The sequence below is a fragment of the Pseudomonas sp. NCIMB 10586 genome (assembly GCF_023127895.1).
Lineage (GTDB): Bacteria > Pseudomonadota > Gammaproteobacteria > Pseudomonadales > Pseudomonadaceae > Aquipseudomonas > Aquipseudomonas synxantha_A.
In genome coordinates, this window is record NZ_SPKQ01000012.1 from 1 (window position 1) to 85304 (window position 85304).

Below are 85304 nucleotides of genomic sequence, written 5' to 3' on the forward strand. Positions count from 1 at the left end.
AGCTAGCGGCGTGAAAACCGAAAAGAATGTCCGAAATCACTGGACCAGTTCAAGCCCCCTCCCACATTTGACCTACTGTGTCTTGACTATCGGTGTTCGGCTCTCAAACCACTTCTGCGCCAGCGCCTTCAAGCGGCCATCCGCTTTCATCCGCTCCAGCGCCTTGTCCAGGCTGCTCTTGAACGCGGGGTTGCCCTTCTGAAACGGGATCACCAGTTCAGGTTTGTCGTTATAAGCGGCGCTGAAATCGAAACGATCCTTCAGCTCGGCAGTCATAGCGATATGGTTGATTGCCACATCGTACTTGCCGGTCGCCACGCCGTTCATCAGGTCGGCATCATCGGTGGTGATAAACGAGGAGCGTACGTCCATTTCTTTCGCCAGTTGCTCACCCAGTTCCACTTCAAAGCCGGTGAGCTTGTCGCCTTCCTTGAAATTGAACGGCGGGGTGTTGGCTTCCAGGGCTATACGCAGTTCGCCGCGATCATTGACGTCATCGATCAGCTCGGCATGGGCCAATGGGCTCAGAAGGGCAAGCAACAGTAACAGGCCAGGCGAAAAGCGCATGGTCACTCCTAGAGAATTCGAATGGACGAGGCGCTGTTCAGCATCGTTTTGCTATGGTGTCGGGTGCCTTGGACCGCAATTTATCGCGAAGTTGTCATAACCCTACAGATTTCACTGAAAAACTGGAGAAGCGAATGAAAGCCCTTTTGTCCCGTGCAACCTTGGCGTCCCTGCTGCTGGGTGCTTCGATGTTGGCCAGCGCTGCCGACCTGCCGCGCACACCGGCTCCTGCTGGTGCTGAAGTGTTCATTGTCTCGCCCAAAGACGGCGCTACTGTCGACAAAACCTTCACCGTCAAATTTGGCATCAAGGGCCTGGACCTGGAGCCGATCGACAAACAGGTACCGGGCGCCGGCCATCATCACCTGCTGGTAGATCAGGAAGTGGGGGCGCTCAACGCAAACGAAGCGATCCCGGCCACGCCTACCTCGATTCACTTCGGCAAGGCGCAAACCGAGACCGAGCTGACCCTCACGCCAGGCAAGCACACCTTGCAACTGGTGGCTGGCGACAACGTGCATCGCCAGTTCGAGCCTACGGTAGCCTCGAAAGTCATCACGGTTAACGTCAAGTAAGATTTGTTCAGATGCAAAAAAGGGAGCCCCGAGGGGCTCCCTTTGTCGTGGTGCGGTTGAAACCTTAGAACAACACGCGGCTACGGATAGTGCCGTTGATGTGCTGCAGCTTCTCTTGCGCCAGGTCCGAGTACTCGGCGTCGACGTCGATGACCACGTAGCCGACCTTCTCGTTGGTCTGCAGGAACTGACCGGAGATGTTGATGCCGTTTTCCGCGAAGACCTTGTTGATCTCCATCATCACGCCCGGGATGTTCTGGTGGATGTGCAGCAGGCGGTGCTTGCCCGGGTGAGCCGGCAGGGCCACTTCCGGGAAGTTGACCGACGATACCGAGGTACCGTTGTCGCTGTACTTGACCAGTTTTTCCGAGACTTCCAGGCCGATATTGGCTTGGGCTTCAGCAGTGGAGCCGCCGATGTGCGGGGTCAGGATCACGTTGTCCAGGCCACGCAGCGGGCTTTCGAAGATGTCGTCGTTGGAGCGTGGCTCCACCGGGAACACGTCGATGGCGGCGCCGATCAGGTGCTTGTCCTTGATCGCGTCGGCCAGGGCATCGAGCTTGACCACAGTGCCGCGAGCGGCGTTGATCAGGATCCCGCCTTTCTTGATCGCGCGGATTTCCTTCTCGCCGATCATCCACTGAGTCTCGGCGGTTTCCGGAACGTGCAGCGTGACGATATCGGACATGCCCAGCAGCTCGGTCAGGCTGGCGACTTGAGTCGCGTTGCCCAATGGCAGCTTGGTCAGGGTGTCATAGAAGAACACCTGCATACCCAGGCCTTCGGCGAGCACCGACAGTTGAGTGCCGATCGAGCCGTAACCGACGATACCCAGCTTCTTGCCGCGGATTTCGAAGGAGTTGGCCGCGCTCTTGATCCAGCCGCCACGGTGGCAGGAGGCGTTCTTCTCTGGGATACCGCGCAGCAGCAGGATGGCCTCGGCCAATACCAGCTCCGCTACGGAACGGGTGTTGGAGTACGGGGCGTTGAACACCGCGATACCGCGTTCGCGCGCTGCGTTGAGGTCAACCTGGTTGGTGCCGATGCAGAAACAACCGACCGCCACGAGTTTCTTGGCGTGGTCGAAGATCTCTTCGGTCAGCTGAGTGCGGGAGCGAATGCCGATAAAGTGCGCGTCGGCGATCTTTTCCTTGAGCTGGGCTTCCGGCAGAGAACTGGTGATGTACTCAATGCTGGTGTACCCGGCGGCTTTCAGAACGTCGACAGCCGATGGGTGGACGCCTTCCAGAAGAAGGAACTTGATCTTGCTCTTATCGAGAGAAGTCTTGCTCATCTGCGTAAACCTGTATCCCGGAGAAAATTGGCAGGGAGTCGAGCAGCGCAAGCTGACCCGGACGGCAGGAAAGCCGTCACCGCAGAAACGCCCTTTGGGTCTGTCCTGCGGGGGCGGTATGCTAGCATACGCACCCCGCTAAACACCTATTCCTGCGACGTGAAGCGTTCTCAGGATGACCATGAATTGTTCGAGAGTTCTGTCGATGACCCATCCTGCCCTGATTGATGAGCTAAAGACCCTGGTTGAGCCCGGCAAAGTGCTGACCGATGCCGACTCCCTGGAGGCTTACGGCAAGGATTGGACCAAGCACTTCGCCCCCGCGCCCAGCGCTATCGTGTTTCCCAAGACCACTGAGCAGGTGCAGGCCATCGTCCGTTGGGCCAACGAGCACAAGGTAGCACTGGTGCCGTCCGGTGGGCGCACCGGCCTGTCGGCAGCGGCAGTCGCGGCCAATGGCGAAGTGGTGGTGTCGTTCGACTATATGAACCAGATCCTCGACGTGAACCTTACCGACCGCACCGCCGTGTGCCAGCCGGGCGTGGTCACCAAGCAATTGCAGAACGTCGCTGAAGAAAACGGCCTGTACTATCCGGTGGATTTTGCCTCGTCCGGTTCCAGCCAGATTGGCGGTAATATCGGCACCAATGCCGGCGGGATCAAGGTGATTCGCTACGGCATGACCCGCAATTGGGTGGCCGGCATGAAAGTCGTTACCGGCAAGGGCGATGTGCTGGAACTGAACCGCGACCTGATCAAAAACGCCACCGGCTACGACATGCGCCAGCTGTTTATCGGCGCTGAGGGCACCCTGGGGTTTGTGGTCGAAGCCACCATGCGCCTGGACCGTGCCCCGAAAAACCTCACCGCCATGGTACTCGGCACCACTGACTTCGACTCGATCATGCCGGTGCTGCACGCGTTCCAGAGCAAGCTGGACCTGACCGCCTTCGAATTTTTCTCCGACAAGGCCCTGGCCAAAGTCCTCGGCCGTGGCGATGTGCCGGCGCCATTCGAAACCGAGTGCCCGTTCTACGCGCTGCTGGAATTCGAAGCCACCACTGAAGAAGTCGCCAACCATGCGCTGGAAACGTTCGAGCATTGCGTCGAGCAGGGCTGGGTACTGGACGGTGTGATGAGCCAGAGTGAAACCCAGTTGCACAACCTGTGGAAGCTGCGCGAGTACATCTCCGAGACCATCTCCCACTGGACACCGTACAAGAACGATATTTCGGTCACCGTCTCCAAAGTGCCGGCATTCTTGAGCGAAATTGATGCGATCGTCGGCGAACACTACCCGGATTTCGAAATCGTCTGGTTCGGTCATATCGGTGACGGTAACCTGCACTTGAACATCCTCAAGCCCGAAAACCTGAGCAAGGACGAGTTCTTCGCCAAGTGTGCCACCGTGAACAAGTGGGTGTTCGAAACCGTCGCCAAGTACAACGGCTCGATTTCCGCCGAACACGGCGTGGGCATGACCAAGCGTGATTACCTGACCTACAGCCGCTCGCCGGTTGAAATCGAGTACATGAAGGCTGTGAAGGCCGTGTTCGACCCGAACGGGATCATGAACCCTGGCAAAATCTTCGCGGTTTAACCGCACCTGAAGGAGTCGTTCCATGAGCTACCAGCACAAGTATGTCGACGGCACCAACATCCACTTCCCTGTGGGCAAACTGGTGTGCATCGGGCGTAACTACGTCGAACACGCCAAGGAGCTGGATAACCCGGTGCCCACCGAGCCTTTGCTGTTCATCAAGCCCGGTAGCTGCGTGGTGCCGTTGGAAGGTGGTTTTGCGATTCCCACCGAACGCGGTTCGGTGCATTACGAGGTGGAAATCGCGGTGTTGATCGGCAAGCCGTTGTCGAACAAGCCAAACCGCGAAGAAGTCCTCGACGCCATCTCCGGCTTCGCCCCGGCGCTGGACCTGACCCTGCGCGACAAACAGGCCGAGCTGAAATCCAAGGGCCTGCCGTGGGAAATCGCCAAGTGCTTCGACGGCGCGGCGGTGCTTGCCCCCTTCGTCGTCAGCAGTACCTTTGCGGACGTGACTGACATCGGCATACGCCTGACCATCAACGGCGAAGTGCGCCAGGATGGCAACAGCGCGCAGATGCTCAACCCGATCGTGCCTATGATCCAGCACATGGCGGGCTGCTTCTCCCTGCAGGCGGGTGATGTGATTCTCACCGGCACTCCGGCAGGCGTAGGCCCGTTGAATGTGGGGGATGAGCTGGTGTTGGAGCTGGCGGGTGTGAACCGTTTCGAAAGCGTCGTGCGCTAAGTAACGGCCAAACTGTGGGAGGGGGCTTGCTCCCGATAGCGGTGGGTCAGCTACAAATAAGCTGGCAGACAGACCGCAATCGGGAGCAAGTCGAATCGTCGCACCGCCCCTCCCACATTGGTTTTGTGTATATCCCAAGTATGGGCTTTTGCATTTTTTTCACACGCCATCCGGATAATCCCAGCCTCTTGCGCGCAGGCCGTTGAATCCTGTGCTATCCCATACAGCTGACTTTCCGGAAAAGCGCTCAATGGCCGTGCCTCTACCCACTTCGAAAACCTCGCTTCGCTCGCGCTTGTCCATGCGCTGGTATTCCTGGGTATTCTTGGCCGGTGCCATTCTGTATGGCGTGGCCTGGGCCATGCACTGGGATGATCGCGGTGTGCTGTGGGTGCTGGAGCGCTTCGAGAGCCCGGCCGAACGCCACGAGAGTGTTTGGCTCCCGGACTATCAGGCGGTCATCGACGCCAAGCTGCTGCCCGGTATGGAGAAGGATGAGGCTTCCGACCTGTCCTACAACCCCCAGACCAAAACTCTGTTTTCCGTCATGGGCAAAAACCCGTTTCTCGTGGAGCTGAGCCTGCAAGGCGACGTATTGCGCAAGATGCCGCTCAATGGCTGGAACAATCCTGAGGGCGTGACGGTGATGGAAAACGGCTCGATGGCCGTGGTAGATGAACGCGATCACACCGTGACCGTGGTAAAGGTGGACGCCGGCACCACGGCGCTGAACAAAGCTGATTTCCCAAGCCATGACCTGGGCCCCTCCAAAGACCAGAACAAAGCCTTTGAAGCGATCGCGTGGGACAAGCGTAATCAGCAGCTTGTACTGGGCGAAGAGCGGCCGCCGGCCTTGTTCACGTGGAAGAGCGATGGCAACACGCTGATCGGCGACAAGCAAAAGCTGGCCAGCACCGAACTGGATGTGCGCAACCTTTCGGCCTTGTCCATTGACCCGCGCACTGGGCACTTGCTGGTGCTGTCGGCCGATTCCCACCTGTTGCTGGAACTGGACGAAACAGGCGAGCAAGTCAGCTTCATGACCTTGCTCGGTGGCTTCAACGGCCTGAAAGACACCATCCCGCGCGCCGAAGGGGTGACCCTGGATGAGAGCGGCAACCTGTACATGGTCAGTGAACCCAACTTGTTCTATCGTTTTGAAAAGCAGAAATAACTGACGAATTACGTCAGACTTTTCTTTATAAACGGCATTCGCCAGACAGTTCGGCGCGTTTAAGTTTAAATTCAGGCGACCTTGATATCTATTCGCCAGTTTTTTCACTGAGCCCGCCCCGATGCGTCGACTTGCCCGCCCCAAACCTGCTGTTTTCATCTTGCTGTTGCTTGCCCTGGTTGCCGCCGGGGTCGTTGCGCAGCAGTTTCGTCTGTTCGAGCGTGCCTGGTTCAACTGGCAGGTGTGGCGCCAGCCTGCCGATGAGCGCGCCATTGGCCTGGCAGATTACCGCGTGACCCTGGAAGGCCAGGTGATCGAAGGGCTCGACGATGATGTCTCGGCCCTCACCTACGATCCGGTGCGCAAAAGCCTGTTTACCGTCACCAATAAAAACGCCGAGCTGGTGGAGCTGTCCCTGGAGGGCAAGATCCTGCGGCGCATTCCACTGGTGGGGTTTGGCGATGCAGAGGCTGTGGAGTTTATCAGTGACAACATTTACGTCATCAGCGATGAGCGCCAGCAGCGGCTGATCAAGGTGCATGTGGACGACGACACAACCTTCCTCGACGCCGCCGACGCGGAGCAGATGACCCTCGGCGTACATATCGGCAGCAACAAGGGGTTCGAGGGCCTGGCCTATGATTCGGTGGGCAAGCGTCTGTTCGTCGCCAAGGAGCGCGACCCGATGCTGATCTATGAAGTGCATGGCTTCCCGCATTTCAAGGCGGAAAAAACCTACTCGGTGCACGTGATCAACAACCCCAAGCGCGATGCCGGACTGTTTGTGCGCGACCTGTCGAGCCTGCAATACGACGAGCGCAGCGGCCATCTGCTGGCGCTGTCGGATGAATCGTTCCTGGTTTTGGAGCTGGACATCGACGGTCGCCCCTTAAGCAGTTTGTCGTTGCTTAAAGGGCGCCATGGCCTGAGCAAGCGCGTGCCTCAGGCCGAAGGGATTGCCATGGATGACGAGGGCACGCTGTATATGGTCAGCGAGCCGAACCTGTTTTACGTGTTCAAAAAAACCTGATCAGAACATCCATTGCACGCCCAGCGTATAGCCGGTCTGGCTGCCTTCGGCATGACCCAGGCGGCCATTGACCTCGGCATACACCCCCAACTGCGGGGTGATCGCCAATTGGCTGCCGATTTGTGCGCGACCAAAGCTCTTGTCTGCTGAGCCGAGCCGAGCGGTGCGCGCCTGGCCATCGGCGCGGGCTGTCAGTTGCAGGTCATCCAAGCGGCCATCGGCCATTTCCTTGACCCAGGCGATGTCTGCATACGGCATCAGGCTCAGGCTGTAGGGCAGGGCGACAGCGCCACGCACGCGCCAGCCGAGGCTGGCTTGCAGGGAGTCGAAAGACTGCTCTTCATACTGCAGGGCGGTGCGCAGGTTCTGTTTTTCGTGGAACGTGTCGATGCGGTAGTGGCTGTAGTCCAGGCCGGCGAAAGGCCCGCTCTTGAGCGCACCGAAGTCAAAGTCGTAGCCGCCCAGCACCCGCGCGCCCAACGCCAGGGCATCAGTCTCGCCCGTCAGTTGCTGATTGAGCAGGATCGGCCCGCCATTGGCCTGGATGATCAGGTTGCGTTTGGAATCGAAACGCGTGTGGCCGATGCTCAGGTCACCGGCCAGCCAGCTTGGCCCGCCATCATTGAGCAGCGCATAGACGGCTGCCTGCCAGGTGTCGCTGTCCAGTTTGCCGCGATGCTCCAGTTTGTCGCGCCCGTTGAGGTAGCTCAGGCTGGCACCGATATTCAGGCTTGGGGTCAGCTGATAATCGCCAAGGGCGTGCAGGCCCAGGCGTCGGGCTTCGGGGTTGGGGGCCGTGTCGAAACCGCTGTCCGGGCTGTATTCGCCGTCCACGCCGATCTCGCCATCAAAGCTGCCCACCTCGCGGCTGGCGGCCTGCAGGGTCAGCCAGCGGCGATCGTGCAGGCGCACCATGGCTTGATGCTGACGTTGCAGGTTGTCCTGCATGTTGCGTGCGACGGCACCGCCGGACGCCGTCGAGGCCATCAGGTCGGCGTTGGTGAGTTCCAGCACCAGGCGGCTGAGCAAGCGTGAATAGTCACGCAGGCGCTGGTCGATGCGCGCCTGGCCGAAGGCGTCGGTGAGTACGCCTTTGTTGTCTTCGCTCGGGTCGTGCCAGGTCGAGCCGCCTGGGATTTTCGGGTTGTCGGTCTGGGTATAACCGTCCAGATCGCCCAGTTCCCAGTTGGTGGCTTCTACATAAAGGATCGGGATATTCAGCGGCTCGAAAGGTTCACCATCACTGCAGCAGCCTGTGCCTTTGGGGTATTGCGGGTCCAGGCCGGGGTTGGTGAATAGCGGGATATTCAACTCCTTGGCGATCTGAAACGTGTGCTCGCGCAATGACGCCAGGGCCGGGTTGTCGGTGCTGTTCTGGCCGGCGTGGGCATACATCATGTCGCCGGTGATCAGGCTGTCGAGATTGATCATCGCAAGCATATTGGCGCGCTGGCTGGCGCTCAGCGAGTCAACAAAGGCCCGGGAGCCGCGCAAACCTTCTTCTTCCGCGCCGAATCCGACGATTTGCAGGCCATTTTCCAATGACAGGCCGCCGAGGTTCTTCGCCACCTCGGTCAGCACGCTGGCACCGGAGCCATTGTCATCCAGGCCTTGCAGGGTCGGGCGGCCGAAGTAGGTGTCGAAATGCGCGCCAATCACCACGTACTGCGGCTTGGTGCCGGCGGCGTAGGCCACCACGTTTTGCGCAGCACGGCTGCCGCTGCTCCAGGTGAAGTCCTGGCGGCTGATGGAATAGGCCGCGCCCATCTGGCTCTGCATCCAATCAGCAGCGCCGGCAAAATTGGCCGTGCCGCGATAACGACCGGGGTAGTCATTGATCAGTTTTTCCAGGGTGGTGTTGGCGTGCTGGCCGTACTCGTAAGCTTGGGCTTGCGCGGACAGCAGGGCAGCGGCAACGCTGATGGCGAGGGCTAGGGGCTTTATCACAAGGTCTTCCTTGAGGTGATGGGAATGTTCAAAGCCCAGACCCTTTGCACAATGCGCGCCTCATTCCGTGGGCGGCTGCAAATTGGCGCATTGTTAAACGCGTGGGTCGCGTGGCTGTAATTTGTATCCGATTGGATACCAGGCGGGGCAGGGGATGCCGTGACAGAGCGCACGGTTTTGGATAGGAGTGCTGCAAATGTGGGAGGGGGCTTGCTCCCGATTGGGTGTATCAGTACCAGATATTCTGACTGACACACTGCTATCGGGAGCAAGTCGAATCGTCGCACCGCCCCTCCCACATTGGAGTTGTGGTGTTGTTAAGCCTTGAGGGTTTTCACGCCTTCCGGGGTGCCCAGCAGCAGCACATCCGCCGGGCGTGCGGCGAACAGGCCGTTGGTGACCACACCGACGATGGCATTGATCTGCGTCTCCAGCTCCACCGGATTGGTGATCTGCATATTGAACACATCAATGATGATGTTGCCGTTGTCGGTCAATACACCTTCGCGGTACACCGGGTCGCCGCCCAGTTTCACCAGTTCGCGGGCTACGTGGCTGCGGGCCATGGGGATAACTTCCACCGGCAGCGGGAACGCACCGAGCACAGGCACCAGCTTGCTCGCGTCGGCGATGCAGATAAAGGTCTTGGCCACGGCCGCGACGATTTTCTCGCGGGTCAGGGCTGCGCCGCCGCCCTTGATCAGGTTCAGGTGTTCGTCGCTTTCATCGGCGCCGTCAACGTAGAACTCCAGGTCGCTCACGGTGTTGAGCTCGTACACTGGAATGCCATGGCCTTTAAGGCGGGCGGCGGTGGCTTCGGAACTCGCCACGGCGCCGTCGAACGCGCCCTTGTGCTGGGCCAGCGCGTCGATAAAGCAGTTGGCAGTGGAGCCGGTGCCGACACCGACGATGCTCTTGTCGTCGAGTTTGGGAAGGATTAAATCGACGGCGGCCTGGGCCACTGCCTGTTTGAGTTGATCCTGGGTCATGCGGGCTCCGGAACGGGCGGGGAGTTATCGAGGGGCGCGAGTATAACCCAACAAAACCTCCGGATTCGTGTGGTCGCCCGCCCAAACGCTGGGTTAGACTCCTTGGCCCTGCCCAACTCGTGAAGTAGATGCCTGCCGATGCTTGAAGACTACGTCAAAAAGATCCTCACCTCGCGCGTGTATGACATCGCCGTGGAAACTCCCTTGCAGACTGCCCGCCAGCTCTCCGAGCGGTTGGGCAACAAGGTCTGGCTCAAGCGCGAAGACTTGCAGCCGGTGTTCTCGTTCAAGATTCGCGGCGCCTACAACAAGCTGACCCAATTGAGCAGCGAGGAACGCGCCCGTGGCGTGGTCACGGCATCGGCGGGCAACCATGCCCAGGGCCTGGCCCTGGCGGCCAAGGTGCTGGGGGTCAAGGCCACCATCGTGATGCCCAAGACCACCCCGGAGATCAAGGTCGAAGGCGTGCGCTCGCGGGGCGGCAAAGTGGTGCTGCACGGTGATTCCTTCCCGGAAGCCCTGGCCTATTCGCTCAAGCTGGTCGATGAAAAAGGCTACGTCTACATTCACCCCTACGATGATCCACACACCATTGCCGGGCAGGGCACCGTGGCGATGGAAATCCTGCGCCAGCACCCGGGGCCGCTGGACGCGATTTTCGTACCGGTGGGCGGCGGCGGGCTGATCGCCGGTATTGCGGCGTATGTGAAATACCTGCGTCCGGAAATCAAGATCATCGGCGTCGAGCCGGACGACTCCAACTGCCTGCAAGCCGCCATGGCGGCAGGCGAGCGCGTGGTGCTGCCGACCGTGGGAATCTTTGCCGATGGCGTGGCGGTGGCGCAGATCGGTCAACACACCTTCGACATCTGCAAGGATCATGTGGATGAAGTGATCACCGTCAGCACCGATGAAATCTGCGCGGCGATCAAGGATATCTACGACGACACACGCTCCATCACCGAGCCGGCAGGCGCGTTGGGCGTGGCCGGGATCAAGAAGTACGTCGAGACTCGCGGCGTCAGCGGCCAGACCTTTGTCGCCATCGACTCTGGCGCCAACGTCAACTTCGATCGCCTGCGCCATGTGGCCGAGCGTGCCGAGCTGGGTGAAGGCCGCGAAGCCATCATCGCGGTAACCATCCCCGAGCAGCCGGGCAGTTTCAAGGCGTTCTGCGAGGCCGTGGGCAAGCGCCAGATCACCGAATTCAATTACCGCTACCACTCTGGCAGCGAAGCGCACATCTTCGTCGGCGTGCAGACCCACCCGGAAAACGATCCGCGCAGCGCACTGATCGCCAGCCTGACCAGCCAGGGTTTCCCCGTGCTGGACCTGACCGAAAACGAACTGGCCAAGTTGCACATTCGCCATATGGTGGGCGGCCATGCGGCCAAAGTCAGCGATGAGGTGGTGTTTCGCTTCGAATTTCCGGAGCGTCCGGGCGCCTTGTTCAACTTCTTGCACAAGCTGGGCGGGCGCTGGAACATTTCGATGTTCCACTATCGCAACCACGGTGCAGCGGACGGGCGTGTGGTCGCCGGGCTGCAAGTGCCGGCGGACGAGCGCCACCTGGTGCCGGCAGCCCTGGCTGAAATCGGCTACCCGTACTGGGATGAAAGCGAAAACCCGGCCTACCAGTTGTTCCTCGGTTGAGCGACTACGCTGACTGAGCGGCCTTTAAGGAATCGAGACCATGGAAACACTGACCACCCTCAAGGTTATCCACATCACCGCCACCGTGTTGCTGCTGCTCAGCGGCCTCGGCCTGGCCGTACTGGCCTGGTGTAAACGCAGTGCCGGCCCGGCGGTCATCGTGCAACGCCCATGGGCGTTCGTGTGGCTGCTGATGGGCATTTGCCTGGTCAGTATGCCGTTCACCGGTTGGTGGCTGGTGCACCTGATCGGCTGGCCCCTGGGGCAAACCTGGATTTTAGGCTCCAGCATCCTCTACACCGTGGCGGCGCTGGCGTGGTTCTGGCTGGTGGCGCGCCTTAATCGCCTGCGCAAGGGTGAGGGCGGCAGCCTGAATTTTACCCTGGTGCTGGCGGTGGTCAGCCTGGTGGGGTTTGTGGCGATTGCAGGGCTGATGGGCGCCAAGCCGGTTTAAAGCGTTAGATCGCGTCGCCTTCATCGCAGGCAAGCCAGCTCCCACAGGGGAATGCATTCCAAATGTGGGAGCTGGCTTGCCTGCGATAGCGTCATCAGCTGCGCAGAGTGATCACCGGCCAGCCCCGCTTCTGCGCTTCAGCGCGCAAATTCGGATCCGGATCCACCGCCACCGGATGCGTCACCTGCTCCAGCAACGGCAAATCATTCATCGAGTCGCTATAGAAGTAGCTGTCTTCCAGGCTGTACCCAGTCTCTTCCAGCCAGCGATTCAAGCGCGTCACTTTGCCTTCTCGAAAGCACGGCACATCAGTGCTGCGCCCGGTGTAGCGGCCGTTTTCCATCTCGCATTCGGTGGCGATCAGGGTGTCAACGCCTAGCCGTGCGGCAATTGGCGCAGTGACGAAGCGGTTGGTGGCGGTGATGATCACCAGCTTGTCGCCGGCGGCGTGGTGCTGGGCCAGCAGTTCCACCGCCTTGGGCAGCACGATCGGCTCGATGCAGTCGCGCATATAGTCGTTGTGCCACTCGTCCAGTTGGGCCATCTCGGTGCGGCCGAGGATTTCCAGGCAGAAGTTCAGGTAAGCGGCGTTATCCAGCTTGCCGGCCAGATAGTCCTGGTAGAACTCGTCGTTGCGGGCCTTGTAGGCCACCGGGTCGAGAATCCCACGCTCACACAGGTAATCGCCCCAGGCGTGATCGCTGTCACCGCCGAGAAGGGTGTTGTCCAAGTCGAATAAAGCCAGGCGCATTGCAGTTACTCGCTGAAAAGTCTGTAAAAAGGCGTCCAGAATACGGTCTTTTCACAAGAGTGCACATAAGGTAAGAAGCCTCGTTGCCGCTGGAACAATCTTTGTGGAACAATGCGGCGACATGCGTTTGCGAGGTTGTTGCCGTGATCGACCCCGATGGTTTCCGTCCTAATGTCGGGATTATTCTTACGAATGATGCCGGACAGGTGCTATGGGCTCGCCGAATCAACCAAGATGCCTGGCAGTTTCCTCAAGGTGGGATAAACCCCGACGAAACCCCTGAAGACGCCTTGTACCGTGAGTTGAACGAAGAAGTCGGCCTTGAGCGTGAAGATGTGCAGATTCTGGCCTGTACCCGTGGCTGGTTGCGCTATCGTTTGCCGCAACGCCTGGTGCGTACCCACAGCCAACCGCTGTGCATCGGCCAGAAGCAGAAATGGTTTCTTTTGCGCCTGATCTCCAACGAGCAGCGGGTGCGGATGGATTTGACCGGTAAACCGGAGTTCGATGGCTGGCGCTGGGTCAGCTATTGGTACCCGTTGGGCCAGGTGGTGACATTCAAGCGCGAGGTTTACCGCCGCGCTCTCAAAGAGCTTGCCCCGCGCCTTTTAGCGCGCGACTGACGACGGAGTTCGACCCCGAGCCATGCTCAATACGCTGCGCAAGATCGTCCAGGAAGTTAACTCCGCCAAGGATCTCAAGGCGGCGTTGGGGATTATTGTGTTGCGCGTCAAGGAAGCCATGGGCAGCCAGGTCTGCTCGGTTTACCTGCTGGACCCCGAGACCAACCGTTTTGTGCTGATGGCCACGGAGGGCTTGAACAAGCGCTCCATCGGCAAGGTCAGCATGGCGCCCAATGAAGGTCTGGTGGGCCTGGTGGGGACGCGTGAAGAACCCCTGAATCTCGAACATGCGGCCGACCACCCGCGTTATCGCTACTTCGCCGAAACCGGTGAAGAGCGCTACGCCTCGTTCCTGGGGGCGCCGATCATCCACCACCGCCGCGTTGTCGGCGTGTTGGTCATCCAGCAAAAAGAACGCCGCCAGTTCGATGAAGGTGAAGAAGCCTTCCTGGTGACCATGAGCGCGCAGTTGGCCGGGGTTATCGCCCACGCCGAAGCCACCGGCTCGATCCGCGGCCTGGGGCGCCAGGGCAAGGGCATCCAGGAAGCCAAGTTCGTCGGCGTGCCCGGTTCGCCGGGTGCTGCGGTGGGTACGGCGGTGGTCATGCTGCCGCCGGCCGACCTCGATGTGGTGCCGGACAAGACCGTCCACGACATCGAAGCCGAAATCAAACTGTTCAAGACCGCCCTGGAAGGCGTGCGCGCCGACATGCGCAACCTGTCGAACAAGCTGGCCACCCAGCTGCGCCCTGAAGAGCGTGCGCTGTTCGACGTGTACCAGATGATGCTCGACGACGCGTCCCTGGGTAACGAAGTCAAAACCGTGATCAAGACCGGCCAGTGGGCCCAGGGCGCGTTGCGCCAGGTGGTCACCGATCACGTCAACCGTTTCGAAATGATGGACGACGCCTACCTGCGTGAGCGGGCTTCGGATGTGCGCGACCTGGGTCGCCGCCTGCTGGCGTACCTGCAGGAAGACCGCAGCACCAACATGGTCTTCCCCGATAACACCATCCTGGTCAGCGAAGAGCTGACGGCCACTCAGCTCGGCGAAGTGCCTGAGGGCAAGCTGGTGGGCCTGGTCTCGGTATTGGGCTCGGGTAACTCCCACGTCGCGATCCTGGCCCGGGCCATGGGTATCCCGACGGTGATGGGCCTGGTGGACCTGCCGTACTCCAAGGTCGACGGCATCGACATGATCGTCGATGGGCATCGCGGCGAGGTATTTACCAACCCCAGCGACGTGCTGCGCAAGCAATACGCCGAAGTGGTGGAAGAAGAGAAGCAACTGGCCCAGGGCCTCGATTCGTTGCGCGAGCTGCCGTGCGTCACCCTCGACGGCCACCGCGTGCCGCTGCTGGTCAACACCGGCCTGCTGGCGGATGTGGCCCGTGCGCAACAACGCGGCGCCGAAGGGGTGGGGCTGTACCGCACCGAAGTGCCGTTCATGATCAACCAGCGTTTTCCGAGCGAGAAGGAGCAGCTGGCGATTTATCGCGAGCAACTGCAGGCCTTCCACCCGCTACCGGTGACGATGCGCAGCCTGGACATTGGCGGCGACAAGTCACTGTCGTATTTCCCCATCAAGGAAGACAACCCCTTCCTTGGCTGGCGTGGCATTCGCGTTACCCTCGACCATCCTGAAATCTTCCTCGTCCAGACCCGCGCCATGCTCAAGGCCAGCGAGGGGTTGAACAACCTGCGTATCCTGCTGCCGATGATCTCCGGCACCCATGAGCTGGAAGAAGCCCTGCACCTGATCCACCGCGCCTGGGGCGAAGTACGCGACGAAGGCGCCGACGTACCGATGCCGCCGATTGGCGTGATGATCGAAATTCCCGCAGCGGTATACCAGGCCAAGGAGTTGGCGCGGCAGGTGGACTTCCTCTCGGTGGGCTCCAACGACCTGACCCAGTACCTGCTGGCGGTGGACCGTAACAACCCACGGGTGGCCGACCTCTACGACTACCTGCACCCGGCGGTGTTGCAAGCGTTGCAACACGTGGTGCGCGACGCCCATGCCGAAGGCAAGCCGGTGAGTATCTGCGGTGAGATGGCTGGCGACCCGGCCGCTGCGGTGTTGCTGATGGCGATGGGCTTTGACAGCCTGTCGATGAACGCCACCAACTTGCCGAAGGTGAAGTGGATGTTGCGCCAGGTTGACCTGGGCATGGCCAAGGATTTGCTCGCGCAGTTGATGACCATCGACAACCCGCAAGTTATCCACAGCTCGTTGCAGTTGGCGCTGAAGAACCTCGGGCTGACCCGGATGATCAACCCGGCCTCGGCGAAAACCCTCTAGAACGAGGCGCCTTGATCGCAGGCAAGCCAGCTCCCACAGGGAACTGCATTCCAAATGTGGGAGCTGGCTTGCCTGCGATGACGTCAGTCCAAGCGCCGTCAGATTTCCAGTTCGACTTCGCCCAGCCGCCCGCCGTGCGGGCCAAAGCTACGCTCCAGCATCCTGCGCGTCCCATCGGCATTCACAATCAGCACCGTGCTCGCCCGTGTCCCGTAACTGGGGCTGGCGATAAACACACTCGACAGCAGGCTTTCGGTCGCCAGGCCTACGCCGGTGTCCGGCAGTTCAGCGAACGGGGCAGTCTGCGGATCGCTCAAAATCCCCAGCAAGGCTTCCGGCTGTGGGTCTTCCAATAACGCGCTGAGCGCAGCCTTGGCTTTGAGCAACTTCGGCCACGGCGTATCCAGCCCGGCATTGGACAGCCCATAGACTCCCGCTGCCAGCAACGTCGGCTCGGTATCATTGGCGTTGTAATGCCACAGCTCATCCCGTGTGCCAACCAGCAGGTTAAACCCGGCATATTCAATCGAGCGTCCGTTAACGTCGGCTAAATAGTCATCAATGGGCAGCGATCCACTTAGAAAGCGCGCCACCAGCTCGCCCCGCGACTTGCGTGCCGGTGGCTGGTGCGGGTCGCGGATATTGGTCAGCGCAGCAAAACGCCCATCCGCGTTTACACCCAACCAAGTGCCCCCGGCCTCCTGATCGCGGCCAGCATAGACCTGCGGCGCATCCAGCCACTGGGCCAGCGGCAGGCTGGGGCGGGCATAGAACTCATCGCGGTTGGCCGCGACGATCAGCGGTTGGGCATGGCCTGGTCGCCAGGCGAAAACAATCAGGCACATCGGGTGACCCCTTTTGTGTTTTTGCCACTCTACCCACAGATGTGCAGGCGTTCCATCGTAACGAAGTTGGGCCGTTCACCTTCCATCCGTTAACATGCCGGGCTATTTGGCGTGTATGTGAACTTCTTAATTTGATCTCGCCGCTGTAACGCAGGCTTAATCGCACATCGGCATGGTCCGGTGCGTCATGACTAAATGTTTTAACGAGGAGTCGCAATGCTGCCTTACCCGCAGATCGACCCGGTGGCCCTGGCCATTGGTCCGCTGAAAATCCATTGGTACGGGTTGATGTACCTGATCGGCATCGGCGGTGCCTGGCTGTTGGCTTCCCGGCGCCTGAACCGTTTCGACCCGACCTGGACCAAGGAGAAGCTCTCCGACATGGTGTTCTGGATGTCGATGGGGGTGATCGTCGGCGGGCGCCTGGGGTATGTGCTGTTCTACGACCTGTCTGCGTATATCGCCAACCCGACGCTGATTTTCGAAGTGTGGAAGGGCGGCATGGCATTCCACGGCGGGTTTGTCGGCGTGATGATCGCTGCGTGGTGGTTCGGGCGCCGCAACGGCAAGTCGTTCTTCCAGTTGATGGATTTTGTGGCGCCGTTCGTGCCGATCGGCCTGGGTGCCGGGCGCATTGGCAACTTTATCAACGCCGAGTTGTGGGGCAAGCCGACCGACGTGCCGTGGGCCATGGTGTTCCCGCCGTTCAGCGACCCGGCGCAACTGCCGCGCCACCCGTCGCAGCTGTATCAGTTCGCGTTGGAAGGTGTGGCGCTGTTTCTTATTCTTTACCTCTTCTCGCGCAAGCCACGCCCTACCATGGCCGTGTCGGGTATGTTCGCGCTGTTCTACGGGATTTTCCGCTTTATCGTCGAGTTCGTTCGGGTGCCGGATGCGCAGTTGGGCTACCTGGCGTGGGGCTGGCTGACCATGGGTCAGGTGCTCAGCCTGCCGATGATCCTGGCGGGCCTGGGCATGTTGTGGTGGGCTTACAACCGCCCGCAGCCGCTGAAGAACGCCGCGCTTTAAATTCGAACGCCGAGGTTTGCCCGCCTCGGCTTCAACGATACAGGTACTCAAATGAAGCAATATCTCGAACTGCTGCACGACGTCGTGACCAATGGCCTGACCAAGGGCGACCGTACCGGCACCGGCACCAAGGCCGTGTTCGCCCGTCAGTATCGGCATAACCTGGCCGACGGCTTCCCGCTGCTGACCACCAAGAAACTGCACTTCAAAAGCATCGCCAACGAACTGATCTGGATGTTGAGCGGCAACACCAACATCAAATGGCTCAACGAAAATGGCGTGAAGATCTGGGATGAGTGGGCTACCGAAGACGGTGACCTGGGCCCGGTGTACGGCGAGCAGTGGACCGCCTGGCCGACCAAAGATGGCGGCACGATCAACCAGATCGACTACATGGTGCACACGCTCAAGACCAACCCCAACAGCCGCCGCATCCTGTTCCACGGCTGGAACGTCGAATACCTGCCGGACGAAACCCAGAGCCCGCAGGAAAACGCGCGCAACGGCAAGCAAGCCCTGCCGCCGTGCCACTTGCTGTATCAGGCGTTCGTGCATGACGGCCATCTGTCGATGCAGCTGTATATCCGCAGCTCTGACGTATTCCTGGGGCTGCCGTATAACACCGCCGCGCTGGCGTTGCTGACCCATATGCTGGCCCAGCAATGCGACCTGATCCCTCACGAGATCATTGTCACCACTGGCGACACCCACGCTTACAGCAACCACATGGAACAGATCCAGACCCAGTTGGCGCGCACGCCGAAAAAGCTGCCGGAGCTGGTGATCAAGCGCAAGCCTGCTTCGATCTACGACTACAAGTTCGAAGACTTCGAGATCGTGGGCTACGACGCCGACCCGAGCATCAAGGCCGACGTGGCTATCTAACGGCCCATCGCGGTAAAAAACTGTGGGAGCTGGCTTGCCTGCGATAGCGGAGTGTCAGGCGACATCAATGTCGCGGGCCCGCCGCTATCGCAGGCAAGCCAGCTCCCACATGGGTTGCGTGTTCGCTTGAGTTTAGTGGCCGTGGCTTCGGCCCACATGCGAAGGCTCGGCCTCACTGGCCGCAATCCCGCCGCTGACTTCCAACTGCTGCAAGATCCCGCACTGGTTCCCACCGCCGCAACGTTGGCGCAGGTCCAGCAGTTGTTCCTGCAAGGCCAACAATCCGTCGATCCGCGCTTTCACGTGGTGGATATGTTCGTCGATCAACGCATTCACGCTTTCGCACTGGTCCTGGGGGCTGTCGCGTAGCCCTAACAGGCTGCGGATTTCTTCGAGGGTCATGTCCAGGCTGCGGCAGTTGCGAATAAAGATCAGCCGCTCGGTGTGCGCCTGGGTATAGACCCGGTAGTTGCCCTCAGTGCGCGCAGGCGGTGGCAGCAGGCTTTCCTTCTCGTAATAACGGATGGTTTCCACCGGGCAGTCGGTGAGTTTGGCCAGTTCGCCGATCTTCATCGCAGCAATCTCCAAATGGGTGCTTGACCCTATAGTGGCTACAGGGTCTTTACTTGGCAACAGGCACCTTTACGGACGCGACCTGATGAGCCACTCCATTCACACCCCGCACAAGCACGACCACAAGCACGATCATGACCATGCTCATGACCACCCGCACGATCATGGTCACGATCACCCACGTGATCACGCCCCGGCAAAACTCACGCCGGTGGATAGCCACGGCCACTCAGGCTCCTGCTGTTCCGGCGCTGCCGGGCCTGCCGTGGTGACCCTGAGCGAAGCGCCCACCGCGGGCTCGCGCCTGAGCACTTTCCGCATCGAAGCCATGGACTGCCCCACCGAGCAGACGCTGATCCAGAACAAACTGGGCAAGCTCGCCGGCGTGCAGCAACTGGAATTCAACCTGATCAACCGCATCCTCGGTGTCACCCATGACCTGCCGAGCACGGCGCCGATCATTGCGGCGATCAAGTCCATCGGTATGCAGGCCGACCCTATCGAGGAAGGCAGCCCCACCGCCGCGCCGCCGGCCAAGAAGCATTGGTGGCCATTGGCAGTGTCGGGCGTGGGCGCCCTGGGTGCCGAAGTGCTGCACTTCACCGGTGTGGTACCGACTTGGGTGATCGCACTGGTGGCGCTGGTGTCGATCCTCAGCGGCGGCTTGACCACCTACAAAAAGGGCTGGATTGCCCTGAAAAACCTCAACCTGAACATCAACGCGCTGATGAGCATCGCGGTGACCGGCGCCATCCTGATTGGTCAGTGGCCGGAAGCGGCGATGGTGATGTTCCTGTTTACCGTGGCCGAGTTGATTGAAGCCAAGTCCCTGGACCGGGCGCGCAATGCCATCAGCGGCTTGATGCAGATGACCCCGGAGCAGGCCACCGTGCGCCAGGCTGACGGTTCATGGATGGAACAAGAGGTCAAAAGCATTGAGCTTGGTGCGATCGTTCGAGTAAAACCCGGCGAGCGTATCGGCCTGGACGGTGAAGTCACTGCCGGTCAATCCACCATCGATCAGGCACCTATCACCGGGGAAAGCCTGCCGATTGAAAAGACCATCGGCGATAAAGTCTTCGCCGGCACCATCAACCAGGCCGGTTCCCTGGAGTACAAAGTCACTGCGGCGGCCAACAACTCGACCCTGGCGCGAATCATCCACGCCGTGGAACAAGCCCAAGGCGCACGGGCGCCGACCCAGCGCTTTGTCGACAGTTTTTCCAAGGTCTACACCCCGGCGGTGTTCCTGTTTGCCCTGGGTGTGGCGGTGATTCCGCCGCTGTTCATGGCGGGCGTGTGGTTCGACTGGATCTATCGCGCCCTCGTGCTGCTGGTGGTGGCATGCCCGTGTGCCTTGGTGATCTCCACACCGGTGACCATCGTCAGCGGCCTGGCCGCCGCAGCGCGCAAAGGCATCCTGATCAAGGGCGGCGTGTACCTGGAGGGCGGTTACAAGCTCGACTACCTGGCGCTCGACAAGACCGGCACCATCACCCACGGCAAACCGGTGCAAACCGATTACCTGCCGCTGTTCCCGAATCTTGAAGGCAGCGCCCCGGCCCTGGCTGCCAGTTTGGCGGGGCGTTCCGACCACCCGGTGTCCCTGGCGATTGCCAGCGCGGCTGTGGATAAAAACCTGCCAATTCATGCTGTGGATAACTTCGAGGCCCTGGCCGGGCGCGGTGTGCGCGGCGACATCAACGGCCAGACCTATCACTTGGGCAACCACCGCCTGGTGGAAGACCTCGGCCTGTGCTCAGAGGCGCTGGAAGAAAAACTCTTCGCCCTGGAAAAACAAGGCAAGTCCGTCGTGCTACTGCTGGACAAGTCCGGCCCCCTGGCGCTTTTCGCCGTGGCCGACACGGTCAAGGACAGTAGCCGCGAAGCCATCCAGCAACTTCACGACCTGGGCATCAAAACCCTGATGCTCACCGGCGACAACACCCACACCGCCCAGGCGATTGCGACCCAAGTCGGCATCGACCAGGCCCAGGGTGACCTGTTGCCCACCGACAAGCTGCAAGCTATCGAAACCCTATACGGCCAAGGCCATCGGGTGGGCATGGTCGGTGATGGCATCAATGACGCCCCGGCTCTGGCCCGTGCCGAGATCGGCTTCGCCATGGCTGCAGCAGGCACCGACACCGCCATCGAGACCGCCGACGTGGCGCTGATGGATGATGATCTGCGCAAGATTCCGGCTTTCATTCGGCTGTCGCGCCAAACGTCGAGTATCCTCAAGCAGAACATCGCCCTGGCGCTGGTGATCAAGGCAATTTTCCTGGCCGTGACCTTCATGGGCATGGCGACCATGTGGATGGCGGTGTTCGCCGACATGGGCGTGAGTTTGCTGGTGGTGTTCAATGGCCTGCGCCTGTTGCGCAAATAGAGGATGAGAGGGTGGTGTGCTGAGTGCTGAGTTAAAGGCGTTTTTCATGGTCGCCCGCCTGGGCAGTATCACCCAGGCGGCGAAAAAACTCGGCCTGAGCCAGCCCACGGTGACCACCCAGATTCGCAATCTGGAAAGCCAATACGGCGTTGAGCTGTTCTATCGCGGCGGCCGTCGCCTGACGGTCAGCGACGAAGGTGCGCGGCTGTTGCCGATGGTCAAGACGCTGTTGCAGCAGGAAGCGGATATCGAGTTTTTCCTGCGCAACAATGGTCAGGTCCAGGGCGCGCTGCGGATTGCCGCGACGGCGCCGTATTACATTCTCGACCTGGTCAAGGCCTTTCGTGAACGCCTGCCGCACGTGGAAGTGTCGGTGGAAATCGGCAACTCCCAGCAGGTGCTCGAAGCGTTGGATGATTACCGCGTCGACGTTGCGGCCTCTTCGCAATTGCTGGACGACCCGCGCCTGATCCGCCGCGTGCTGGGCACCGACCCGCTGGTGCTGGCGGTACATCGCAATCACCCGTTGGCCAAGCTTGAGCATGTGTCGTTGAGCGCGCTGGCCGGGCACACGCTGTTGATGCGTGAAGCCGGCTCCACCACCCGCAGGCTGACCGAAGAACTGTTGAAAAGCGGCGGCGTGGGGTATGGGCCGTTGCTGGAGATTGGCAGCCGTGAGTCGATTCGCGAGGCGGTGCTGCGCAATATCGGCATCAGCATCATCGCTCGCCAGGAAGTGCCCCATGATCCGCAATTGCGTGTGCTGACCATCGAGAATGCGCCGCAGATTCCGGAGTATCTGTATTGCCTCAAAGAGCGTAAAGGTGCACGGCTGCCGGCGGCATTCCTTGGCCTGGCTCAGGAAATGTCGCCAATTTAAGTTCTGCGGCTGGCTTGAGGGCCAATCGGGAGCAAGCCCCCTCCCACATTTTGACCGCATTCTCATGTTGGAACCCGGTCAACTGTGGGAGGGGGCTTGCTCCCGATTGCGGTAGGCCAGGCAACTCATCTCCATGAGTCCTACACAAATCCACCAATACCACTATCACCCCGTTTTGCCTTTCTGCCACACCAACTACGCATTGCCTCCCTAGCATGGCCTTCATCCGTTCGATGAGGTGCCTTGCATGAACACAGCCCTGACCCAACCCGGCGCGCCCATGAAGGTGCGCGGGATCCAGAAACGCTTTGGCGCTTTCACCGCGCTGGACAACGTGTCCCTGGACGTCGCCGCCGGCGAGCTGGTGTGCCTGCTGGGCCCGTCCGGTTGCGGCAAGACCACGTTGTTGCGCTGCATCGCCGGCCTGGAGCGTCAGGACAGCGGTGAGCTTTACCTGGGCGAGCGGGACGTTTCCCTGCTGCCGCCCCAGGCGCGAGACTACGGCATCCTGTTTCAGTCCTACGCGTTGTTCCCCAATCTCACGGTTGAAGCAAACATTGGCTACGGCCTCACAGGCAGCGGCCGCGATGAAGTGCGCAAGCGCGTCGGGCAGATGCTTGAACTCGTCGGCCTGGTCGGCAGCGAAAAGAAATACCCCGGTCAACTCTCCGGCGGCCAGCAGCAACGGGTGGCCCTGGCCCGGGCATTGGCGCCGGCTCCTTCGCTGTTGCTGCTGGATGAACCGATGTCGGCCCTCGACGCCCGTGTGCGCGAGCATTTGTGCACCGAGCTGCGCCAATTGCAGCGGCGCCTGGGTATTACCACCTTGATGGTGACCCACAACCAGGACGAAGCCATGTTGATGGCCGACCGCATTGCCGTGATGAATAACGGTAAGGTTGAGCAGTACGCCACGCCCCAGGAGATCTACGACCGCCCGGCCACGCCGTTCGTGGCCGAGTTTGTCGGCCAGGGCAACTGGTTGCCGTTCAGCCGTAGCAGCGCCAGCCATGCCCAGGTCGGCGGAATGAATATGCGCCTGGCCGACGATGCCGGTGTGGCCCGGTCCGGCCGCCTGTTCTGTCGCCCGGAAGCGATCAGCGTCAACCCGACGGTGCATGAAGAGAACCTGTTCCCGGCCAAGGTTCGCGAAATTACTTTCCTCGGCAACCGCTGCCGCATGAGCTTTGAGCTGGAACAGTTGCCGGGCCATCCGTTGCTGGCCGAACTGGCACCCGAAGCCATGCCGCGCCTGGGCGCCCAGGACATCTGGGTGGCCTTGCCGCCGCGCAGCCTGCAGGTGTTTGCCTGAGATGGCCGCCGTCATGACATTGCCGGTACCGCGTCAGGTGTCCCGCGCCGAGTGGGGCGACCGCCTCTTTGTGGTCGGCGGCAAATGGCTCTGGCTCGGCCTGTTGGTGGTGGCGGTCCTGCTGCCGTTGCTGGCGATCTTCTGGCGCGGCTTCAGCAGCGAAGCCGGGCAGGGCGGTGGCCTGGTGGCAGCGCGGGAACTGTTGACCAGCGCCAACTTCCACTGGTTGCTGGGAAATAGCCTGAAAGTTTCCCTCAGTGTGGCGGCCATCGTCGTACCGCTGGCTTACCTGTTTGCCTACGCCCTGCAACGCACGTTGATTCCTGGCAAGACCGTCTGGCGCGGTTTGTCATTGCTGCCCTTGATGGCGCCGTCGATGCTGCCGGGCATTGCCCTGGTCTATCTGTTCGGCAACCAGGGCATGTTGCGCGGTTTGCTCTCGGACAATATCTACGGCTTCTGGGGCATTGTGCTCGGTGAAGTGATCTACACCTTTCCCCATGCCTTGATGATCTTGCTCTCGGCGCTGTCCCTGGCGGATGCACGCTTGTTCGATGCGGCGTCGAGCATGGGCGCCAGCCCGGCCCGGGCGTTTCGCAGCATCACCTGGCCGGCCACGCGCCAGGCGGTGTTCGCCGCGTTCTGCCTGGTGTTTACCCTGACCATCACCGACTTCGGTGTGCCGGTGGTGGTGGGCGGTGATTACCAGGTGTTGGCGCTGGAAGCCTACAAGGCGGTGGTCGGTCAGCAACAGTTCGGGCGCGGCGCGTTGATCGGCATGGTGTTGCTGCTACCGGCACTGTTCAGCTTTGGCGTGGATGCCTGGTTGCGCCGTCGGCATGGCGACTCGATGAGCGGTCGCGCCCAGGTGTTTCTGCCTGCGCCATCGCGGCTGCGCGACGGTTGCTACCTGGCCATCGTGTTGCTGATTTGCGCAGTGTTGTTGCTGGTGTTCGGCATGGCGGTGTATTCGTCGCTGGTGAAGTTCTGGCCGTACAACCTGTCGCTATCGCTCAACCACTATCAGTTCGAAGACACTGCCGGCGGCGGCTGGCTGGCCTACCGCAACAGCCTGACCATGGCGCTGTGCACGGCGTTGATCGGCAGTGTGTTGATCTTCACCGGTGCGTACCTGATGGAGAAGACCAAGGGCCAGAAGGGCCTGAACCTGGCGCTGCGCATGCTCAGCTTCGTACCGATGGCGGTGCCGGGGCTGGTGCTCGGCTTGGGCTACGTGTTCTTTTTCAACCTCAACGGCAACCCGCTGCACGTGTTCTACGGGAGCATGGCGTTGCTGGTGGTGTGCACCATTGCGCACTACCTGACCACCGCGCAGATGACCGCGACCACCGCCCTGCGCCAGCTGGACGCCGAGTTCGAAGCGGCGGCGTTGTCGCTCAAGGCGCCGTTGTACCGCCACTATTGGCGCGTCACGGTGCCGATCTGCCTGCCGGCGCTGCTGGATATCCTGCGCTACCTGTTTGTGTCGGCGATGACCACCGTGTCCGCCGCGATCTTTCTCTACAGCCCCGACACCATCCTCGCCGCCGTCGCCGTGCTGAACATGGACGACGCCGGCAACGTGGGCGGCGCGGCGGCCATGTCGACCCTGATCCTGTTCACCTCAGTCGGCGTCTCGCTGTTGCTGGCGTGGGCCTCACGTGGCGCGCTGCGTCGCTCCCAAGCCTGGCGCCAGACCGCGCCCGGCCAATAAAACATCCCTGAAGGAGGTGCTCCATGTTCAAGCCCCTGGCGCTGGTCGCTGCGGTACTCACGGCATTCAGCCTGAATGCCTTCGCCAAGACCGAGTTGACCGTGTACACGGCCCTCGAAGCCGAGCAATTGAAGACCTACAAAAAAGCCTTCGAGCAGGCCAACCCCGACATCGAGATCAAGTGGGTACGCGATTCCACCGGCATTATCACCGCCAAGCTGCTGGCTGAAAAAGACCGCCCGCAGGCTGACGTGGTGTGGGGCCTGGCCGCCTCCAGCCTGGCGATCCTCGATCAGCAAGGCATGTTGGACAACTACGCGCCCAAGGATTTGGACAAGATCGGCAAAAACTACCGAGACGCCGCCAACCCGCCCGCCTGGGTGGGCATGGACGTGTGGGCTGCGACCATCTGCTTCAACACCATCGAAGCCGAAAAGCAGGGCCTGACCAAACCGGTGAGCTGGCAGGACCTGACCAAGCCTGAGTACAAGGGCAAGATCGTCATGCCTAACCCGGCGTCCTCCGGCACCGGCTTCCTGGATGTCAGCGCCTGGTTGCAGACCTTCGGCGAGAAGCAGGGCTGGCAGTACATGGACGACCTGCACCAGAACATCGGCCAGTACGTTCACTCCGGCTCCAAGCCGTGCAAGTTGGCGGCGTCCGGTGAGTTCCCGATTGGTATTTCCTTTGAATACCCGGCGGTTCAGCTCAAACGCCAGGGTGCGCCGCTGGAGATCATCCTGCCGAAAGAGGGCCTGGGCTGGGAGATCGAAGCCACCGCCGTAGTCAAGGGCAGCGCACACGCCGATGCGGCAAAAAAACTCGCTGACTTTTCCGCCAGCCCAGCGGCGATGGAGCTGTACAAGGCTAACTTCGCCATCCTCGCTCAGCCGGGTATCGCCAAGCCGCAGACCGAATTGCCGGCCGACTACGAGCAGCGCCTGATCAAGAACGACTTTGCCTGGGCCTCGAAAAACCGCGACAGCATCCTGACTGAATGGCGCAAGCGCTATGACGGTAAGTCGGAGAAGGTGGCGGGTCAGTAAGGTTTTCGTTAGGGCTTATGGCCCCTTCGCAGGCAAGCCAGCTCCCACATTTGAAGGTATTCACACATCAAAATTTGGGAGCTGGCTTGCCTGCGATAGTGGCTTCGAATTCAGGACATCACTCCATGACACACCACAGCGACCTGCTGATCATCGGCGCCGGCATCCTCGGCCTGTCCCACGCTTATGCCGCCGCCAAGCGCGGCCTCAAGGTCAAGGTGTTCGAGCGCAGCGCCACGCCATTGGGCGCTTCTGTGCGTAACTTCGGCCAAGCCCTGGTCACCGGCCAGCCGCCGGGGCCGATGCTGGACCTGGCCCGCCAGAGCCGCGAGATCTGGGGCCAATGGGCGCAAACGGCGGGCCTTGCGCTCAAGCGCAATGGTTCTTACCTGTTTGCCCGCACGGAAGCTGAAGAACATCTGCTCGAAGCCTTCTGCGCCGGGCGTGCCCGCGAACACGGCTACAACGTCGAGCTGCTGCAAGGCGCTGCGATGAAGGACCTGTATGCCGGCCAGTTCCGCCACCACCGCGCGGCGCTGCACGGCAAGGACGATCAGCAACTGTATTCCCGCGAGGCGATCCCGGCGCTGATCCATTACCTGAGCCAGCACCTGAACGTGGAGTTTCATTTCTCCACGCTGGTACGCGACGTCGAACCGGGCCAATTGCACAGCACGGCCGGCAGCTTTCGCGGCGAGCAGATCATCGTCTGCTCCGGCCACGACTATCAGACCCTGTTGGCCGAATCCATCGCCCCGCTCAACCCGCAAACCTGCCGCCTGCAAATGCTGCGCGCCCGGCCGGTGGTCAACCTGAACCTGCAACACGCCCTGCTCACCGGCCTGAGCTGCGTGCACTACGGCGCCTTCGCCGACCTGCCGGAGGCTGCCGCAGTGCAGGCGCAGATCCTGCGCGAAACGCCGCATCTGCAGGAACACGGCATTCACCTGTTGATCAGCCCTACACCCCATGGCGAACTGATCATCGGTGACTCCCACCATTACGACAGCGACCCGTCGCCCTTCAATGCCGAGCAGGTAGATGACTGGATGATCGAGCTGGCCGAACAGACCCTGGGCTGCAAAATCCAGGTGGTCGAACGCTGGCAAGGCGTCTACGGCGCTCGCGGGCCCGGGCCGTTCTCGTTTGTGCAGGCAGCATCCGGTGTCAGCGCTGCGTTGATGCACACCGGCGTGGGCATGAGCGTGGGGCCGGCGATGGCCGAGCGAAATATCAGTACCTTGTGGGGAGAGACGTGATGAGCCCGGTGCTCGACCTTGATGTACTCAAGGCCAAGGCGGCGAGGCTACTGGCAGCGAAGATGGGCCTTACACAATAAGCCGATACGCCACCTGGAGCCCTTGTTGTTACCTCACTAAGGTGCTTGCTTCACCCATTAAGAGAGCAACACTGATGCACTATTTGAAAGCCATCGCCCAAGACCTGCAAGGCAACGGTCATGCCGATACGGTCATTTTGCATTTCTATCAGCAACGGCCGGGTCGTCCCGATGAGCTGATCCACGATATCGTCGGACAGGAAATGACCTCGAATGCAAAATGGGGAGGGCATAGTAAACCCGGTTCGCTGGACCTGGATAAGCGCCGGATCGCGACTTTCGCCGACAGCTTCGTGAAACTCAATTGGTTTAACCCGGCAAGCCATTGGCAGTGTGCGCTCGTCATCTATGTGGATGATTTCAGCGACGCGGGACGGCCGGATTCGGTGAGGCTGGAGTTCCGTGAGAGCAAGGTGTCCGAGGGGAAAACATTACTGGTCTCCAGAACCATGGACTATGACGTCGACAGCGACAGCGTGTTGGAAACCGCTACCACCAATAGTGATATCGACCGCAACGGGGTAGCTGAAAACGCTGATAAAGAACTGGTTCGCTCGCTATGCAAGGCGTTCCTGGGGTTGAATTGGTGAGCGCTTTAAGCGCGTCACGCTTCGTTGAGCTGTTCAGCCAATGTTTCGACCTGTTCCTGACGCTCGGCCTGGCTCAGCTTGGCGTGGGGGTTGAGGGATGACCATTGCGGATAGGCGCGGGCCTTGTGCAGCGCGTCGGGCAGCTTGCCCTCGCGCCAGGTTTTGTCCTGGGGCGTGTCGACCTTGATGCTATGCATCGCCGCATGCCCGCGCAAACTAAGGGCCTTGAGCAACTGACGTTGGCGCAAGGCGAGCAGGCGCAGCACGCTGTCGTCGACGGTCAGCTCGCGTTGGCCTTTGATCTTGCCCAGCAGGCGGCTGCCGTAGCTGCGTGCGGTTTGCAGGGCGCCACCGGCGATAGCGCCGGCCAGTGCCGCAGCGCCAAGGGTCAGGCCGCCGACCAGGAGGTCCACGCCAGCACCGGCAGCGGCACCGGCGGCGATTCCGCCACCGACCCGTACGCCAAGTTGCTTGAGGGTTTCGGGGTTGAACAAGTCATCGCCCCAGCGACCGTCAAGCAACGGTAGATCACTGGCGGCGGCATCCTGTGGGCGAAAGCCGAACAGTTTGAGCAGGGCTTCAACGCACTTTTGTTCCCGTTGGCGCACCGCTTTGCGCAGATCGCCGATGGCTTGCTGTTCATCTTCGGTGACGACGCTGCGACGGCAGGCCGCGCAGTCGATCAGCAGTTCGGCGATCAAGCGTGCGGCGCTTTGCTGGCGGGCCTGGCGTTGGGCCTCTTGATCGAGGATCAGGCGTTCCAACTGCGGGCGGGAGTTTTCCAGCAGCAGGGCCAGGCTTTCATACAGGCGACGTTCACCGTCTTCCGGCGGCGCCACGCTGTCGAAGCGCACCAGCGCGTGCAGGCCGAGGCGGGCCAGGGCTTCGCGCCAGTCCGGCTCGCGCTGGTCGCTGCTGGTGACGAAGTTGAGCACCGGCAACAAGGGTTTGCCGCAACTGGCCAGCACTTGCAGCTCATCGCGGTACTTGGCCAGCACCGGCTCGCGGGCGTCGATCACATACAGGCCGGCGTCCGAGGCCAGCAATTGGCGCAACACCTTGGCTTCCTGTTCGAAACGCTGGCGCGCTTCGCTGCCCTCCAGAAAACGCGCCAGGCGAGCGGGACCGTCCAGGCGTTCACCGGGGCGATCCAGGCGCTCCAGATAGTCGAGCAGGGCGATGGCGTCTTCCAGGCCGGGCGTGTCGTACAGCTCCAGCAAGGCTTCGCCATCCACCGACAAGCGCGCGCCTTCGACATGCCGCGTGGTGCTGGGGCGATGGGAGACTTCGCCGAAGCCCACGTCACGGGTGAGGGTGCGCAGCAGTGAGGTCTTGCCGACATTGGTATGGCCGACCACGGCGAGTTTCAGCGGTTTAGTCATGCCCGGTCTCCAGCCAGTTCAGCGGTGCGCAATCGGCAAACGGCAGCTCAAGTTGTTGCAGTGCGGTGTGCCAGTCACCCAGGCGTTCGGCGTCCAGCGCCTGGCCGGGCGGCGCTTGCAGCAGCCATACACGGGTGGCGGTGGCGCTGCGCGCCAGTTCGGCGATCAACGCCAGGCTGCCACGGTCCGGCGAGCGGCGCGGGTCGCAGACGATGACCAGACGTGCGGGCGGGAAACGGCTGAGTTGTTCCAGCAGCTTGTTCCGCGATTCACGGCTGTCGAGGATGCCGGCGTTTTTAACGTTGCTGGGCAGTTTGGGTGGCCACGGGTAGTGATCGTCGAGTTCGATGGCCACCAGCAAGGCGCCGTCGCTGTCCATCTCGCTGACGCCGCCGCTGACGTGGTGCAGCTGTTCGGGCGCGGCATCGTTGACCCCAAGCCGTTCGCTGCTAGGCATCAGGCGTTCGCGCAGTTGGGCGTAGCCTTGCAGGTTGAGGTCCAGGCGCAACGCCGCACGCCCGATTTTCCAGCGCCACAGGCAGAACAGGGCGAGGATCAATCGGGGCAGCAGGCCGTAGACCAGCAACACGCCCACCAGCCAGGCGGCCCAGGCTTGGCGGGCGTTTTCGATATTCAGGGCTGAATCACCGCTGGCGCGGATCATGTCGACGGTTGGCACATTGAAACCCAGCAAAGCGGGCAGGCTGCCGAGGGCCTGGGTCACGGCGACAAACGTGTCGGCGCCGAGAATGGTGGTTTCCCACACAAAGCCGTAACGACGGGTGGCGAGCAGGGTCAGCAGGATCACCATGGCGCTGAGCAACGCCAGCAGCCACAGGCTGTTGACCAACACACCCACCGCCCAGCGATTGAGTTTTTGCCGTTGCAACAACAGCAGCAACGCTGGCGCCAATTGTGCGGCTTTGGCGTCACGCGCCAGTTTCTCGCTGAGCCATAACCACAGGCGCCCAAGGCTGGCGCTGTGTTCGCCAGCAAACAGCAGCCCCAGGGCCCAACTGACCAGCAGGATCAGGTTCAACCCGAGCAGGCTGCCCAGGGCCCAGAACACGTTCACCGGCGTCAGGCCATTGCCCAGCGCAGCGAATGCCAGGCCGGCGCCACTGATCACGGCCACGACCGCCAGTAATATAAGCGCCAGGCGCGCGCCTTGCAGCCAGCGTGTGAGGGCACCGGTCAGGCCATCGCGCTCGGCCAGGTGCAAGGCGCGTTGGGTAATACGCGTCGACAGGTCGCCCCCGGCCGTGCGGGCCAGGCGGTTGGCTTCCAGGTCTTCCAGGGGGCCGGCGTGTTCTTCACGCAGGCGCACGGCTTCTGTCAGCCAGAGTGTGTGCAGAGGAGTCAGTGCAGTCACGCGCCATCCTGTTGTTTCAGTGAAGGTGGAGCATAACCGCTGACTCGCGGCTCTGGTATTCTCGTCGCCATGAAAAAAACTCTCCCTTTAAGCCTGATCGCAGCCCTCGGTGAAAACCGCGTGATCGGCGTCGACAACAGCATGCCCTGGCATTTGCCGGGGGATTTCAAGTATTTCAAGGCCACCACGCTCGGCAAGCCGATCATCATGGGGCGCAAGACCTGGGATTCCCTGGGTCGACCGCTGCCAGGGCGCTTGAACATAGTGGTCAGCCGTCAGACCGATCTGACGCTTGAAGGTGCGCAAGTTTTTCCGTCATTGGAAGCAGCGGTGGAGCGTGCCGAGGAGTGGGCCAAGGCCCAAGGCGTGGACGAGCTGATGTTGATCGGCGGTGCGCAGTTGTATGCGCAGGGACTGCAGCAGGCCGATCGCCTGTACCTGACGCGGGTGGCGCTGAGCCCGGAAGGGGATGCGTGGTTTCCAGAGTTTGATAGGAACCAGTGGAAGCTGGTGTCGAATGTCGAGAATCCGGCCGAAGGTGATAAACCGGCCTACAACTTCGAAGTGTGGGAAAAAGCCTAAAAGCATCGCAGGCAAGCCAGCTCCCACATTTTGATGTGTGAATACATTCAAATGTGGGAGCTGGCTTGCCTGCGATAGCGGTCTATCAGACCTGCGCTAACTCGGCATGCTCATCGGCATCCAGCAACGCTTTATCCGTCTGCCCCATGATCTGGCTGGTAATCGCCCCCGCCGTCATCGAACCATTCACGTTCAACGCTGTACGGCCCATGTCGATCAGTGGTTCCACCGAAATCAGCAACGCCACCAGTGACACCGGCAAGCCCATGGCCGGCAGTACGATCAGCGCGGCAAAGGTCGCACCACCGCCCACACCGGCGACGCCCGCCGAACTCAAGGTCACAATCGCCACCAGGGTCGCGATCCACAGTGGATCCAACGGGTTGATGCCTACGGTCGGTGCGACCATCACCGCCAACATCGCCGGGTAAAGACCGGCGCAACCGTTCTGGCCGATGGTCGCGCCAAACGAAGCGGCGAAACCGGCGATCGACTGGGGGATACCCAGGCGGCGGGTCTGCGCTTCAATACTCAAGGGGATCGAGGCGGCGCTGGAGCGGCTGGTGAAGGCAAAGGTCAGTACCGGCCACACCTTGCGGAAAAAGCGCAGCGGGTTGATCCCGGCCAACGACAGCAGCAGGCCGTGCACCACAAACATCAGGCCCAGGGCCAGGTACGACACCACCACGAAACTGCCCAGCTTGATGATGTCTTGCAGGTTGGAACCGGCGACCACCTTGGTCATCAGCGCCAACACGCCGTACGGGGTCAGCTTCATCACCAGGCGCACCAGGCGCATCACCCAGGCTTGCAGGGTGTCGATGGCGTTGATGACCTTCTGGCCCTTTTCCACATCATCCTTGAGCAGTTGCAGCGCGGCTACCCCGAGGAACGCGGCAAAAATCACCACGCTGATGATCGACGTCGGCTTGGCCCGGGCCAGGTCGGCGAACGGGTTGGCCGGCACGAACGACAGCAGCAACTGCGGGATATTCAGGTCGGCGACCTTGCCTGCGTAATCACTCTGGATCACTTGCAGGCGCGCCATTTCCTGGGTGCCGGCCACCAGGCCCTCGGCGGTGAGGCCGAACAGGTTGGTCAGGCCGATGCCGATCAGCGCCGCGATGGCCGTGGTAAACAACAGCGTGCCGATGGTCAGGAAGCTGATCTTGCCCAGGGACGAGGCGTTATGCAGGCGCGCCACGGCACTGAGGATCGAAGCGAACACCAGCGGGATCACGATCATTTGCAGCAACTGCACATAGCCATTGCCGACCAGATCAAACCAGCCGATGGAGGCTTTGAGCACTGGATTGCCGTCGCCATAGATGGTGTGCAAGGCCGCACCGAACAGCACGCCCAGAACCAAAGCGAACAGGACCTTCTTGGCCAGGCTCCAGTTAGTCCGACGGGTTTGTGCCAGGCCCAGCAAGAGGGCCACGAACACCAATAAATTGAGAATCAGGGGCAGATTCATTGAAGCTCCGTTGAGAAGGCAGCCAATCGCGTGAGCCTGCGATTGCGAACCGGGAAGCCTAACAGCTTGAAATATATTGATTTAATACCAATATGGAATGGTGACTGTCGTTTTTGGAATAAGCGCTTGGCGCTCAGGCGTATGCCCTTGGCGCAATCACGACGTCAGCGGTCGTGCCCGGACGCTAACTGTCATACCGATTTGTTAGCGTCGATGTCTTTCACTTGAGGGAGACAACGCCTATGAAGCTCGCGCCGAAACTACTCTTATCCGCAGCCTTTTGCCTCGGACTCGCCAGCCAGGCGTTTGCCGCCACCGAGTTGAAACATTGGCCGGCACCGGCCGCCAAGCAACTCAACGAAATGATCGCCGCCAACGCCAACAAGGGTAACTATGCGGTGTTCGACATGGACAACACCAGCTACCGCTACGACCTTGAAGAGTCGCTGCTGCCGTACATGGAAAACAAGGGCCTGATCACCCGCGAAACCATGGACCCATCGCTCAAGCTTATCCCCTTCAAAGACACCGCCGACCATAAGGAAAGTCTGTTCAGCTACTACTACCGCCTGTGCGAAGTCGACGACATGGTCTGCTACCCTTGGGTTGCGCAGATTTTTTCCGGCTTCACCCTCAAGGAACTCAAGGTGCAGGTCGACGAGCTGATGGCCTCCGGCAAGCCCGTACCCGTCAGCTATTTTGAAGGCGACGTGGTGAAAAAAACCGAGATACAGCCACCGAAAGTCTTCACTGGCCAGGCCGAGCTCTACAACAAACTGATGGAAAACGGCATCGAGGTGTATGTGATGACCGCCGCGTCCGAGGAACTGGTGCGCATGGTCGCGGCCGATCCGAAGTACGGCTACAACGTAAAGCCCGAGAACGTCATCGGCGTGACCACGATGCTCAAGGACCGCAAGACCGGCGAGTTGACCACCGCACGCAAGCAGATCACCGCGGGTAAATATGACGAGAAGGCCAACCTCGGCCTGGAGCTGACGCCCTATCTGTGGACCCCGGCGACCTGGATGGCCGGCAAGCACGCGGCGATCCTCACCTACATCGACGAGTGGAAAAAGCCGGTGATCGTCGGCGGTGATACCCCGACCAGCGATGGTTACATGCTGTTCCACGATGTGGATGTGGCCAAGGGTGGCATCCATTTGTGGATCAACCGTAAAGACAAATACATGACCCAGCTTAACGGCATGATCGCCAAGCACGCGGCGGCGCAGGCCAAGGAAGGGCTGCCGGTGACTGCGGACAAGAACTGGGTGATCGTTAAGCCCGAGGACATTCAATAACAGACTGAATGCGGTCAAAAATGTGGGAGGGGGCTTGCCCCCGATAGCGGTGAGTCAGCTACAAATTGACTAACTGAAATACCGTCATCGGGGCAAGCCCCCTCCCACATTTTGACTTTCATTGTTCCTAGGGTTATCTCCAGGCAAAAAAATGCCCCGCATCTGGCGGGGCATTTTGATGCGCGGGGCTTACAGGCCGTCGAGCATTGCCTTGTTACGTACAGCACCCTTGTCGGCACTGGTGGCCAACAATGCGTAAGCCTTCAACGCAGTAGTGACTTTCCGCGGGCGTTTTTCTACCGGCTTCCAACCCTTTTTGTCCTGCTCAACCCGGCGTGCCGCCAGTTCTTCATCGCTGATCAACAGGTTGATCGAGCGGTTCGGAATGTCGATCAGCACCTTGTCACCATCCTGCACCAGGCCAATCGCGCCACCGGCAGCGGCTTCCGGGGAAGCGTGGCCGATGGACAGGCCCGAGGTGCCGCCAGAGAAACGCCCGTCGGTCAGCAGCGCGCAGGCTTTGCCCAGACCTTTGGATTTCAGGTAGGACGTGGGGTAGAGCATCTCCTGCATACCCGGGCCGCCTTTGGGGCCTTCGTAGCGGATGATTACGATGTCGCCTTCCTTGACTTCGTCAGCGAGGATGCCGCGTACCGAGCTGTCCTGGCTTTCGTAGATCTTGGCGCGGCCTTCGAAGACGTGGATGGACTCATCCACACCCGCGGTTTTCACTACGCAGCCGTCGAGGGCAATGTTGCCGTACAGCACGGCCAGGCCGCCTTCCTGGGAGTAGGCGTGCTCGACACTGCGGATACAGCCGTTTTCACGGTCGGCGTCCAGAGTGTCCCAACGGGTCGACTGGCTGAATGCGGTCTGGGTCGGGATGCCGGCCGGGCCGGCCTTGAAGAAGGTGTGCACGGCTTCGTCGTCAGTCTGGGTGATGTCCCATTTGGCGATGCCTTCGGCGATCGACTTGCTGTGCACGGTCGGCAGGTCAGTGTGCAGCAGGCCGCCACGGGCCAGGGAACCGAGGATCGAGAAGATCCCGCCGGCGCGGTGCACGTCTTCCATGTGGTACTTCTGGATGTTCGGCGCGACCTTGCACAGTTGCGGCACATGGCGGGACAGGCGGTCGATATCGCGCAGGTCGAAGTCGATCTCGGCTTCCTGGGCGGCGGCCAGCAAGTGCAGGATGGTATTGGTGGAACCGCCCATGGCGATGTCCAGGGTCATGGCGTTCTCGAACGCCTTGAAGTTGGCGATGTTGCGCGGCAGCACCGACTCATCGTTCTCGGTGTAATAGCGTTTGCACAGCTCGACGATGGTGCGGCCGGCCTGCAGGAACAGTTGCTCGCGGTCGCTGTGGGTGGCCAGTGTGGAACCGTTACCCGGCAAGGCGAGACCTAAGGCTTCTACCAGGCAGTTCATCGAGTTGGCGGTGAACATGCCGGAGCACGAACCGCAGGTCGGGCAGGCGCTGCGCTCGTATTCCGCGACCTTCTCGTCAGAAGCGCTGGAATCGGCGGCGATCACCATGGCGTCAACCAGGTCGAGTCCGTGGGACGCGAGCTTGGTCTTGCCGGCTTCCATCGGGCCGCCGGAGACGAAGATCACCGGGATGTTCAGGCGCAAGGCAGCCATCAACATGCCGGGGGTGATCTTGTCGCAGTTGGAGATGCACACGATGGCGTCGGCGCAGTGGGCGTTGACCATGTACTCCACGGAGTCGGCGATGATCTCGCGGCTCGGCAGGGAATACAGCATGCCGTCATGGCCCATGGCGATGCCGTCGTCCACGGCAATGGTGTTGAATTCCTTGGCCACGCCGCCGGCCCGTTCGATCTCGCGGGCGACCAGTTGGCCCAGGTCCTTGAGGTGGACATGGCCCGGTACGAACTGGGTAAAGGAGTTGGCAATCGCGATGATCGGCTTCTTGAAGTCGTCATCCTTCATCCCCGTGGCACGCCACAGTGCGCGGGCGCCGGCCATGTTGCGGCCGTGGGTGGATGTTTTCGAGCGGTAATCTGGCATGGAGCACTCCGGGCGGCTAATCACTTATTAATCAGGTGCAAAGGGGAGTGAGCTTCTAATTGACGACTGGAACACCCGAAAAATGGCCGTGTGTCCGGAAGTTGCCACTCGCATCGCGGGATCGCCGCTTGCTTGGGCCTCGAGCTCATAAACCCGCCGGGGGATGACTGGCGATGAATAGGGCCGATTCTACACCGCTGGCGGCTGGAGGGAATGGCCGTAACCTTGAAGATAGCCGCTACAGGACATGTGGGCGCTGCTTGATCTGCGCATTCAGGGCGAGCCCGGCGGCACTCAGGGTTAGAAAGCACAGGGCTAGCGCGGTGGTCAGGTTGGCGGTGGCCAGGTTGATCACCAGGCTGATCAGGCCGCCGCACATGAAAATCAGCAAGCTACCGGCAGAGGTCGCCGTGCCAGCCAGTTGCGGGTAGAGGCTCATGGCCTTGGAGTTGGCGATGGGTCGACAGATGGTGGTGCCGGCTGTGCAGATCAACATCGGGATCAGCACCGTGGCGGCCGACAGGCCGAACTGCCAGGCCAGCCAGAGCATGACCAGACCTGAAACAGTGATCAGCAACAGGCCAGTGTTGATTTGCCGGTCGGCGTCCATTTTGCGATGCAGGATACTGGCAATCACTCCGCCGCAGACGTAGGCCGTGCCATATAGCAGCAATGCCCAGGCGAATTGATACGTCGACAGGTTCAAGCGCTCCATGAAGATCAGGGGCGACATCACGATAAACGAGAAATGGCAGGCAAAGGCCAGGGCGGAAATCAACCAATAGCTGACGAAACGGAGGTCGGAAAACAGCAGCCAATAGCCGTTGAAGAACTGTAGCGGTGAAGGGCGATGGCTGCTGCGCGAGTCGTGCAGCAGGCGTGCGGACCAGAGCCACACCACTGTGGCTAACACGATAAACACGTAAAAACTCGCCTGCCATCCGCCATAAATTTGCAGCCAGGTGCCCATCAGTGGCGAGCTTGAGATGAACACTCCGCCGGCGGTGGTCATCCAGATTCGAATTCGTTGCAGCTCCCGTCCTGTAAACAAGTCCTGGATAAGCGCCTGCGACAGGGCAAACGCCCCGCACCCTACGGCCTGAACCACGCGAGAGCCGATAAACCAATTGAAATCCGGGGCCAGCAAACAACCGGCTGCACCCAGCGCCGATAAGGCAATACCTGCCAGCAGCAGTTTTTTGCGGCCGAACATGTCAGACAACGGGCCTATCAGCAGTAACGAGACGGCCAGGCCAATGGCAAAAATACTGACGGACTGGGCGATTTCTGAAGGCGTGTGGCCAAAGTGATTGGAGAGGGCGGGAAAGGATGGCAGGACTACGTCGAGGGGGAAGACTGCGAGCAGGGTCATGGTCATCAACAGTACGATGAAATATGACTTGTTTGGTGTGGCTGTACTAATAGGCATCAACCGGACCGCTCTATCCTTCCTTGCTGGGGGGAGGAGAGTCGGTGTGACGGCAAGGGAAGTCAATGGAAATGGCAGTGGGAAACAGCTGAAAGGCCCGTAGGATCAGTCGTTGACTGTTCCTACGGGGAGCATCCCGCTGTCAGCTATTAGGCAGCAAGCGACAAGTAATGCTCTTGATATACCGCGTCTCGACAATCGCCGGATGCACCGGGTGGTCCGGGCCCTGGCCGCCGCGTTCGAGCATCTGGATATTGCGATCCAGGTGACGGGCGCTGGTCAGCAGGATGTTTTGCAGATCGTCTTCCGGCAGGTGCATCGAGCACGAAGCGCTGACCAGGATGCCGTCCTTGCTGAGCAGGCGCATGGCTTGCTCGTTGAGGCGGCGGTAGGCGCCTTCGCCATTCTTCATGTCTTTTTTGCGTTTGATGAAGGCCGGTGGATCGGCGACGATCACGTCGAAGCGCTCTTCGCTGGCTTTCAGTTCTTTCAACGCTTCAAAGACGTCGCCTTCGATGCAGGTCATCTTCTCGGCAAAGCCGTTCAGCGCGGCGTTGCGCTCTACGCCGTCGAGGGCGAAGGCCGAAGCGTCGACGCAGAACACTTCACTGGCGCCAAAGGCTGCAGCTTGCACGCCCCAGCCGCCGATGTAGCTGTACAGGTCGAGCACGCGCTTGCCTTTGGCATACGGGGCCAGGCGGGCGCGGTTCATGCGGTGGTCGTAGAACCAGCCGGTTTTCTGGCCCTGGATCACCGGGGCTTCGAATTTCACGCCGTTCTCTTCCAGCGCCACCCACTCCGGCACCAGGCCGAAAACCGTTTCGACGTAGCGGTTGAGGCCCTCGGCGTCGCGTGCGGCGGAGTCATTCTTGAACAGGATGCCGCTGGGCTTGAGCACCTGGGTGAGGGCCGCGATCACGTCTTCTTTATGCGCTTCCATGGTCGCCGAAGCGATCTGCACCACCAGGATGTCGCCGAAACGGTCAACCACCAGGCCCGGCAGCAGGTCGGAATCACCGTAGACCAGGCGGTAGAACGGCTTGTCGAACAGGCGATCACGCAGGGACAGCGCGACGTTGAGGCGGTGCACCAGCAGCGACTTGTCCAGCGGCAACTTGATGTCGCGCGACAGCAGGCGGGCGCAGATCAGGTTGTTCGGGCTCATGGCCACGATGCCCAGGGTCTTGCCGCCGGCTGCTTCCAGGATAGCCTGGTCGCCTGCCTGGAAGCCGTGAAGTGGGGTGGCGGCCACGTCGATTTCGTTGCTGTAGACCCACAGGTGGCCGTTGCGCAAACGACGATCGGCGTTGGCTTTGAGACGCAGGCTTGGCAGGGACATGACGTCGCTCCGGAAAAAAGAGCGGGAGTATACCCTTTGCGCACTCTTTCATGTGGGAGCTGGCTTGCCTGCGATGCGGGCGGTGCGGTGTATCAGACGTACGGTGGTGATGCTATCGCAGGCAAGCCAGCTCCCACATTTGATCGGGTTTCAGTTTGGGTTTTTGGGTGTCGGTCACGGCTGCATAAGGGGTAGAATTCGCGCCTAGTCCAGAGTGTGTATTTATGTCCCAAGAGCTTTCCGCCGAGCAGATTCAACAGGCCCTGCAAGGCATCAGCGTGCCGCCCCAACCGCAAATCATGGTGGATTTGCAGATGGAGCAGTACATGCCCGACCCGGACCTGGAAGTGATCGCACGGTTGATCTCCCAGGACCCGGGCTTGTCTGGTGCGCTGCTCAAGATCGTCAACTCGTCGTATTACGGCTTGAGCAACAAGATCGCCTCGATCCAGCGTGCAGTTAACCTGCTGGGCAGCCGGTCGGTCATCAACCTGATCAATGCCTTGTCGATCAAGGGCGAGATGAGCGACGACACCATCGTCACCCTCAACCGCTTCTGGGACACCGCCCAGGATGTGGCCATGACCTGTCTCACCCTGGCCAAGCGTACTGGTTCCCAGGCCGTCGATGAAGCGTATGCATTGGGCCTGTTCCACGATTGCGGCGTGCCGCTGATGCTCAAGCGTTTCCCCAACTATATGGCAGTGCTGGAGCAGGCTTATGCCAGCGCCGGCCCCGAGCGCCGCGTGGTCGACACCGAAAACAACGCGTTCCACACCAACCATGCAGTGGTCGGCTACTACACCGCCAAGTCCTGGCGCCTGCCGGAGCATGTCACCGATGCCATCGCCAATCACCACAACGCCCTGGCGATTTTCAGCGATGAGACGTCGCGCAATCCGCAGCTTAAAAACCTGCTGGCGATTTTGAAGATGGCTGAGCATATCTGTTCGTCCTGTCGCGTGCTGGGTAACCAGGCCGTGGACCATGAGTGGAACGCGATTGGCCATCTGGTGCTGGATTACGTGGGCCTGTCGGATTACGACTTCGAAAGCCTGAAGTTGTCGATCCGCGAACTGGGTGCGCACTGAACAGTCATTCAAGAGGTACACATGCCCGAGTTACCTGAAGTCGAAACCACCCGACGCGGCATTGCCCCGCACCTGGAAGGCCAACGCGTCAGTCGCGTGGTGGTGCGTGAGCGGCGCCTGCGCTGGCCGATCCCGGAAGACCTGGATGTGCGCCTGTCCGGGCAGCGCATCGTGCTGGTGGAACGGCGGGCCAAGTACCTGTTGATCAATGCCGAAGTGGGCACCTTGATCAGTCACTTGGGTATGTCGGGCAACCTGCGTCTGGTTGAGGTCGGTATGCCCGCGGCCAAGCATGAACATGTGGATATCGAGTTGGAGTCGGGGATGGCCCTGCGCTACACCGACCCTCGGCGTTTCGGCGCGATGCTCTGGAGCCAGGATCCGCACAACCACGAGCTGCTGCTGCGTCTGGGCCCGGAGCCGTTGACCGAGCTGTTTGATGGCGAGCGTTTGTTCCAGCTGTCACGCGGCAAGTCGATGGCGGTGAAGCCGTTCATCATGGACAACGCGGTGGTGGTGGGCGTGGGCAATATCTATGCGACGGAAGCGCTGTTTGCGGCGGGTATTGACCCGCGGCGTGCCGCCGGTGGCATTTCACGCGGGCGCTATTTGAAGCTGGCGATTGAGATCAAACGGGTGCTGGCCGCCGCTATCGAGCGGGGCGGCACCACGCTGCGCGACTTTATCGGCGGTGATGGGCAGCCGGGGTATTTCCAGCAGGAACTGTTCGTGTATGGCCGTGGCGGCGAGGCGTGCAAGGTCTGCGGGAGCGAGTTGCGCAATGTGGTGCTGGGGCAGCGGGCGAGTGTGTTTTGCCCCAAGTGTCAGAGCTGATAGCTTTGTGATGGCTGAGATTGTCATCGGGGGCAAGCCCCCTCCCACACTTTGATTTGTGAACACATTCAAAATGTGGGAGGGGGCTTGCCCCCGATGAGGCCCTCACAGGCACTAAAAAACTCAGGCCTTACCGGTAATCTTGCGGTACTTCTCCATCAACTGCTCTTCAGTCTCCGGGTGCGCTTCATCCAGCGGAATGCAATCAACCGGGCAAACCTGCTGGCACTGCGGTTCGTCGTAGTGGCCGACGCACTGGGTGCACAGGTTGGGGTCGATCACGTAGATCTCTTCGCCCTGGGAAATGGCGGCGTTCGGGCACTCGGGTTCGCAGACGTCGCAGTTGATGCAATCGTCGGTGATGATCAGGGACATGGAAACTCCTGCCAGGGCACTCTGCCAAGGCATCTGAAAACTAATGCGCGCAATTGTGCCGCATTGGCGCCCGCAGTGCGAGCAGGCACCGATTGAGCGGTCTTACTTCTTGAAGCGCAATGTCAGTGCGTCCGCCACGGCAGGATGCACGAACTTGGTGATATCTCCGCCCAAAGCAGCAATTTCACGAACTAACGTCGAGGAAATGAACGAATAACGCTCCGACGGCGTGAGGAACAGGCTTTCCACGTCCGGCGCCAGTTGGCGGTTCATGTTGGCCAGTTGGAATTCGTATTCGAAATCCGACACCGCCCGCAAGCCGCGCAAGAACACATTGGCGTTCTGCTCCTTGGCGAAATGCGCCAGCAATGTCGAAAAGCCCACTACTTCCACATTCGGCAGGTGCTTGGTGACCTCTTGCGCCAGCTCCACACGTTGTTCCAGGGGAAACAGCGGGTTTTTCTTGGGGCTGGCTGCGACCGCGATGATCACATGGTCGAACAGGCGAGAGGCGCGTTCGACCAGATCGCCATGGCCTTTGGTAATCGGGTCGAAGGTACCTGGGTACAACACTCGGTTCATCGCGTCGTCCTGGCGGAGTCCGTTGGGGAACCGGATGGTATCGCAGCCATCCCGGTCGGCCAAGTCGACTTACGTAGATAAATGCCGTGAATCGAACGGTTTTTCACGCTGTTTTCAGACGTTCGGCCAAGGCTGACGCCAGTTGGGCGCTCAATCCATACACCGACAACTGGGGATTTGCCCCGATGCTGGTAGGAAACAGCGAGCCGTCATGAATAGACAGGTTACGCAGTTGGTGGTGGCGACCGAGGCTGTCGGTTACCGCATGCTTCGGATCTTCGCCCATGGCACAGCCGCCCATCACATGGGCGCTGCCAAGGGTTGTGCGGTGCAACTCCAGGTTCAAACCGTCAATCATGCTGCGCGCTTCGGCCAGGCTGTTCACGTACCGTGCGTCGTGATGCAAAGGCTTGACCGATTTGGCCCCTGCCGCGAACTGAATCTCGGCCATGCTGTGGAAGGCCCGGCGCAGGCCGTCCCAGGCGTAGGGCGAAACCTGATAATCGAGCACGGGTGTGCCATCGCCGCGTAAATCCACGCTGCCGCCCGGGCTGTCGGGGTGAAAGCCGTCGCGCAGCAGGGCGAGCATGGCGTGGGTGTGAGGCAGTTGGTTCATGTCCAACGCGTTCTGTTTGCCGTAACCGCCAAACAAGGTGCTGGCCAATCCTGGGTGTAAGGGTGGCGCTTCGAGCTTGTAGGACATTTTGCCGGTAGTGCCGTCCTGCCATTGGAAATGGTCGGAGTAAATCGATTGCGGCGCACCGTAGAACGGGTTGATCACTTCGTCGAACAGCCCCGCCGAGAAGTTGACTAGGTGCAAGAAGGTCCGCTTGCCCAGCCGCGAATGCGGGTCGGGCGCGTCCGAGCGCATCAGCAGGGCCGGGCTATTGATACCGCCGCCCGACAGCACGTAATGCCTGGCTTTTACGGTGATCTTGCGCCCGGTCGGCGCCACGCAGCGCTCGTCCATGGCCACGCATTCCAGGCTGCTGATGGTGTCGCCGCTGTATTTGAGCTGCTCGGCGCGGGCGAGGTACAGCAGTTCGCCGCCTTTCTCCAGGGTGGAGGGGATAGTCGTCACCAGCATCGATTGTTTGGCGTTCACCGGGCAACCCATGCCGCAATAACCCAGGTTGAAGCAGCCGCGCACATTGCGCGGGATCACATGCCAGCTGTAGCCAAGCTTTTCGCAGCCTTTGCGGATCACATCGTTGTTGGCATTCGGTGGAAGCGCCCAGGGTGCGATGCCCAGGCGCTGTTCCATTTTTTCGAACCAGGGCGCCATCTCGGCGCTGCTGTGGCCCTTCACCGCGTATTCGCTGGCCCAGTGGGCGAGGGTGGCGTCGGGGGTACGAAAGCTGGAGGTCCAGTTGATCAAGGTGGTGCCGCCCACCGCCCGGCCTTGCAGGATGGTGATGGCGCCGTCCTTGCTCATGCGGCCGATGCCTTCCTGGTAGAGGCTGGCGTAGGCTTCGTCTTCGAGCAGCTTGAAGTCACTGCTGGTCTTGAGTGGGCCCTCTTCGATCAGCAACACCTTGTAGCCAGCGGCGCTGAGGATCTCTGCGGTGGTGCCACCACCGGCACCGCTGCCAATAATGGCTACATCGGCTTCCAGGGTCAGGTCGTTGTCGAGGGCGGCACCATTGTGGGTTTTCCAGCCACGGGCCAGGCCATCACGGAACAGATCGGGTACGGGCATCAGGGTCGTCTCTGGTTTTTATTGTGAGGGATGCGAATCAGATCTTCGGTGGGCCGGGATAACCGCAATGGGCCCAGGAGGCGGGCCGAAAATACCAGGCCATGATCACCAACTTGAGCAGCGAGCCCTGTCCCATGCGCAGCAGGTTCAGGTAGCTGTTTTCCCAGCGGTGCAGGAAGTTGCGGATCTGCTCGCTGCTGGCATTTTCCCAACTGCCCCAGATACCGGTCAGCGGGCCGCGGGTGATGCCCATGCCCAGCACGTCGAATAACTGCTGGGTGAGCTTGAACATCTCCGGCGACAAGTTTTGCAGGCTGTAGTCGAGTTTTTTCAGGGTGTCTTCAATGCCTGCGACCACTGTCTCGGCGCTGGCCGCACCCTCCAGCAGCACTGGGATCACCGCGCGCAAGAACGGCAAATCACTGGCGCGCAACATCGCGAAGCCGCTGGCCGGCGTACTGCTGGAGCAACCGCTGAGACTGGCGCCAAGCCCGGCGGTGGCGAGGAAAGCGCTGGCGCACAGGCCGATTTTCAAGACGCCGCGCCGAGACAGTGCGGGTGAATCGTTCAGGCTGGGGTTCATTGTTTTTATCGTCCTGAAGGTGACGGTTATCAGCGGATAAACAACTTCTGGATCAATTTCTGAATCGATTTGCCGTAAGGGGGGTAGATCAACTTCGCCGCGTTCAGGCGCTGTTTAACCAGCACGCCCTTGGCCTTGCTGAATGTCAGGAAGCCTTCATGGCCGTGGTAATGGCCCATGCCCGACGGGCCGATGCCACCAAAAGGCATGTCGTCCTGGGCAACGTGCAGCAAGGTGTCGTTCAGGCATACGCCGCCGGAATGGGTTTCGTGAAGCACACGCTCCTGCTCGTTCTTGTTGTAGCCGAAGTAGTACAGGGCCAGTGGGCGTGGACGCTGGTTGATGTAGGCAAAGGCTTGGTCAAGGCCGCGATACGGCACGATGGGCAAGAGCGGGCCGAAAATCTCGTCCTGCATGACTGTCATGTCGTCGCTGACATTCAGCAGCAGGCTGTGGGCCATACGTCGAGCCTGGCCTTGCTCGTACAGTGGGACCAGGGTGGCGCCCTTGTCGGTAGCGTCCTTGGCGTAGGCATTGAGCCGGGCCAGTTGCCGCTCGTTGATGATGGCGGTGTAGTCCGGGTTGTCGGCCAGGGTCGGATAAAACCCACGTACGGCCTTGGAATACGCCTCGACAAACCCTGCGACGCGGTCCTCCGGCACCAGCACATAGTCTGGCGCCACACAGGTTTGCCCGGCATTCAAGGCTTTGCCGAAGGCGATGCGCTCGGCGGCGTCCTTGAGCGGTACATCGGCCGAGACGATGGCTGGCGACTTGCCGCCCAGTTCCAGGGTGACCGGCGTGAGGTTTTCGGCCGCCGCACGCATCACGTGTTTACCAATGCTGGTGGCACCGGTAAACAGCAGGTGATCGAAGCGCAATTTGGAAAACGCCATGCCCACTTCGGCTTCGCCCAGCACCACGCACACCAGGTCCTCGGGAAAGATCCTGGCCAGCAGCGCCTTGAGCAGTTCGCCGGTGGCCGGTGTGGACTCGCTGAGCTTGAGCATCACCCGGTTGCCGGCGGCCAAAGCCCCGACCAACGGGCCGATAGCCAGATACAACGGGTAGTTCCACGGCACGATGACGCCGACGACGCCCAACGGTTGATAAATGACTTTGGCCGAGGCGGGCTGGAAGGCAATGCCTACAGCGCGGCGGGAGGGTTTCATCCAGCTCTTGAGGTGTTTGCTGGCATAGTGAATGCCATGCAGGCTGGGCATCAATTCGGCGAACAGGGTTTCGTCTGCGCTGCGATGGCTGAAGTCCTGGCTGATCGCAGTGATCAGCGCCTGGCGTTCGTCGCTGAGCACATCGCGCAGGGCCTTGAGCCATTGTTGGCGTTGCGCAGCCGGTGGCATCGGGTTGGCGGCGTAGGCGCGACGCTGGGCTTCGAACAGCTCCTGGAGGTGGTCCAAGGCCTGGGCATCTTGCAGGTAGGCAACGTTGGCAGACATGGCGCAGTTCCCGATTGTTATAGGTCTGCCTGGATTTTTAGAGTCATTGCTCTAAATTGTCAAATAACATTGCAGTAACATCCAGATTTAACCTGGCCGGCATAGGCCGTAAGATGCCCCATCCCGTGTTTGGAAGCTGATCCCCCATGGCACCACGAGTAAAGACCAGCGAGCGCATTGTGCAAACCAGCCTGGAGCTTTTTAACCAGCAGGGCGAGCGCAGTGTCAGCACCAACCATATCGCCGCCCATATGGAGATTTCTCCGGGCAACCTGTACTACCACTTCCCCAACAAGCAGGCGATCATCGCCGTGCTGTTTCGCGAATATGAAGCCCTGGTGGACAGTTTCCTGCGCCCGCCCCAGGGGCGCACGATGGTGGTGGAGGACAAGCGCTTTTATCTGCAAGCCGTGCTGGCGGGCATGTGGCGCTATCGTTTCCTGCACCGCGACCTCGAACATCTGCTGGAGAGCGATCCGGAACTGGCCACGGGCTATCGGCGGTTTTCCCAGCGTTGCCTGATCCAGGGCGGTGCCATTTACCAGGGGTTTGTCGATGCCGGCATTCTGAATATGGACCCGGTGCAAACCGAAGCCCTGACCCTGAATGCCTGGATCATCCTGACCTCCTGGGTGCGGTTCCTGTGCACCACCAACGAAAACTCCACCCACCTGAGCGCCGAGGCGATCAAGCGCGGGGTGTACCAGGTGCTGGTGTTGGAGGCGGGGTTTGTCACGCCCCAGGCCAAGGATGCGGTGGATGCTTTGTTCAAAGAGTTTTACGTGCCGTTGAATCAGGCACTGGAAGAAGTGAAGTAAGACCTTTCCCCTTTGTATTCACAGGAGTCAGTCATGCCGCTTGCCCAACTGATCAGCCCCCCGCAATTGGCCGAGCGCCAGAAGTCGGCAGAGCTGGTGATCCTGGATTGCCGCTTTGCCCTGGAGGACCCGGATTACGGCCTGTGCAGCTACACCGAAGGGCATATCGAGGGCGCGCAATACGCCGACCTGGAGCGCCATCTGAGTGGCCCGGTGACCAAGGGTGTGACCGGCCGCCATCCTTTGCCTGCGGCGGACACCTTCGCCAAACAGCTGCGAGCTTGGGGCATCAGCGCCGACACCGATGTGGTGCTGTATGACGATGGCCCCGGTGCCTATGCCGCCCGTGCCTGGTGGCTGCTGGCCTGGCTGGGCAAGCGTGATGGGGTGTTTATTCTCGATGGTGGCCTCAAGGCCTGGCACAGCGCCGGTTTCCCCTTGAGCCTGGATGCGCCGGTGACCGAGCCGGGCACCTTCACTGGTACGCCGGATAATCGGTTGGTGCTGGATGCCGAGCATTTGCAAAAACGCCTGGGTCAGCCCGGCCTGACCTTGATCGACGCCCGCGCCCAGCCGCGTTTTCGTGGCGAAGTAGAGCCCATAGACCCGATTGCCGGGCATATTCCCGGCGCGCAGTGCGCAGCATTCAATGAAAACCTGGGCAGTGACGGGCGCTTCCTGCCGGCCGAGCAGCTCAAGCAACGCTTTGCTGCGCAGTTGCAGGGGCGCCCGCCGCAGGAGTTGGTGGCGTACTGCGGTTCGGGGGTGACGGCATGCCATAACCTGTTTGCCCTGGCGTTGGCGGGATATCCGTTGGGCAAGTTGTATGCGGGGTCGTGGAGTGAGTGGATTACGGATCCGGCGCGGGAAATTGCAACAGGCGACTGAGCAATTGGCCCTGTAAACCCAATCAAAATGTGGGAGGGGGTTTGCCCCCGATTGCAGTGTGTCAGTCTCAGTATCTGTAACTGATCCACCGCTATCGGGGGCAAGTCGAATCGTCGCACCGCCCCTCCCACATTTTTAACTGCGTTGTGTCAGTAACCACTGTGGGATGCGGCGTTCCAAGTAATAGCCGGGACGTTTCAGTGAACCCTCCACAAAGCCCACATGCCCACCCTTTGTCAGCAATTCAAACTCGGTGCACTCCGACAGCTCACTCGCTTCCGGCAGGCTATGAGCAAACACAAACGGATCATCGGCGGCCTGGATGATCAGTATTGGTGTGCGGATATCGCCCAGGTAGTAGCGACTGGATGCGCGGCGATAGTAATCCTCAGCACTCAAGAAGCCATGCAACGGCGCAGTCACTCGCCCATCGAAGTCCCAGAACGTGCGCATCTTCTCCAGGGAGCCCAGTGCCTCCAGGGTTTTCAGTCCTTCCTCACGTCCATCTTGCAAAAACTGGCGTTGCTTTACGCGAATGTACGCCAGCATCTCGCGCATGAAATGCTTCTGGTAAATCCGCGAAAACCCCAGACCGATGCGATCAGCGCATTGGTCCAGGCGAAACGGTACCGAGACCGCCGCCGCGCCTTGCAGCCCCGAAGTCACGCCGGTTTCGCCCAAGTGCTTGAGCAACACATTGCCGCCCAGGGAATACCCCACGGCATACAGCGGTGCCAGTGGCCGTTTGGCGCGCAGATGGGCAATCGCCGCGGCCAGGTCTTCGCTGGCCCCGGAGTGATAACTGCGCGCCAGAAGGTTGGGCTCGCCCGAGCAGCCGCGCCAGTTCAACGCAACGCTGGCCCAACCTTGGCCGGCGAGGGCTTGTTGCAGGCCGGCCACATAGGGCGAATTGGACGAACCGGTCAGCCCATGCAGCACCAGTACCAACGGTGCGTGCAGGTCATGGGGACCATGCCAGTCGAGGTCGAGGAAGTCGCCGTCTTCCAGCCATAGACGTTCGCGTTGGCGTTCGATATGGGTCGTTGGGCGCAACAGCGGCCCCCACAGTGTTTGCAGGTGAGGGTTGCCGAGGCCGAAGGCGGGTTTGAACAGATCGGAAGAGGGGGTCATGAAACTCTCGGTAGCCAGTGAGCTCGCCGTGGCAAGCTCCCCTGCCACAGGTTAAGCGGCGTTTTCGACCAGGCGATGCCACAACGCGTAATACACCCGTCCGGACTTTTGCTCCCGATGCAGGCGCCAACTGCCCGGCAGGCCGAGCGTTGACGGCGCGGTCTCGCTTTCAGTGTAGATCCAGGCATCCGGTGCCAGCCACTGGCGCTCTTCGAGCAAAGCACACACAGTCGGCAGCAGGTTCTGGTTGAACGGCGGGTCGAGGAACACCACGTCGTATTCAGTCACCGCCTGGGTTTCCAGGTAGCGCAGCGCGTCGGCCGTCTGCACCTGGCCGGTGGTGCAACGCAGCGTGCCCAGGTGTTCCTTGAGGGTGGACACCGCCACATTACTGGCATCCAACGCCTGGCCCTGGGCCGCGCCACGCGACAGCGCCTCCAGGAACAGCGCGCCACTGCCGGCGAACGGGTCCAGCACCTTGGCCCCGCCGATGTATGGCGCAAGCCAGTTGAACAGGGTTTCACGCACGCGATCCGGCGTCGGGCGCAGGCCTACGACGTCGGGGAAGCTCAGCTTGCGGCTGCCCCATTCACCGCCAATGATGCGCAGTTGGCCCACACCGTTATGCACGTTGTGGACAGGTTTTTTCGGGCGAGATGAACTGGCCATTAATGCTCCGGAACCCCGAGCGGCTGCTCGGCAGGTTTATCAGTGGGGGGCGGTAGTGGCTTTTGCGCAATCGTCGGGCCGGCGGTCACGATGACCATCTTGTCGGCGCTCAAGTGTTTGTTCATTGCAGCCTTGACCTGCTCTACGGTCAGGGCCTGGGATTGTTTCATGAAATCTTCCAGATAGCTCAGCGGCAGGTTGTAAAAACCCATGGCGCCCAGTTGCCCGACAATATCGGCGTTGCTGGCGGTGGACAGCGGGAAGCTGCCGGCCAGTTCGCGCTTGGCGTCGTCCAGTTCTTTTTGCGTGGGGCCGTTCTTGAGGTAGTCAGCCAGTACATCCTCAACCAGGCGCAGGGTGCCGCCGCTCATTTCGGCGCGGGTCTGCAAGTTGATCATGAACGGGCCGCGCACCTGCATCGGCGAGAAACCGGAGTACACGCCGTAGGTCAGGCCGCGTTTCTCGCGCACTTCGCTCATCAAGCGGGTGCCGAAGCCACCGCCGCCAAGGATCTGGTTGCCCAGGGACAGAGCTGCGTAGTCCGGATCGGCGCGGTCGATGCCCAATTGCGCAAACAGCAGGTGGGTTTGCTTGGAGGGAAACTCGATACGGCTCAGGCCGGCTTTTGGCTCGGTCGGTTGAGCGATCTTGGCCATGGCGGGCCCTTTGGGCAGCGAGGCCGACACTTTGGCCGTCATGGCCTCGGCCTCAGCGCGAGTCAGGTCGCCGACCACCGCAATCACAGCATTACCCGCCGCGTAGGCTTTGGCGTGGAATGCCTTCAACTGCGCCAGGGTGATCTTCGGCACACTCTCGGGGGTGCCTTCGCTCGGGTGCGCGTAAGGGTGATCGCCGTACAGGCGTTTGAACAGTTCGATGCTCGCCAGCTTGGCGGGGTTCTGCTTCTGATACTCGAAGCCGGCCAGGATCTGGTTCTTGATCCGCGCCAGGGAGTCTGCCGGGAACGTCGGTTGGCCAATAACCTGGTCGAACAGTGCCAGGGCTGCGGTGCGCTTATCGCTGTCGCTGAGGCTGCGCAGGGTGACCAGCGCCATGTCGCGGTAGGCACCATTGCCGAAGTCGGCGCCGAGGCCCTCAAAGCCACTGGCGATCTGGCTGACATCCTTGCCCGGCACGCCTTCGTTGAGCATGGCGTTGGTCATCAGCGCCAGGCCCGGTGTGTCGCCATCCTGGCTGCTGCCGGCGGCGAACAGGATGCGCATGTCGAACATCGGCAGTTCATGGGCTTCGACAAACAGCACCTTGGCGCCTTCGGCGGTGGTCCAGGTTTGCACATCGAGCTTGCGGTTGGTTGGCGCCTTGCCGTCCAGTTCCGCCAGCGACTGCAGGGTGCTGGCCGATTGGGCCTTTTCCAGAGCCTGGCTGGCGACCGACTCGCTCGGGCGCAGGAAATACACGGCACTGGCCGCAACCAGGGTGACTGCGATCAGGCTGGGCAGGATCAGGCGGCTGCTTTTACGATCACTCATGAGCGGTCTCCTCAGGCAAAACATGGGCGACGCTCAGACGTTCGCGGGTGAAATAGGTGCGCGCGGCTTTCTGGATATCTTCTGGCGTCACGCTTTGCAGGTCGGCCAGTTCGGTGTCCATCAGCTTCCAGGACAGGCCGACGGTTTCCAGGGAGCCGATGGCCGTGGCCTGGCTGGTGATGGAGTCGCGTTGGTACACCAGGCCGGCGATGACCTGAGCACGGATGCGCTCCAGTTCTTCAGCGGTCGGCGGCTTGGCTTTCAACTCATCAAGCAGGCGCCACAGGCCGGCTTCGGCTTGGGCGACGGTCTTTTGTTTCTGCTGGTTGGGCGTGGCCGAGAGCATGAACAACGTATCGCCACGGGTATAGGCGTCGTAGTTGGTGGACGCGGCGGATACCAGCTCCTCACCACGCTCAAGTTGCTCGGAGATACGTGCACTGTAGCCGCCGTCCAGCAGGGCCGAGATCAGGCGCAAGGCTTGCACCGAGCGTTTGTCTTCGGCGGTGGCCAGGCCCGGTACGTTGAAGCCCAGGAACACGCTTGGCAGTTGGGTCTGCACCCGCAGGGTCAGCAGGCGCTCGCCGGGTTCGGCCAGCTCCAGCGGGATCTTCGCCGGTGGCACATCACGCTTGGGGATCGGGCCGAAGTAACGCTGGGCCAGGCTTTTCACCTCGTCCGGGGTCACATCGCCGACCACTACCAGGGTAGCGTTGTTGGGCACATACCAGGATTGGTACCAGTGGCGCAGTTCCTCGACCTTCATGCGCTCAAGGTCAGCCATCCAGCCGATGGTCGGCGTGTGGTAGCCGCTGGCCGGGAAGGCCATGGCCTTGAAGCGCTCGTAGGCCTTGGACATCGGGTTGTCGTCGGTGCGCAGGCGGCGTTCTTCCTTGATTACCTCGATTTCGCGGCTGAACTCGTCGGCGGGCAGGCGCAGGCTGGCCATGCGGTCGGCTTCCAGCTCAAAGGCCACGCCCAGGCGGTCGCGGGCCAGCACCTGGTAATACGCGGTGTAGTCATCGCTGGTGAACGCGTTTTCTTCGGCGCCCAGGTCACGCAGGATCAGCGAGGCTTCGCCGGGGCCGACCTTGGCGCTGCCTTTGAACATCATATGTTCAAGGGCGTGGGACAAACCGGTCTGGCCTGGGGTTTCGTAGCTTGAACCAACCTTGTACCAGACTTGGGAAACCACCACTGGCGCGCGATGGTCTTCGCGCACGACCACTTTAAGGCCGTTATCCAGAGTGAATTCATGAGTGGGTTGTGGGTCGGCAGCGAAGGCTGAAAGGGGCAGACAAACTGTGCTGAGCAGCAGGCCTGCGGCGCGGCGGGCTAGAGCATTCATTCGTTTTTTAACCTGTTGGGCTGCCCGCTTGGTCTTAGCGTCGGCGGGCGAGGAGGTGCTAGGATACTGATCCGATTTAGGGACGGCCACTGCGGTCGTCATCTAGTCCTGGGTTCAGTCGTAGGAAAGTTGGAGTAGTTGGCGTTTTTCCCCGACAATCTTCCACGTTTCGCCGATTTTATCGCTTCAGTCCCATATTGAAACGATTTGCCAAGGCACTTATTTACGCCTTACAAAATGTTGCGCATGAACAAGCGGGCGTTAAAGCAGTCTGTTCTGCATCGAATTTATTTACCGAGGCGCCCTGGCGCATCGCTACTTTGAGATAGCCGTCCTCCATGTTTGGTTCCAACGACGACAAGAAGAGCCCAGCTGCGGCTGGCGAGAAAAAAGGCCTGTTCGGATGGCTGCGCAAAAAGCCGCAGGAAACCGTCGTCGAACAGCCGCAGGTTCAAGCTGAGCCTATTCCAGAGCCTATAGTAGAAGCCGAGCCGGTTGCCGAGACGCCGGCGCCGGTGGTGTTGCCCATCGCGGAGCCGGTATTGCAGCCGGTGGTCGAGGCAGAACCCGAGCCGGAGCCCGAGCCCGAGCACAAACCGTGGCTTGCGCTACCGGTAGCCGAAGAGCCGGTGGCACTGGTTGAAGATGTGCAGGCTGAACACGTGACGCCGCCCATTCCGGTGGCGCCACCGGTAGAGGTAGTGGTCCAGACGCCGCCAGCGGTCGAAATCCCGGTTGAAGTGCCTGCTGTCGTTGCCGCGCCTGCGGTGATCGAAGAGCCTGTCGCGCCTGCCGAAACCAGCAAGAGCGGCTTTTTCGCCCGCCTCAAGCAGGGTCTGAGCAAGACCAGCGCCAGCATCGGCGAAGGTATGGCCAGCCTGTTTCTGGGCAAGAAGGTCATTGATGATGAACTGCTGGAAGACATCGAAACCCGCCTGCTCACCGCCGACGTGGGTGTCGAAGCCACTGCCGTGATCATCCAGAGCCTGACTCAGAAGGTCGCGCGCAAGCAACTGACCGACGCCGATGCGTTGTACAAATCCTTGCAGGCCGAACTGGCTGCAATGCTCAAGCCCGTGGAAGCGCCGCTGGTGATCACCCCGAACAAGCCGTTCGTGATCCTGGTGGTCGGCGTCAACGGCGCGGGCAAAACCACCACCATCGGCAAGCTGGCCAAGAAGCTGCAGGGCGAGGGCAAGAAAGTCATGCTCGCCGCCGGTGACACCTTCCGTGCCGCCGCCGTCGAGCAGTTGCAGGTATGGGGCGAGCGCAACAAGATCCCGGTGATCGCCCAGCACACCGGCGCCGACTCCGCTTCGGTGATCTTCGATGCCGTGCAGGCCGCCAAGGCGCGTAATATCGACGTGTTGATCGCCGATACCGCCGGGCGCCTGCACACCAAAGACAACCTGATGGAAGAGCTGAAGAAAGTGCGCCGTGTGATCAGCAAGCTCGACGCCGATGCGCCGCATGAAGTCTTGCTGGTGCTCGACGCCGGTACTGGTCAGAACGCCATCAGCCAGGCCAAACAATTCAACCAGACGGTGCAGCTGACCGGCCTGGCATTGACTAAGCTCGACGGCACGGCCAAGGGCGGGGTGATTTTCGCCCTGGCTAAACAGTTCGGGTTGCCGATTCGTTATATCGGTGTCGGTGAAGGTATCGACGACCTGCGCACCTTTGAAGCCGAACCCTTTGTACAGGCACTGTTTGCCGAGCGGGAGCGTTCATGATTCGATTCGAACAGGTCGGTAAACGCTATGCCAACGGGCATGTGGGCTTGCATGAGCTGAGCTTTCGAGTGCGTCGCGGCGAGTTCTTGTTTGTCACCGGTCACTCGGGCGCTGGCAAAAGCACGCTGTTGCGCCTGTTACTCGCCATGGAGCGCCCGACCACCGGCAAGTTGCTGCTGGCGGGCCAGGACCTGGCTACCATCAGCAATGCGCAAATTCCGTTTCTACGCCGCCAGATCGGCGTGGTGTTCCAGAATCACCAGCTGCTGTTCGATCGCACGGTGTTCAACAACATCGCGCTGCCGCTGCAGATTCTCGGGCTGTCCAAAGCCGAAATCGTCAAGCGCGTGGATTCGGCGCTGGAGCGCGTGGCATTGTCGGACAAGACCGACCTTTACCCGGGGGACCTGTCCACCGGCCAGCAACAGCGCGTCGGTATTGCCCGCGCCATCGTCCACCGCCCGGCCCTGCTGCTGGCGGACGAACCCACCGGTAACCTCGACCCGCGCCTGGCGGCCGAGATCATGGGGGTGTTCGAAGACATCAATCGGCTGGGCACCAGCGTATTGATCGCCAGCCACGACCTGGCCCTGATCGCCCGTATGCGCCATCGTATGTTGACCTTGCAACGTGGCCGCTTGATCGGTGATGGGGAGGCTGGCGTATGAGTGCTACCCGTAGCCCCAAAGTATCCGAACGCGTGGCACCCAAGCCTGCCGATCCGCAACCGCCGAAGAAAAAGCGTGACGAAGACGACGGCCCGGACTTCGGCACCTTGCTGCACGCCTGGATCGAAAGCCATCGCGCCAGCCTGCTTGACAGCCTGCGTCGCCTGGGCAAACAGCCGATCGGCAGCTTTTTCACCTGCCTGGTCATGGCCGTAGCCTTGAGCCTGCCGATGGGCTTGTCGCTGCTGCTTAATAATGTGGAACGCCTCGGCGGTTCCTGGCAGCGGGCGGCGCAGATATCGCTGTACCTGAACCTGGACACCAGCAGCAAGGACGGCGAAGCGCTACGCGACGACATCAAGAACATTCCGGGCGTAGCGGATGCCGAATACATCAGCCGCGATCAAGCCCTTGAAGAATTCCAGCAGCAGTCCGGCCTGGGCGAGGCGCTCAAGGAGCTGCCGCAGAACCCGCTGCCGGGCGTGGTGCTGGTGACGCCGAACGAGGTCGACAAGCCGGCGCTGGAGGCCCTGCGACAAAAACTCGCAGAGATGCCCAAGGTGCAACAGGCTCAACTTGATCTAGTCTGGGTAGAGCGCCTGGCCGCGATCCTCAAGCTGGGTGACCGCTTTGTGTTCGGCCTGACGGTGTTATTAGTGTCTGCATTACTTTTGGTGATAGGTAATACCATTCGTCTTCATATTGAAAACCGTCGCACCGAGATAGAAGTGATTAAACTGGTCGGCGGCACGGACAGCTATGTACGCCGTCCTTTCCTGTACATGGGCGCGCTTTATGGCCTGGGTGCCGGGGTCTTGTCCTGGGGCGTGCTGGCGTTTGGCCTGAATTGGTTGAACGACGCGGTTGTCGGGCTGGCGGGTTTGTATGGCAGTGATTTTGCCCTGGCCGGGGTGCCGGTAGCCGATGGTCTGAGTCTCTTGCTTGGCGCGGTGTTGTTGGGGTATATCGGTGCCTGGATTGCGGTAGCACGGCATTTACGTGAACTGGCGCCGAAGTAGTTAATGCCAGATTAATGTGGTTTCGTTTGTATTGACCGTATCAGTGGTTTAGGGAACTTGTCCTACGGTTCCCAGGTCAATTTTCGCAGTGCTGAACTGCACGAGTTATGTGAGTCGGAGGTTTTTTCGTATGACCACTTCTTTGCAACCTGCTTATGCCTTGGTCCCGGGTGCGAACCTGGAGGCCTATGTGCACACGGTCAACAGCATTCCATTGCTGACACCCGAGCAGGAGCGTGAACTGGCCGAGAGTCTCTACTATGAGCAGGATTTGGGGGCGGCTCGGCAGATGGTGCTCGCCCACCTGCGTTTTGTCGTACATATCGCCCGTAGCTATAGTGGCTACGGCCTGGCCCAGGCTGACCTGATTCAGGAAGGCAACGTTGGCCTGATGAAGGCTGTAAAGCGCTTCAACCCTGAAATGGGTGTGCGCCTGGTGTCGTTCGCCGTGCACTGGATCAAGGCGGAAATCCACGAGTTCATCCTGCGCAACTGGCGCATCGTGAAAGTCGCGACCACCAAGGCCCAGCGCAAACTGTTCTTCAACCTGCGCAGCCAGAAGAAACGCCTGGCGTGGCTGAACAACGAGGAAGTCCACCGCGTGGCTGAAAGCCTCGGTGTGGAGCCTCGTGAAGTGCGCGAGATGGAAAGCCGCCTGACCGGCCATGACATGGCCTTTGACCCAGCCGCCGAAGCGGATGACGACAGCGCCTTCCAATCGCCTGCCAACTACCTGGAAGACCACCGGTACGACCCGGCGCGTCAACTGGAAGACGCCGACTGGAGCGATAATTCCAACCACAACCTGCACGAAGCGCTGGAAGTGCTGGACGACCGCAGCCGTGACATTCTCTACCAGCGCTGGCTGGCAGAAGAGAAAGCCACGCTGCATGACCTGGCGCAGAAGTACAACGTGTCGGCCGAGCGGATTCGTCAGCTTGAGAAAAGCGCGATGAACAAGCTGAAGTTGTCGATCGCCGCCTAATTCAGCTGGCAATGCTAGTTTGAAAATGTGGGAGGGGGCTTGCTCCCGATAGCAGAGTGTCAGTCAACATCAAAGTGACTGATCTATCGCTATCGGGAGCAAGCCCCCTCCCACATTTGTTTTGTGTTGTGTCAGTTGGACCAGGGGGCTTTTGGAGAGTTGTTCAGCTCAGTCAGGTAGCCATCCCCACCCAACTGACTCATCTGCTGACGAATCCACGCCGCCCGCCGTGCTACATAAGCTGTCGGGTGGCTGGCACTCCACACCCGTGGATTAGGCAACACCGCCGCCAGATAACTGGCCTGTTGCCGCGAAAGCCCCTTGGCGCTCACGCCAAAATGGTGCCGCGCCGCCGCCTCTGCGCCGAATACGCCTTCATCCCATTCCACGCTGTTGAGGTACACCTCAAGAATCCGCTCCTTGGGCCACAGCACCTCGATCAACCCGGTGAACCACGCTTCCAGGCCCTTGCGCAAATAGCTGCGGCCGGCCCACAGGAACAGGTTTTTCGACACTTGCTGGCTCAGCGTACTGGCGCCGCGAATCGAGCCGCCGCGTTCGTTGTGCAGGATCGCGGCCTGGATCGCGCCAAAATCAAAGCCCCAATGTTGCGGGAAGCGCTGGTCTTCACCGGCCATCACCGCCACTTTGAGGTCATCGCTGATTTCATCCCACGGTACCCAGCTGCGTTGCAGGTCAATGGGTTCGCCGTCGATCCAGGACTCGACCTTGCGCTCCACCATCAACGCGGTAAACGGGGGCGGGACCACACGAAACAGCAGCACCAGCAACACACTGCCGATGGCGAACCATTTCACGACGTTGAGAAAGCGTTTGAAGAGGACACGCAGCATAGAGATGGCTTGGCCGAACCCGTTGAGCGGGCCATTATACAGACCCTGCCCGATGAGTCTGACTGGAGTTCCCCATGCTGCGTAGCTTTCTGATGCTGGCTGCCTTTTTCGGTTTTACCGGTGTCGCCCTGGGTGCGTTCGCCGCCCACGGCCTGAAAAACCGCCTGAGCGCCGACTACCTGGCGATCTTCCATACCGGCGTGACCTACCAACTGGTGCACGCCCTGGCGTTGTTCGGCGTGGCGTTGCTGGCGGCGCATATTCCCGGTCGATTGGTCAGTTGGGCGGGTATCTCGTTTACCGTCGGTATTCTGTTGTTCTCGGGCAGCTTGTATGCGCTGACGATGACTGGCATCAGCAAACTGGGGATCATCACGCCGTTTGGCGGGCTGGCGTTCCTGCTTGGCTGGTTCTTCCTTGGCCTGGCAGCGTGGCGCTTGCAGCTTTGACCGCTTGACGCTTGGAGCTGACCGGCAGGTCCCAATCGCGCTAGAATGCGGGCCCCTAAAAACGATGGCGGCCCGTGGCATGCGCATTCAGTTGAACGGCGAACCCTTTGAACTGCCCGACGGTGAAACCGTCGCGGCCCTGCTGACCCGCCTGGACCTGACCGGGCGTCGTGTCGCAGTGGAGCTCAACCTGGATATCGTCCCGCGTAGCCAGCACGCCGAGACCTCGCTGAAGGAAAACGACCAGGTCGAAGTGGTCCACGCCATCGGTGGCGGTTAGCCCGCCACGGCGGTAACGCATTCTGCAGAACCTCATCCAAACAGAGGATTTCCCATGAGCATCGTTCGTAACGACAAGCCTTTCGTCCTGGCCGGTCGTACCTACCAGTCCCGCTTGCTGGTCGGCACCGGCAAGTACCGCGACATGGAAGAGACCCGCCAGGCCATCGAAGCCTCGGGTGCCGAAATCGTGACGTTCGCCGTGCGCCGCACCAACCTGGGCCAGATTGAAGGCGAACCGAACCTGCTCGAAGTGCTGTCCCCAGACCGCTACACCTTCCTGCCGAACACCGCCGGTTGCTACGACGCCATCGAAGCCGTGCGCACCTGCCGCCTGGCCCGTGAGTTGCTGGACGGCCACAACCTGGTGAAGCTGGAAGTGCTGGCCGACCAGAAAACCCTGTTCCCCAATGTGATCGAAACCCTCAAGGCCGCCGAGACCCTGGTCAAGGAAGGCTTTGACGTGATGGTCTACACCAGCGATGACCCGATCATCGCCCGGCAGCTGGCAGAAATCGGCTGCATCGCGGTGATGCCACTGGCTGGCCTGATCGGTTCCGGCCTGGGCATCTGCAACCCGTACAACCTGCAGATCATCCTTGAAGAAGCCAGGATCCCGGTGCTGGTGGACGCGGGCGTGGGCACTGCCTCCGACGCGACCATCGCCATGGAACTGGGCTGCGACGCGGTGCTGATGAACTCGGCCATCGCCCACGCCCAGCAACCGATCATGATGGCCGAAGCCATGAAACACGCGATCGTCGCGGGCCGCCTGGCCTACCTCGCCGGGCGCATGCCGAAAAAACTCTATGCCAGCGCCTCTTCGCCGCTGGATGGTCTGATCAAGTAAGAGCTATTGATGACTGAATCAAACGAAACGCCGAACACCGTGGAAGCGGGCGACGAGTCCAAGCACCGCCGCATCAAGAGTTTTGTGATGCGCGCCGGCCGTATGACCGAAGGCCAGCAAAAGGGCCTGGAGCAAGGCACGCCGCTGTTCGTTTTGCCCCTGGCCGATGCGCCGGTTGATTACGACCAGGTGTTTGGCCGTTCGGCCCCACGCTCCCTGGAAATCGGTTTCGGCATGGGCCACTCCCTGCTGGAAATGGCCGCGGCCGCGCCGGAGCAGGATTTCATCGGTGTGGAAGTCCACCGTCCAGGTGTCGGCGCATTGCTCAATGGCGTGCTGACCCAGGGCCTGACCAACCTGCGAGTTTACGACTGCGACGCGATTGAAGTGCTCAACCGCTGCATCGCCGACAACAGCCTCGACCGCCTGATGCTGTTCTTCCCCGACCCGTGGCACAAAGCCCGTCACCACAAGCGTCGTATCGTCCAGGCGTCCTTTGCGGAGTTGGTGCGCAGCAAGCTGAAAGTGGGCGGTATCCTGCACATGGCGACCGACTGGGAACCGTACGCGGAATACATGCTGGAGGTGATGAACGTCGCCCCTGGCTACCGCAACCTGGCCGAAGACGGCAAATGCGTGCCACGCCCGGCCGAGCGGCCGATCACCAAGTTCGAGCGCCGCGGCGAGCGATTGGGGCATGGAGTGTGGGATTTGAAGTTCGAGAAGTTGGCTTAAACAGTCATCAGCTTGAAATGCAATCAAATGTGGGAGGGGGCTTGCTCCCGATAGCAGGGTGTCAGCCACCAAATCTTTGGCTGATACACCGCAATCGGGAGCAAGCCCCCTCCCACATTTGTATCTGTGTTGGGCCTGGGATCAGCGGCGGTCTGCCACTACCCCAATCAACACCAGCACCACGATCAACACCGGCGCCAGGCTGTAGTTATTGAATTGGCTCAGCCCCCGCACAATCCACGGCGTGGCATAGATCAGCGCTGCACCGCTGCCGATCATGCACAGCAGGGCCATCAAGGGCACGCGCAGGGCGCCGGCGATGCTGCCCAGGCGCGCTTCGACCCAGCCCTTGATATCGGCGCCGAACAGCACCAACAAGCAGCCCACGAGGGCCAGGGAGATTTCCGACAGGTTGCTACGGCTCCAGCGGGATACGGTGGCGAGCAGGTCGAGTACCAGATCCATTCGATTTCCTTAAGAGCGATCAGCTCAAAAACGTCTGCAACAGGTCATTGAGAAAGAGTTGCCCGCGGTCGGTTGCCGCCAGGCGTGACGGTTCGACCTGCATTAATCCACTTTGTTCTGCCTCGCGGCGGCCTTCATCGAGGCTGGCCAGATCAAGGCCGGTGCGTTCGGCGTAGAGCTTGGCATCGACCCCTTCGGTCAGGCGCAGAGCGTTCATCAGGAACTCGAACGGCAGTTCGTCGTTGGTCAGCTCTTTCGCTCCGGCCTGGAAGCTTTTGGCCGGGTTGAGGTAGTCCTTGGGGGCGCGGGTTTTCCAGGTGCGTACGATGCGCCCGTCCGGGTGGCTGAGCTTGCCGTGGGCGCCGGCGCCGATGCCGATAAAGTCGCCAAAGCTCCAGTAATTCAGGTTATGCCGCGCTGGCCGCCCCGGTTGGGCGTAGGCCGACACCTCGTATTGCGCGTAACCGTGTTCGGCGAGCAGCGCCTGGCCGGCTTCCTGGATATCCCACAGCGTATCGTCTTCGGGCAGCGCGGGCGGCTGGTTCCAGAAGACGGTATTGGGTTCCAGAGTCAGTTGGTACCAGGACAGGTGCGTCGGATTGAGCGCAATGGCCTGGCGCAGGTCGCTCAGGGCATCGTCGAGGGATTGATTGGGCAGGCCGTGCATCAAGTCCAGGTTGAAGTTATCGAACCCTGCCTGGCGCGCCATGCCAGCGGCGCGCACGGCTTCATCGCCATTGTGAATACGGCCCAGGGCTTCAAGCTTCTCTTGCTGGAAGCTCTGGATGCCGATGGACAGGCGATTGATCCCCAGTTTGCGGTACGCCACGAACTTCTCTTGCTCGAAGGTCCCGGGGTTGGCTTCCAGGGTGATCTCGATATCCGCGGCGAACCGAATACGGGCTTCCACGCCTTTTAACAAGCGGCCCAACGCGGCGGCGCTGAACAGGCTGGGCGTGCCGCCACCGAAGAAAATCGAACTCAGCTCCCGGCCATAAACGGCGTGCAGGTCTTGATCCAGATCCGCCAGCAATGCATCTACATACTCTTCTTCCGGCAGCACCTTGCTGGCGGTGTGGGAGTTGAAGTCGCAATACGGGCATTTGCGCACGCACCAAGGGATGTGGATGTACAGCGCCAGGGGCGGCAGGTGGGGCAGGGCCGCCCGTGGTGTTTGCGCGCCACCGTGGATCAGCGGCTGCGCAGAGGTGTTCTGGGTCATTTCAAGCCCAGGCGCTGGCGCAGCAACACCATGGCGCGGGCGCGGTGGCTGATCTGGTTCTTGTCGGCCGGGCTCAGTTCGGCGCTGGAGACATTGCGCTCCGGCACCCAGAACAAAGGGTCGTAACCGAAGCCATGCTCACCGCTGGCGGCATGCAGGATGCGCCCGTGCCACAAGCCTTCGCACAGGATCGGCAGCGGGTCATCGGCATGTCGCACCAGGGCCAGCACGCAGACGAACTGTGCACCACGTTCGGCGTCGGGCACGTCCTTGAGCGCGTCGAGCAGCTTGGCGTTATTGGCTGCGTCGCCCTTGCCATCAGCGTAACGGGCCGAATAAATGCCGGGCGCGCCGCCGAGAAAGTCCACCGCCAGGCCCGAGTCATCCGCCAGGGCCGGCAGGCCGGAGATGCGTGCTGCGTTGCGGGCCTTGAGGATGGCGTTCTCAACGAACGACAAGCCGGTTTCTTCCGGTTCGACCTGGCTGAACTCGCCAATCGAACGCAGTTGCACGGATTCGCCGAGCATGGCCTGCAGTTCTTTGAGTTTGCCGGTGTTATGGCTGGCCAGTACGAGTTGGGTAAGGTTCATCATTCGGCCGGAAACAGTTCTTGGTTGAATTGGAAACCATGGGCTTTGCCGCCGGTTTCAACGTTGATGGTAAATGTCTTGTATTCCCGCTGGGTCACCGAGTAGGGCGCGAGGTAGCTGATGCCGCCTTTCTCTTCGATTTGCTTGAACGTCAGGATCTCGCTTTTGCCGCCCAAATCCTTGATGGTGCCGGTCACCTGGGCCGCGACCGGGGCCACGCCCTTGATCACAGTCACATTGATCAAACCCTTCTCCTTGCTGCGCACTACGCCGACTTTCTGAGCGGTCTCGGGTGGCAGGAAGCTGGAGGTGAAGGTGTTGTAGTGAACGGTGATATCGCCGAAGTCTTTCTTGCGATTAGCGTCGATAGCGTCTGCAGCCATGGCGCTGGCGCCCAGGCATGCGGTCAATAGAAAAATAGCCAAACGACTCATGAACGTCCCTCTTGAAGATGATTAGACGGCAACTTTGTGGTCGGTCAGGCCAGGACTGCTGACCCGGTAAATACCGATTTCGCCCAATAGATTGGGCCATAGCTTACTCGCCCAGCCGTGGCGGTGCTGTTGATCGACGGCAAGGCGGTTGATGACCTTGGCTTCACGCTCGCCACACAACGCTTCGAAGTCTTCGAAGGTGCAGAAGTGGATGTTGGGCGTGTTGTACCACGTGTACGGCAGGAAATCCGAGACCGGCATACGGCCCTTGGTGGCCAGGTACCAGCGGCAGCGCCAGTGGCCGAAATTGGGGAAAGTGATGATGCATTGGCGGCCAACGCGCAGCATTTCGTCGAGGATGCGGTCCGGGTAGTGCACCGCTTGCAGGGCCTGGGTCATCACCACGATATCGAAGCTGTTGCTGGCGAAGTTGCCCAGGCCCTTGTCCAGGTCCTGCTCGATTACGTTGATGCCCTTGGCCACGCACTGGGCGATGTTGTCCGGGTCGTTTTCCAGGCCGTAGCCGGTGACTTGCTTGTTGTCGCGCAGCCAGCTCAGCAGTTCGCCATCGCCGCAGCCCAGGTCGAGCACGCGGCTGCCGGCGGGGATCCAGTCTTGGATGATTTCCAGGTCGGCTCTCATGGCGTTCTCACAGTGCGATTCGGTTCATGTAGTTGCTAAAGGCCTGCAGGTAACGCGGGATCGGAATCAGGAAGGCGTCGTGGCCTTGCGGTGCATCGATCTCCAGGTAGCAGACGTCTTTCTTGGCGGCCATCAGCGCATCCACCAGCTCACGGGAGCGGGCCGGCGAGAAGCGCCAGTCGGTAGTGAATGACATCACGCAGAACTTGGCCGTGGCGTGCTCGAAGGTTTTCGCCAGGTCGTCGTCGTGGTTGGCCGCCGGGTCGAAGTAGTCCAGGGCCTTGGTCATCAACAGGTAGGTGTTGGCATCAAAACGCCCGGAGAATTCTTCACCCTGATAGCGCAGGTAGCTTTCCACCTGGAACTCGACGCTGTGGAAGTCGTAGTTGAGCTTCTCGCTCTTGAGGCCGCGACCGAATTTTTCGCCCATGGAATCATCGGACAGGTAGGTGATATGCCCCACCATCCGCGCCAGCATCAGGCCGCGCTTGGGGATCACGCCGGCTTCCTGGAACGAACCGCCGTGGAACTCGGGGTCGGTGAGGATGGCCTGGCGTGCCACTTCGTTAAACGCGATGTTCTGCGCCGACAGCTTGGGCGCCGACGCGATAGCCAGGCAGTGGCGCACGCGGTCCGGGTAGCTGATGGTCCATTGCAGCGCCTGCATACCGCCCAGGCTGCCACCAATGACTGCGGCCCACTGGTGGATGCCCAGCAGGTCGGCCAGGCGTGCCTGGCTGTGTACCCAGTCTTCTACGGTCAACACCGGGAAGTCCGCGCCGAATGGCTTGCCGGTGTCCGGATTGAGGCTGCTGGGGCCGGTGGAGCCATTGCAGCCGCCGAGGTTGTTGAGGCTGACCACGAAGAACTTGTTGGTGTCGATGGGCTTGCCGGGGCCGATGCAACTGTCCCACCAGCCGGGTTTGCGCTCGTCAACGCTGTGGAAACCGGCGGCGTGGTGGTGGCCGGACAGGGCGTGGCAGATCAGCACGGCGTTGCTCGCCGTGGCGTTCAGTTGGCCGTAGGTTTCGTAGATCAGGTCGTAGGCAGGCAACGAACGGCCGCAGGCCAGGGCCAGCGGTTCGCTGAAGTGCGCCACTTGAGGCACGACCAGTCCAACAGAATCGGGGGGGAAGGCAGCTGGCATCGACCCTGCTCTCGTTTAAATGAGGCGTAAGTCTAAAGAGCGGGGACCCTAGCGGCAAGCAATGGTCTGTACCAGTACGCAGATACAAAATGTGAGAAGGGTTGATGTGGGAGCCGGGCTTGCCCGCGATGCAGGCACCGCGGTTTTCAGACACACCGAGGTGATGCTATCGCAGGCAAGCCAGCTCCCACACAAGCCAGCTCCCATAGGGGCTACGGCATTCAGATCAGGCCGAACAGCTCTTTGGGCATGTAGGCAAAGTACGCCAGGCGTGGAATCACCCAGCTTTGCAGCAGCTGAATCACGATAAACGCAAAGATCGGCGAGATATCCAGGCCACCCAGGTTCGGGATCAGGCGACGGAAGGGTGCCAGCACCGGTTCGGTGATCTGAGCCACCAGTTCGGCACCCGGGCTACGGCTGCCGGGTGCGACCCACGACAGGATCACGCTGATGATCATCGACCAGAAAATGATCTTCAGGAACAGCGAGAAAATACCGATCAGGCCCCACGGCAACAGCAGCACGGTGAACGCCTGGTAGCCGTTGAGCATCAGGATCACCACGAACAGCAGGATCTGCAGCAGCAACGCCAGCACCAGCGACGACATGTCCAGGCCGAACAGGCTCGGGATCACCCGGCGCAGTGGCTTGAGCAGCGGTTGGGTGGCCTTGACTACGAACTGGCACAACGGGTTGTAGAAGTTCGCCCGCACCAGTTGCAGGATAAAGCGCATCAGCACGATCAGCAGGTACAGGCTGCCCAAGGTCTGAATGATGAAAATGGCAGCGTCATTGATTCCGAGCATGTTTGATTACCTTGGTAAGGGACGACTATTTGCCCAGTTGCTCAGCCATCTCGGCCGAACGATGTGCCGCGGCACCCAGTGCTTTTTCCACCAGGACCTCAAAGCCCCCGGCCTGGAACGATTCAATGGCGGCTTGCGTGGTGCCGCCCGGCGACGTTACCCGCCGGCGCAGTTCGGCGGCATCGACATCGCTGCCGACAGCCATTTTCGCGGCGCCCAGGGCCGTTTGCTCAGCCAGTTGTTCGGCAACCTCGTGGGGCAGGCCCAGCTTGACGCCAGCGGCGGTCATGGCCTCGATCAACAGGAAGAAGTAGGCCGGGCCGCTGCCGGAAACGGCGGTGACCGCATCCAGTTGCTGCTCCTGCTCCAGCCATACGGCAAGGCCCACCGCAGACAGCAACTCCTGAGCCTGGTCACGCTGCTGCGCGCTGACTTCAGCGGTGGCGTACAAACCGCTTACGCCCTGGCGCAGCAACGCTGGGGTATTGGGCATGCAACGTACGATCGGCTGGTCACCGAGCCAGGCTTTCATGCTGGCACAGGTGATGCCGGCGGCAATGGACACCACCAATTGATGCGGCTGCAGGCTTGGGCGCAGGCTTTCGCACACGGCCTTCATGGCCTGGGGCTTGACCGCCAGCACGATCACATCGACGCCGTGGATGGCTTCGGCGTTATCGGCAAAGGTTTCAATGCCGTGTTCGGCGCTGACCCGTTCGCGGGTTTCGTCACCCGGGTCGCTGGCGCGGATCTGTTCGGCGTCCAGGCCCTTGGCCCGCAGGCCACCGATCAGGCTGGCCGCCATGTTACCGGCGCCGATAAAGGCAATACGCGTGTTGCTCATGACAGGTCCTTATTTTCGAGGGAAGTCAGCCATTTTGCGGCTGGCTGTAGTCGCGGGCGCCAAACAGGGCGGTACCGATCCGCACCCAGGTGGCGCCTTGGGCGATGGCCGACTCAAGGTCATGGCTCATGCCCATGGAAAGTGTGTCCAGCGCCAGGTTCAAGCTGGCTTGCAGGTCGCGTACGCTGGCAAACGCCGCATCCTGTGCGGCCCGGTCTTCAGTCGGCTCGGGGATCGCCATCAGGCCGCGCAGCTTCAAGCGCGGCAGGGCGCTGATCGCGTTGGCCAGGGCTGGCAGGTCGGCCGGCGTACAGCCGGATTTGCTGGCCTCGCCACTGACATTGACCTGGATGCAGATATTCAGCGGCGGCAGGTCGGCCGGGCGTTGTTCGGACAGGCGTTGTGCGATTTTCAGGCGGTCCACAGAATGCACCCAAGCGAAGTTCTCGGCGATGGCGCGAGTCTTGTTCGATTGAATGGGGCCGATGAAGTGCCAACTCAAGGGCAGGTCGGTTAAATCCGCCTGTTTGCCCAAGGCTTCCTGCAGGTAGTTCTCGCCAAAATCGCGCATCCCGGCGGCATAGGCGTCGCGCACGGCTTGTGCGGGTTTGGTCTTGCTCACGGCCAGCAGGTGGATGCTGCTTGCGTCACGTTGCACGGCGTCGGCTGCGGCGCGGATGCGCTGGCTAACCAGGCCGATGTTGTCTGCTATCGTCGACATTCAAGATGCGCCCGTGGATATGGAGTCCGCGGCATTCTACTGGAAATGGAAAGCCCTATGGATATCACGCAATTGCTGACGGCCAGCGTAAGCCGTGGCGCCTGTGACCTGCATTTGTCGGCCGGCCTGGCGCCGATGGTGCGAGTCGATGGCGAGGTCTGGCCGATGGATGAGCCGGTGCTGAGCGCAGCGCAACTGGTCGATCTGGTGAGCCCTTTGTTGAATAAACACCAACAAAAGGATTTCGAAACATCTCTTGAAACGGATTTTGCCTTCGAATTGCCGGGAGTCGCACGCTTTCGGGCGAACGTGTTCCGCCAGAATCGCGGTATAGGCGCGGTGTTTCGTGCCATCCCGACCGAGGTCCAGAGCCTGGAAGACCTCGGGTTGGGCGAGGTATTCCAGCGTATGGCTCAGTTCCCCCGTGGCCTGGTGCTGGTCACCGGGCCTACGGGTTCGGGCAAGTCCACGACGCTGGCGGCGATGATCGATTATCTGAACCGGCACCGGCGCCAGCACATCCTCACGCTTGAAGATCCCATCGAATTTATCCACAGGCCGAAACTGGCCCTGATCACCCAACGCCAGGTGCACCGCGACACCCACAGCTTCTGCGTGGCCCTGCGCTCGGCCCTGAGGGAAGACCCGGATGTGATCCTGGTGGGCGAATTGCGCGACCTGGAAACCATCCGCCTGGCCTTGACGGCAGCTGAGACCGGGCATCTGGTGTTTGGCACCCTGCACACTTCATCGGCTGCAAAGACTGTAGACAGGCTGGTGGACGTCTTCCCGGCCGGGGAAAAGGCCATGGTCCGCTCGATGTTGTCGGAGTCGTTGCAGGCGGTGGTGTCTCAGGTACTGGTGAAGAAGGTCGGCGGCGGCCGTGTGGCCGCCCATGAAATCATGCTGGGCACGCCGGCGATTCGCAATCTGATCCGTGAGGACAAGGTGGCGCAGATGGTTTCGGCAATTCAGACCGGTGGCGCGTTGGGGATGAAGACCCTGGATATGAGTTTGAAGGCGTTGGTCGGCGCGGGGCTGGTCAGCCGGGAAGAGGCGCGGGAGAAGGCGAGGGTGCCTGCAGATATCTAAAACGCACAGATACTCATGTGGGAGCTGGCTTGCCTGCGATAGCGGGCTGTCAGGCGCTCTCTCTGCCAACTGACACACCGTCATCGCAGGCAAGCCAGCTCCCACATTTGATTGCATTTCAAATGGGGAGCTTCAGTGGCGCCTGGCTTAGCGCTGCACGATCCGCAGGTTGCTGTTCTGCTCTTTAGGCAGCACACGCTTGGCAATCACGTAGTTCTTGTCCCAGAACGGCTTTTTCAGCGTGTCGATGCTCACCGACTTGCCACGACGCGGCGCGTGGATAAAACGGTCGTTGCCCAGGTAGATGGCTACGTGATTGACCTGGCGGCTCTTGAGCTTGAAGAACAACAAGTCGCCGGGCTTCAGGTCTTTGCGATCAACCTTCAAGCCGTGGCCGGCAGCCATGGCGTTGGAGGTGCGTGGCAAATCCACGGCTTTTACATCGTTGAATGCATATTTCACCAGGCCGCTGCAGTCGAACCCTTTACTTGGGCTGCTACCGCCCCAACGATAAGGAGTACCCAGCACGTTGACGGCACGGCTGAGGACGTTGCTGCTTTGCTTGGTGTTGACAGCCATCAGGCCGGGTGTTGCTTTACCGTGTGCCTTGCTCAGTTGAGTCGGGCGGTTGACGGTCAGCTTTACCGATTTGGCCTTGGTGGTTGTGCTGTGGACTTTAGGGGTGAAACCATTGACGTTCGGAAGTCGTTGCTCACGATTGGTGGCGTGGGCGGCCAGTGGCATTAATAGGCAGATGGTCAGCCATGTCTTGAAAAATGGTCGCATTAGGCGTGGCTCTTATGGGTTTGCGCGCAACTTTATAACAGCTTTTTGTGTCGTTCTCAGGCCGTTTGTCGACTGAACCTTGGGGTCAAATCCAGGAAAAACGCGACGAATTGCCGCAATTGTCCTACACAAGTCAGGTGGCATAAGGCTTTGAGGACAGGAAGATACCATTTGCCGTACGTCGGGCGCTCGTAAAAAAGTCACAAAGAAAATGAAAAAATTTATCTATCGAAGCAAAAGAGGTACTCCATGAACACCTATCAACAGGTTGGTCAGCAGCAAGATACCCATAGCAAGGTGATCGGTTACCTGCTGTGGATTTTCGGTTTTACCGGGGCGCATCGCTTTTATTACGGCAAACCCGTGACCGGCACGATCTGGTTTTTTACCTTCGGCCTGCTGGGCATTGGTTGGTTGATCGACGTATTCCTCATCCCGGCCATGGACCGTGAAGCCGACCTGCGTTTTACCGCCGGGCCTATCGAATACAACGTCGCGTGGATCCTGTTGGCGTTCCTGGGCCTGTTCGGTGTGCACCGTATGTACCAGGGCAAATGGATCACCGGCCTGATCTACCTGCTGACCGGCGGTTTGTTCCTGATTGGGGTGCTGTATGACTTCTGGACGTTGAATACGCAGATCTCGATCCGCAATGCCGAGCGCAATAACGGCCGCTGATCTCTCGGCCCTATAGAGAACAAAATGTGGGAGGGAGCAAGCCCCCTCCCACATTTTTTACTGCGCTCACTCTAGACCGGTTTCAGGCCTGGTAAGTGATCCGCCCATCCATCAAGGTGTACCGCACCGTCGCCGGCAGGCTGTGGCCAATGAACGGGCAGTTTTCACCCTTGGACAACCAATGCTCCCCTGCCACCGTCGAGCTGCCCAGGTCAAACAGCACCAGGTCCGCTGGCGAACCGACTTCAAGCTTGCCCGCCGGCAAGCGCAGTGCGTCGGCCGGGCCGGCGCTAAGGCGGGCCAATAGCGTCGGCAGGTCGAGCAAGCCGTCTTCCACCAAGGTCATTGCCAATGGCAACAACAACTCCACGCTACTGATACCCGGCTCGGTCGCGCCAAATGGCGCCAACTTGGCGTCACGCTCGTGAGGCTGGTGATGGCTGGAAATCGCTGACACCACCCCCGACTTCACCGCCGCACGCAAACCGTCACGGTCGGCCTTGGTACGCAGGGGAGGCTGCACGTGATACAGGCTGGAGAAGTCGATCAGCGCCTCATCCGTCAGGATCAATTGGTACAGCGCCACATCCGCCGTCACCGGCAAGCCACGGGCCTGGGCCTGGGCGATCAGGGCAACGCCGCGGGCGCTGGTCAGCTGGCTGAAGTGTGCGCGTACGCCGCTTTGCTCCACCAGCAACAGGTCACGGGCCAGGGCCACGGTTTCGGCGGTTTCCGGGATGCCCGGCAGGCCGAGGAAGCTGGCGACTGCCCCTTCATGGGCCAGGCCGCCTTCGGCCAGGTCGCGGTCCTGGGAGTGGAAGATCACCGTCAGGTCGAAGGTGGCCGCGTATTCCAGGGCACGGCACAGCGTGCGGGTGCTGCGAAAACTTTCCAGGCCGTTGCTGAAGGCCACGCAACCGGCATCGCGCAGTGCGATCAGTTCGGCCAGTTGTTCGCCATCCAGGCCTTTGCTCAAGGCGCCGACGGGAAACACCTTGCAATTGCCGGCTTCACGGGCGCGGTCCAGGATCAGCTCGGTCACCGCCGAAGTGTCCAGCACCGGCTTGGTGTTCGGCGGGCAGCACAGGCTGGTCACGCCACCGGCCGCAGCGGCCTGGGTTTCGCTGTTGATGTTGCCTTTGCGGCTGTAGCCCGGCTCGCGCAGGGCGACGTTCAGGTCCACCAGCCCGGGCGCGGCCACCAGGCCCTTGGCGTCGATGCTTTCGATGGCGTTGAAGCCGGCAGGTGCGGCGCCAATGGCGATGATCTTGCCGGCGTCCAGATAAAGATCGGTAACTTGGTCCAGGCCACTGGCTGGATCGATGACTCGGGCGCCGAGAATGCTGAGCTTCACTGGGCCTGCTCCTGCTCGAATTGACGTTGCGCGGTCTGCCCGCTCATGGCCATGGACAGCACGGCCATGCGTACCGCGATGCCGTAGGTCACTTGGTTCAAGATCACCGACTGCGGGCCATCGGCCACCGCCGACTCAATCTCCACCCCGCGGTTGATCGGCCCCGGGTGCATCACGATGGCATCCGGCTTGGCCCCGGCCAAACGTGCGGTGGTCAGGCCGAACAGGCGGTAGAACTCGCCTTCGCTGGGCAGCAAGCCACCAGCCATGCGCTCGCGTTGCAGGCGCAGCATGATCACCACGTCCACATCCTTGAGGCCCTCGGCCATGTCGGTGTAGACCTTCACGCCATACTGTTCGATGCCGATGGGCAGCAGGGTTTTCGGCGCGATCACGCGGATATCCGGGCAGCCCAGGGCTTTGAGGGCCAGCATGTTCGAGCGTGCTACACGGGAGTGCAGGATGTCGCCGACGATGGCCACCGAGAGGTTTTCAAAGCTGCCCTTGTGCCGACGGATGGTGAGCATGTCGAGCATGCCCTGGGTCGGGTGGGCGTGGCGGCCGTCGCCGCCGTTGATGACTGCTACCTGCGGGCACACATGCTCGGCGATGAAGTGCGCGGCGCCGGAGTCGCCGTGGCGGACCACGAACATGTCAGCAGCCATGGCTTCCAGGTTGCGCAGGGTGTCGAGCAGGGTCTCGCCCTTGCTCGCCGACGAGGTGGACACGTTCAGCGTGATCACGTCGGCCGATAGCCGCTGGGCTGCCAGTTCAAAGGTGGTGCGGGTGCGGGTGGAGTTCTCGAAGAACACATTGCAGATGGTCTTGCCGCGCAGCAGCGGGACCTTCTTCACCGCGCGGCCGCCGACTTCAAGGAACGAGTCGGCGGTGTCGAGGATTTCGGTGAGCAGTTCGCGGGGCAAACCGTCGAGGGACAAGAAATGTTGCAACTGGCCCTGAGCATTGAGCTGCAGCGGGCGCTTGGCATCTAGAGGCGTCATCGCGGGGACTCTGTACAAGGCGGTTTAAAGGGCAAGGTCTTGCAGTTCGAGTTCGAGCGGCGTGGGACCGGACAATTTTACCCGCTGCCGGGCTTGCAAAGACAGTGTTGCACCTACGACATCCGGGCTGATCGGCAATTCGCCAGCATCCAGGTCCAGCAGGCAGACCAACGTAATGCTGGCCGGGCGCCCGTAATCGAACAGTTCGTTCATGGCGGCGCGTATGGTACGGCCGCTCATCAGGACGTCATCGATCAGGATCAGGTGCTGGCCCTCAACCTCGAATGGCAGGGCCGAAGGTTGCACCTGTGGGTGCAGGCCGTTCTGGCTGAAGTCGTCGCGGTAGAAGGACACGTCCAGCGTACCCAGGGGCGAATCGCTGCCCAGTTCTTCCAGTAACGCCTGGGCTACCCAGACACCGCCGGTGCGGATGCCGATAAAGCGCGGTTCGCTGATGCCGCGGTGTTCCAGGTGCGCCTTGAGGCGTAATGCCATCTGGCTGATCAGTTCGGCGGGATTGGGCAGGCTCATGGGGGCTCCTTTTTAAGTGTGTAGGGGCAAGCTTGCTCGCGAAAAACTCATGGGTACCGCGTTCATCCAGCCTTCACGCGGTATCGTTAACGTTCTTCGCGGGCAAGCCCGCTCCAACAGGATCGCGGCGGGTCAGGATTCAAATAAAGCGGTGTTTTCATCCAGCCAACCCTGCAACAGCAAGGCGGCGGCGATGGCGTCCACGGGGTTGTCGCGGTAACTGCCCTTCTGCCCGCCGCGGTCACGACGCTCACCCTTGGCTTCAAAGGTGGTCAGGCGCTCATCGTGGGTATAGAAGGGCAGGTTGTAGCGGCCATTGAGGCGGCGCGCGAATTTTTCGGCGCGCAGGCACATGTCGCTGGGGGTGCCATCCATGTTCAGGGGCAGGCCGACCACCACAGCGTCGGGCTTCCACTCTTTGATAAGGGCTTCAACCTGGTTCCAGTCCGGTATGCCGTTCTGGGCCTTCAAGGTGCACAGCTCGCGGGCCTGGCCGGTAATAACCTGGCCGACCGCTACGCCGATCTGTTTAGTGCCGTAGTCAAAACCCAGGATCAGACGCAAGGCCATCAGGCGTGCCCCGCCTGGCTGGTCAACAGGCTGAGGTTGACCCGCAGCTTGGCGGCGGCAGCATCAAGGCGCAGTTCGCTGGCGGTGTTGAACAGGATGTCGGCGTCGAACGGGCAGGTCAGCCAGGCATTGCTCGCCAGCTCGGCCTCCAGTTGCCCGGCTTCCCAACCGGCGTAGCCCAGGGTAATCAGGCTTTGCTCAGGGCCGACGCCATCGGCGATCGCGAACAGCACGTCCTGAGACGTGGACAGTGACACGCCCTCAAGATCCACCGTGGCCTGGTATTGCGGCCCGGTGGGGTGCAACACAAAGCCGCGATCGGTCTGCACCGGCCCGCCGATATAGATCGGCACATCCTGGCAGCGGGTCGGTGGGTCGAGTTCCGGGCGCAATTGCTCAAGGATATCGGCCAGGCTCAGCTCCTGTGGACGGTTGACCACCAGCCCCATGGCACCATTGGCCGTGTGCTCGACGATATAGGTCAAGGTCTGCGCAAAGTTCGGGTCGGCCATATGGGGCATGGCGATCAGGAATTGGTGCTTGAGGTAGGTCGGGCTGACGTTTTTCATGTCCGCTAGTGTGGCGTTGGAGGGGCGAACTGACAAGTGTAGGAGCGGTGTCAGTTGCTGGACAGCCGGTCGCCCTTGGCAAACTTCCAGGTGCGGATGATTTCCAGGCGGTCCACGTCATTCAAGTCGCCGCTGAACGGCGCAAAAGGCGCGGCCAGGCGCACGATGCGCTGGGCGGCCTGGTCCAGCAGCGGTTGGCCGGAGGACTCCAGCACCTGCACTTCATAGAGCGAACCGTCACGGTTGATCGATACCAGCAAGCGCAAGTTGCCATAAATCTGCTGACGCCGGGCTTCGTCCGGGTAATTGAGGTTGCCGATGCGCTCGACCTTCTTGCGCCACTCGTCCTTATACCAGGCGCCTTTGTCGCGCATGGTCGACGCGGCGTTCAGGCGGTAGATGCGCGGGCGCTTGGCATACAGCTGTTGTTCGTGGGCCAGTTCGGCTTCCAGGCTGGAAATTTCGTCGGACAGCGTCGAACTGTCGAAGGTTGGCGCGGGCTTCACCGGCTCGGGCTTGGGTTCAGTCCTGGTTTTTTCGCGCTGGGTCGGGGCCTTTTGCGGCTTGGGCGCAACGGTGGTCACGGCGGCCTTGGGCGTTGCCTGCTTGACCTCGGGCTTGGGCACCGGCGGCGGGGTGACCTTATTGACCTTGTTGTCCTGGAAGGGCGCTACTTCAGTGGTCTTGGGCACGGCTTTCTTGTCGAGCGTACCGCTGCCCTGCTGGTTATCCTGGGCAAGAAAGTCGGCCTTTTCGGGCTTCTTCTCACTTTTGAACGTAGCGAGGGTGATTTCCAGGGTCTTGGTGATCTGCTTGGGCTCGACCATGGTGAAGCCCACGCCCAGCAACAAGGCGAGGTGAATCAATGCGGCGAGAAACAGGGTAAATCCGAGCCGATCAGCCGGGCGCACGCCTCTGTGGGTGAGTTCTGGGGGCAGATCGGACGGGAGTGTCATGACAAGAAAACCAACATCGCGCGTTTCACAGGTGGCGCATGATAACGCAATGTTGGTGTGTGTCCGGCTGTTCTATGTCACTTGGCTTGTAGCTTGCGCTCAATGGCGGCCATCAGCATTTCGCCGATGTTCGTGCCAAATGCATTGTCGATCTCGCGAATACAGGTAGGGCTGGTGACGTTGATTTCCGTGAGGTTCTCACCAATTACGTCGAGTCCGACAAACAGCAGACCTTTTTCGCGCAGGGTCGGGCCAACTTGAGCGGCGATCCAGCGGTCCTTGTCCGACAACGGCCGTGCTTCACCACGACCACCGGCCGCCAGGTTGCCACGGGTCTCGCCCGCTGCCGGGATGCGCGCCAGGCAGTAGTCCACCGGCTCGCCGTCGATCATCAGGATGCGCTTGTCGCCATCCTTGATCGCCGGCAGGTAAGCCTGGCCCATGATCTGCTGGGTGCCCAGCGCAGTCAGGGTTTCGAGGATCACCGACAGGTTCGGGTCGCCAGCGCGGTGGCGGAAGATCGAAGTGCCGCCCATGCCGTCCAGCGGTTTGAGGATCACATCGCCATGCTTGGCAGCGAATTCACGCAGTACATCGGCGCGGCGGCTGACCACGGTCGGCGGCGTGCACTGCGGGAACAGGGTGGCAAACAGCTTTTCATTGCAGTCGCGCAGGCTCTGCGGCTTGTTGACGATCAACACGCCGGCGCGTTCGGCCTGCTCCAGCAAGTAGGTGGAGTACACAAACTCCATGTCGAACGGTGGATCCTTGCGCATCAGGATCACATCGAGGTCGCTCAGGGGGCTGTCGATTTCATCCGAAAGCTCGAACCATTTCTCGGGGTTGGCGAATACCTGCAACGGACGCATCCGCGCCCGCGCCTCGCCGTCGCCCTGGTACAGGTCGCGCTGTTCCATATAGAACAACGTCCAGCCGCGGGCCTGGGCGGCCAGGAGCATGGCCAGCGAGCTGTCCTTTTTATAGGAAATGCTGGCGATAGGGTCCATGACAATGCCGACGCGAACGCTCATGGGGGGTTTCCTCTAGCAAATTAGGGCGCATAAAAGTGGCGTCAGAGTGGCGCTGTGGTTGTTGTGGGTCAAGGAAAAACCACCGGGTGGGTGCCTCGATAGATTGCGCCCGGAGACTGTGCTAAAAAGACTGCCACGGCGTAGCAGCCCTTGAATTCCAAGGCTTGCGGCGCTCATCCTGTGCAACATCAGGCAGTACACACCGAAAACCGATTCGCTGTGGCGATGGTAGAGCAGATATGGAACAGCATTCCAACGCCTTGAGAGTGATGGTGATCGACGATTCGAAAACGATCCGCCGCACCGCCGAGACACTGTTGAAGAACATGGGGTGCGAGGTCATCACCGCCATCGACGGTTTCGATGCCCTGGCGCGGATTGTGGATCATCACCCGCACATTATCTTTGTCGACATCATGATGCCGCGCCTGGATGGCTACCAGACCTGCGCCCTGGTGAAGAACAACCCGGCGTTCAAGGCGATCCCGGTGATCATGTTGTCCTCCAGGGATGGCCTGTTCGACAAGGCCAAGGGGCGCATCGTGGGTGTCGATCGATTTTTGACCAAGCCTTTCAGCAAGGAAGAACTGCTGGGTGCGATCAAGGCCTATGTGCCTGCCTTCGCCGCAGTAGAACAAGCACACTGACGCCACCTCACAAGGGCCGGCGCCGACCAATGTAGTGGGGAAAACCATGGCACGTGTTCTGATCGTCGACGACTCGCCGACCGAAATGTACAAACTGACCGGCATGCTGGAAAAGCACGGCCATCAAGTCCTGAAAGCCGAAAACGGCGCGGACGGCGTAGCGCTGGCTCGTCAGGAAAAGCCCGACGCCGTGTTGATGGACATCGTGATGCCGGGCCTCAACGGCTTCCAGGCCACCCGCCAGTTGTCCAAGGAGCCGGAAACCAACGGTATTCCGATCATCATCATCACCACCAAGGATCAGGAAACCGACAAGATCTGGGGTGCACGCCAGGGCGCCAAGGATTACCTGACCAAGCCGGTGGACGAAGACACACTGATCGCCACCCTGAACAAGGTACTGGCCGGCTAAAGGCTCGCGATCATGACCGAGTCGCAAACCGCCTTCGAGCTGCTGCTGGACATCGACCGCCGTTGCCGCCTGCTGGCCGCCGACCTGCCGTCCCAGGAAACCCGCCTGCAACGCTGGAGCGGTATCGGCTTTCGCCTGGGGCCACACTGGTACGTGGCGCCCATGGGCGAGGTCGCCGAGGTGTTGCATGAACCGCGCTGCACCTTGATGCCGGGGGTCAAACCCTGGGTCAAGGGCGTGGCCAACCTGCGCGGGCGCTTGCTGCCGGTGCTGGACCTGGGCGGTTTCCTTGGCCTTGAGTTATCCAAGGCGCGCAAGCAAAGGCGGGTGCTGGTCGTGGAGTTCAATGACGTGTTTGTCGGGCTGCTGGTAGACGAAGTGGTCGGTATGCAGCACTTCCCATTGGATGCCTGGATGGCCAGCACCGCGTCCGGCGCGCCGTTTATCCAGGGCCAGTTCGACGGCGACCCGCAGTGGCAAGTCTTCAGCCCCTTCGCCCTGGCCCAGGCCCCTGGCTTCATGGATGTCGCCGCATGAGCACCGTTACTACGCCCAAACCCCAGGCCGCTTCGCGCAGCCGTTCGCAGATCATTGTGCTGTTTATCGCCTTGATCGTGTTCATCATGTTGCTGTTCGCCAACTTTGCGTACCTCAACACCCAGTCCACCTACGACAAGCAGTACATCGGCCACGCCGGTGAGCTGCGCGTGCTGTCCCAGCGCATTGCCAAGAACGCCACCGAAGCCGCCGCCGGCAAGGCCGCCGCGTTCAAGCTGCTGGGCGAGGCGCGCAACGATTTTGCCCAGCGCTGGGGCTACCTGAAAAAGGGTGATCCGCAAACCGGCTTGCCCGCCGCACCCAGCGCGGTGCGCGCCGAAATGCGTGCCGTGCAGACCGACTGGGAAGCGCTGCTGAAAAACACCGATGCGATCCTCGCCAGCGAGCAGACCGTTCTGTCCCTGCACCAGGTGGCTGCGACCCTGGCCGAAACCGTGCCGCAACTGCAAATGGAGTCGGAAAAAGTCGTCGATATCCTGCTGCAACGCGGCGCCCCGGCCAGCCAGGTGGCGTTGGCCCAGCGCCAGTCGCTGCTGGCCGAACGGATCCTGGGGGCGGTCAACACCGTGCTTGCGGGCGATGAAACCGCCGTGCAGGCCGCCGATGCCTTCGGTCGCGACGCCAACCGTTTTGGCGTGGTGCTCAACGGTATGCTCAACGGCAACCCCGGGCTGCGTATCACTCAGGTCGAAGACCCTGACGCCCGTACGCGGCTGGTGGAGATTGCCGAGCTGTTCGAGTTTGTCTCAGGCTCCGTGGATGAAATCCTCGAAACCTCGCCGCAGTTATTCCAGGTGCGGGCTTCGGCGAGCCATATCTTCAACCTGTCGCAAACCCTGCTCGATGAAGCCTCGCACCTGGCCACCGGTTTTGAAAACCTCGCCGGCGGGCGCAGTTTCGACACCATCGGCGGCTATCTGCTGGGCCTGCTGGCGCTGGCCTCGATCATCCTGATCGGCTTGGTGATGGTGCGCGAGACCAACCGCCAACTGCGTGAAACCGCCGAGAAGAACGAGCGCAATCAGAACGCGATCATGCGCCTGCTGGATGAAATCGAAGACCTGGCCGACGGCGACCTCACTGTCACCGCCTCGGTTACCGAAGACTTCACCGGCACCATCGCCGATTCGATCAACTATTCCGTGGATCAATTGCGTGACCTGGTCGCCACCATCAACCTGACGGCCGGGCAAGTCGCCGGTGCGGTGCAAGACACTCAGGCCACCGCCATGCACCTGGCCCAGGCGTCGGAACATCAAGCGCAGCAGATTGCCGAAGCGTCTACCGCGATCAACCAGATGGCGCAGTCGATCGACCAGGTATCGGCCAACGCCGCCGAGTCCTCAGCGGTGGCAGAGCGCTCGGTTGAGATCGCCAACAAAGGCAACGAGGTGGTGCACAACACCATCCATGGCATGGACAACATTCGCGAACAGATCCAGGACACCGCCAAGCGCATCAAGCGCCTGGGCGAGTCATCCCAGGAAATTGGCGACATCGTCAGCCTGATCGACGACATTGCCGACCAGACCAATATCCTCGCCCTCAACGCCGCGATCCAGGCCAGCATGGCAGGCGATGCCGGGCGCGGTTTTGCGGTGGTGGCCGATGAGGTGCAACGCCTGGCCGAGCGCTCGTCGGCGGCCACCCGGCAGATCGAAACTCTGGTGCGGGCGATCCAGGCCGACACCAACGAAGCAGTGATCTCCATGGAGCAGACCACCACCGAGGTGGTGCGCGGCGCACGCCTGGCCCAGGATGCCGGGGTCGCGCTGGAAGAGATCGAAGGCGTGTCGAAAACCCTGGCGGCGCTGATCCAGAGCATTTCCAATGCGGCGCAGCAGCAGACGTCTTCGGCCGGGCAGATTTCCCTGACCATGAATGTGATCCAGCAGATCACCACCCAGACGTCGTCGGGGTCGACCGCGACCGCCGAGAGCATTGGTAACCTGGCGAAGATGGCCAGTCAGTTGCGCAGGTCGGTGTCGGGTTTCACCTTGCCGCCACCCAAGCAGGTGGACGATTGAAATACGACCTGAAGAACGCAACAGTCCAATTGTGGGAGCTGGCTTGCCTGCGATAGCGGTCTGTCAAATACAGATGTATTGCTGACCCACCGCTATCGCAGGCAAGCCAGCTCCCACATTGGATCTCCATTGTTTGTGAGATACCAGCAACCCACGAATTCTAAGCGGAGCAGTTATGGTTGATCGGCACGACTACGTGGCCCTCGAATGGGTCAAGGGCGACATTGCCGAAACCCTGAAACAGGCCCGTTCGGCGCTGGACGCTTACGTTGAAACCGGCGACGGCGACACCCTCGACAATTGCCTGGCCGGGATCCACCAGGTGCATGGCGCGCTGCAAATGGTCGAGTTCTACGGCGCGGCGCTGTTGGCCGAAGAGATCGAGGAACTGGCCCTGGCGCTCCAGACCGGTCGCGTCAGCCAGCGCGAAGAAAGCATCCGCCTGCTGCAACAGGCCCTCGGCCAGTTGCCGCTGTACCTGGATCGCGTACACAGCGCCCGCCGCGACCTGCCGCTGGTGGTACTGCCGCTGCTCAACGACCTGCGCACTGCGCGGGGTGAAAGCCTGTTGTCTGAAACCAGCCTGTTCAGCCCGCAACTGCTGTCGATCGCGCCGCTGCCTGATGAAACACTGGCCCAACGAGCAACGCCGCAGTTGCATGAGCAGTTGCGCCAATGGCACCCCTTGCTGCAACAAGCCCTCGCCGGGTTGCTGCGTGAAGACCACGGCCCGAGCAACCTGGAAGATATGGCGCGGGTGTTCGCACGCCTTGAGGCGTTGTGCCAGGGCGCACCGTTGTTACCGCTGTGGCAGGTGGCCTCGGCACTGGTCGAGGGCATGTTGACCGGCGTGGTCGCCAACAGCCCGGCACTGCGCAGCCTGCTCAAGGCCAGCGGCAAACAACTCAAGCGCCTGCTGGCCCAGGGCATTGACGGCATCAATCAGCCTGCGCCGGATGAGCTGCTCAAAAGCCTGTTGTTTTACGTGGCCAAAGTCACCCGACCGACGCCGCGCATGCAAAGCCTTAAAGAGCGCTATGGCCTGGATGAAGCTTTGCCCGACAGCGCCGTGGTCGACGCCGAGCGTGCGCGAATGGCCGGGCCGGACCGCAATGCCATGGGGTCGGTGCTCGGTGCCTTGTGTGAGGAGCTGGTGCGGGTCAAGGAGCGCCTCGATCTGTTCGTACGCAGCGACCGCCAGCACATCGACGAACTCGACGCACTGCTGGCGCCCCTGCGGCAGATCGCCGACACCCTCGCCGTACTGGGTTTTGGCCAGCCGCGCAAAGTGATCATCGACCAGTTGGCCGTCGTGCTGAGCCTGGCCCAGGGGCAACGCGAACCCAATGACGCGGTGCTGATGGACGTGGCAGGCGCGTTGCTCTACGTCGAAGCCACGCTGGCGGGCATGATCGGCACGGTGGAGCCGCAAAGCCGCGAAGAAAGCCGGCTGCCCACCACCGACCTGACCCAGATCCATCAGTTGGTGATTGCTGAATCCTGCCAGTGCCTCAAACAAGCCAAGGAACTGGTGATCGACTGCGTCGAAGCCCATTGGGACCGCCAGCGTCTGGAATCCTTGCCGCAATTGCTGAGCCAGGTGCGTGGCGCGCTGGCGATGATCCCTTTGCCGCGTGCGGCGAGCCTGATGCGCGGCTGCACCGATTATGTCGACGAGCAGTTGATGATCAGCGATGTCGCGCCTTCGCCGGTGCAACTGGAGCAGTTCGCCGATGTGATCAGCAGCCTGGAGTATTACCTGGAACGCATGCTCCAGGACCCTGACGCCGCTGGCGAGCGTGTGCTGGAGCGGGCCACCCAAAGCCTGGCGGCGCTGGGTTATCTGCCGGCCGAAAAACCCTGGCGCCAGGCATTGGTCGCGCCCGATGGCGCACTGTCGACCGAACAGGCACCGAGCCAATCCCAATTTGACGCACTGGCAAGCCCCACGTCAGGCCTTAATCCTCCGGCCCTGCAACGCCCCGGCAGCCTGCTGCCACCGCCGGCAGGTGAAGAGCCGATTGACGATGAGCTGCGCGAAGTCTTCCTCGAAGAAACCGACGAAGTTCTCGACGTGCTGCACCGCAACCTGCCCAACAGTGCGGACAAAACCGCCCAGGGCGAAATGCGCCGTGCCTTCCATACGTTGAAGGGCAGCGGTCGCATGGTCCGTGCCCTGGTGCTGGCCGAACTGGCCTGGGCCGTGGAAAACCTGCTCAACCGTGTGTTGGAACGCAGCGTCGCCCTTGGCGCCGAGGTGCAGCAGGTGCTGGATGAGGCCGTGGCTGTGCTGCCGGAATTGATCGCCGATTTTGCCATCGACGACCAACGCCAGCGCGACGAAGTCGACGCCCTGGCCGCCCGCGCCCATGCCTTGGCCAGTGGCGCGGCAACAACCGCTGGCGAGCCCCATGATCCGATGCTGATGGAGATCTTCCGTAACGAAGCCCAGAGCCATCTGGACAGCCTCAACCACTTCCTGCACCACGCCGCCGAGCAGGTGCCGTTGCAGGTCAGTGATGAACTGCAACGCGCCCTGCATACGCTCAAGGGCAGTGCCTACATGGCCGGGGTGTCGCCCATCGCCGAACTGGCGCGCCCCCTCGACCACCTGACCCGCGAATACAAGGCCCATCGCTTGCCCCTGGACCTGGACGAAGTGGAGTTGCTGCTGGAAGCCGAAGGGCTGTTCCAGCGTGGCCTGCGCGACCTGGACAGCGATCCCCTGGCACCCATCCAGGGTGCAGCGGATCTGATCAGACGCACCCAAAGCCTGTTGGACCAGCAGCTTGCAGCGCTGCTCGAAGCCCCTGGCAGCGGCCTGCCGATCAAGCGCGATCGGCATCTGATCACCAACTTCCTGGCCCAGGGCATGGACATTCTGCTCGACGCCGACAACCTGTTGCGCCGCTGGCAGCAACATCCCGGCGAACGCCAGGAACTGACCGCCTTGCTGGATGAGCTGACCACCTTGGGGGAGGGCGCGCACATCGCCGACCTGCACGCTATCGACGCGTTGTGCGAGGCCTTGCTCGACCTGTATGGCGCTGTGGAAGAAAGCAGCCTGGCGGTCAGCGAGCGGTTTTTCCATGAGGCGGAACAGGCCCATGAGGCGCTGATCAACATGCTCGACCAACTGGCTGCCGGCCAGGAAATCAGCCCGGCACCTGCGCGGGTACAAGCCTTGCACGCGTTGCTGGATGACGCGCTGGACCCGTCCGCCACCGGCCTGATCAAAAGCGACGGCAGCCGCGCCCTGAGCATTTCGGAACTGGGTGCTGCCACTGCGCAGTTGGATCAGCAAACAGCCATGGATGATGAGATTGTCGACATCTTTCTTGAAGAGGCCGTCGATATCCTCGACAGTGCCGGGCAGTCCCTCAAGCGCTGGTTGCTGGAGCCCGAAAGCGCCGCGCCGTTGTCCTCACTGCAACGGGACCTGCACACCCTCAAGGGCGGTGCGCGCATGGCCGAAATCGACCCGGTGGGCGACTTGGCCCATGAGCTGGAGTGCCTGTACGAGGGCCTGGTGGACCGCCGCTACAGTTACACCCCCGAGCTGTCCCAGGTGCTGATGGCCAGCCACGAACGGTTGGCTTTGCAACTGGAAGAACTGCAACAGCAGCAGCCTTTGAGCGACGCTGCCGAGCTGATCGCCAAACTGCGTGAGCTGCGCCAGAACAGCGCGCCGGCGACTCCGGCTGCGGCGGCGCCGGCCTCAGGTGCAGACCCTGAATTGCTGGATATCTTCCTCGAAGAGGCCGCCGATATCCTCGACAGTTCAGGCAGCGCGTTGCTGCGCTGGCAGGCCGAGCCGGGCAACCGCCAGGAAGTCGAAACCCTGCTGCGTGACCTGCACACCCTCAAGGGCGGGGCGCGCATGGTAGAGATCGGGCCGATTGGCGATTTGGCCCATGAGCTGGAGTTTCTCTACGAGGGGCTATCCGCCGGGTTGCTGGCGCCGACCCCAGAGCTGTTTGCGCTGCTGCAAGGTTGCCATGATCGTTTGGCACAGATGGTCGACGCCGTAGCGGATGGGCTGCCGGTGGGGGCGGTGGACAAACTTATCGAGCGCATCAAAAGCCTGGTGCACCCCAGTGTAGAGCCGGTGGTGCCCGTGGCGTTGCCTGCGGGCAAGGCTGAAGCGGCGGTCGACCCCGCTGCCGACATGGTGAAAATCTCCGCCGAACTGCTCGACGACCTGGTTAACCTCGCCGGTGAAACCTCGATTTTCCGTGGCCGTATCGAGCAGCAAGTCAACGATGCGCGCATTGCATTGAATGAAGTTCAAACCACCATCGAGCGGATGCGCGATCAATTGCGCCGGCTCGACAGCGAAACCCAGGGGCGCCTGCTCAGTCGTCAGCAGGCCGAGGCCGAACGCCTGGGCTACGAAGAGTTTGACCCACTGGAAATGGATCGCCATTCGCAGTTGCAGCAGCTGTCCCGCGCGCTGTCCGAATCGGCCTCCGACCTGCTCGACCTCAAGGACACCCTGGAGCAGCGCCATCAGGATGCCCACGATTTGCTCCAGCAACAGGCGCGCATCAACACCGAATTGCAGGAGGGCCTGATGCGCACGCGCATGGTGCCTTTCGAGCGGATGCTGCCACGCCTCAAGCGCATCGTGCGCCAAGTGGCGCAAGAGCTGGGCAAGGACGTGGAGTTCATCGTCGGCAATGCCGAAGGCGAGATGGACCGCAACGTGCTCGAACGCATGGCGGCGCCACTGGAACATATGCTGCGCAATGCCGTCGACCACGGTCTGGAATCGCGTGAGGTGCGGTTGCAGGCGGGCAAGCCGGAAAAGGGGCGCATTACCCTGGACCTGACCCACGAAGGCGGCGACATCGTCTTCGACATGCGTGACGACGGCGCCGGCGTGCCCCTTGAAGCGGTGCGGCGCAAGGCGATCAAGCGCGGCCTGCTCGGCCCGGATCAAACCATCAGCGACCGCGACGTGCTGCAGTTCATCCTGCAGCCGGGCTTTTCCACGGCAGAAAAAATCACCCAGATCTCCGGGCGTGGCGTGGGCATGGACGTGGTGCACGAAGAAGTGCGTCAACTCGGCGGCTCGATGGTGATCGACTCGACCCCAGGCGTGGGCGTGCACTTTCGTATTCGCCTGCCGTTTACCGTGTCGGTCAACCGTGCGTTGATGGTGCAATGCGCAGACGACCAGTACGCGATCCCCCTCAACACCCTCGAAGGCCTGGTGCGCGTACTGCCACATGAACTGGCCGGGCACTACCAGCAAGACCCGCCGCATTATGAATACGCCGGCCAGCGCTACGAGTTGTTTTACCTGGGGGATCTGCTGCACACCGTCAGCCGCCCGAAACTTCTAGGCCAATACCAACCGCTGCCGGTGTTGCTGGTGCACTGCAATGAACGGCGCGTAGCGGTGCATGTGGATGCCATGGCCGGCACTCGCGAGATCGTGGTCAAGGGCCTGGGACCACAGTTTGCCGGGGTACAGGGCGTGCCCGGTGCGACCATCCTCGGTGATGGCCGCGTGGTGTTGATCATTGACCTGCTCGCGCATATCCGCGCCCGCCAACCGGCCTTGCCGGCCCAGGCAGTGGATGTGCCACTGGTCCTCAACGACCCGCTGAAAAAACGCCCGCTGCTGGTACTGGTGGTGGACGACTCGGTCACCGTGCGCAAAGTCACCAGCCGCCTGCTGGAGCGCAATGGAATGAACGTGCTTACCGCCAAGGACGGCATTGATGCCCTCGCGGTGCTTGAAGAACACACCCCGGACCTGATGCTGCTCGACATCGAAATGCCGCGCATGGACGGCTTCGAAGTGGCCATCCAGATACGCAATGACCCGCGCCTGATGCGCCTGCCGATCATCATGATCACCTCGCGCACCGGCCAGAAACACCGCGACCGCGCCATGGCCATTGGCGTCAACGACTACCTCGGCAAGCCGTACCAAGAGTCGGTGCTGCTGGAAAGCATCGCCTACTGGAGCAAGTCCCATGCTTGACCACCGCGCCAGCCAACTCACCGGCCTGCTGCTGCCCCTGGCCGACCGCCACCTGGTGCTGCCCAACGTGGCCATCGCAGAGCTGATCGACTTCCAGCGCGGCGAACCGGCCAGCGATGCACCGCCGTGGTACCTGCGGCAAGTGACCTGGCGTGATCGGCAAATCCCCTTGATCAGCTTTGAAGCCGTGTGCGGTGAAGCCAGCGTGACCGGCGAACGTTCCCGGATCGTAGTGTTGAATGCCTTGGGTGGAAGGCCGACGTTGAAGTTTATTGCGCTGGTGATCCAAGGCATTCCCCGCTCTTACAAGCTCGATAGCGAATTGAGCTATGTGGACGTGCCGCTGTGCCCACTGGAACTGGCGGCGGTGCAGGTGGGCGAGCAGGTGGCGAAGGTGCCGGATTTGATGGGGCTTGAAGCGTTGTTGGTAGAGTCCGGTCTGGACTGATCCTAAGCCTTGTGAAATTCCAATGTGGGAGCTGGCTTGCCTGCGATAGCGGTGGGTCAGCAATACATCT

Annotated in this window: 80 protein-coding genes; 40 read left to right on the forward strand and 40 right to left on the reverse strand. The window is 61.1% G+C overall.

From position 1 onward, the window contains the following. Positions 1-72: 72 nt before the first annotated feature. Positions 73-567 (reverse strand): transporter substrate-binding domain-containing protein, encoded by a 495-nt coding sequence (locus tag E4P01_RS05750; RefSeq protein ID WP_216090447.1) that lies wholly within the window; start codon positions 565-567, stop codon positions 73-75. A gap of 134 nt (positions 568-701) precedes the next feature. Between E4P01_RS05750 and E4P01_RS05755 the strand changes: the two genes are divergently transcribed. Beyond that, positions 702-1142, forward strand: coding sequence for a DUF4399 domain-containing protein (locus E4P01_RS05755; protein WP_005792343.1), 441 nt, complete (start codon positions 702-704; stop codon positions 1140-1142). Between the two features lie 64 nt (positions 1143-1206). Here the strand turns inward: E4P01_RS05755 and serA are convergent, their stop codons facing one another. After that, positions 1207-2436 carry a phosphoglycerate dehydrogenase gene (gene serA, locus E4P01_RS05760; protein ID WP_005792342.1) on the reverse strand — a complete coding sequence of 410 codons (1230 nt, stop codon included), beginning with the start codon at positions 2434-2436 and terminating at the stop codon, positions 1207-1209. Positions 2437-2641: 205 nt separating this feature from the next. On the opposite strand from serA, the gene E4P01_RS05765 reads away from it, so the two are divergent. The 4 genes from E4P01_RS05765 (at position 2642) to E4P01_RS05780 (ending at position 6928) form a co-directional block, all read left to right on the forward strand. After that, positions 2642-4036, forward strand: a complete 1395-nt coding sequence (locus tag E4P01_RS05765; protein ID WP_005792341.1) for an FAD-binding oxidoreductase — start codon at positions 2642-2644, stop codon at positions 4034-4036. 22 nt (positions 4037-4058) lie between these two features. After that, a complete protein-coding gene (locus tag E4P01_RS05770; protein ID WP_032878871.1) occupies positions 4059-4724 on the forward strand; it encodes a fumarylacetoacetate hydrolase family protein in 666 nt (221 codons plus the stop codon). Positions 4725-4974: 250 nt separating this feature from the next. Next, positions 4975-5898 (forward strand): SdiA-regulated domain-containing protein, encoded by a 924-nt coding sequence (locus E4P01_RS05775; RefSeq protein ID WP_216090446.1) that lies wholly within the window; start codon positions 4975-4977, stop codon positions 5896-5898. 121 nt (positions 5899-6019) lie between these two features. After that, positions 6020-6928, forward strand: a complete 909-nt coding sequence (locus E4P01_RS05780) for an SdiA-regulated domain-containing protein (RefSeq protein WP_032878873.1) — start codon at positions 6020-6022, stop codon at positions 6926-6928. On the opposite strand, the gene E4P01_RS05785 is transcribed toward E4P01_RS05780, so the two are convergent. Together E4P01_RS05785 and rpiA are read right to left on the reverse strand one after the other, a co-directional pair. Next, entirely contained in the window at positions 6929-8875 is a 1947-nt protein-coding gene (locus E4P01_RS05785) for an autotransporter domain-containing protein (RefSeq protein ID WP_216090445.1), read from the reverse strand. Positions 8876-9192: 317 nt separating this feature from the next. Next, positions 9193-9864 (reverse strand): ribose-5-phosphate isomerase RpiA, encoded by a 672-nt coding sequence (gene rpiA, locus E4P01_RS05790; RefSeq protein ID WP_032878877.1) that lies wholly within the window; start codon positions 9862-9864, stop codon positions 9193-9195. Positions 9865-10002: 138 nt separating this feature from the next. Here rpiA and ilvA point away from each other — a divergent pair, with 138 nt between their 5' ends. Both ilvA and E4P01_RS05800 read left to right on the forward strand, forming a co-directional pair. Continuing rightward, positions 10003-11517: a threonine ammonia-lyase, biosynthetic gene (gene ilvA / locus E4P01_RS05795; protein WP_032878878.1), complete on the forward strand. Its 1515-nt coding sequence runs from the start codon at positions 10003-10005 to the stop codon at positions 11515-11517. Between the two features lie 40 nt (positions 11518-11557). After that, positions 11558-11971: a DUF2269 family protein gene (locus E4P01_RS05800; protein ID WP_216090444.1), complete on the forward strand. Its 414-nt coding sequence runs from the start codon at positions 11558-11560 to the stop codon at positions 11969-11971. A gap of 94 nt (positions 11972-12065) precedes the next feature. On the opposite strand, the gene E4P01_RS05805 is transcribed toward E4P01_RS05800, so the two are convergent. Then, on the reverse strand, positions 12066-12722 hold the full coding sequence (locus tag E4P01_RS05805) for an HAD family hydrolase (protein ID WP_032878883.1): 657 nt from the start codon (positions 12720-12722) through the stop codon (positions 12066-12068). Between the two features lie 143 nt (positions 12723-12865). Between E4P01_RS05805 and E4P01_RS05810 the strand changes: the two genes are divergently transcribed. Next, positions 12866-13345: an RNA pyrophosphohydrolase gene (locus E4P01_RS05810; protein WP_003176750.1), complete on the forward strand. Its 480-nt coding sequence runs from the start codon at positions 12866-12868 to the stop codon at positions 13343-13345. Positions 13346-13367: 22 nt separating this feature from the next. Continuing rightward, the gene (ptsP, locus tag E4P01_RS05815) at positions 13368-15647 is read left to right on the forward strand and encodes a phosphoenolpyruvate--protein phosphotransferase (RefSeq protein WP_005792331.1); all 2280 of its coding nucleotides are present in this window, start codon (positions 13368-13370) and stop codon (positions 15645-15647) included. A 98-nt stretch (positions 15648-15745) separates the two neighbouring features. On the opposite strand, the gene E4P01_RS05820 is transcribed toward ptsP, so the two are convergent. After that, entirely contained in the window at positions 15746-16492 is a 747-nt protein-coding gene (locus E4P01_RS05820; protein ID WP_216090443.1) for an NRDE family protein, read from the reverse strand. Between the two features lie 216 nt (positions 16493-16708). On the opposite strand from E4P01_RS05820, the gene lgt reads away from it, so the two are divergent. Continuing rightward, positions 16709-17521, forward strand: coding sequence for a prolipoprotein diacylglyceryl transferase (lgt, locus tag E4P01_RS05825; RefSeq protein ID WP_005792329.1), 813 nt, complete (start codon positions 16709-16711; stop codon positions 17519-17521). 51 nt (positions 17522-17572) lie between these two features. Continuing rightward, complete coding sequence (locus E4P01_RS05830) at positions 17573-18406, forward strand: thymidylate synthase (protein ID WP_005792328.1); 834 nt, start codon at positions 17573-17575, stop codon at positions 18404-18406. Positions 18407-18538: 132 nt separating this feature from the next. On the opposite strand, the gene cadR is transcribed toward E4P01_RS05830, so the two are convergent. Further along, complete coding sequence (cadR, locus tag E4P01_RS05835; RefSeq protein WP_005792326.1) at positions 18539-18979, reverse strand: Cd(II)/Pb(II)-responsive transcriptional regulator; 441 nt, start codon at positions 18977-18979, stop codon at positions 18539-18541. An 85-nt stretch (positions 18980-19064) separates the two neighbouring features. On the opposite strand from cadR, the gene E4P01_RS05840 reads away from it, so the two are divergent. From E4P01_RS05840 to E4P01_RS05870, 7 genes are all read left to right on the forward strand, one after another. Beyond that, positions 19065-21371 (forward strand): heavy metal translocating P-type ATPase, encoded by a 2307-nt coding sequence (locus E4P01_RS05840; RefSeq protein ID WP_216090442.1) that lies wholly within the window; start codon positions 19065-19067, stop codon positions 21369-21371. A gap of 16 nt (positions 21372-21387) precedes the next feature. Continuing rightward, a complete protein-coding gene (locus E4P01_RS05845) occupies positions 21388-22251 on the forward strand; it encodes a LysR family transcriptional regulator (protein WP_005792324.1) in 864 nt (287 codons plus the stop codon). Between the two features lie 247 nt (positions 22252-22498). Continuing rightward, complete coding sequence (locus E4P01_RS05850) at positions 22499-23563, forward strand: putative 2-aminoethylphosphonate ABC transporter ATP-binding protein (RefSeq protein ID WP_078822573.1); 1065 nt, start codon at positions 22499-22501, stop codon at positions 23561-23563. 1 nt (position 23564) lies between these two features. Next, positions 23565-25277 carry a putative 2-aminoethylphosphonate ABC transporter permease subunit gene (locus E4P01_RS05855; RefSeq protein WP_032878889.1) on the forward strand — a complete coding sequence of 571 codons (1713 nt, stop codon included), beginning with the start codon at positions 23565-23567 and terminating at the stop codon, positions 25275-25277. A gap of 23 nt (positions 25278-25300) precedes the next feature. After that, entirely contained in the window at positions 25301-26323 is a 1023-nt protein-coding gene (locus E4P01_RS05860) for a putative 2-aminoethylphosphonate ABC transporter substrate-binding protein (RefSeq protein WP_078822572.1), read from the forward strand. A gap of 125 nt (positions 26324-26448) precedes the next feature. Next, the gene (locus E4P01_RS05865) at positions 26449-27582 is read left to right on the forward strand and encodes a TIGR03364 family FAD-dependent oxidoreductase (protein ID WP_216090441.1); all 1134 of its coding nucleotides are present in this window, start codon (positions 26449-26451) and stop codon (positions 27580-27582) included. Positions 27583-27736: 154 nt separating this feature from the next. Beyond that, positions 27737-28252 (forward strand): hypothetical protein, encoded by a 516-nt coding sequence (locus E4P01_RS05870; RefSeq protein WP_032878892.1) that lies wholly within the window; start codon positions 27737-27739, stop codon positions 28250-28252. 14 nt (positions 28253-28266) lie between these two features. Here the strand turns inward: E4P01_RS05870 and E4P01_RS05875 are convergent, their stop codons facing one another. Beyond that, positions 28267-29634 (reverse strand): DUF3482 domain-containing protein, encoded by a 1368-nt coding sequence (locus tag E4P01_RS05875; protein ID WP_032878894.1) that lies wholly within the window; start codon positions 29632-29634, stop codon positions 28267-28269. Next, complete coding sequence (locus tag E4P01_RS05880) at positions 29627-31006, reverse strand: DUF2868 domain-containing protein (RefSeq protein ID WP_148853838.1); 1380 nt, start codon at positions 31004-31006, stop codon at positions 29627-29629. The genes E4P01_RS05875 and E4P01_RS05880 overlap by 8 nt, the downstream gene beginning before the upstream one ends. A 69-nt stretch (positions 31007-31075) precedes the next feature. On the opposite strand from E4P01_RS05880, the gene E4P01_RS05885 reads away from it, so the two are divergent. Continuing rightward, positions 31076-31588 (forward strand): dihydrofolate reductase, encoded by a 513-nt coding sequence (locus E4P01_RS05885; RefSeq protein ID WP_005792310.1) that lies wholly within the window; start codon positions 31076-31078, stop codon positions 31586-31588. A gap of 85 nt (positions 31589-31673) precedes the next feature. Here the strand turns inward: E4P01_RS05885 and E4P01_RS05890 are convergent, their stop codons facing one another. Continuing rightward, on the reverse strand, positions 31674-33065 hold the full coding sequence (locus E4P01_RS05890; RefSeq protein ID WP_216090440.1) for an L-cystine transporter: 1392 nt from the start codon (positions 33063-33065) through the stop codon (positions 31674-31676). A 242-nt stretch (positions 33066-33307) separates the two neighbouring features. On the opposite strand from E4P01_RS05890, the gene E4P01_RS05895 reads away from it, so the two are divergent. Beyond that, a complete protein-coding gene (locus E4P01_RS05895) occupies positions 33308-34369 on the forward strand; it encodes a hypothetical protein (RefSeq protein WP_032878898.1) in 1062 nt (353 codons plus the stop codon). 189 nt (positions 34370-34558) lie between these two features. Here E4P01_RS05895 and ilvD read toward each other — a convergent pair whose 3' ends face one another. The 3 genes from ilvD to E4P01_RS05910 form a co-directional block, all read right to left on the reverse strand. Continuing rightward, on the reverse strand, positions 34559-36400 hold the full coding sequence (ilvD, locus tag E4P01_RS05900) for a dihydroxy-acid dehydratase (protein ID WP_005792304.1): 1842 nt from the start codon (positions 36398-36400) through the stop codon (positions 34559-34561). Between the two features lie 238 nt (positions 36401-36638). After that, the gene (locus E4P01_RS05905) at positions 36639-37829 is read right to left on the reverse strand and encodes an MFS transporter (protein ID WP_216090439.1); all 1191 of its coding nucleotides are present in this window, start codon (positions 37827-37829) and stop codon (positions 36639-36641) included. Positions 37830-37971: 142 nt separating this feature from the next. Next, entirely contained in the window at positions 37972-39168 is a 1197-nt protein-coding gene (locus E4P01_RS05910) for a class I SAM-dependent rRNA methyltransferase (RefSeq protein WP_005792302.1), read from the reverse strand. Positions 39169-39446: 278 nt separating this feature from the next. Between E4P01_RS05910 and E4P01_RS05915 the strand changes: the two genes are divergently transcribed. Together E4P01_RS05915 and mutM are read left to right on the forward strand one after the other, a co-directional pair. Next, the gene (locus E4P01_RS05915) at positions 39447-40259 is read left to right on the forward strand and encodes an HDOD domain-containing protein (protein WP_216092206.1); all 813 of its coding nucleotides are present in this window, start codon (positions 39447-39449) and stop codon (positions 40257-40259) included. Between the two features lie 21 nt (positions 40260-40280). Further along, positions 40281-41093, forward strand: coding sequence for a bifunctional DNA-formamidopyrimidine glycosylase/DNA-(apurinic or apyrimidinic site) lyase (gene mutM, locus E4P01_RS05920; RefSeq protein WP_005792299.1), 813 nt, complete (start codon positions 40281-40283; stop codon positions 41091-41093). A 123-nt stretch (positions 41094-41216) separates the two neighbouring features. Here the strand turns inward: mutM and E4P01_RS05925 are convergent, their stop codons facing one another. The 5 genes from E4P01_RS05925 to E4P01_RS05945 form a co-directional block, all read right to left on the reverse strand. Next, on the reverse strand, positions 41217-41468 hold the full coding sequence (locus tag E4P01_RS05925) for a YfhL family 4Fe-4S dicluster ferredoxin (protein ID WP_003195146.1): 252 nt from the start codon (positions 41466-41468) through the stop codon (positions 41217-41219). A 102-nt stretch (positions 41469-41570) separates the two neighbouring features. Next, a complete protein-coding gene (gene coaD, locus E4P01_RS05930) occupies positions 41571-42050 on the reverse strand; it encodes a pantetheine-phosphate adenylyltransferase (protein ID WP_003195136.1) in 480 nt (159 codons plus the stop codon). A 103-nt stretch (positions 42051-42153) separates the two neighbouring features. Continuing rightward, positions 42154-43749: a GMC family oxidoreductase gene (locus tag E4P01_RS05935; RefSeq protein WP_148853840.1), complete on the reverse strand. Its 1596-nt coding sequence runs from the start codon at positions 43747-43749 to the stop codon at positions 42154-42156. Positions 43750-43786: 37 nt separating this feature from the next. Continuing rightward, positions 43787-44332, reverse strand: coding sequence for a hypothetical protein (locus tag E4P01_RS05940; protein ID WP_005792296.1), 546 nt, complete (start codon positions 44330-44332; stop codon positions 43787-43789). Positions 44333-44361: 29 nt separating this feature from the next. Continuing rightward, positions 44362-45789 carry a coniferyl aldehyde dehydrogenase gene (locus tag E4P01_RS05945; RefSeq protein WP_078822565.1) on the reverse strand — a complete coding sequence of 476 codons (1428 nt, stop codon included), beginning with the start codon at positions 45787-45789 and terminating at the stop codon, positions 44362-44364. Between the two features lie 146 nt (positions 45790-45935). Here E4P01_RS05945 and E4P01_RS05950 point away from each other — a divergent pair, with 146 nt between their 5' ends. After that, the gene (locus E4P01_RS05950) at positions 45936-46607 is read left to right on the forward strand and encodes a TetR/AcrR family transcriptional regulator (RefSeq protein WP_216090438.1); all 672 of its coding nucleotides are present in this window, start codon (positions 45936-45938) and stop codon (positions 46605-46607) included. 33 nt (positions 46608-46640) lie between these two features. Further along, complete coding sequence (locus E4P01_RS05955) at positions 46641-47495, forward strand: sulfurtransferase (RefSeq protein ID WP_148853842.1); 855 nt, start codon at positions 46641-46643, stop codon at positions 47493-47495. Positions 47496-47630: 135 nt separating this feature from the next. Here the strand turns inward: E4P01_RS05955 and E4P01_RS05960 are convergent, their stop codons facing one another. From E4P01_RS05960 to E4P01_RS05975, 4 genes are read right to left on the reverse strand one after another with little or no spacing between them, the layout of a single operon-like run. Beyond that, positions 47631-48626 carry a hydrolase gene (locus E4P01_RS05960; RefSeq protein WP_216090437.1) on the reverse strand — a complete coding sequence of 332 codons (996 nt, stop codon included), beginning with the start codon at positions 48624-48626 and terminating at the stop codon, positions 47631-47633. A 51-nt stretch (positions 48627-48677) separates the two neighbouring features. Further along, complete coding sequence (gene rsmD, locus E4P01_RS05965) at positions 48678-49295, reverse strand: 16S rRNA (guanine(966)-N(2))-methyltransferase RsmD (protein ID WP_216090436.1); 618 nt, start codon at positions 49293-49295, stop codon at positions 48678-48680. Continuing rightward, positions 49295-50785 (reverse strand): pitrilysin family protein, encoded by a 1491-nt coding sequence (locus tag E4P01_RS05970; RefSeq protein WP_078822563.1) that lies wholly within the window; start codon positions 50783-50785, stop codon positions 49295-49297. Before E4P01_RS05970 ends, rsmD begins: the two co-directional genes overlap by 1 nt. After that, complete coding sequence (locus tag E4P01_RS05975; protein ID WP_005792289.1) at positions 50778-52133, reverse strand: pitrilysin family protein; 1356 nt, start codon at positions 52131-52133, stop codon at positions 50778-50780. Before E4P01_RS05975 ends, E4P01_RS05970 begins: the two co-directional genes overlap by 8 nt. A 338-nt stretch (positions 52134-52471) precedes the next feature. Between E4P01_RS05975 and ftsY the strand changes: the two genes are divergently transcribed. From ftsY to rpoH, 4 genes are all read left to right on the forward strand, one after another. Beyond that, entirely contained in the window at positions 52472-53866 is a 1395-nt protein-coding gene (ftsY, locus tag E4P01_RS05980; RefSeq protein ID WP_005792288.1) for a signal recognition particle-docking protein FtsY, read from the forward strand. Then, positions 53863-54534: a cell division ATP-binding protein FtsE gene (gene ftsE, locus E4P01_RS05985; RefSeq protein WP_003213784.1), complete on the forward strand. Its 672-nt coding sequence runs from the start codon at positions 53863-53865 to the stop codon at positions 54532-54534. The genes ftsY and ftsE overlap by 4 nt, the downstream gene beginning before the upstream one ends. Continuing rightward, positions 54531-55553, forward strand: coding sequence for a permease-like cell division protein FtsX (ftsX, locus tag E4P01_RS05990; protein WP_005792287.1), 1023 nt, complete (start codon positions 54531-54533; stop codon positions 55551-55553). The genes ftsE and ftsX overlap by 4 nt, the downstream gene beginning before the upstream one ends. A gap of 130 nt (positions 55554-55683) precedes the next feature. Further along, entirely contained in the window at positions 55684-56538 is an 855-nt protein-coding gene (gene rpoH, locus E4P01_RS05995; protein ID WP_003176698.1) for an RNA polymerase sigma factor RpoH, read from the forward strand. A gap of 131 nt (positions 56539-56669) precedes the next feature. On the opposite strand, the gene mtgA is transcribed toward rpoH, so the two are convergent. Beyond that, entirely contained in the window at positions 56670-57392 is a 723-nt protein-coding gene (gene mtgA / locus E4P01_RS06000; protein ID WP_216090435.1) for a monofunctional biosynthetic peptidoglycan transglycosylase, read from the reverse strand. Between the two features lie 74 nt (positions 57393-57466). Here mtgA and E4P01_RS06005 point away from each other — a divergent pair, with 74 nt between their 5' ends. From E4P01_RS06005 to trmB, 4 genes are all read left to right on the forward strand, one after another. Further along, the gene (locus tag E4P01_RS06005; RefSeq protein ID WP_032878916.1) at positions 57467-57841 is read left to right on the forward strand and encodes a DUF423 domain-containing protein; all 375 of its coding nucleotides are present in this window, start codon (positions 57467-57469) and stop codon (positions 57839-57841) included. A gap of 79 nt (positions 57842-57920) precedes the next feature. Beyond that, complete coding sequence (gene thiS / locus E4P01_RS06010; RefSeq protein WP_032878918.1) at positions 57921-58121, forward strand: sulfur carrier protein ThiS; 201 nt, start codon at positions 57921-57923, stop codon at positions 58119-58121. Between the two features lie 54 nt (positions 58122-58175). Next, positions 58176-58970: a thiazole synthase gene (locus E4P01_RS06015; protein WP_032878919.1), complete on the forward strand. Its 795-nt coding sequence runs from the start codon at positions 58176-58178 to the stop codon at positions 58968-58970. 9 nt (positions 58971-58979) lie between these two features. Then, positions 58980-59705, forward strand: a complete 726-nt coding sequence (gene trmB / locus E4P01_RS06020; RefSeq protein ID WP_032878921.1) for a tRNA (guanosine(46)-N7)-methyltransferase TrmB — start codon at positions 58980-58982, stop codon at positions 59703-59705. Between the two features lie 141 nt (positions 59706-59846). On the opposite strand, the gene E4P01_RS06025 is transcribed toward trmB, so the two are convergent. The 9 genes from E4P01_RS06025 to E4P01_RS06065 all read right to left on the reverse strand — a co-directional run bounded on the left by E4P01_RS06025 (position 59847) and on the right by E4P01_RS06065 (position 66579). Beyond that, the gene (locus tag E4P01_RS06025) at positions 59847-60170 is read right to left on the reverse strand and encodes a DUF3392 domain-containing protein (protein WP_043046299.1); all 324 of its coding nucleotides are present in this window, start codon (positions 60168-60170) and stop codon (positions 59847-59849) included. 19 nt (positions 60171-60189) lie between these two features. After that, positions 60190-61392: a radical SAM family heme chaperone HemW gene (gene hemW, locus E4P01_RS06030; RefSeq protein ID WP_248129941.1), complete on the reverse strand. Its 1203-nt coding sequence runs from the start codon at positions 61390-61392 to the stop codon at positions 60190-60192. Further along, complete coding sequence (gene rdgB / locus E4P01_RS06035) at positions 61389-61985, reverse strand: RdgB/HAM1 family non-canonical purine NTP pyrophosphatase (RefSeq protein WP_078822558.1); 597 nt, start codon at positions 61983-61985, stop codon at positions 61389-61391. Before rdgB ends, hemW begins: the two co-directional genes overlap by 4 nt. Beyond that, positions 61982-62416, reverse strand: a complete 435-nt coding sequence (locus E4P01_RS06040) for a DUF4426 domain-containing protein (protein WP_078822557.1) — start codon at positions 62414-62416, stop codon at positions 61982-61984. Before E4P01_RS06040 ends, rdgB begins: the two co-directional genes overlap by 4 nt. Positions 62417-62437: 21 nt before the next feature. Then, positions 62438-63058: a methionine biosynthesis protein MetW gene (gene metW / locus E4P01_RS06045; RefSeq protein WP_005792273.1), complete on the reverse strand. Its 621-nt coding sequence runs from the start codon at positions 63056-63058 to the stop codon at positions 62438-62440. A 7-nt stretch (positions 63059-63065) separates the two neighbouring features. Beyond that, entirely contained in the window at positions 63066-64205 is a 1140-nt protein-coding gene (locus tag E4P01_RS06050) for a homoserine O-acetyltransferase (protein ID WP_005792271.1), read from the reverse strand. Positions 64206-64426: 221 nt separating this feature from the next. Further along, positions 64427-65014 carry a YggT family protein gene (locus E4P01_RS06055; protein ID WP_003195087.1) on the reverse strand — a complete coding sequence of 196 codons (588 nt, stop codon included), beginning with the start codon at positions 65012-65014 and terminating at the stop codon, positions 64427-64429. A gap of 25 nt (positions 65015-65039) precedes the next feature. Continuing rightward, positions 65040-65858, reverse strand: a complete 819-nt coding sequence (proC, locus tag E4P01_RS06060) for a pyrroline-5-carboxylate reductase (RefSeq protein WP_216090434.1) — start codon at positions 65856-65858, stop codon at positions 65040-65042. 25 nt (positions 65859-65883) lie between these two features. Beyond that, a complete protein-coding gene (locus E4P01_RS06065) occupies positions 65884-66579 on the reverse strand; it encodes a YggS family pyridoxal phosphate-dependent enzyme (RefSeq protein ID WP_005792267.1) in 696 nt (231 codons plus the stop codon). A gap of 57 nt (positions 66580-66636) precedes the next feature. Here E4P01_RS06065 and E4P01_RS06070 point away from each other — a divergent pair, with 57 nt between their 5' ends. Next, positions 66637-67671: a type IV pilus twitching motility protein PilT gene (locus E4P01_RS06070; protein WP_032878931.1), complete on the forward strand. Its 1035-nt coding sequence runs from the start codon at positions 66637-66639 to the stop codon at positions 67669-67671. A 147-nt stretch (positions 67672-67818) separates the two neighbouring features. On the opposite strand, the gene E4P01_RS06075 is transcribed toward E4P01_RS06070, so the two are convergent. Continuing rightward, positions 67819-68457: a C40 family peptidase gene (locus tag E4P01_RS06075; RefSeq protein ID WP_005792265.1), complete on the reverse strand. Its 639-nt coding sequence runs from the start codon at positions 68455-68457 to the stop codon at positions 67819-67821. A gap of 249 nt (positions 68458-68706) precedes the next feature. On the opposite strand from E4P01_RS06075, the gene E4P01_RS06080 reads away from it, so the two are divergent. After that, the gene (locus E4P01_RS06080; protein ID WP_032878933.1) at positions 68707-69135 is read left to right on the forward strand and encodes a TM2 domain-containing protein; all 429 of its coding nucleotides are present in this window, start codon (positions 68707-68709) and stop codon (positions 69133-69135) included. Positions 69136-69217: 82 nt separating this feature from the next. Here the strand turns inward: E4P01_RS06080 and E4P01_RS06085 are convergent, their stop codons facing one another. The 7 genes from E4P01_RS06085 to gshB all read right to left on the reverse strand — a co-directional run bounded on the left by E4P01_RS06085 (position 69218) and on the right by gshB (position 75147). Continuing rightward, complete coding sequence (locus E4P01_RS06085) at positions 69218-70489, reverse strand: dihydroorotase (RefSeq protein WP_148854564.1); 1272 nt, start codon at positions 70487-70489, stop codon at positions 69218-69220. Further along, the gene (locus E4P01_RS06090) at positions 70486-71490 is read right to left on the reverse strand and encodes an aspartate carbamoyltransferase catalytic subunit (protein WP_032878936.1); all 1005 of its coding nucleotides are present in this window, start codon (positions 71488-71490) and stop codon (positions 70486-70488) included. The genes E4P01_RS06085 and E4P01_RS06090 overlap by 4 nt, the downstream gene beginning before the upstream one ends. A 24-nt stretch (positions 71491-71514) precedes the next feature. After that, entirely contained in the window at positions 71515-72021 is a 507-nt protein-coding gene (pyrR, locus tag E4P01_RS06095) for a bifunctional pyr operon transcriptional regulator/uracil phosphoribosyltransferase PyrR (RefSeq protein WP_005792260.1), read from the reverse strand. Positions 72022-72153: 132 nt separating this feature from the next. Next, positions 72154-72591 carry a Holliday junction resolvase RuvX gene (gene ruvX / locus E4P01_RS06100; protein WP_005792259.1) on the reverse strand — a complete coding sequence of 146 codons (438 nt, stop codon included), beginning with the start codon at positions 72589-72591 and terminating at the stop codon, positions 72154-72156. After that, positions 72591-73160 carry a YqgE/AlgH family protein gene (locus E4P01_RS06105; RefSeq protein ID WP_005792257.1) on the reverse strand — a complete coding sequence of 190 codons (570 nt, stop codon included), beginning with the start codon at positions 73158-73160 and terminating at the stop codon, positions 72591-72593. Before E4P01_RS06105 ends, ruvX begins: the two co-directional genes overlap by 1 nt. 50 nt (positions 73161-73210) lie before the next feature. Beyond that, complete coding sequence (locus E4P01_RS06110) at positions 73211-74116, reverse strand: energy transducer TonB (RefSeq protein ID WP_032878937.1); 906 nt, start codon at positions 74114-74116, stop codon at positions 73211-73213. Between the two features lie 77 nt (positions 74117-74193). Continuing rightward, positions 74194-75147, reverse strand: a complete 954-nt coding sequence (gene gshB / locus E4P01_RS06115) for a glutathione synthase (RefSeq protein WP_005792255.1) — start codon at positions 75145-75147, stop codon at positions 74194-74196. Between the two features lie 239 nt (positions 75148-75386). Here gshB and pilG point away from each other — a divergent pair, with 239 nt between their 5' ends. From pilG to E4P01_RS06145, 6 genes are all read left to right on the forward strand, one after another. After that, positions 75387-75794 carry a twitching motility response regulator PilG gene (pilG, locus tag E4P01_RS06120; protein ID WP_216090433.1) on the forward strand — a complete coding sequence of 136 codons (408 nt, stop codon included), beginning with the start codon at positions 75387-75389 and terminating at the stop codon, positions 75792-75794. A gap of 46 nt (positions 75795-75840) precedes the next feature. After that, on the forward strand, positions 75841-76206 hold the full coding sequence (gene pilH, locus E4P01_RS06125) for a twitching motility response regulator PilH (protein ID WP_003234583.1): 366 nt from the start codon (positions 75841-75843) through the stop codon (positions 76204-76206). A 12-nt stretch (positions 76207-76218) separates the two neighbouring features. Continuing rightward, entirely contained in the window at positions 76219-76743 is a 525-nt protein-coding gene (locus E4P01_RS06130; RefSeq protein ID WP_032878938.1) for a chemotaxis protein CheW, read from the forward strand. Then, the gene (locus tag E4P01_RS06135; RefSeq protein WP_032878941.1) at positions 76740-78791 is read left to right on the forward strand and encodes a methyl-accepting chemotaxis protein; all 2052 of its coding nucleotides are present in this window, start codon (positions 76740-76742) and stop codon (positions 78789-78791) included. Before E4P01_RS06130 ends, E4P01_RS06135 begins: the two co-directional genes overlap by 4 nt. A 175-nt stretch (positions 78792-78966) precedes the next feature. Continuing rightward, positions 78967-84786 (forward strand): Hpt domain-containing protein, encoded by a 5820-nt coding sequence (locus E4P01_RS06140; protein WP_216090432.1) that lies wholly within the window; start codon positions 78967-78969, stop codon positions 84784-84786. After that, positions 84779-85234: a chemotaxis protein CheW gene (locus E4P01_RS06145; protein ID WP_078822552.1), complete on the forward strand. Its 456-nt coding sequence runs from the start codon at positions 84779-84781 to the stop codon at positions 85232-85234. Before E4P01_RS06140 ends, E4P01_RS06145 begins: the two co-directional genes overlap by 8 nt. Positions 85235-85304: the final 70 nt, after the last annotated feature.

Excerpts from the sequence above, each read along its gene's own strand:
- E4P01_RS05750 (WP_216090447.1), bottom strand. The coding sequence starts at position 567 with ATGCGCTTTTCGCCTGGCCTGTTACTGTTGCTTGCCCTTCTGAGCCCA.
- E4P01_RS05755 (WP_005792343.1), top strand. The coding sequence starts at position 702 with ATGAAAGCCCTTTTGTCCCGTGCAACCTTGGCGTCCCTGCTGCTGGGT.
- serA (WP_005792342.1), bottom strand. The coding sequence starts at position 2,436 with ATGAGCAAGACTTCTCTCGATAAGAGCAAGATCAAGTTCCTTCTTCTG.
- E4P01_RS05765 (WP_005792341.1), top strand. The coding sequence starts at position 2,642 with ATGACCCATCCTGCCCTGATTGATGAGCTAAAGACCCTGGTTGAGCCC.
- E4P01_RS05770 (WP_032878871.1), top strand. The coding sequence starts at position 4,059 with ATGAGCTACCAGCACAAGTATGTCGACGGCACCAACATCCACTTCCCT.
- E4P01_RS05775 (WP_216090446.1), top strand. The coding sequence starts at position 4,975 with ATGGCCGTGCCTCTACCCACTTCGAAAACCTCGCTTCGCTCGCGCTTG.
- E4P01_RS05780 (WP_032878873.1), top strand. The coding sequence starts at position 6,020 with ATGCGTCGACTTGCCCGCCCCAAACCTGCTGTTTTCATCTTGCTGTTG.
- rpiA (WP_032878877.1), bottom strand. The coding sequence starts at position 9,864 with ATGACCCAGGATCAACTCAAACAGGCAGTGGCCCAGGCCGCCGTCGAT.
- ilvA (WP_032878878.1), top strand. The coding sequence starts at position 10,003 with ATGCTTGAAGACTACGTCAAAAAGATCCTCACCTCGCGCGTGTATGAC.
- E4P01_RS05800 (WP_216090444.1), top strand. The coding sequence starts at position 11,558 with ATGGAAACACTGACCACCCTCAAGGTTATCCACATCACCGCCACCGTG.
- E4P01_RS05805 (WP_032878883.1), bottom strand. The coding sequence starts at position 12,722 with ATGCGCCTGGCTTTATTCGACTTGGACAACACCCTTCTCGGCGGTGAC.
- ptsP (WP_005792331.1), top strand. The coding sequence starts at position 13,368 with ATGCTCAATACGCTGCGCAAGATCGTCCAGGAAGTTAACTCCGCCAAG.
- E4P01_RS05820 (WP_216090443.1), bottom strand. The coding sequence starts at position 16,492 with ATGTGCCTGATTGTTTTCGCCTGGCGACCAGGCCATGCCCAACCGCTG.
- lgt (WP_005792329.1), top strand. The coding sequence starts at position 16,709 with ATGCTGCCTTACCCGCAGATCGACCCGGTGGCCCTGGCCATTGGTCCG.
- E4P01_RS05830 (WP_005792328.1), top strand. The coding sequence starts at position 17,573 with ATGAAGCAATATCTCGAACTGCTGCACGACGTCGTGACCAATGGCCTG.
- cadR (WP_005792326.1), bottom strand. The coding sequence starts at position 18,979 with ATGAAGATCGGCGAACTGGCCAAACTCACCGACTGCCCGGTGGAAACC.
- E4P01_RS05840 (WP_216090442.1), top strand. The coding sequence starts at position 19,065 with ATGAGCCACTCCATTCACACCCCGCACAAGCACGACCACAAGCACGAT.
- E4P01_RS05850 (WP_078822573.1), top strand. The coding sequence starts at position 22,499 with ATGAACACAGCCCTGACCCAACCCGGCGCGCCCATGAAGGTGCGCGGG.
- E4P01_RS05855 (WP_032878889.1), top strand. The coding sequence starts at position 23,565 with ATGGCCGCCGTCATGACATTGCCGGTACCGCGTCAGGTGTCCCGCGCC.
- E4P01_RS05860 (WP_078822572.1), top strand. The coding sequence starts at position 25,301 with ATGTTCAAGCCCCTGGCGCTGGTCGCTGCGGTACTCACGGCATTCAGC.
- E4P01_RS05865 (WP_216090441.1), top strand. The coding sequence starts at position 26,449 with ATGACACACCACAGCGACCTGCTGATCATCGGCGCCGGCATCCTCGGC.
- E4P01_RS05870 (WP_032878892.1), top strand. The coding sequence starts at position 27,737 with ATGCACTATTTGAAAGCCATCGCCCAAGACCTGCAAGGCAACGGTCAT.
- E4P01_RS05875 (WP_032878894.1), bottom strand. The coding sequence starts at position 29,634 with ATGACTAAACCGCTGAAACTCGCCGTGGTCGGCCATACCAATGTCGGC.
- E4P01_RS05885 (WP_005792310.1), top strand. The coding sequence starts at position 31,076 with ATGAAAAAAACTCTCCCTTTAAGCCTGATCGCAGCCCTCGGTGAAAAC.
- E4P01_RS05890 (WP_216090440.1), bottom strand. The coding sequence starts at position 33,065 with ATGAATCTGCCCCTGATTCTCAATTTATTGGTGTTCGTGGCCCTCTTG.
- E4P01_RS05895 (WP_032878898.1), top strand. The coding sequence starts at position 33,308 with ATGAAGCTCGCGCCGAAACTACTCTTATCCGCAGCCTTTTGCCTCGGA.
- ilvD (WP_005792304.1), bottom strand. The coding sequence starts at position 36,400 with ATGCCAGATTACCGCTCGAAAACATCCACCCACGGCCGCAACATGGCC.
- E4P01_RS05905 (WP_216090439.1), bottom strand. The coding sequence starts at position 37,829 with ATGCCTATTAGTACAGCCACACCAAACAAGTCATATTTCATCGTACTG.
- E4P01_RS05910 (WP_005792302.1), bottom strand. The coding sequence starts at position 39,168 with ATGTCCCTGCCAAGCCTGCGTCTCAAAGCCAACGCCGATCGTCGTTTG.
- mutM (WP_005792299.1), top strand. The coding sequence starts at position 40,281 with ATGCCCGAGTTACCTGAAGTCGAAACCACCCGACGCGGCATTGCCCCG.
- E4P01_RS05925 (WP_003195146.1), bottom strand. The coding sequence starts at position 41,468 with ATGTCCCTGATCATCACCGACGATTGCATCAACTGCGACGTCTGCGAA.
- coaD (WP_003195136.1), bottom strand. The coding sequence starts at position 42,050 with ATGAACCGAGTGTTGTACCCAGGTACCTTCGACCCGATTACCAAAGGC.
- E4P01_RS05935 (WP_148853840.1), bottom strand. The coding sequence starts at position 43,749 with ATGCCCGTACCCGATCTGTTCCGTGATGGCCTGGCCCGTGGCTGGAAA.
- E4P01_RS05940 (WP_005792296.1), bottom strand. The coding sequence starts at position 44,332 with ATGAACCCCAGCCTGAACGATTCACCCGCACTGTCTCGGCGCGGCGTC.
- E4P01_RS05945 (WP_078822565.1), bottom strand. The coding sequence starts at position 45,789 with ATGTCTGCCAACGTTGCCTACCTGCAAGATGCCCAGGCCTTGGACCAC.
- E4P01_RS05950 (WP_216090438.1), top strand. The coding sequence starts at position 45,936 with ATGGCACCACGAGTAAAGACCAGCGAGCGCATTGTGCAAACCAGCCTG.
- E4P01_RS05955 (WP_148853842.1), top strand. The coding sequence starts at position 46,641 with ATGCCGCTTGCCCAACTGATCAGCCCCCCGCAATTGGCCGAGCGCCAG.
- E4P01_RS05960 (WP_216090437.1), bottom strand. The coding sequence starts at position 48,626 with ATGACCCCCTCTTCCGATCTGTTCAAACCCGCCTTCGGCCTCGGCAAC.
- rsmD (WP_216090436.1), bottom strand. The coding sequence starts at position 49,295 with ATGGCCAGTTCATCTCGCCCGAAAAAACCTGTCCACAACGTGCATAAC.
- E4P01_RS05970 (WP_078822563.1), bottom strand. The coding sequence starts at position 50,785 with ATGAGTGATCGTAAAAGCAGCCGCCTGATCCTGCCCAGCCTGATCGCA.
- E4P01_RS05975 (WP_005792289.1), bottom strand. The coding sequence starts at position 52,133 with ATGAATGCTCTAGCCCGCCGCGCCGCAGGCCTGCTGCTCAGCACAGTT.
- ftsY (WP_005792288.1), top strand. The coding sequence starts at position 52,472 with ATGTTTGGTTCCAACGACGACAAGAAGAGCCCAGCTGCGGCTGGCGAG.
- ftsE (WP_003213784.1), top strand. The coding sequence starts at position 53,863 with ATGATTCGATTCGAACAGGTCGGTAAACGCTATGCCAACGGGCATGTG.
- ftsX (WP_005792287.1), top strand. The coding sequence starts at position 54,531 with ATGAGTGCTACCCGTAGCCCCAAAGTATCCGAACGCGTGGCACCCAAG.
- rpoH (WP_003176698.1), top strand. The coding sequence starts at position 55,684 with ATGACCACTTCTTTGCAACCTGCTTATGCCTTGGTCCCGGGTGCGAAC.
- mtgA (WP_216090435.1), bottom strand. The coding sequence starts at position 57,392 with ATGCTGCGTGTCCTCTTCAAACGCTTTCTCAACGTCGTGAAATGGTTC.
- E4P01_RS06005 (WP_032878916.1), top strand. The coding sequence starts at position 57,467 with ATGCTGCGTAGCTTTCTGATGCTGGCTGCCTTTTTCGGTTTTACCGGT.
- thiS (WP_032878918.1), top strand. The coding sequence starts at position 57,921 with ATGCGCATTCAGTTGAACGGCGAACCCTTTGAACTGCCCGACGGTGAA.
- E4P01_RS06015 (WP_032878919.1), top strand. The coding sequence starts at position 58,176 with ATGAGCATCGTTCGTAACGACAAGCCTTTCGTCCTGGCCGGTCGTACC.
- trmB (WP_032878921.1), top strand. The coding sequence starts at position 58,980 with ATGACTGAATCAAACGAAACGCCGAACACCGTGGAAGCGGGCGACGAG.
- E4P01_RS06025 (WP_043046299.1), bottom strand. The coding sequence starts at position 60,170 with ATGGATCTGGTACTCGACCTGCTCGCCACCGTATCCCGCTGGAGCCGT.
- hemW (WP_248129941.1), bottom strand. The coding sequence starts at position 61,392 with ATGACCCAGAACACCTCTGCGCAGCCGCTGATCCACGGTGGCGCGCAA.
- rdgB (WP_078822558.1), bottom strand. The coding sequence starts at position 61,985 with ATGATGAACCTTACCCAACTCGTACTGGCCAGCCATAACACCGGCAAA.
- E4P01_RS06040 (WP_078822557.1), bottom strand. The coding sequence starts at position 62,416 with ATGAGTCGTTTGGCTATTTTTCTATTGACCGCATGCCTGGGCGCCAGC.
- metW (WP_005792273.1), bottom strand. The coding sequence starts at position 63,058 with ATGAGAGCCGACCTGGAAATCATCCAAGACTGGATCCCCGCCGGCAGC.
- E4P01_RS06050 (WP_005792271.1), bottom strand. The coding sequence starts at position 64,205 with ATGCCAGCTGCCTTCCCCCCCGATTCTGTTGGACTGGTCGTGCCTCAA.
- E4P01_RS06055 (WP_003195087.1), bottom strand. The coding sequence starts at position 65,014 with ATGCTCGGAATCAATGACGCTGCCATTTTCATCATTCAGACCTTGGGC.
- proC (WP_216090434.1), bottom strand. The coding sequence starts at position 65,858 with ATGAGCAACACGCGTATTGCCTTTATCGGCGCCGGTAACATGGCGGCC.
- E4P01_RS06065 (WP_005792267.1), bottom strand. The coding sequence starts at position 66,579 with ATGTCGACGATAGCAGACAACATCGGCCTGGTTAGCCAGCGCATCCGC.
- E4P01_RS06070 (WP_032878931.1), top strand. The coding sequence starts at position 66,637 with ATGGATATCACGCAATTGCTGACGGCCAGCGTAAGCCGTGGCGCCTGT.
- E4P01_RS06075 (WP_005792265.1), bottom strand. The coding sequence starts at position 68,457 with ATGCGACCATTTTTCAAGACATGGCTGACCATCTGCCTATTAATGCCA.
- E4P01_RS06080 (WP_032878933.1), top strand. The coding sequence starts at position 68,707 with ATGAACACCTATCAACAGGTTGGTCAGCAGCAAGATACCCATAGCAAG.
- E4P01_RS06090 (WP_032878936.1), bottom strand. The coding sequence starts at position 71,490 with ATGACGCCTCTAGATGCCAAGCGCCCGCTGCAGCTCAATGCTCAGGGC.
- pyrR (WP_005792260.1), bottom strand. The coding sequence starts at position 72,021 with ATGAGCCTGCCCAATCCCGCCGAACTGATCAGCCAGATGGCATTACGC.
- ruvX (WP_005792259.1), bottom strand. The coding sequence starts at position 72,591 with ATGGCCTTGCGTCTGATCCTGGGTTTTGACTACGGCACTAAACAGATC.
- E4P01_RS06105 (WP_005792257.1), bottom strand. The coding sequence starts at position 73,160 with ATGAAAAACGTCAGCCCGACCTACCTCAAGCACCAATTCCTGATCGCC.
- E4P01_RS06110 (WP_032878937.1), bottom strand. The coding sequence starts at position 74,116 with ATGACACTCCCGTCCGATCTGCCCCCAGAACTCACCCACAGAGGCGTG.
- gshB (WP_005792255.1), bottom strand. The coding sequence starts at position 75,147 with ATGAGCGTTCGCGTCGGCATTGTCATGGACCCTATCGCCAGCATTTCC.
- pilG (WP_216090433.1), top strand. The coding sequence starts at position 75,387 with ATGGAACAGCATTCCAACGCCTTGAGAGTGATGGTGATCGACGATTCG.
- pilH (WP_003234583.1), top strand. The coding sequence starts at position 75,841 with ATGGCACGTGTTCTGATCGTCGACGACTCGCCGACCGAAATGTACAAA.
- E4P01_RS06130 (WP_032878938.1), top strand. The coding sequence starts at position 76,219 with ATGACCGAGTCGCAAACCGCCTTCGAGCTGCTGCTGGACATCGACCGC.
- E4P01_RS06135 (WP_032878941.1), top strand. The coding sequence starts at position 76,740 with ATGAGCACCGTTACTACGCCCAAACCCCAGGCCGCTTCGCGCAGCCGT.
- E4P01_RS06140 (WP_216090432.1), top strand. The coding sequence starts at position 78,967 with ATGGTTGATCGGCACGACTACGTGGCCCTCGAATGGGTCAAGGGCGAC.
- E4P01_RS06145 (WP_078822552.1), top strand. The coding sequence starts at position 84,779 with ATGCTTGACCACCGCGCCAGCCAACTCACCGGCCTGCTGCTGCCCCTG.